Origin of the sequence: Rhodoblastus sp., from assembly GCF_019449565.1 — a bacterium.
In the GTDB taxonomy this organism is placed as follows: domain Bacteria; phylum Pseudomonadota; class Alphaproteobacteria; order Rhizobiales; family Beijerinckiaceae; genus Rhodoblastus.
In genome coordinates, this window is record NZ_JAGRPM010000033.1 from 1 (window position 1) to 81,550 (window position 81,550).

At 64.6% G+C, this 81,550-nt stretch carries 73 protein-coding genes, 1 tRNA gene and 2 pseudogenes; 37 read left to right on the forward strand and 39 right to left on the reverse strand.

What is annotated here, in order from left to right:
• Positions 1 to 226: pseudogene (gene glnA / locus QZ409_RS07990) on the forward strand (glutamine synthetase); the annotation flags it as partial.
• Positions 227 to 329: 103 nt separating this feature from the next.
• Here glnA and QZ409_RS07995 read toward each other — a convergent pair.
• On the reverse strand, positions 330 to 1,037 hold the full coding sequence (locus QZ409_RS07995) for an MgtC/SapB family protein (RefSeq protein WP_296709118.1): 708 nt from the start codon (positions 1,035 to 1,037) through the stop codon (positions 330 to 332).
• A 398-nt stretch (positions 1,038 to 1,435) separates the two neighbouring features.
• Here QZ409_RS07995 and QZ409_RS08000 point away from each other — a divergent pair, with 398 nt between their 5' ends.
• On the forward strand, positions 1,436 to 1,942 hold the full coding sequence (locus QZ409_RS08000) for a DUF992 domain-containing protein (protein WP_296709122.1): 507 nt from the start codon (positions 1,436 to 1,438) through the stop codon (positions 1,940 to 1,942).
• A 144-nt stretch (positions 1,943 to 2,086) separates the two neighbouring features.
• Complete coding sequence (locus QZ409_RS08005) at positions 2,087 to 2,332, forward strand: hypothetical protein (protein ID WP_296709125.1); 246 nt, start codon at positions 2,087 to 2,089, stop codon at positions 2,330 to 2,332.
• Between the two features lie 5 nt (positions 2,333 to 2,337).
• On the opposite strand, the gene pbpC is transcribed toward QZ409_RS08005, so the two are convergent.
• The 4 genes from pbpC to QZ409_RS08025 form a co-directional block, all read right to left on the reverse strand.
• Positions 2,338 to 4,389, reverse strand: a complete 2,052-nt coding sequence (pbpC, locus tag QZ409_RS08010; protein WP_296709280.1) for a penicillin-binding protein 1C — start codon at positions 4,387 to 4,389, stop codon at positions 2,338 to 2,340.
• Between the two features lie 56 nt (positions 4,390 to 4,445).
• Complete coding sequence (locus tag QZ409_RS08015) at positions 4,446 to 9,695, reverse strand: alpha-2-macroglobulin (protein ID WP_296709129.1); 5,250 nt, start codon at positions 9,693 to 9,695, stop codon at positions 4,446 to 4,448.
• A 97-nt stretch (positions 9,696 to 9,792) separates the two neighbouring features.
• Positions 9,793 to 10,353 carry a sigma-70 family RNA polymerase sigma factor gene (locus QZ409_RS08020; RefSeq protein ID WP_296709132.1) on the reverse strand — a complete coding sequence of 187 codons (561 nt, stop codon included), beginning with the start codon at positions 10,351 to 10,353 and terminating at the stop codon, positions 9,793 to 9,795.
• On the reverse strand, positions 10,350 to 10,565 hold the full coding sequence (locus tag QZ409_RS08025) for a NepR family anti-sigma factor (protein WP_296709136.1): 216 nt from the start codon (positions 10,563 to 10,565) through the stop codon (positions 10,350 to 10,352). Before QZ409_RS08025 ends, QZ409_RS08020 begins: the two co-directional genes overlap by 4 nt.
• Before the next feature lie 164 nt (positions 10,566 to 10,729).
• Here QZ409_RS08025 and QZ409_RS08030 point away from each other — a divergent pair, with 164 nt between their 5' ends.
• The gene (locus QZ409_RS08030) at positions 10,730 to 11,533 is read left to right on the forward strand and encodes a response regulator (RefSeq protein ID WP_296709139.1); all 804 of its coding nucleotides are present in this window, start codon (positions 10,730 to 10,732) and stop codon (positions 11,531 to 11,533) included.
• A gap of 7 nt (positions 11,534 to 11,540) precedes the next feature.
• Here QZ409_RS08030 and QZ409_RS08035 read toward each other — a convergent pair whose 3' ends face one another.
• A complete protein-coding gene (locus tag QZ409_RS08035; protein WP_296709142.1) occupies positions 11,541 to 12,233 on the reverse strand; it encodes a TetR/AcrR family transcriptional regulator in 693 nt (230 codons plus the stop codon).
• A gap of 345 nt (positions 12,234 to 12,578) precedes the next feature.
• On the opposite strand from QZ409_RS08035, the gene QZ409_RS08040 reads away from it, so the two are divergent.
• The gene (locus QZ409_RS08040; protein ID WP_296709146.1) at positions 12,579 to 13,931 is read left to right on the forward strand and encodes an HlyD family secretion protein; all 1,353 of its coding nucleotides are present in this window, start codon (positions 12,579 to 12,581) and stop codon (positions 13,929 to 13,931) included.
• Entirely contained in the window at positions 13,928 to 15,508 is a 1,581-nt protein-coding gene (locus QZ409_RS08045) for a DHA2 family efflux MFS transporter permease subunit (RefSeq protein WP_296709149.1), read from the forward strand. Before QZ409_RS08040 ends, QZ409_RS08045 begins: the two co-directional genes overlap by 4 nt.
• Here QZ409_RS08045 and QZ409_RS08050 read toward each other — a convergent pair.
• The 3 genes from QZ409_RS08050 to cysQ all read right to left on the reverse strand — a co-directional run bounded on the left by QZ409_RS08050 (position 15,505) and on the right by cysQ (position 18,046).
• Positions 15,505 to 16,446, reverse strand: coding sequence for a hypothetical protein (locus tag QZ409_RS08050; RefSeq protein WP_296709152.1), 942 nt, complete (start codon positions 16,444 to 16,446; stop codon positions 15,505 to 15,507). The two genes, QZ409_RS08045 and QZ409_RS08050, sit on opposite strands and share 4 nt — an antisense overlap.
• A 92-nt stretch (positions 16,447 to 16,538) precedes the next feature.
• A complete protein-coding gene (locus tag QZ409_RS08055; protein WP_296709283.1) occupies positions 16,539 to 17,123 on the reverse strand; it encodes a DUF1134 domain-containing protein in 585 nt (194 codons plus the stop codon).
• A gap of 83 nt (positions 17,124 to 17,206) precedes the next feature.
• Positions 17,207 to 18,046 carry a 3'(2'),5'-bisphosphate nucleotidase CysQ gene (gene cysQ / locus QZ409_RS08060; RefSeq protein ID WP_296709155.1) on the reverse strand — a complete coding sequence of 280 codons (840 nt, stop codon included), beginning with the start codon at positions 18,044 to 18,046 and terminating at the stop codon, positions 17,207 to 17,209.
• A gap of 251 nt (positions 18,047 to 18,297) precedes the next feature.
• Here cysQ and QZ409_RS08065 point away from each other — a divergent pair, with 251 nt between their 5' ends.
• Both QZ409_RS08065 and QZ409_RS08070 read left to right on the forward strand, forming a co-directional pair.
• On the forward strand, positions 18,298 to 18,948 hold the full coding sequence (locus tag QZ409_RS08065) for a histidine phosphotransferase family protein (protein ID WP_296709158.1): 651 nt from the start codon (positions 18,298 to 18,300) through the stop codon (positions 18,946 to 18,948).
• 134 nt (positions 18,949 to 19,082) lie between these two features.
• A tRNA-Ser gene (locus QZ409_RS08070) sits at positions 19,083 to 19,172 on the forward strand.
• Between the two features lie 115 nt (positions 19,173 to 19,287).
• Here QZ409_RS08070 and QZ409_RS08075 read toward each other — a convergent pair.
• The gene (locus tag QZ409_RS08075) at positions 19,288 to 19,719 is read right to left on the reverse strand and encodes a hypothetical protein (protein WP_296709161.1); all 432 of its coding nucleotides are present in this window, start codon (positions 19,717 to 19,719) and stop codon (positions 19,288 to 19,290) included.
• Between the two features lie 577 nt (positions 19,720 to 20,296).
• Between QZ409_RS08075 and QZ409_RS08080 the strand changes: the two genes are divergently transcribed.
• The gene (locus QZ409_RS08080) at positions 20,297 to 20,536 is read left to right on the forward strand and encodes a hypothetical protein (RefSeq protein WP_296709165.1); all 240 of its coding nucleotides are present in this window, start codon (positions 20,297 to 20,299) and stop codon (positions 20,534 to 20,536) included.
• 23 nt (positions 20,537 to 20,559) lie between these two features.
• On the opposite strand, the gene QZ409_RS08085 is transcribed toward QZ409_RS08080, so the two are convergent.
• From QZ409_RS08085 to QZ409_RS08105, 5 genes are all read right to left on the reverse strand, one after another.
• Positions 20,560 to 22,062: a S8 family serine peptidase gene (locus QZ409_RS08085; protein ID WP_296709168.1), complete on the reverse strand. Its 1,503-nt coding sequence runs from the start codon at positions 22,060 to 22,062 to the stop codon at positions 20,560 to 20,562.
• Between the two features lie 24 nt (positions 22,063 to 22,086).
• Positions 22,087 to 22,752, reverse strand: a complete 666-nt coding sequence (locus QZ409_RS08090) for a hypothetical protein (RefSeq protein WP_296709170.1) — start codon at positions 22,750 to 22,752, stop codon at positions 22,087 to 22,089.
• Entirely contained in the window at positions 22,749 to 23,324 is a 576-nt protein-coding gene (locus tag QZ409_RS08095; RefSeq protein WP_296709173.1) for a sigma-70 family RNA polymerase sigma factor, read from the reverse strand. Before QZ409_RS08095 ends, QZ409_RS08090 begins: the two co-directional genes overlap by 4 nt.
• Positions 23,325 to 23,456: 132 nt before the next feature.
• Positions 23,457 to 23,756 (reverse strand): hypothetical protein, encoded by a 300-nt coding sequence (locus QZ409_RS08100; protein WP_296709175.1) that lies wholly within the window; start codon positions 23,754 to 23,756, stop codon positions 23,457 to 23,459.
• Between the two features lie 104 nt (positions 23,757 to 23,860).
• Positions 23,861 to 24,844, reverse strand: a complete 984-nt coding sequence (locus QZ409_RS08105) for a magnesium transporter CorA family protein (protein WP_296709177.1) — start codon at positions 24,842 to 24,844, stop codon at positions 23,861 to 23,863.
• 119 nt (positions 24,845 to 24,963) lie between these two features.
• On the opposite strand from QZ409_RS08105, the gene QZ409_RS08110 reads away from it, so the two are divergent.
• The 6 genes from QZ409_RS08110 (at position 24,964) to QZ409_RS08135 (ending at position 31,361) form a co-directional block, all read left to right on the forward strand.
• A complete protein-coding gene (locus tag QZ409_RS08110) occupies positions 24,964 to 25,929 on the forward strand; it encodes a TIGR00730 family Rossman fold protein (RefSeq protein WP_296709178.1) in 966 nt (321 codons plus the stop codon).
• 52 nt (positions 25,930 to 25,981) lie between these two features.
• Positions 25,982 to 27,367 (forward strand): MBL fold metallo-hydrolase, encoded by a 1,386-nt coding sequence (locus tag QZ409_RS08115; protein WP_296709179.1) that lies wholly within the window; start codon positions 25,982 to 25,984, stop codon positions 27,365 to 27,367.
• 114 nt (positions 27,368 to 27,481) lie between these two features.
• On the forward strand, positions 27,482 to 27,775 hold the full coding sequence (locus QZ409_RS08120) for a hypothetical protein (protein WP_296709181.1): 294 nt from the start codon (positions 27,482 to 27,484) through the stop codon (positions 27,773 to 27,775).
• A 289-nt stretch (positions 27,776 to 28,064) separates the two neighbouring features.
• Positions 28,065 to 28,868 (forward strand): glycosyltransferase family 2 protein, encoded by an 804-nt coding sequence (locus tag QZ409_RS08125; protein WP_296709183.1) that lies wholly within the window; start codon positions 28,065 to 28,067, stop codon positions 28,866 to 28,868.
• Positions 28,861 to 30,015, forward strand: a complete 1,155-nt coding sequence (locus QZ409_RS08130; RefSeq protein WP_296709186.1) for a GNAT family N-acetyltransferase — start codon at positions 28,861 to 28,863, stop codon at positions 30,013 to 30,015. The genes QZ409_RS08125 and QZ409_RS08130 overlap by 8 nt, the downstream gene beginning before the upstream one ends.
• 65 nt (positions 30,016 to 30,080) lie before the next feature.
• Positions 30,081 to 31,361 carry an acyltransferase gene (locus QZ409_RS08135; protein WP_296709187.1) on the forward strand — a complete coding sequence of 427 codons (1,281 nt, stop codon included), beginning with the start codon at positions 30,081 to 30,083 and terminating at the stop codon, positions 31,359 to 31,361.
• On the opposite strand, the gene QZ409_RS08140 is transcribed toward QZ409_RS08135, so the two are convergent.
• Together QZ409_RS08140 and QZ409_RS08145 are read right to left on the reverse strand one after the other, a co-directional pair.
• Positions 31,362 to 32,708, reverse strand: coding sequence for an efflux RND transporter periplasmic adaptor subunit (locus QZ409_RS08140; protein ID WP_296709188.1), 1,347 nt, complete (start codon positions 32,706 to 32,708; stop codon positions 31,362 to 31,364).
• Positions 32,705 to 35,890, reverse strand: a complete 3,186-nt coding sequence (locus tag QZ409_RS08145; RefSeq protein ID WP_296709189.1) for an efflux RND transporter permease subunit — start codon at positions 35,888 to 35,890, stop codon at positions 32,705 to 32,707. Before QZ409_RS08145 ends, QZ409_RS08140 begins: the two co-directional genes overlap by 4 nt.
• 154 nt (positions 35,891 to 36,044) lie before the next feature.
• Between QZ409_RS08145 and QZ409_RS08150 the strand changes: the two genes are divergently transcribed.
• From QZ409_RS08150 to QZ409_RS08160, 3 genes are all read left to right on the forward strand, one after another.
• Positions 36,045 to 36,917, forward strand: a complete 873-nt coding sequence (locus QZ409_RS08150) for a transglycosylase SLT domain-containing protein (RefSeq protein WP_296709190.1) — start codon at positions 36,045 to 36,047, stop codon at positions 36,915 to 36,917.
• Between the two features lie 151 nt (positions 36,918 to 37,068).
• Positions 37,069 to 37,986: a L,D-transpeptidase gene (locus QZ409_RS08155; protein ID WP_296709191.1), complete on the forward strand. Its 918-nt coding sequence runs from the start codon at positions 37,069 to 37,071 to the stop codon at positions 37,984 to 37,986.
• 288 nt (positions 37,987 to 38,274) lie between these two features.
• The gene (locus QZ409_RS08160; protein ID WP_296709193.1) at positions 38,275 to 38,679 is read left to right on the forward strand and encodes a hypothetical protein; all 405 of its coding nucleotides are present in this window, start codon (positions 38,275 to 38,277) and stop codon (positions 38,677 to 38,679) included.
• On the opposite strand, the gene QZ409_RS08165 is transcribed toward QZ409_RS08160, so the two are convergent.
• The 4 genes from QZ409_RS08165 to QZ409_RS08180 all read right to left on the reverse strand — a co-directional run bounded on the left by QZ409_RS08165 (position 38,680) and on the right by QZ409_RS08180 (position 43,833).
• A complete protein-coding gene (locus tag QZ409_RS08165) occupies positions 38,680 to 39,912 on the reverse strand; it encodes a cell wall hydrolase (RefSeq protein WP_296709195.1) in 1,233 nt (410 codons plus the stop codon).
• Between the two features lie 237 nt (positions 39,913 to 40,149).
• Positions 40,150 to 40,503 carry a DUF559 domain-containing protein gene (locus tag QZ409_RS08170; RefSeq protein ID WP_296709197.1) on the reverse strand — a complete coding sequence of 118 codons (354 nt, stop codon included), beginning with the start codon at positions 40,501 to 40,503 and terminating at the stop codon, positions 40,150 to 40,152.
• Positions 40,504 to 40,583: 80 nt separating this feature from the next.
• Positions 40,584 to 42,857 carry a glycine--tRNA ligase subunit beta gene (gene glyS, locus QZ409_RS08175; protein ID WP_296709199.1) on the reverse strand — a complete coding sequence of 758 codons (2,274 nt, stop codon included), beginning with the start codon at positions 42,855 to 42,857 and terminating at the stop codon, positions 40,584 to 40,586.
• Between the two features lie 40 nt (positions 42,858 to 42,897).
• Positions 42,898 to 43,833 (reverse strand): glycine--tRNA ligase subunit alpha, encoded by a 936-nt coding sequence (locus QZ409_RS08180; RefSeq protein WP_296709202.1) that lies wholly within the window; start codon positions 43,831 to 43,833, stop codon positions 42,898 to 42,900.
• A gap of 322 nt (positions 43,834 to 44,155) precedes the next feature.
• Here QZ409_RS08180 and QZ409_RS08185 point away from each other — a divergent pair, with 322 nt between their 5' ends.
• A complete protein-coding gene (locus QZ409_RS08185; RefSeq protein WP_296709204.1) occupies positions 44,156 to 44,623 on the forward strand; it encodes a hypothetical protein in 468 nt (155 codons plus the stop codon).
• 61 nt (positions 44,624 to 44,684) lie between these two features.
• Here QZ409_RS08185 and QZ409_RS08190 read toward each other — a convergent pair whose 3' ends face one another.
• Positions 44,685 to 45,446 carry a methyltransferase gene (locus QZ409_RS08190; protein WP_296709206.1) on the reverse strand — a complete coding sequence of 254 codons (762 nt, stop codon included), beginning with the start codon at positions 45,444 to 45,446 and terminating at the stop codon, positions 44,685 to 44,687.
• Entirely contained in the window at positions 45,421 to 45,645 is a 225-nt protein-coding gene (locus tag QZ409_RS08195) for a DUF2007 domain-containing protein (RefSeq protein WP_296709208.1), read from the reverse strand. The genes QZ409_RS08190 and QZ409_RS08195 overlap by 26 nt, the downstream gene beginning before the upstream one ends.
• Before the next feature lie 161 nt (positions 45,646 to 45,806).
• Here QZ409_RS08195 and QZ409_RS08200 point away from each other — a divergent pair, with 161 nt between their 5' ends.
• Positions 45,807 to 46,820, forward strand: coding sequence for a polyprenyl synthetase family protein (locus QZ409_RS08200; protein WP_296709210.1), 1,014 nt, complete (start codon positions 45,807 to 45,809; stop codon positions 46,818 to 46,820).
• A gap of 63 nt (positions 46,821 to 46,883) precedes the next feature.
• Positions 46,884 to 47,771: an alpha/beta hydrolase gene (locus QZ409_RS08205; protein WP_296709212.1), complete on the forward strand. Its 888-nt coding sequence runs from the start codon at positions 46,884 to 46,886 to the stop codon at positions 47,769 to 47,771.
• Between the two features lies 1 nt (position 47,772).
• Here the strand turns inward: QZ409_RS08205 and QZ409_RS08210 are convergent, their stop codons facing one another.
• The 4 genes from QZ409_RS08210 to QZ409_RS08225 all read right to left on the reverse strand — a co-directional run bounded on the left by QZ409_RS08210 (position 47,773) and on the right by QZ409_RS08225 (position 52,917).
• Positions 47,773 to 49,695 (reverse strand): ABC transporter ATP-binding protein/permease, encoded by a 1,923-nt coding sequence (locus QZ409_RS08210; protein WP_296709213.1) that lies wholly within the window; start codon positions 49,693 to 49,695, stop codon positions 47,773 to 47,775.
• 73 nt (positions 49,696 to 49,768) lie between these two features.
• Positions 49,769 to 50,884: an acyltransferase gene (locus QZ409_RS08215; RefSeq protein WP_296709215.1), complete on the reverse strand. Its 1,116-nt coding sequence runs from the start codon at positions 50,882 to 50,884 to the stop codon at positions 49,769 to 49,771.
• A 240-nt stretch (positions 50,885 to 51,124) separates the two neighbouring features.
• On the reverse strand, positions 51,125 to 51,715 hold the full coding sequence (locus QZ409_RS08220) for a hypothetical protein (RefSeq protein WP_296709218.1): 591 nt from the start codon (positions 51,713 to 51,715) through the stop codon (positions 51,125 to 51,127).
• Positions 51,716 to 51,783: 68 nt separating this feature from the next.
• On the reverse strand, positions 51,784 to 52,917 hold the full coding sequence (locus tag QZ409_RS08225; RefSeq protein WP_296709220.1) for a homoserine O-acetyltransferase: 1,134 nt from the start codon (positions 52,915 to 52,917) through the stop codon (positions 51,784 to 51,786).
• 265 nt (positions 52,918 to 53,182) lie between these two features.
• Between QZ409_RS08225 and QZ409_RS08230 the strand changes: the two genes are divergently transcribed.
• Positions 53,183 to 53,965: a LuxR C-terminal-related transcriptional regulator gene (locus QZ409_RS08230; RefSeq protein ID WP_296709223.1), complete on the forward strand. Its 783-nt coding sequence runs from the start codon at positions 53,183 to 53,185 to the stop codon at positions 53,963 to 53,965.
• A gap of 8 nt (positions 53,966 to 53,973) precedes the next feature.
• Here QZ409_RS08230 and QZ409_RS08235 read toward each other — a convergent pair whose 3' ends face one another.
• Both QZ409_RS08235 and QZ409_RS08240 read right to left on the reverse strand, forming a co-directional pair.
• On the reverse strand, positions 53,974 to 54,339 hold the full coding sequence (locus tag QZ409_RS08235; RefSeq protein WP_296709225.1) for a cell division protein ZapA: 366 nt from the start codon (positions 54,337 to 54,339) through the stop codon (positions 53,974 to 53,976).
• A complete protein-coding gene (locus tag QZ409_RS08240; protein WP_296709226.1) occupies positions 54,339 to 54,713 on the reverse strand; it encodes a DUF4164 family protein in 375 nt (124 codons plus the stop codon). Before QZ409_RS08240 ends, QZ409_RS08235 begins: the two co-directional genes overlap by 1 nt.
• A gap of 318 nt (positions 54,714 to 55,031) precedes the next feature.
• Between QZ409_RS08240 and tkt the strand changes: the two genes are divergently transcribed.
• The 10 genes from tkt to QZ409_RS08290 all read left to right on the forward strand — a co-directional run bounded on the left by tkt (position 55,032) and on the right by QZ409_RS08290 (position 65,712).
• Positions 55,032 to 57,017: a transketolase gene (tkt, locus tag QZ409_RS08245; RefSeq protein ID WP_296709227.1), complete on the forward strand. Its 1,986-nt coding sequence runs from the start codon at positions 55,032 to 55,034 to the stop codon at positions 57,015 to 57,017.
• A 90-nt stretch (positions 57,018 to 57,107) separates the two neighbouring features.
• On the forward strand, positions 57,108 to 58,115 hold the full coding sequence (gene gap, locus QZ409_RS08250; RefSeq protein WP_296709229.1) for a type I glyceraldehyde-3-phosphate dehydrogenase: 1,008 nt from the start codon (positions 57,108 to 57,110) through the stop codon (positions 58,113 to 58,115).
• A gap of 69 nt (positions 58,116 to 58,184) precedes the next feature.
• Positions 58,185 to 59,378, forward strand: coding sequence for a phosphoglycerate kinase (locus QZ409_RS08255; RefSeq protein ID WP_296709232.1), 1,194 nt, complete (start codon positions 58,185 to 58,187; stop codon positions 59,376 to 59,378).
• Positions 59,379 to 59,602: 224 nt separating this feature from the next.
• Complete coding sequence (gene fba, locus QZ409_RS08260; protein WP_296709234.1) at positions 59,603 to 60,670, forward strand: class II fructose-bisphosphate aldolase; 1,068 nt, start codon at positions 59,603 to 59,605, stop codon at positions 60,668 to 60,670.
• Between the two features lie 100 nt (positions 60,671 to 60,770).
• Entirely contained in the window at positions 60,771 to 61,406 is a 636-nt protein-coding gene (locus tag QZ409_RS08265; RefSeq protein ID WP_296709236.1) for a thiamine phosphate synthase, read from the forward strand.
• The gene (locus QZ409_RS08270) at positions 61,403 to 62,320 is read left to right on the forward strand and encodes a tetratricopeptide repeat protein (RefSeq protein ID WP_296709237.1); all 918 of its coding nucleotides are present in this window, start codon (positions 61,403 to 61,405) and stop codon (positions 62,318 to 62,320) included. The genes QZ409_RS08265 and QZ409_RS08270 overlap by 4 nt, the downstream gene beginning before the upstream one ends.
• Positions 62,321 to 62,466: 146 nt before the next feature.
• Positions 62,467 to 63,258: an inositol monophosphatase family protein gene (locus QZ409_RS08275; RefSeq protein WP_296709239.1), complete on the forward strand. Its 792-nt coding sequence runs from the start codon at positions 62,467 to 62,469 to the stop codon at positions 63,256 to 63,258.
• 116 nt (positions 63,259 to 63,374) lie between these two features.
• Entirely contained in the window at positions 63,375 to 64,268 is an 894-nt protein-coding gene (locus tag QZ409_RS08280; RefSeq protein ID WP_296709241.1) for a flagellar motor protein MotA, read from the forward strand.
• Entirely contained in the window at positions 64,268 to 65,254 is a 987-nt protein-coding gene (locus tag QZ409_RS08285; protein WP_296709243.1) for a peptidoglycan -binding protein, read from the forward strand. Before QZ409_RS08280 ends, QZ409_RS08285 begins: the two co-directional genes overlap by 1 nt.
• Positions 65,251 to 65,712, forward strand: a complete 462-nt coding sequence (locus QZ409_RS08290) for a GNAT family N-acetyltransferase (protein WP_296709246.1) — start codon at positions 65,251 to 65,253, stop codon at positions 65,710 to 65,712. The genes QZ409_RS08285 and QZ409_RS08290 overlap by 4 nt, the downstream gene beginning before the upstream one ends.
• 56 nt (positions 65,713 to 65,768) lie before the next feature.
• On the opposite strand, the gene QZ409_RS08295 is transcribed toward QZ409_RS08290, so the two are convergent.
• Together QZ409_RS08295 and QZ409_RS08300 are read right to left on the reverse strand one after the other, a co-directional pair.
• A complete protein-coding gene (locus tag QZ409_RS08295) occupies positions 65,769 to 66,701 on the reverse strand; it encodes a tetratricopeptide repeat protein (RefSeq protein WP_296709248.1) in 933 nt (310 codons plus the stop codon).
• A gap of 381 nt (positions 66,702 to 67,082) precedes the next feature.
• Entirely contained in the window at positions 67,083 to 68,903 is a 1,821-nt protein-coding gene (locus tag QZ409_RS08300) for an ABC transporter transmembrane domain-containing protein (RefSeq protein ID WP_296709252.1), read from the reverse strand.
• Positions 68,904 to 69,147: 244 nt separating this feature from the next.
• On the opposite strand from QZ409_RS08300, the gene rpmE reads away from it, so the two are divergent.
• On the forward strand, positions 69,148 to 69,378 hold the full coding sequence (gene rpmE, locus QZ409_RS08305) for a 50S ribosomal protein L31 (RefSeq protein ID WP_296709256.1): 231 nt from the start codon (positions 69,148 to 69,150) through the stop codon (positions 69,376 to 69,378).
• A gap of 88 nt (positions 69,379 to 69,466) precedes the next feature.
• Here rpmE and QZ409_RS08310 read toward each other — a convergent pair whose 3' ends face one another.
• Positions 69,467 to 70,039, reverse strand: a complete 573-nt coding sequence (locus QZ409_RS08310) for a TIGR02281 family clan AA aspartic protease (RefSeq protein ID WP_296709257.1) — start codon at positions 70,037 to 70,039, stop codon at positions 69,467 to 69,469.
• Between the two features lie 76 nt (positions 70,040 to 70,115).
• On the reverse strand, positions 70,116 to 70,568 hold the full coding sequence (locus QZ409_RS08315) for a GatB/YqeY domain-containing protein (RefSeq protein ID WP_296709286.1): 453 nt from the start codon (positions 70,566 to 70,568) through the stop codon (positions 70,116 to 70,118).
• A gap of 139 nt (positions 70,569 to 70,707) precedes the next feature.
• On the opposite strand from QZ409_RS08315, the gene carA reads away from it, so the two are divergent.
• Positions 70,708 to 71,901 carry a glutamine-hydrolyzing carbamoyl-phosphate synthase small subunit gene (gene carA, locus QZ409_RS08320; RefSeq protein WP_296709260.1) on the forward strand — a complete coding sequence of 398 codons (1,194 nt, stop codon included), beginning with the start codon at positions 70,708 to 70,710 and terminating at the stop codon, positions 71,899 to 71,901.
• A 1-nt stretch (position 71,902) separates the two neighbouring features.
• On the opposite strand, the gene QZ409_RS08325 is transcribed toward carA, so the two are convergent.
• Positions 71,903 to 72,442 carry a cysteine hydrolase family protein gene (locus QZ409_RS08325; protein ID WP_296709262.1) on the reverse strand — a complete coding sequence of 180 codons (540 nt, stop codon included), beginning with the start codon at positions 72,440 to 72,442 and terminating at the stop codon, positions 71,903 to 71,905.
• A 124-nt stretch (positions 72,443 to 72,566) separates the two neighbouring features.
• Between QZ409_RS08325 and QZ409_RS08330 the strand changes: the two genes are divergently transcribed.
• Positions 72,567 to 73,514, forward strand: coding sequence for a helix-turn-helix domain-containing protein (locus QZ409_RS08330; RefSeq protein ID WP_296709265.1), 948 nt, complete (start codon positions 72,567 to 72,569; stop codon positions 73,512 to 73,514).
• A gap of 49 nt (positions 73,515 to 73,563) precedes the next feature.
• On the opposite strand, the pseudogene QZ409_RS08335 reads toward QZ409_RS08330, so the two are convergent.
• The 5 genes and pseudogenes from QZ409_RS08335 to panB all read right to left on the reverse strand — a co-directional run bounded on the left by QZ409_RS08335 (position 73,564) and on the right by panB (position 77,647).
• Positions 73,564 to 75,134 (reverse strand): annotated as a pseudogene (locus QZ409_RS08335) (GMC family oxidoreductase).
• Between the two features lie 23 nt (positions 75,135 to 75,157).
• Positions 75,158 to 75,634 carry a gluconate 2-dehydrogenase subunit 3 family protein gene (locus QZ409_RS08340; protein ID WP_296709291.1) on the reverse strand — a complete coding sequence of 159 codons (477 nt, stop codon included), beginning with the start codon at positions 75,632 to 75,634 and terminating at the stop codon, positions 75,158 to 75,160.
• 182 nt (positions 75,635 to 75,816) lie between these two features.
• The gene (locus QZ409_RS08345) at positions 75,817 to 76,212 is read right to left on the reverse strand and encodes a VOC family protein (protein ID WP_296709293.1); all 396 of its coding nucleotides are present in this window, start codon (positions 76,210 to 76,212) and stop codon (positions 75,817 to 75,819) included.
• Positions 76,213 to 76,317: 105 nt separating this feature from the next.
• On the reverse strand, positions 76,318 to 76,611 hold the full coding sequence (locus QZ409_RS08350) for a ribbon-helix-helix domain-containing protein (RefSeq protein ID WP_296709267.1): 294 nt from the start codon (positions 76,609 to 76,611) through the stop codon (positions 76,318 to 76,320).
• A gap of 214 nt (positions 76,612 to 76,825) precedes the next feature.
• Positions 76,826 to 77,647: a 3-methyl-2-oxobutanoate hydroxymethyltransferase gene (panB, locus tag QZ409_RS08355; protein ID WP_296709270.1), complete on the reverse strand. Its 822-nt coding sequence runs from the start codon at positions 77,645 to 77,647 to the stop codon at positions 76,826 to 76,828.
• 197 nt (positions 77,648 to 77,844) lie between these two features.
• Between panB and dnaG the strand changes: the two genes are divergently transcribed.
• Positions 77,845 to 79,743: a DNA primase gene (gene dnaG / locus QZ409_RS08360; protein ID WP_296709274.1), complete on the forward strand. Its 1,899-nt coding sequence runs from the start codon at positions 77,845 to 77,847 to the stop codon at positions 79,741 to 79,743.
• 185 nt (positions 79,744 to 79,928) lie between these two features.
• On the forward strand, positions 79,929 to 81,550 hold a 1,622-nt coding region (rpoD, locus tag QZ409_RS08365), incomplete at its 3' end, for an RNA polymerase sigma factor RpoD (protein ID WP_296709277.1).

Below are 81,550 nucleotides of genomic sequence, written 5' to 3' on the forward strand. Positions count from 1 at the left end.
GGATCTCTATGATCTGCCCCCGCGCGAGCTGAAGAAGATCCCGACGGTGTGCGGCTCGCTGCGCGAGGCGCTCGTGAGCCTCGACAAGGACCGCGCCTTCCTGAAGGCCGGCGACGTGTTCAACGACGACTTCATCGACGCTTACATCGAGCTGAAGATGCAGGACGTGATGCGCACGGACATGACCCCGCATCCGGTCGAGTTCGACATGTATTATTCCTACTGAGCCAAAAGTTCAGGAAAGCGCGAAGGGCGGCCGAAAGGCCGCCCTTTTCGTTAAGCTTTCGGCTCTCGCGAAGCCGCGATAGCGCAAAACGGTCGAATTTGAATCAGACGAGATTGGTGACGCGCTTCCAGCGCGCGGCCGTCACACCGGTTTCCAGACTGAGCCTGCCGACAACAAGTTCAAGCGCCAGTTCCCGCTGCCTGTCGGACGTCACCTGGGCGGCGATCTCGACACGGTCGCTCCCTTCGATATTGGCGCTGTCGAGTTCCCGCAGGTGGAGACCACCAGTCGAAAAATTCTGCAGCAGGAGGGCGCGGAATTTTTCCTCCTCATCCGATCGGCAGATCATCGTGACAAGATAGAAGGTTTCCACTTCGGCGCTTTCGATTGGCTGCCGGTCGATCATCGCGATCAGCGGGCGCAGGAAGAGATTGATCGAGGTAATGAGAACGACCGCCAGAAGCGCATGTCGCCAATAACCCGCGCCGGCCAGCAAGCCGACCGCGCCAGAGCACCAGAGCGTCGCTGCGGTATTGAGGCCGCGCACATTTGCGCCTTCCTTGGAGATCACGCCCGCGCCGAGAAAGCCTATTCCCGTGACGACCTGCGCAGCGACCCGCGTCGGGCTTTCGTCCGAGAACTGCCCGGCGAAAACGACAAAGATCGCCGCGCCTAGCGAAACGAGCGTATTGGTCCTCAGGCCGGCCAGACGCTGACGCCATTGACGTTCGAAGCCTATTCCCGCGCCGCAAGCCAGAGCTATCAACAGGTGGATGGAATCGTCGATGAAATGCTGTTCCAGAAAGGCCATTTGACGCTTCGAAACTCTTTTGCGGGAAGCCGGGTGTGGAAGCAGGAGGTATTTGCTTCGTGCTTTCACCGTCTAGAGCGCGATAAATCGTGAAAACGATGAAAGTTTTACGACGGGATCGGCAGGATCTGCGCACTGTCAAAAAAATCCCGCCGCGAAAATGCTACCCAGAACCGGGGCGCGCCGATTCCGGGTCCATTGTGACCGTGTAGCGACGCATTTTGTAAGGGAGCCCGGCGTTCCGGCCCCAGCCTTTGTACGTGTTTTATTATTGCAATGGCGCAGTTCACGGTGATAATGCGGCGCGGTGGCCTTTTTTCGCAGACCGCCGCTGAGAGCCTGGGATTTCCCGCGTTGAGGCGGTTGCCCGGCCGCTGTTTCAAGGAAGGATCTTCCCTATGTTCGTGCGTACCATCATTTTCGCGGCATCCGTCGCCGCCCTGGCGTTCTCCACGCAAGCCGCTTCCGCCGACCAGACGCAAATCGGCACCTTGCGCTGTGACGTCGCCGGCGGCGAAGGCTTGATCATCGGCTCGCAGCGCGCGCTGAACTGCCAGTTCGCGTCCGTCAGCGGCGCCGTTGAGCATTATGTCGGCACGATCACCAAGGTCGGCGTCGATATCGGCCCGACCGGGGCCGGACAAATTGGCTGGGCCGTATTCGCGCCGGCCACCGGCCTTCCCGGGGGCGCTCTCGCCGGCAGCTACGGCGGCGTGACGGGTTCGGTGACGGTCGGCGTCGGCCTTGGCGCCAATGTGCTCGTTGGCGGCAGCGCCAGCACCATCGCCCTCCAGCCGGTGTCGCTGAATTCGCAGACCGGCCTGAATGTCGCGGCCGGCATTGCGGGCCTGTCCCTGCAATATGTCCCGCCGGCGAAAAAGCATCGCCGCCATCGCCATCACTGATCGGCGTCTTCACTGATCGATTGGACGCCCGGCCGCGAGAGCGGCCGGGCGTCCTGCATTATGGCGTGGAATGTCCCCTGGCAGGCTCCAGGCCAGGTTAGGCGTTTAAGAAGATGGCTGTCGTTTCCAACTGGCGGCCCAGCCATGAAAATCCACGTTCGTCTTTTTCTTCCGCTCGTCGTCCTGTTTTTGTCTGGGACAGGCGGGCCGTCATTTGCGCAGAATTATGCGCCGCCGCCAGCGACTCATGTCGCGCCCGCGCCGGCCCCGGCGCCCATCGCGCCGCCGCAACCGCAATATCGTGCGCCGGTCTATGAGACGCCGACCTATTACCCGCGTAATTATTATCCCAGCGACTATTATCCGCAGACTTATTATCGCGGAAACTGACCCGGCTATTCGAGGCGCACCAGTACGCTGTCGCCGGCGCCATTGGCGTCGATCACCGAGACTCGGGCGAAACCCGCGCCGTCGGGCGTCCAGCGCGTTTCATGGCGCTGGCTCTGGGTGTTGGCGGCCTCGTTCAGCGGCGCGCCATTGACCATCCATGTCAGCGGCGGAGCGCCGCCCTGCGCCTTCAACGCCAATTCCGGCTTGTCCTCGCCTGCAGCCGCCGCAAGCAGCAGGCCGAGGTCGATGCGCGCGCCATCGGGCGGGAAGGTGATTTTCAGCGGATTGGCGAAGGTCGCGGACAGGATCTTCGGCCCGTCGCGCCTCAGGTGCCGGAGCGGCGGCGGCAGGTTCGCGGTGGTCGCGACGAGCACCCCGGGTGGGCGGGGCGGCGGCTCGTTGGCGCCGCCGATGCGGGCGAAAGCGCCGAACAGGATCGGCGCCGCGACCTGCCGCCCGATCAGGCCGGCAACCGCGCCATTATCGGCCCGTCCGACCCAGACGGCCACCGTATGGGCGTGGTCGAAGCCGATCGCCAGGGCGTCGCGATAGCCATAGGACGTGCCGGTCTTGAAGGCGATTTTGCCGAGCGGCGCATTGTCGGGCGGCGGCGCGAAGCGAAGAATGTCGGCGACCTGCCAGGCGGCGCCGGGCTCCACGATCCGGCGCGGCGCCAGCGGCGGGCGGGGGTCGTCGAGGCTTTCGACCAGCTCCGGCGCAAGTCCGCCGCGCGCAAAGGCGGCGTAAAGCCGGGCGAGGTCGCGCAGCCGCACGCCGACGCCGCCGAGCCCAATGGCAAGGCCCGCGTCGGAGTCTTTCGGCAGAACGAGAGTCAGGCCTGCGCTGCGCACCCGCGCGACGAAACGCGCCGGACCGATCTCGTTGAGCAATTGCGTCGCCGGCAGGTTGAGCGACAATTGCAGCGCCTGCCGCGCGGTGACCGAGCCGTGGAACTTGTCGTCGAAATTGACTGGCTTCCAGGCGCCGTAACGCATGGGGGAATCGTCGAGCAGGGTTTCCGGGTGGGCGACGCCGTCGCCGAAGGCCATGGCGTAGATGAAGGGCTTCAGGGTCGAGCCGGGCGACCGCAGCGCCTCGGTCATGTCGATCGCGCCGGCGCGCTCCTTCGAGAAATAATCGGCGCTGCCGACATGGGCGCGGACCTGCCCACTCGCATTGTCGATCACCAACATCGCCATGGTCAGCTTCGGGCCGAGCCGCTCGGCGCGGTCGCGGGCGAGACTTTCGAGACTCGCCTGCAGGCGCGCGTCGAGCGTCAGGCGCAAGACCTTGCGTTCGGGATGGGCGCGCACGAGCGCCTCGGTCGCGTGGGCGGCGAGATTGGGAAAGGGTTTGCGCAGGACCGGAGGCGGTTCGGCCTTGGCGTGGCGCGCCTCGCTCTCGGTCAGGACATGGGCGGAAAGCGCGCGGTCGATCACCCGGTCGCGCGCGGCGCGGGCGGCGTTCGGCGCATGGTCCGGGCGCCGCGCCTCGGGCGCCTGCGGCAGCGCGACCAGCAGGGCCGCCTCGCCCGGGCTGAGGCGGCGCGGCTCCTTGCCGAAATAGGCGAGGCTCGCCGCGCGCAGCCCTTCGAGATTGCCGCCATAGGGCGCGAGCGCCAGATAAATGTCGAGGATCCGCGCCTTGTCGAACTGCGCTTCGAGTTGGTGGGCGCGAAGAATTTGCCGCGCCTTGGCGAGGAGATTGCGCTCGGGGCGAGGCTCCAGCAGCCGGGCCGCCTGCATGGTTAGGGTCGAGCCGCCGGAAATGGCGCGGCCGTGGCGGATATATTGCCAGGCGGCGCGCGCAAGGGCGCCGTAATCGACGCCGTGATGTTGCGCGAAACGCTTGTCCTCATAGGCTTTCAGCAGCGTAAAAAAGCGGGGATCGACTTCGCTGACGCGGATCGGCAGCCGCCAGCGCCCTTCCGGCGTCTCAAAGGCGCGCAGCAATTGCCCGTCGCGGTCGAGCGCAATCTTCGAAGGCCGGTCCAGCGCGGAGAGATCGAGCGGGCCGAGCGCCCGCTCGACATTCAGCCATGCGCCGGGGACCGCCAGGCCGAGAAACCCGGTGACGGCGGCGGCGTAAAGCCATCCGCGCCGGCGTGTCCCGCTCACTTTTTCGCGCTTCCCGAAATCTCGACGGTCCCGAAGCCGGTGCGTCCGAACCGCTCCGGCCGGTACATGTCCTCAATGGTCGCGGGCGGCAGCACAAATTTCCCGGGGCTCACCGCGCGCACGATATAGGCGATGGCGAAAACCGCCTTGTCCGAGCCGCTGCGCTCGAAGGCGGCGACGAAACGGTCGTCCTTCGCTTCCTTGTGGGTTGGCGTCACCTCCGCCTTCACCCATTGCAGCTCTTCGGTCGAACCGCCGTCGAACAGGTCCGGGTTTTCGATCTCCAGCCCCGCCGGCAGACGATCTTCGAGGATCAGCCTTGCATAGGCGGCCTCGGTTTCGGTGATTTTCAGGGCCACCACCAGCCGTTCGTTCTGCGCAATGGCGTTGGCCTCGACCGGCGTTCCGTCGAGACGGTAGAAGCCGCGCTCGATCTTGTAGCCATGCGATTCCTCGGGCACCTTCTGCGTCGGGCGGCCTGAAACGCTGACCGCGATGCGTACCGGCGCCTTGCCCTGATTGACGATGGTCACCGGCTTGGCCGCGAGTGCGGAATCGTCGAAACGTGCGGAATAAAGCCCGCGATGCGGCGCGCCGTCGATGGCGAGATCCTGCGACTCGGCTTGGGCCGCCATGGCCCCCGCCGCCAGCACCATCCAGCTTTCCTCCTGCGTCGAGGCGCGGGGCGTCATGGCGGCTTCGCTATTGACCACTTGCGCCGCCTTGACGATGACCGCTTGCTCAGCTTGGCTTTCAGAGGCAAGGGTCAGCAGGCCCGCGCCGTCGCGCAGCAGCGAGCCATAATCCGCGCGGGAATAAGGCTCGGCCTTGCTCTTCTGGAGGAAGTCGCTCGCCGAGGCGAAGACCTTGCCGGCGCGCTCGCGGTCGCCGATGAGCGCCAGCGCCGCCGCAAGCTGCGCGCGGGCGAAGGGCGTGTCGAAGGCGTCTAGCCGCGCATCGACGAGATAGCGCAGATCGCCCGAGACAGGCCGGCCATTGCGCGCCAGCACATAGACGGCATAGGCGAGGCCGGCGCTATTCTCGATCCGGGCGTCGGAGGAATTGACGACATAATTGCGCAGCCGGTCGAGCGCATTGTCCATCGCGCGCTGCGGCACGGCATATTTATTTTCGCGCGCGCGGGTCAGAAAATCGGTGACGAAGGCGGTGAGCCAGATGTCCTCGCCGCCTTCCGTCGACCACAGGCCGAAACCGCCGCTGGAATCCTGACGCGACAGCAGCAAGGCGATGGCGTGATCGACCCGCGCGGGAACATCTCCTGCCAAAGCCTGGCCCGCCAAAGCCTGGCCGCCGGCGCCCGAAAGCTTGCTCAGATAGAGCAGGGGCAGCGCGCGGCTGACCGTCTGCTCCGAGCAGGACCACGGATAGGTGTCCAGCGCGCTCAGCAGGCCCGCGACATCCACGCTTCCGAGGGGCGCCGCCGTCGCTGTGACGGCGCCGGTCGTGGGCAGGAATTCCGCGAGCAGGTCCTTCGACAACACGAGGCTTTCACCCGGCTGCAGATCATGGAAGCTGCGCTTCACCAGCGCGCTCGTCCCCGGCTCGACATTGAGCGCGAGGCTTTGCGTGGCCTCGAATTTTGGGCCTGTCAGCGTCACGTCGACGACGCCCGCGCCAATTCCCGTGGCGCGCAGCGGCACATTGACTGAGGCGTTTGCGCCCGCGCCGAGCTTGACGGTTTGATGCAGCGCGGCGGCGTCGCTCGCCAGCGGGCCGCGCAGATCGACGCTCAGCTTGTAATCGCCCGCCGCGCCTTCGACATTGTCGAGCCGCAGATTGAGCCGCGACTGGTCGTCGAGCGCGAGGAAGCGCGGAAGGCTCGCCTGCGCCACGACCGGATCGCGCACGATGACATCGGCCGAGGCCGAGCCGGCCCGGCCCTTCGACCAGGCCACCGCGGTCACCCGGACCGTCCCGTTGAAGGCGGGCAGGTCGAATTCCACCTCGGCCTTGCCGTCTGCGCCGACGCGGACCAGACCGGAGTAAAGCGCCAGCGGCTCCTGGCTGGGCTTCTCGGCGGAGGTGGCGTCGCCGCCGGAATCGCCGCCCGACCGGATCATCCCGCGCGTTCCCTGCAAGCCATCGATCAGGAAGCCATAGATGTCGCGGATTTCCGTCGCCAGAGCGCGCTGGCCATAGAAGTGATTGCGCGGGTCCGGCGTCTGGTAATGGGTGAGATTGAGAATCCCGAGATCCACCGCCGCCACCGTGACATAGGCCTCTTCATTCGCCGTGAGTCCCGCGAGCTGGATGGGCAGTTTCAGCTTTTCGCGCGGGCGCGCCTTGGCCGGAGCGTTGAGCGCGATATCGAGCCGGTGCGCGGCGGGATCGACCGCGAACCAGGCGAGGCCCAGCGCGCGGCCGGGCATGCGGCCAGCCGCCTTCTCGAGCGGGCGATGGGCCAGCACAAGGGCATAGCCGCCGACGCCCCAATCCTTGCCGACGGGCAGGGCGATTTCGTTGTCGCCCTTTTTGAGATCTAGCGGCAAGGTCGCCTTCACGCCGTCGCCAACCACGGCCAGCGTCGCCTTGCCGTCGCTGCGCGCGGCGATCTTCAGCTTGATCGTCTCGCCGCTGGCGTAAGCCGGCTTGTCGAGCGTCACATCGAGCTGATCGGGCGTTCCCGCCTTGGATTGGCTCGACCAGCCAACGTCGAAGGTCACGGAGGTCTGGGCGTCGCCGGGCTCGTCGTCGCGCAGGTCGAGCCGGTAATGGCCGAGGCCGACCACGGCGGCGATTTTCGCCGGGGCGTCGGGGGTCAGATCGACCGCCCCATCCGCGACGCGGCGCGAGGATTTGACCTGCTCGAAATTCCAGCGTCCGTCCTGCTTGTACCATTGGTAATCATTGTTGAGGCGATAGAGCGACCAATGGGCGTTGCGCCGCACCGTCCGCAGGCCGTCGGGGCCGACGGCGATCACGTCGAAGCTCGCCTGCGCGCCGTCGGGCAGGTTGGAGAAATTCTTCTTCACGCCGATCAGGCCGCCAGGCGGCAGCAGCGGCAGGTAAGTCAGGCGCTCGATGGCGCGGCCGCCTTCCTCGCCGGCGCGCAAGGCGATCTTGGCCTGCAGCGGGCGGGTGGCCTTGACCTGCGGAATCGCGACATCGACGACCGCCGCGCCTTTGGCGTCGGTCGTCTGCGACTCTTCCAGCTCGTTCTTGATCGAGGAGAAATCCTCGTCCGCCACGCCGGCCTCATAGCCGTTGAGGGCGGGCAGGCCGTGGTCGGTCGCGGCTTCGATCTCGACGTCGCCAGTGACGGCGAGGCCGGCGCCGGGCGCGCCATAAAGATAGCGCACCGCGACGCCGATCTGCGCGGTCTGGCCGGGCCGGGCGGCGGCGGCCCTGGGCGTCAGCACCATGTCCATGCGCTCGGGAACATAGTCTTCGACCAGAAAGCTCGTCTCGCCGATCGCGGGGCTTTTCGGATCGGAAAAGGCCTGCACGGTCCAGCCGCCCGAAGCCGCGCCTGCGGGCAGGACGAGATCGAGCGCACGGCCGCCCAGGCCCTGGTCGGGCAGGGCGACGCGCTTGTGCTCCACGCCGTCGGGGCGCTTGACGACGAGCGTCAATGGCGCGGCGGCGGCGACGCCGTCGGAATCGCGCAGGATCGCGGCGAGATGGACCGTCTCGTTGGAGCGATAGACTCCGCGTTCGGCAAAGACGAAGGCGTCGAGCGCCTTGGGCGGATCGCGGCCCTTCACGCCGCGATCGGTGAGGTCGAAGGCGTTCTGTTGCAGGTCGAGAAAATTATAGTCGGTCTTGCCGTCGCTGACGACGAGCAGCCCCGGCGCGAGGCCGCCCTGGCCGCGCGATAGGCCCGGCGCGAAACGGACCTCGCCCTGCGCGTCGGTCTTTGCGGTCGCGAGCAGGTCGTTGTTTTTGGCGATCAATCGCACGTCGATTCCGGCCTTGGGTTCCGCGGTCGCCAGCGAGCGCACCAGCGCGGTGACGCCATCGCGCCCGCTCAGCGCGGTGAGGCCGAGATCGGAGACGACGAACCATTGCGTCGCGCGGACGCCATAATCCTCGTCGCCATTGGAGGAGAGATCGTCGGCGGCCGTGGCGCTCATCACATAGACGCCGGGCTGCGGCTCGCCGAGCGCCTCCAGCGCCGGGAAGTCGGTGACGACGTCCTTGTTGAGTTCGGATTTGACGCCGAGGCTCCCGGACCAGATCTTTTGGCCGTCGCTGTCGGCGAATTGTTTCAGGCGATAGGCGGAAAGCTGGGCGAGGAAATCCTCGGAGCGGATCGTGGGCAGCAGATTGCGGTCGCCGATGCGGAAAATCTCGACCTTCACCTTTGAGGTGTTCACAGAGACGACCGGAACGCCCTCGGGGCCGACGCGGGGCAGAACGTAATTGCGCCCTGTGAAGCGCGCCTGCGGCGAACGGTCGCGGACATAGATGGCGTAATCCTGCGTGCGCAGCAGATTTTCGCCGACGGCGGAGGGCAGGCCCTGCCGCAGCACGATGGAATAATGCTCGCCGTGCTTCAGGCCCTCGACGCAGACCTGCCGCTCCTCGCTGGAAACGGCGGCGCCGCTGCGGCCGTCGAGCGAGACGAAGGGTGAGAAATCGTTTTGGCCGCGCGCGAGATCTTCCGAGAACTGGAAGCAGATGCGCGGACTGAGCGATTCATTGTCGACCTTATAGTCCAGCACGCGGAAGCCATATTTTTCGCGCAGTTCGGCATAGGTCTTCTGCACCGCCGGAACGGGGCTGGCGTCGAGGCTGGCGCGATAGGCGTTGAGCGCGTCGCGCCAGGAGTCCCGCGCGGCGAAAATCTCGGCCGTTAGCGCCAGGGCAGTCGCTTCCTCGGTCTTGGCGCGGGCGTGGCGATAGGCGGCGAAGGCTGCGGCCTGCGCCTGGTCCTTGAGCTGCTCGGCGTCGTCGCCCTTGTTCATGGAGGCGGCGAGCGAGGCGCGGGCGAATAGAATCCAGTCCGGGGCGCTCTGGGGCGCGGCGGCGACAATGGCGCCGAGGATCGGCAGGATCTTGGCGATATCGCCCTTTTGCCCGACGGTGGCGGCCTGCTTGCGCAGCTCCGCGAGCGGCGTGTGGGCGCGCAGGTCGGCGCTGTCGTCGGCGAGCTTCTGCTCCAGTCGGGTCGCCGAACTGGCGAGATCGTCATTGACATAGGGTTTGTCGGCGGCCGCCAAGGCCAAAGACGGGAAAATGACAAGGGCGAAAAAGGCGGAGCGAAGGCGGGATAGCGGGCTCATGCGGGCGTCTTCCCGAAAATGGTCGGCTTGAAATGTTGGACTTGGGCCTATTGTCGCCCCGCCCTTTGACAGCCGCAAGACGAAAAGACCGGAGTGGTCAATCGACCATGGGCGAAGCGGCAATGCTTTCGGAGAGGGCAGGGTCGGGGCCGAATTCCTCGACCGAGGACAGGGCGAGCAGCTCCATCAGGCGATGGCGCGCGCGATTGACGCGGCTCTTGATCGTGCCGACCGCGCAGCCGCAGATTTCGGCGGCTTCCTCATAGGAAAAGCCGGAAGCGCCGATCAGCACCAGAGCCTCGCGCTGGTCGGCGGGGAGACGGTCGAGCTGGAAGCGGAAATCGGCGAGATCGAGATGCGCGAGCTGGTCGGGCAAAGTCACGAGGCGCGAGGCGGCTTCGCCGTCCACGTCCTGGACCTCGCGCCGCGCCTTGCGATATTGGCTGAAAAAGGTGTTGCGCATGATGGTGAACAGCCAGGCGCGCATATTCGTCCCTTCCATGAAGGAAGAGGCGCTGGACCAGGCCTTCATCAGGGTGTCCTGCACAAGGTCGTCCGCCCGATCGCCATTGCCTGCGAGCGAAAGCGCGAAAGCGCGGAGCGAGGGGATCTCCGCGAGCAACAAATCTTTCAGGCCAAGCCTGGCTTGTTCATTCATACGGCCCCGGCCTTGTCCGCCCCGGCTTTGGCGGTAGTTGCATCTTCTTCTTCGCCGGCTTCCAGCCGGTCGAGCAGAAGCTTGAACCGGTCCGGGACGGGTTCGCGCGTCATGGCGTCGTACATATTCCGTAATTGTTTGCCAATATGCGCCTGCAGGAGGGGCTCGAGCGTCGGTTCGACTGGCTGCTCTTTTTGTCCGCTTTCAGTCATACAGCGCCAACCCCTGCTCCCGTTTCGGCCGTCCGGAGCGCTACGGCGTCCGCATAGAACGCCGCTCGCGCAGATTTGTTCCGCATGAGCTATAATGCAGCAAAGTTTCGCGCTAGGATACTGCTACGTCCACGATCGAACGCCGTCCCCACTTTGAGGCCCTCATGTCTCTTTCAAGCCTGATCGGACCGCAAATTCCCCTGCTGCGCCGCTATGCGCGCGCCCTGTCCGGCTCGCAGGCGAGCGGCGATTCCTATGTCGCCGCCGTGCTCGAAACCCTGCTCGCCGATCCCTCGCTGTTCGATCGCTCCGCTGAGCCGCGCGGGGAAATCTATCGGTTGTTCTCGCTGGTGTGGAACGCCATGCCGCTCAACGGCCGCTCCTCCGAGGGCAAGTCGCCAGGCTCGCAGACCGACAGCCGGCTGGAATTGCTCACGCCTTTGCCGCGCCAGGCTTTCCTGCTCACGGCGGTTGAAGGGTTCGATCCCGACAAGGCGGCGCGCATCCTCGACGTGACGCGTCCAGATTTCGACGCCATGATCGAACAAGCAGGCCGCGAAATCGGCGCGCAGGTCGCCACGAGCGTCATGATCATCGAGGATGAGCCGCTGATCGCGATGGACCTCGAAACACTGGTGGAAAGCCTGGGCCACACGGTGGTCGGCATGGCGCGAACCCGGGCCGAGGCGGTCGCTTTGGCGCGCGCCACGCGTCCCGGCCTGGTTCTCGCCGACATCCGGCTCGCCGACGGCAGCTCCGGTCTCGACGCCGTGAACGAGATCCTGGAGAGCTTCGGCGTGCCGGTGATCTTCATCACCGCTTATCCGGAATCCCTGCTCACCGGACAGCGGCCCGAGCCGGCCTTCCTGATCTCGAAGCCGTTCCGCTCGGAAACCGTCAAGGCGATCGTCAGCCAGGCCATGTTCTTCAACGAACTGGCGCGGCCGCCCCAGCGGCGGACCGCCTGAATCTTTCTCAGCCGGCTGGCTTGTACCGGCAGATGAGCAGGAAGGCGGCGACCGCCGCGGCCACGTCCGCTTGAATCGCATCATCGTCGTTCGGTTCGGCGACACAAAATAGCGCGGCCTTGAAATAGCTGGTCTGGCAAAGCTGGATGAACTGGTCCGCCGCCAGCATGGGATCGGATTTCGCAATCGCGCCGCGCGCCATCTGGCTTTCGAGATAGAGGCCGAGCCTTTGCGCGCCCGCCTTGGGGCCGGCCTCGAAAAAAGCCTTGCCGATCTGCGGATATTTCGCGGCTGCGCCGATCACCATGCGAATATGGGCGAGATGCTCGGCGCGGCACATGTTCCGCATCAGGCCAAGGCCGATGCGGGTCAGGTCCTGGCCGAGATCGTCGTCGTCAGGGCCGAACTGGAACATTTGCTCGGCTTGCTGCGCGCGATCAGACCGGATCAAGGCCTCGAACAGGTCGCCTTTCGAAGGAAAATAAACGTAAAGCGTGCCTTTGGAGACGCCAGCCGCCCGGGCGATGTCACTCACGCTCGCGCCGTCGAAGCCGTCAGCGAGGAACACCAGACGCGCGCCGTCGAGAATCTGGCGCGCTTTGCTGTCGCTTGCCGATTTCGCGCCGGAAGCCGCAGCCGGGACGCCGCTGCGAAGGGCGCGCTTTCGTTGGCCCGGTGCGCCGCTTTTTCCTTTTGTCATGGCCCGCTCAATACCCGCCGAACTGGCCCGCCAGCCGACGTCCCCCCTGATACAACCCATTGAAATCAAGACTATTACACCTGATGGCGCCCATGACGGCAAGAGGATTAACAAAAAGCTGACGCGACCGTCGCGCTTTTAGGTGGCATTTTATTTGACCGAACCGTTCGGTTCGCACTATGAAAGTGAAATATTCAGCCTTTTGCGCCAGATTTTCAGATGCGCGCGAAAGCGGGCTTTATTGCAGGCAAGCGGCGCTCAGCGCCGTTCATTTCGCCCGCCGGTCCGGCGGGACCAAATCGATTTCCAGGGATTTGCCTCTGGCGCGTTTTTTTCGGGGATCAGATGAGCGAATCGTCCAGCCGCCCACAGGATTTAACGCCTAGCCGCGATTTGATCGACGGCGAAGGCGCCATTGCGCCCTCCAATGAAGGCAAGGCCCTTCCGGTAGAAAAACTGGCGCGCCTCTTGCCGCGCGCTTCATCCGGCCAGGCTTTTGCGGGAAAGGGATTTGCCGGCCCTGGTTTTTCGCGTCCGGCCCCGGCGGATTCGCGCGGCGCCATCAACGCCGCCCCGGACGCCTCCTCGGACGCGTCCTGGAATGCAAATGACAGCGGCGCGGCGGCGGATGTCGCATCGCCCCCCGGGAGCAAGTTCAAAAAGGCGGGGCTCGCCGCTTTGGCCGTTCTCGCCCTCGGCTACGCAGGGTCGGCTCTTGCGCATTACGTCTCGGTGGGGCGTTTTGTCTATACGACCGACAACGCCTATGTCCGGACCGATCTTGCGATCGTCTCGCCCAAGATTTCAGGCTATGTCGAACAGGTGCCCGTCGTCGACAACCAGCACGTCCGGGCGGGCCAGCTGCTCGCGCGGATCGATTCCGGCGATTACCAGCTGGCCGTCGACATGGCGCGGCGCAAGGTCGAGACCCAGGAAGCCGCGATTCTGCGAATCAAGGCGCAGGCTGACGCGCAATCGGCCGTCGTCGCGCAGGCCGAGGCTCAAATCGACTCCGCCCGGGCGGAAGTCGCGCGCGCCGAGGCGGAGCTTGTACGCGTGCGCTCGCTCGCCGCGTCGTCCTTTGCCTCGAAACAGCGTTACGACCAGTCCATCGCGGATCGCGACAAGGCGAACGCCGCGCTCGCCGGAGCGCAGGCGCAGCTTGCCGGGGCGCGCGCCAATCTCGTCGTGCTCCAGTCCTCGGTGCGGGAGGCGGAGCACGTGCGCGCCGAACTGGCCATTGCGGCCGCTCGGGCCGAGCGCGATCTCAGCTTCACGGATATCAAGGCCCCCTTCGACGGTACGCTCGGCAATCGCGTCGTCGAACCCGGACAATATGTCCAGCCCGGCGCGCGGTTGATGGCCATAGCGCCGGACGACCGTTACTATGTCGAGGCTAATTTCAAGGAAACGCAGCTCGACCGCCTGGCGCCGGGCCAGAAGTCGCTGATCCACATTGACGCCTATGGCGGCAAGGAAGTGGAAGGCGTCGTCGAGAGCATCGCGCCGGCCTCCGGTTCGGAATTCTCTTTGCTGCCGCCGGAAAACGCCACCGGCAATTTCACCAAGATCACCCAGCGATTCCCCGTGCGCATCCGCCTCGCCTCCGCCGATGGCAATCATTTGCGCGCCGGCATGTCTGTCATCGTGGACGTCGACACGGGCTCGGGCGGCAAGAGCGGCGGCAAGAGCGAATGACCGGCCCGGCGTCCGGCGCAACGCCTGACGACGAAGCTGGCCGGGAGTTTTCGGCCGCCCGGCTGATCGCTTTCATCGCCATGGTCTTTGGCATGTTCATGGCGATCCTGGACATCCAGATCGTTTCGTCCTCGCTTTCGACCATTCAGGCTGGTCTCTCCGCCAGCGCCGACGAAGTCACCTGGGTGCAGACCGCCTATCTCGTCGCCGAAGTGGTGATGATCCCTCTGTCAGGCCTGCTCTCGCGCGCCTTCTCGACCCGGCTTTTGTTCGCTTTTTCCGCCGGGGGCTTCACCTTGATGAGCCTGCTCTGCGCGACAGCGACCGACATCCACCAGATGATCCTGTGGCGCGCCCTGCAAGGCTTTATCGGCGGGGCGATGATTCCGACGGTCTTCGCGGCGGCCTATTCGATCTTTCCGCGCAACAAGATGTCGATCGTGGCGCCGATCGTCGGCCTCGTCGCCACGCTCGCGCCCACCATCGGCCCGACGGTCGGCGGCTATCTGACAGATCTGTTCTCGTGGCGCTGGCTGTTCCTGGTCAATATCGGGCCGGGAATCGCCGTGACCCTGACGGTTTTGGCGCTGGTCGATTTCGACCGGCCCGATCTGAGCGCTTTGAAGAACTTCGACTGGATCGGACTCGTTTCCATGGCCCTGTTCCTCGGCGGGCTGGAATATCTGCTCGAGGAAGGCCCCGGCAAGAACTGGTTCGAGGATCCCGTAATCGTCTGGGCGGCTCTGCTGTCGGGCTCCGGCGCGATCCTGTTCTTCTGGCAGGCTTTCAAGGCGCCAAATCCGATTGTCGATCTTTCCACCTTCCACAACCGGAACTTCTGGACCGGTTCGCTCGCCTCCTTCGTCCTTGGAGTCGGGCTCTATGGCCTGACCTATGTCTATCCGATCTATCTCGCCCGCGTGCGCGGGTTTTCCGCCTTGCAGATCGGCGAAACCATGTTCGTCACCGGCCTGTGCCAGTTCATCGCCGCGCCGATTGTCGGGCGGCTGCTCGGCAAGGTCGATCTGCGCGTGATGATCGGAATTGGTTTTCTGGGCTTCGCCTGGGGCGCGGCCATGCCCGCTTTCATCACGAGGGACTGGGCGTTCCAGGAGTTGTTGATCCCGCAGATGCTGCGCGGCTTCTCGTTGATGTTCATGATGGTGCCAATCAATACTCTCGCGCTGGGCACCTTGCCGCCGGACAAACTGAAGAACGCCTCGGGCCTGTTCAATGTCACGCGCAATCTCGGCGGCGCTGTGGGACTGGCGATTATCAACACGACGCTGAACAATCGCTTCGATCTTCATATCCAGCGGCTTCACGAGAAGCTCACCTGGGGCAATGTGCAGGTGCAGGAATATCTGGCGCGGTTCGGCGCGCTCTATGCCCATCATGGGGATCAGGCCAATCTGGCCGCGACCCGTCAGCTGGCGGCGCTGGCGCGACGCGAGGCGCTGGTCATGGCTCTGGCCGACGTGTTTCTGGGGATGGCGGTGCTGTTTGTCGTCATGGTGGGGGTCGTGCCCCTGATGCGCCGGCCGGTTGTCGCGCCGTCGGCGGACGCCGCGCATTAATCGTCAACACGCTCCATATGGGCGAGCTGACGCCCGAGCCGGGAGATGGCCTCGCGCAGGTCCAGCAATTCCTGCTCCGCGCTGGGCGAAGTCGGCGCGCCATTGGCGTGCTGGCCCTCTTCGCCGGCGCCGTTTCGCGCCATTGGCTCGCCGGACGGCGCAGCCACCGGCCGTTCGACCAGCCGGCGGCGCAGGTCAAGATTCGCGCTTTCCATTTCCTCGCCGCGCTTCCGCTCGGCGGCGATTTTCGCCAGCATCCGCGCGCGGCGCGCCTCGAAATCGGCGGCGCGGCGCTCGGCTTCCGCAAGATCGGCCGCCATTGCGCTGTTGCGGCTGGAAAGCTCCTCGACCTGTGCCGCGATCTCGCGCCGCGCCGCTTCGACGGCGGCCAGCCGCTCGCGCGCGTCCTGGAGATTGCCGCCCGCCGCCTCCAGGGCCGTCTCAAGCTCGCTGACGCGATTGTCGAGCCGACGCCGCTCCTCCGCCAGCTTGTCGAATTCGCCATGCAGGGCGGTCAGCTCGGATTGGCGCTGGGCCAGCGTCTCGCGTGTCTCATCGAGCGCGGCCTGCGTTTTCTCGCCGAACTCTAGCGATTTGGCGAGCTGGGAATTGCGTTCGTTCAGCAGCGCGGTGGTCTGCTCCAGCTGTTCGGTTGTACGCATCAGCGCGACGGCCCGCCGCCCCAGCTCCGCGGCGTCGGCGGCGCGACCGTCGCGGGCTTCCGCCGCCTTGAGTTCGAGGGCGCGATTTTCGGCGGCGAAACGCGCGCGCAGCAGGTCGCGGTCGGCTTCAATCTCGTCGAAGGTCATCGGCAGGCGTGATTCGACTCGCGCCAGCGTCAGCCGTCGCGCGCGCGCCGAGACGACGGGCAGGAAGGCCAGGCCGATGAGGCCGCAAATGACAAAGCCCAGCGCGAAATCGACGATCTGCTCGACCAAGGGTTCCTGCCTGTGAAACGGCGCCGGCGAATGCGCCCGAAAACCGCCTCACACTGCCATTTTTGCCGCTGCATTGCAAAGCGGCGGCGCGGTCAGAACGGATTCCAGGTGGGGTGTTCGGTGAATTTGAGATAGCCGATATTGATGCCGAGCCGGGCGCCGACGCCGGTGCGGATGGGAACCACCGTCACGCCATTCGCCGTCAGGGCCGTGACGCCGAAGCCGCCGACCAGATAGGCGGAGCCGTCCACGCCGACGAAACGCTGGTAGAGGGCCTCGGTCGAGGGCAGGTTATAAATGAGCATCATGGTGCGGTCGCCATCCGCGCCATAGTCGAGGCCCAGCGACGGCCCCTGCCAGAACACGCGGCGATCTCCCGCATTGCGGGTGTACATCGTGCCCTCGCCGAAACGGACGCCGCCGACGAAGGCGCCGCCGGCCTCCTGGCCTAGCACATAGGCGTTGGGCTGGCCCCAGCGTTTGGTCGCCGACTGGATCGCTTCGGCCAGGCCGCGCGAGAGCGAGCCAAAAAAGCGGTGGCCGTTGTCGATGAGTTCATTGTCGGTATAGGGAATCGGCCGCTCTTCGGCCAAGGCGGGAATCAGGCCGCCGGCCACGCCGGACAGGGCGGCGAAGACGCCAAGCCCGAGTCTCGCGCAGAGGGCGCGCCGCGACATGCTGTTCATGGCCCATGCTCCCTCAAGCTCTGTTTGAGCTTTGTTTGAGGGCCGGATTATCGCGGCTCAGGCTGAACCGTTCATTAACAGACGCCGGACGCCCGGAAACGGGCCGCCGCCGAGGGGTCGCCCCAGGCGATGAAGGGACCATTGGCGAATTCGCGCGCCGCCTTGCCGTAGAGCGCGGGAGCGCCGGACAGGTCGAGCACCACGCCGCCCGCACGGCGCAGCACGGCGTCGCCGGCGGCGGTGTCCCATTCCATGGTGGGGCCGAAGCGCGGATAGACGTCGGCCTCGCCGGAGGCGAGGAGGCAGAATTTCAGCGACGATCCTATCGGAACGATGTCCCGGACCGTCAAACGGCCAAGGAAACGCTTGGTTCCAGTGTCGAGATGGCTTCGGCTCGCCACGGCGACGGCGTCGCGTTCGGGCATGGACCGGACATGCAGCTCCCGCCATTCCGCGCGGGGCGGCATGCCGCCCTCGGGTTCGGCGGCAAAGGTCCAGGCGTGGCTGCCGGCGACGAACATTTCGCCACGGGCGGGCGCGAAGACGACGCCTACCGCAGGCACACCATCGCGGATCAGGGCGATATTGACCGAAAAACAGTCGCGCCCCTCCAGAAACTCCCTGGTGCCGTCGAGCGGATCGACCAGGAAAAAGGGCCCGCCATCGATTTCTGGCGTTCCTCCGCTTGCGCAAAGTTCTTCCGCGACGATCGGGAAACGCGGCGCCAGGCGCACCAGGCCCTCTATAATGATTTCCTCGGCGAGCAGGTCGGCGTCACAGACCGGACTCGAATCGCTTTTGATTCGCGCGCGGGCGCCAGACGCCCGGACGCGCATGATGGCGGCGCCCGCCTTGAGGGCGAGAAAGGCGAAAATTTCCGCCAGGGCGTCGTCATCCTGCATTCGGTCCGTCATGGTTTCCCGCCGCTAACCTCGCGCTAACCAATCCCCTACATAAGCTGGGGGAGGCGCCCGCGAAAGGGCTTCCTCTCCACGGCGCCCAGCCCTTTCGTCTATCTCTTTCGCCTGAATTCGACATCCGTCTCCGCCGCCGCCGTCGCGCGGTGCGGACTTCCGGGTTCAAGCGAAGCCGAATTCGGGCTAGAGTCCCCTCGCGCCCGCGCGATTGCCGCAGTTGATTCGCCTGACCAGACCGGAACCATCTCATGAACATTCTCGCGCTCGAACCACTCGATCTCGCCGCCCTCCTGGCCTCGCGCGTCTGCCATGACGTGATCAGCCCCGTCGGCGCCATCGTCAATGGACTGGAGGTTCTGGAGGAGGACAAGGACGAGGGCATGCGCGAATTCGCGCTCGACCTGATCCGCAAGAGCGCCAGGACCGCCTCGGCGCGGCTGCAATTCTGCCGCCTCGCTTTCGGTGCGGCTGGCTCGGCGGGCGCCTCGATCGACACCGGCGACGCCGAAAAGGTGGCGCGCGGCCTGTTCGCCGACGACCGCACCCAGTTGATCTGGGACGCGCCCCGCGTGTTCATGCCGAAGAACAAGGTCAAGCTCGCGCTCAACCTCTGCCTGATCGCGGCGGCCTGCATCCCGCGCGGCGGCGTGATGCATGTGGTGATCGAAGGCGAAGGCGACGAGACCCGCATCGACGTCACCGTCAAGGGCCCGAATCTCAAGCTCGCCAGCCATGTCGCGGATCTGCTGGAAGGCCGCTCGGAAAGCGGCTCGGTGGACGCTCATGGCATCCAGCCCTATTTCACTGGCCTCGTCGCGCGCTCCTGCGGCATGGCGGTGCAGGTCACGGCCAGCAGCGAGGACGTGACGTTCAAGGCCACGACCGCCGCCGCCGAGTAAGGCTGGGCGCGGAGGGCGATCCGCCTTCTCGGTGAAAGATTTGCGAAAGGCGGCGTCTTCGCCTTGCGTTGGCGCGACAGGCGGTTATAAAGACGCGAAATTCGTCGGGGAGTTCCGCCCCCGGAAATACGAATGGAGGGGTGGCCGAGTGGTTGAAGGCGCACGCCTGGAAAGTGTGTATACGGGAAACCGTATCGCGGGTTCGAATCCCGCTCCCTCCGCCACTAACCCTTGAAATACGATATTTTTGCTTTTTTCCGTGAATGCGCATCGGCTCGCTTTAAGTAGCCGCGCCAATCGGCTCGACTTTCGCCGCCTGCTTCAAACGACACGCTGCACTTATTGCTTTTTGGGACGTTCGACCACTCGCTTGATTTTCATCCGCAGAGCAGGGTCGTCTCGAACTTTCACGAGGCAGGCAAGGCCCCTCCGCTTTTTTTCGTCGCGCGTCGCGGCCCTGAAGCCGATGGGGAAAACCCGGAGCGAAAGCCTCACCAACTCCCTGATGGCGCGCGGCGCTTCGGACAGTTTCTCGGTATGCGCGGCATACCACCATGCTTCAAATACCTGCGCCTCGATTGGCATGCCGCCCGCGATTTTATGAAAGTCCCAGCAGGCGATCAGCAGGAAAGGGTCGATCTCATCGTCCTCGAAGCCCTCGAGGACAGCGTCCGGGTCCCTGTCCGCATGTTTGAGGAAATTTGCGAACGGGCTCGCACTGCGAATTGCTTCCTTGAGCGAGATGCCGTGGTCGGCGGCGTATTCGTGCAAGAGTGTGACGACGCCGGTCTTTTCTCCGATCGTCGTAAGAATTTCGCGAGCCGCGCAGGTGAGCGAATAGACCGGGACCGGGTGCTCGCAAGCAAAGAAAAGCCGAACCGCGGCCCTGATATGGGCCTCCGCGACATCAATCTTCGTAAGCTTCATCTTGATCAACCCGCTGCACGCTTCAGGATTGAGCAGGCCCTATCAGGCGTCAATAGGTCGACGGCAGGTTTTGAGCGGCGCCGCTGGCGCGGCGCGACTATTCTCCGCGCGGACAAAAAAAGCGCCCGCCCGTACATCCGGGGCGGGCGCTGCGCACAAGCTTCACTCGCAGGACAGTGAGTAAGCATATTTAGTCTATTGAAAAGCTAGACAAAATCAAGGCCTGTGGCGGTTTGGCCTGAAATTTGGCCCTCACGCGGCCCTCACAGCCTGAAAAGCTCCGCATCGGCCTTGGTTTTCGCGCCAATTAACCAAAACGAAACGCCCAAGGGCGAAAATCCATTTCAAGACCCGGCGCGGCTGTATTCGCGGCGGATTTCCGCTGTTTGGTTTCGTCGGCTTTGAGTTCGGCATCGCCGCCATGAGCATTTTTCGATATTTTCTCGGCAAGAAAGCAAACGGCGCCCGGATCAATTTCAGCTCCGCCGAATGGCTGGATCGTTTCTATTTCCTGTCCGCCTATTTCACGGGCCTCTGCGCGCTTCTGATGATCGGCTATTCCATCTTCGGCGATCTTTCGCTGGCGCCCGAAACGCGTGAGCATAAAGGCTGGGATCTATCGCGCCCCGAAAAAATCGATCCGCGCGTCATCGGGCGCTGAACCCCGCAGTTTTCGGGATGGTTTCACCGCGCGCGCCGCAGCGCGGCCTGGGCGTCGGCAAGTCCGGCGCCGGCTTCTGGCGCGTCCTTGAGCGCAAGAGCGGAATCGCGCAGAATTCGGCGGACGCCGGGGCCGTCGAGGTCAGGGGCCTTCTCCAGCAGCAGGGCGGCGACGCCGCTGACCTCGGCGCAAGCGACCGAGGTGCCGCTGGTCAGATCATAAGCGCCGCCGGGCGCCGCAACCAGCACGTCGACGCCCGGCGCCGCGAGCGCGACATAGCCGCCCCGGTTGGCGCGGTCGTATAGGCGCGATTGCTCGTCCACGGCGCTGATCGCGATGACATGGGGATCGGCGCCGGGAAAGGCCGGCGGCGCCGCGCGGCCGTCATTGCCCGCCGCCGCGATCAGGATGATTTTCCGCGCCGCCGCGGCCGCCAGCATTTGCGCCAGCAGCGGGTCGGCGGGGCCGGCGAAGCTCATATTGACGATCCGCGCCTTTTGCGCGACCGCCCAGTCCAATGCCGCGAGCAGGTCCAGCCCAACCGCGTGGGCGCCGTCGCCCGTCTCGTCGAAAGCGCGGATGGCGAGAAGCTGCGCGCCCGGCGCGCCGCCGTCGATCTGCTTGTGGCCGGCGATGGCCCCGGCCATGCCCGCGCCGTGGCGGCTCGAATTTTTGGCGGGCGCGGCGAAAACATCGAATTGTGCGACCACCGAACCGGCTATTTCAGGGTGGTCCAGGTCGATGGCGGAATCGATCAGCGCCACCCGCACGCCCTTGCCCTCCGCGACGCGATGCGCCTCCGGGAGATGCAGCATGGCCGAGGCGTAGGACGCCGGCGCGGCGCTCTCCGCAGGGGCTTGCGGCGCGGGAGCGGCGGGCGAGGCGTCGTCCGCGAGGGCATAAATGTAATTCGGCTGCACGGAGGCGACGACGGGTTCGCGGGCCAGCGCCTTCAACACGATGTCCAGCGGGCGGTTATCGAAAAAACGCAGCCGATAGACGCGCTGGCCGAGCAAAGCGATGTCGCGATATTGCGCCGGCTCCAGCTTCTGGCGCCTCGCCAGCGCCGCGATCTGCCGATCGCCGACGCGGGGCCTGAATACCACCAGCGCTTCTTTGGGTTCAAAGCGCGTCTCGCCTTTGGGCGGCAGATCGAGCCGCGCGCTCGCCGCCAGAACTTGCTTTCGCTCCGGCGTTTTCGGCGCGGGCTTTTGTGACGCCGGGGGCGGCAAGGGATGCGGCTGCGCGATCTTCCGGCTTGGCGGCGCATGACGCCGGCGGGGCGGCGGCTCGTCGCCGGCCTGGGCGGTCGCTGCGGCAGCCCCCGCCGCGATGGCCGGCAGCAAAATGCCGGGGACCATGCCATATCCGCCCCCGCGGATGGGGCCGCCATAGCCGCCTTGCGGTCCCGCCGGAGCGCCATCATAACCGCCGCGCATCATGCCGTTGCCGTAAGTCTGCGCCGAGGCGGGCGCGGCCAGGGCGACTGCGACAAGTAAGGCGAAGAAAGGGCTCGTCAGCCTCATGGCTTGGCTCCTCACGGACAGCTTTTAAGGACTTGGCGCGGCGAAGCGCACCAGCGCATTCGCCTGACGCAGCGCGTCCAGTTTTCTTTGCGCCTCGGCGGGGGCGAGATCGGCGGGGCCAAGGCGCAGGCGATAGAAGCCGCCCGCGCGCGGGCCTTCGACGATCTGCGCGCCGGTCTGGGCGAGCAGCGCCCCGATGGCCTCCATATTGGCGCCGGGGACAAAGGCGACGAGCGCGTGGACGCCAGCGGCGCGGGTGTTGTCCTGCGGCCCGGAGGCCGTGCTGTAAGGCGCGTCGGGCTGGCCTGGCTTTGACTGGATCAGCAGGCCGGCCTGCAAGGCGATGACGGCGCAGGCCGCCGCCGTCGCCCAGCCCAGCGCGCGCGGCGAGAACAGGCCCGCCAGCGCGCCGCCGAGATCGAGCCGCGCCCAAAGGCCCGGTTTGCGCGAGGGTTCGGCGTCGATCTTCGCGAACAGCGCGTCAATGGCGCGCGCGGAGGGAGCGGGCAGGGCCTCGTTCAGCGCCAGGATTTCTTCGCGCTCGGCGCGCGCCGCCGCGACATTGCGCGCGAGTTCGGGATCTTGAGCCAAAGCGGCCTCGAAACGCGCCTGCTCGTAGGGGGTCAGCGCGCCGGCGACATAGAAGGGCGCGAGTTCGGCCAGTTCCTGATGAGGAGTCTGTGTGGTCATGGCCAGCCTCGATCGACGCCCGCGCGTTTGAGAATTTCAGACAATTTCTGGCGCGCGTAAAACAGGCGCGTCTTGACGGTCGCGGCCGGGACGCCGGTGATTTGCGCGACCTCCTCGACCGATTTCTCGTGATAATAAACCAGGTCGATGATCTCGCGATGCTCGACCGTGAGTTTCTGCAAACAGTTTCGCAAGGCCGCGCTCTTGTCGCGCTTGGCGATCTCGATTTCGGGATCGTCGGCCTCGTCGGCGATCTCCGCCGCCGCCTCTTCGTCATAAGGCGCGTCGCGTCGCTGGCGCACAAAAGACAGCGCCTTGAATCGCGCGATGGACAGCAGCCAGGTCGAAACGCTGGAGCGGCCCTCGAATTTCCCGGCCTGACGCCAGACGTCGAGGAAGACCTCGGCCAGAATGTCCTCGGCCCCCGCCTCGTCGCGCACGAAGCGCAGGATGAAGCGGAACACCCGGACGCGATGGCGTCCGAACAGGACCTGCATGGCCAGCCGGTCGCCCCCGGCGATCCGCTGGATCAGGTGTGGATCGTCGCGCGCTTCGGCGCCATCCTGCGTCATGGAAGCCTTCGGGGAGCTCAGCTGTCGCCGGGAGGTTCCAGCCTGATGCCCCAAAGGTCAAGGCGTCTTTCTTGCGAAGCGGCGGCGCGCTCACCAGAGCCCGCCGCCTTTTCGCGGCTCTTTCATCTGCGTTCATTCGCAGACCCGGACGCGGCCGAGATATTCGCCATAGGGGCCGAAGCGGCGTTCCAGGTGGCAATAGCCGGGGGCGGCGTAAGCGTCATAGGCGACGGCGGCGCCGATGGCTCCGGCGGCGAGGCCAAGACCGATTCCCGGACCCCAGCCCGGACCCCAGTGATGATGGAAATGGGGGTGCGGGTGGAACGGGAAAGCCTGCGCGCTGGAGGCGCCGACGAGCGAAGTGGCGGCGAGGGCGCCGGCGACGAGCAGGGCGCTGATGGTCTTGCGAGCGAAAGAAGAAGTGGCGGTCATTGTCGTAACTCCCAGGTTGGAGGCCATCTCATCGGCCTTGCATCCATGGGTCGTCGCGACCGCGCGAAAGGTTCAAAACTTTTTTGAAGAATTTTTCCGGCGGCTCACCACCAGCCGCGCCGCTTGAACCAGAGCGCGGGGATGAGCGCGCTGCACAGGATCAGCCCGAGGCCCCATTGATAGCCCCAGGCCCAGTCCAGCTCCGGCATGTTCTTGAAGTTCATGCCATACATGCTGGCCACCAGCGTCGGCGGAATGCCGACGACCGAAACCACCGTCAGCAGGCGGAAGATATTGTTCTGCTCGATATTGGTCAGGCCCAAAGCGGCGTCGAGCAGCATTTGCAGCCGGTCGTTCTGGGAGCGCGCATAATCGATCAGCGAGGCGACGTCGCGGCCCTGGGCCTTGAGCTTGGAGCTTTCCTCGGCGGAAAGAAAATATTTCGCCTCGCCCGAGACGAAGGCCAGCATGCGCGAAATGCCGAGCAAGGTGTCCGAGGCCTTGGCGGTGAGATAGCCATTGCCGGAAATGGCGCCGAGCGAGCGCTTCATGACGGTGTTGTCGCGCTTCATGTCGCCGTCGCCGCCTTTGCCCTGCTCGAAAATGGTCTGGGACAAGGCGTCGAGGTCGGCGGTCACCCGCTCCAGTTCGTCGGCGATGGAATCGATGATGCTCTCGATCAGCATGATGAAGGCGTTGGGCCCGCTGGCGCCGCGGCCATTTTCATAGACCCGGGCCGTGTGCAGGTCGTCGCAGGGCTTCATGCGGTCGAAGCGGATCGACAAGGTAAATTCCCGCCCGAGCACGAAGCCGAGTGGCGAGGTCCTCGCCAGCCCGCGCTCGGCGTGCACGATCATCGGCGTGGACATGAAGAGATGGCCGCGGTCGGTATAAAGCCGGCTGGAGGTTTCGATTTCCGACAGCCGCTCCAGCGTCGGAACCTTGATGCCGAGTTTGCCCTCGACGAAGGCGATTTCCTCCGCCGTGGGACAGATGGCGTCGATCCAGTTCACCTCCGGCGGAATTTTCTCCGCGTCGAGGGGAACTTCGACATCGCCCCGGAAATGTGTTGATCCGAATTTCAGCATGGATGTTTCGACGATCAGGAGGGCGGGGACTCGCCGAGGCCGCGCGCCCCGAGCGATATTCGCGTAATGTGCCTATATTGATAAGCGCGGCGCTCCCGTCCGCCAAGCGAGTCGCGACCTTGACCGAAATCCCGGACGAAACTGACAACGATCCCGCAATTCCCGTCCCCACGGCGCCGCTGGCGCGGCGCGAGCCCTTGCCCTGCCAGCAGCCCAAGCCCTCGCGCGAAGACCCGGAGGCGCCGGAGCGCGTGGGCCGGATCATCGCCTCGCCGTCCTATCGTGTCGCCAGCGCGGACCCGGATTTCCTGCAAAGCGACGACACGCGGGGTCTGCGCCTGCTGCTGGATTATCTCAAGCCGGAACTGGCCTTGCAGAGGCATGGCGTCGAGCGGGCCATCGTCGTCTTTGGCGGCACGCGCATCTGCGAGCCGGCCGAGGCGCGCCGCCGCGCCGACGAGGCCTGCGCGCGCCTCGCCGCCGCCGGGGGGCCGCAGGCCGCGCCCGACCTCGCCGCACGGCTCGACGTCGCCGAACGCATCGTCGCCGCGAGCCGCTATTATGATGTCGCGCGCGAACTGGGGCGGCTGATCGGCGCGGCCAATGATGGAGACGGGCGTCCCACGACCCTGGTGATGACCGGCGGCGGGCCGGGGATCATGGAGGCGGCCAATCGCGGCGCCTTCGACGCCGGCGCCGAGACCATCGGACTCAATATCGCGCTGCCGCACGAGCAATATCCAAACCCCTATGTCACGCCGGCGCTTTGCTTCCAGTTTCACTATTTCGCCCTGCGCAAACTCCATTTCATGCAGCGCGCGCGGGCTTTGGTGGCCTTTCCGGGCGGCTATGGCACGCTGGACGAGCTGTTCGAAGTGCTGAACCTCGTGCAGACGCGCGTGATGAAGCCCATTCCCATCGTGCTGGTCGGCGTGGACTTCTGGCGCCAGGCGGTGGATTTCGATTTCCTCGTCGCCGAGGGCGTGATCGATGTCGAGGACCGGGGTCTGTTCTGGTTCGCGGAAACGGCGCCGGAGATCTACGAGTCGCTGATCGCCTGGGAGCGCAAGGCGCAGATAGCTTGAAAACAGCGGATCGAGGCGATCCGCCTCTGCCTTTTTGCCGGGAGCCGACGCGATGAAATTGTCCTTCCACGGCGCCGATCGCGGCGTCACCGGCTCCTGCCACATGCTGGAGGCGGCAGGCCGGACGATCCTGATCGATTGCGGCCTCTATCAGGGCGGCCGGCAGATCGAGGAGGACAATGCGCGAGACTTCGGCTTCGATGCGGCGAAGATCGACACCGTCCTGCTGACTCACGCCCATCTCGACCATTGCGGACGACTGCCCTTGCTCACGCGGCGCGGCTTTTCCGGCGAGATTATCGCTACGGCGGCGACGCGCGAGCTGGCGCGGGTGGTGCTGCTCGACGCCGCGCATTTGCAGGAAGAGGAAGCGCGATTCCGCTCCCGCCCGCATGAGCGGCGCGGCGCGGCGAATGGGCCGGTCGAACCGCTGTTTTCCCTGCTCGACGCCATGGATGTGTTCGACCGTTTCGGCCGCGTCGCCGCCTATCGCAAGGTGATCGAGCTGGCGCCGGGCCTGCGCGCGACCTTTTTTGACGCGGGCCATATTCTGGGTTCGGCGAGCGTGCTGATCGAAGCCGATGAGGGCGGCGCGCGAAAAATTCTGTTTTCGGGAGACATCGGCAATTATGGCGGGGCGCTGCTGCGCGATCCCGATCCGCCGGAAAATGTCGATGTCGCGATTATGGAGACGACCTATGGCGACCGTCTGCATCGTTCGCTTCCGGCGACGCTGGAGGAATTCTATCTGGCGCTCAACGAGGCGTTCCAGCGCGGCGGCAATGTGATCATCCCGACCTTCGCTTTGGAGCGTACGCAGGATGTGCTGTTCTTCCTGCGCGAGGGCGTGGAGCAGAACAAATTGGCGCCCTCCATTCAGGTCTTTCTGGATTCGCCGATGGCGATCTCGGCCACGGAGATTTTCCGCAAACATCCCGAATGCTATGGGGCGGAGACGGCGCGGCTGTTCGCGGAGCGCATCGACCCCTTCGGCCCGCCCGGCCTGCATTTCTGCCGGGAGACAGCGGAGTCCATCGCGCTCAATTCGATTTCCGGCGGCGCGGTCATTCTCGCCGGCTCGGGCATGTGCACGGGCGGGCGGGTGCGCCATCATCTGCGCCGCAATCTCGGCCGTCCAGATTCCAGCGTGATCTTCGTCGGCTTTGCCGCGAAAGGCACCCTGGCGCGCCAGATCGTTGACGGCGCGCGGCATGTCATGATTTTCGGCGAAAACGTGCCTGTTCGCGCCCATATCTACACCATCAACGGTTTCTCAGCCCATGCCGATCAGGCCGAACTGCTGGCGTGGCGCAAGACAGCCAATCCGCGCCGAACCTTCCTCGTTCATGGCGAGGAAGAGGCCATGAAGGCTTTCGCGGCGAAGACAGGCGATGCGGATGTCGTCCTGCCTGAATTGGGGCAGGCTTTCGATCTCTGAGGCCAATTCGTCCCTATGCGGCCCTTATATTCGTGGCCCCGGTTTCGAATGGCGCCTTTGCGCGCGTCTGCGCTAGAAATTCCGTCATTCAGACCATTGACGCGGGAGGGCGCCATGTTGGCCGGATTTCTGCGTGAGGACGGCGAAAGCCATTTCGATCGGAGTGCGATCGCGCGTCGGCGCGCTTTCCGCCGGGCGTTGGAGATCGCGATCCTTGTTTGCGCCTTGAGCCTTTTGGGACTGTTGCGATCCGCGCCGCACCGCCCGCCATTCTGGGCGGCGGGGCAGGACGACGGCTGCGTGCATCTGGGGCGCGCCGGCGCATCCTGCCCGCAGCCGCGCGAAGCGGAACCGGCCTGCGTCTCGCTTGGCCGCGCGGGCCGGCTCTGTCCCGGCTCGGAAGACTGAAGTCTGAGGGCTTTTGATGAAAACTCAGGCAATGCCAATGCCGCCCGCCCGAATTCGGGCGGGCGGTCATGTTTTGAGGCCGTCGCGCCCGAGCCGCGGGCTCGCGTTTACCATAATTTTTCCGTGGAGAAGAAAATTCTGTTAGGGTTACGATCGGTTTTGGTAAAATTATACGCAAAATCGTCAATATTAACGACTTTTATATTACAGAAGTAATATTTCGTTAACCACGCGCCGCCTAGTCTCGCTGAAATCCCGAAATATGCATTTCGGTGGAGCAAACGCGTTCATGGCCCCCGATATTTCCGTCATCATCCCGACTTACCGTCGTCCCGGACCTCTCGTCGAGGCGATCGAGAGCGTCCTCGCCCAGAAGGGCGCAAGCTGCGAAATCCTCGTGATCGACGATTGCCCCGAAGGCAGCGCCGAAGAGGCCGTGCGGCCGTTCGCCGACCGGGGCGTGATCTATATGCGCTCGCCGTCGCCCTCCGGCGGGCGGCCTGCCGTTGTCCGCAATTTCGGCTTCAAACAGGCCCGCGCCGACATCATCCATTTCCTCGACGACGACGATCTCGCGCCCGAGGGCTATTACGCAGAGGCTCTCGACGTCTTCAAGCAGCGCCCGGATATTGGCGTCGTGTTCGGCAAGGTCGAGCCCTTCGGCGACATCGACGTGGCGTCCGAGCGCGACTATTTCGAGACGGCCCATCGCCGCGCGCGGCGCTATGGCCAGCTGGGGCCGAAGCTGGGCTTTTCTGCGGCCATGTTCTTCCAGCGGACCCTGCTCATTTGCAGCGCCGGCATGGTGCGCAAGAGCTGCGTCGAGGCGATTGGCGGGTTCGATCCCCAGCCGTCGCTGGCGGAGGACGTGGATTTTTACGCGCGGGCGATCCGTCATTCCGGCGCCTATGTGCTGGACCGCACCTCGATCCATTACCGCATCGGCCCGTCGCTGATGCGGCTGCCGGACCGCCAGCCGCTGATCGATTCCTCCTATCGCGCCATCCACGCCCGCTACCGCCGCGAGCATGGCCCGGTCGATTTCTTCGCCCTGAAGACCTTCGCCAAAATTCTGGACCGGCTCCATGCTTGAAATCGACACCATCGAAAGTCTTGATGCGCTTCAGGCCCTCGCGCCGGAATGGAGCGCGCTGCTTGCGCGGACGTCGCTGCGCACGCCGTCGAAATCCCCGCTGTGGCAATTGACCTGGTGGCGTCACTTCGGCGCCCGGCGCAGCCTCGCCTGCCGCCACGAGATGCAGGTCGTGACCCTGCGCGGCGCGGATGGCGCGCTGCACGCGGTCGCGCCGATGATGCTCACGCGGCGTCCCGGCTATGGCCCGGCTCTTGTGCGCGAGTTGCAGTTCTTCGGCGCCGATCCTTATGTGACGCAATTGCGCGGCCCGGTCTGCGCGCGCGAACATCTGTCCGATGTTGGCGTCGCGCTGGCGACTTTTTTCCGCTCGCGCAAGGGGCATGATCTCGTGCAATGGCGCGGCATGGCGCCGGGCGCCTGCGCAACCGCGCAGGGCGAGCGCCAGCCGGCGCTGGAAGATATCGATTCCTGCCTCATCATGCGCGAAAGCTGGGACGCCTTCCACGGCGCCCTGCCGAAGAAGACGCGCAAGCATTTGCGCAAGAGCCGCAACGATCTGAACGCCGCTGGCGTCGAGATTGAATTCCGCGTGGCGACGACGCCGGAAGAAACCGCGCAGGGCCTCGCGGCCTTTTACGATCTGCATTCGCGGCGCGCCGCCCTGACCGATGTCGCGCGCCATCCCGATGTCTTCGCGGGCGAGGCGGAGCGCGCCTTCCTCAATGATTATTGCGCGCAAATGGCCGGCGCCGGCGACATGCGCATCTTCCAGATCCGCGTCGCGGGCCAGATCGTCGCCGCGCGTCTCGGCTTCGCCTTCGGCGATCAGCTCTATCTCTATTTTTCCGGCTACGACCCCGATTTCGGCCCCTACAGCATCATGACGACCCTGATGGCCGAGACGCTGCAATGGGCGCATGAAAACGGGGTCGCCCTCGTCAATCTGTCGTCGGGCGTCGATCGCTCGAAGACGCGTTTCCGGCCGGAAATGATCGCCGCCGAGGGCTTTTATTCCGTGCGCGCGGGCTGGCGCGGACGGCTCGCCTTCGCGGCCATGCGCAAGTTGCGCGGCGGCGCGGCGGCGGCGCCGGAGCGCGACGAGGGACCGGAAGAAGCCGAGGCAGGGGAATTGGCCGGGGCCTGAGCGCCAGCATTTCCTTGACCGCGACGAGTCGCGGTCAAGGCGAAATGGTTTTTGTGGAGCGAAAGATGCGATTTCACGCCCTTGACGGTTTGCGCGGCCTCTGCGCCCTCACCGTCGCCCTGTTCCATCTTTACGAGTTCATGAAGGTTCCCTCGCCGCAGTCGATCGGCCACGCCTTCGCCTTCGTCGATTTTTTCTTCGTGCTGTCCGGCTTCGTGCTCGCCCACGCCTTTTTCGACAAGCTGGCGCTCAAAGGCGGCGGCTGGTCCTTCGCCATTCGCCGCTTCGGCCGCATGTATCCGCTGCATTTCTTCATGCTGATGCTGTTCGTGGCGCTGGAGGCCGCGAAATGGTTCGCCGCGCGCCACGGCGTCGCCATGCTGGCCCAGCCCTTCACCAATGAGAATTCGCTCTCCGCGCTGGCGTCCAATCTTCTGCTGATCCAGGCGCTGGGCGTGCATGACCGGCTGACCTGGAATTTTCCGGCCTGGAGCATCAGCGTCGAATTCTACGTCAACTTGCTGTTCTGCGTGATCATGATCCTGCCGCTGCGGCGGCCAGAAGGCGCCGAAACGGGCGCCGGCGACGTATTGCGCCGGAAGACATGGATCATGGCTGCTTTGGCCGTCGCCGGCTGCGTCGGCACGATCTGGGCGACGCGCGATAGCCATGCCGCGATGAGCTATGACTTCGGCCTGCTGCGCTGCATCTATGGCTTCTTCTGCGGCGTGCTGGCGCAGCGCCTTCGCGTTGGCGGCCTCGATCCCTTCGCCCGTCTCTCCGACAACGGGATCGCGCTTGGCGAAGTCGTCATGACCTTTGTCACGCTGGCGCTGGTGATCTACCTGCCGTGGTTTTGGCTCTTCGCCATCATGCCGGTTCTGTTCAGCCTTCTCACGCTGGTTTATGCCCATGAAAAGGGGCCGTTCTCACGCCTGCTGCTGACGCCGCCGCTGCACGCCATCGGCGAATGGTCCTATTCGCTCTATCTGGTGCACTACTTCCTGCTGATGCATGTGTTCGGGCGGCTCGCCTCGATGGCCGGCAAGAAGGGATGGCTCGGCCTCCACGCCGTTCCCGGCGCTGACAACGGCGCTTATGTCGCGGGGCTCTATCAGCAAGGGCCGCTGATGGTCGGCGTCGTGATCGCGGCCTATCTCGGCGCAGTGCTGCTGATGTCGAGCCTCACCTTCCGCTTCGTGGAAAAGCCGGCGCGGCGCTATTTCAACGCTGTCGCCGCGCGCCGCGACGCCGCCGCCGAACAGCCTGCGTCTCTGGCCGCAAATCCGGCTGCAGACTTGGCCGCGCGCCGGGCTGCGGCGCGGCGGGTCCAGGCTGCGGAATGATCATTTCGGCGCGGGTTCGGCGATCTTGACCTTCTGTCCGTCGGCGAGATCGGCGGCGGGATAGAGGATCACCTTGTCGCCGGGCTGGAGGCCCGAAGAAGTCTCGATCGAGGTTCCGAAATCCCGCGCGACGACGATTTTGCGCAGATGCGCCACGCCATCCTCAACCACCGCGACCTGCGTGCCGTTGCGGTTGAAGATAAGCGCGTCGGCGGGGATATTCACCGCCGGGGTCTTGCGCGGAATCTTCAATTCGACCTGGCAATAGACTCCGGCTTTCAGCATGCCGTCCGGATTGGGAACATCGGCTTCCGCCAGTAGCGTGCGGGTGCCCTGCTGAAGCGATTCCGAAATGCGGGCGACCTTGCCGGGGAAAACGCGATCGGGCATTTCCGGAATGCGCACCGCCACTTCGACGCCGGGCTCCAGACCGAAGGCCTGATCCTGCGGAACAAAGACCTGGACGCGCAGCGTATCGGTGTTTTGCAGGTTGAACATGAAGGTCGCGCCGGTCTGGACGAGCGAGCCGACGTCGATGCCGCGCTGTGTGATGACGCCGTCGAAGGGCGCGACGAGGGTGAGATAATCCCTCTGCTGCTTCAGCACGCGTTCCGCGTTGGTCAGAGCCGTGTCATTGGCTTTCGAGGCGCCGAGCGCGGCGTTTTTCGCTTCCTCGGTCAGCCGGTCGATGTCGCCCTGCTGGGCGGTGACCCAGCCCTGCCGCACCAGCGCCGCGCTGCGGGCGTTGGTCGTCGCGGCGAGCTTGGCGTTGGCGTCGTTCTGGCGCACGTCGGCCTTGGCCTGGGCGATAGCCGCCTCGGCCTGCGCGATCTGATGATCGAGTTCCGGCGCGGCGAGCACCGCGAGCACGTCGCCCGCCTTGACGTGGGAGCCGATATCGACATTGCGCTTTTCGACATAGCCATTGGCGCGGGCGTAAATATCTGCGGACGCATGGGCGAGAGTGGCGCCCGGCAGCTTGACCGGAATGAAAGCGGCGCCGGGCGCGATCTGCGCGACGCGGACGAGCGGAATCACATCCTGGAACTGGCTTTTGGCCTCCTCGGCCGCCAGCCTTGCGGCGCGGTTCTGCCACAGGCCCCAGCCGAGGCCAACGACGAGGGCCGCGCCGAGCCACAGGCCGAAACGCCGGCGCTGGCGGGCGCGCGCCTGCGCGCGTTTCAGGTCGCAAGCGGCCGGGTCCGGCGGACGCCATGAGCAGCCGAACTCGCCGTGGGCCTCATGCGTTTCATGACCCTCATGCGGCTGATGGGCCTTTTGGGCGCCATGGGCCTCATGTTGCTCAGGATCGTCGTTCTTGGGCGGGCTTTTCCAGACTTCGTTCATACGAGTTCCGCCTCCGGGAAGACGCCATGCGCGGGCTTGCCATCATTGCCGCGGCGCAGGACTGCAAAGAGATAGGGTACGATCAGCAGCGTCGTCGGCGTGGCGAACAGCAGGCCGCCGATCACCGCACGGGCGAGAACCGCATTCTGCTCCTCGCCGGGGCCGCCGATCGCCATGGGAATCATGCCGACGATCATGGCCGCCGCAGTCATCAGCACCGGGCGGATACGGGTATGGCCGGCCTGGACCGCAGCCTGAAAAGAAGTGGCGCCGTCAAGCTGCTGCTCGCGCGCAAAAGTGACGAGCAGGATCGAATTGGCCGAGGCCACGCCGACCGCCATGATCGCGCCCATCAGGGACGGCACATTCAGGGTCGAGCCGGTGACGAAGAGCATGGTCAGGATACCGCAAAACGTCGCTGGCAGAGCCAGAATGACCACCAGCGGATCGCCGAAGTTCTGATAATTCACCACCATCAGGAAATAGACCAGCACGGCGGCGAAAAGCAGGCCGATGCCGAGATTGCGGAAGGAATCCCGCATCGACTGGATCTGCCCGACCACCTCGATGCGGTTGCCGGGCTTGAGTTTGGGGGTCAGCTCGGCGACGACCTTGTCAATCTCGCGCGAGGCGGTCCCGAGGTCGATCCCCTGCAGGCTGGCGTAGATCTCATAGACCGGCTGGATGTTGCTCTGATTAGCGTTGGTCGGAGTGGCGCCGCGCGTGAAGGTGGCGACATTGGACATCAGCCCAGGCACGGGCGCGCCGCCATTTCCATTGAGCGACGCGGAGACCGGAATGTTCTTGATGTCGTCCAGCGATGCGATGCGCCGCTCCGGCGCCTGGACGGCGAAGAAATAGGGAATGCCTGAGCTCGGATCGGTCCAGAAATTCGGTGACACCTGCACCGAGGAGCTGAGCGCGATATTGAGATTGGTCGCAATCGTGTTGGCGTTCAGGCCGAGTTGCTGGGCGCGCGCCCGGTCGATCGAGGCCAGCAGTGAAGGCGCATCGGTCTCCTGTTGCAGATGGACATCGGCGAAGCCGGGCGCGGCGCCGAGACGGTCCCTGATCTCCTTGGCGACAGCGAGATTATTGGCGCGGTCATAGCCGACGGTGCGAATGTCGATCTGCGCCGGCAGGCCGAAATTGAGGATCTGCGTCACCATGTCGGCGGCCTGGAAATAGAACATGGCCTGCGGGAAGTCCTGACGCAGGGCGAGGCGCAGCTTGTTGATATAGTCCTGTGTCGGCGCGTGGCCTTCCTTCAGGGCGACGACGATCACGCCGTCATTGACGCCAATGGTCGATCCGTCGGTAAAGGCCAGATTATAAGAGCGCGCGGGCAGTCCGATATTGTCGACGATGCGCTCGCGGTCCTTCTCGGGGATGATTTCGCGTATCTTGTCCTCGACCTGCTGGAACAAAGCTTCGGTCGCCTCGATGCGGGTCGCGGCGGGCGCGCGGACGTGAAGCTGGATCTGGCCGCCGTCGATCAGCGGGAAGAAATCGCGCCCGACCAGCGAGAACATGAGTCCGGCAAGGCCGAGAATGACGACAATCACCACTGGAATGACGACGCGATGGGCGAGCAGGGATTGCAGCAGCTCGACATAGCTTTCGCGCATATGTTCGAAACCACGCTCGAATCCGGCGCTGATACGCCCGAAAAAGCCGCTCGGATCTTCGTCGTCATGCTTCTCGTGACGCAGCAGCAGTCCAATCATGATTGGCGTCAGCGTGCGCGACAAGGCGTAGGACGCCAGCATGGCGAAGACCACGGCGAGGCCGAGCGGCGTGAACAGGAATTTCGCCGGGCCGTCGAGGAACACCACCGAGGTAAAGACGCAGCAGATGGCGATGGTGGAGACCAGCGTCGGCACAGCGATGCCCGCCGCGCCATGCAGCGTGGCGTAGGGCAGGGGCTTTTTCTCTTCGGTCAGCAGGCGATGGGTGTTCTCGATGGTGACGGTGGAATCGTCGACCAGAATGCCGACCGCGAGCGCGAGGCCGCCGAGCGTCATGGTGTTGAGCGTATGGCCAAGCGCCGAGAGCACGACCAGCGAGGCCAGGATCGACAGCGGGATCGAGACCATCACCACAAGGGTCGAGCGCCAGGAGCGCAGGAACAGCAGAATCATCGCGGCGGTCAGCGCGCCGGCGATCAGGCCTTCGCGGATCACGCCGTCGACGGCCTCGCGGACGAAGACCGACTGGTCGAGCAATTCGCCGATCTTCAGGCCTGGCGGCGCGGCGGCGCGAAGTGTTTTGAGCGCGTTGCGCACACCATTGACAACGTCGAGCGTCGAGGCGTTGCCGTTTTTGATGACGCTGAGCAGCACCGAGCGCTTGCCGTCCTCTCGCACCACATTCTGCTGCACCAGCCAGCCGTCGTGGACCTGGCCGATGTCGCGCACGAAAACCATCGCGCCATTGACGGTCTTGATCGGAATGTCGTTCAGCTCGGCGATGCTGGCGGGCGTCGCATTGGTGCGCACAACATATTGAGTGTCGCCGAGCTTGGCCGCTCCCGAGGGCAGGGTCAGGTTCTGGGCGTTGACGGCGGTGACCACGTCCGAGGGCGTCAGGCCGCGCGCGGCAAGCTTGTCGGGATCGATATCGACCATGATCTGGCGATATTTGCCGCCCGACGGCGTTGGCAGAGTGACGCCTGGCACCGGCGCGAGGCCCTGGCGCACGCGATAGATGCCGTAATCATAGAGCTGCTGCTCGCTCATGGAGTCGGAGGTGAGGCTGAGCTGGAGCACCGGCACGCTGGAGGCATTGAACTGAACCACCACCGGCGCCTGGATGCCTGGCGGCATCAGGACGCGGATGAAATTGGTCGCCGCGATGATCTGGGAAATGGCGAGGTCGATATTGACGTCGGGCTGAAAGTAGATTTTCTGGACTGACAGACCATTGAGGGTCTGCGCTTCCATATTCTTGACGCCATTCACATTGGAACTGATGGCGAACTGGCTGTAAGTGGTGACTCGCTGCTCCATTTCCGGGGTGCTGAGGCCGGTATATTGCCAGATCACCGTCACGACCGGGATACGGATTTCAGGGAAAATATCCGCCGGCATGGTCTTGATGGCGATGCCGCCAAGGAACGCAATCAGCGCCGCGAGTACGTAGAACGTATGCGGAAAGCGCAAGGCGAAACGTACGAGGCCCATGAAACGCCCAATCTTTTTACAGAAGCGCCGCGAGACGCCGGCCGCGAAGGCGTCGCCGGACGTTTTTCACGCGCGAAAATCAAGTCCCCAAAATCGGCCTTTTTTAGCGCATTTGACAGGGGCCTTGCCTGCAAGCCGAATTTTGCGTTCGCGCATGCGAAAGATGGCGTCCGGCATTGGCGCGGCCGCCTTGCTGGCGACAAGCGCGGGCCTGGCGGCGGTTGACGGCCAGCCCGAGGGGCAGGCCGGGGGGCAGGCTTCGAGCGGCTTGCGCGGCGAAGTCTGCCGGATGATCGAGCAGGCCGCCGCCGCGCACAAGCTGCCGCCGGCCTTTCTCACCCGGCTGATCTGGCGCGAGAGCAGCTTCCGCTCGCACGTCATCAGCCCTGCGGGCGCGCAGGGAATCGCCCAATTCATGCCCGGCACGGCGGCGGAGCGCGGCCTAAGCGATCCCTTCGACCCCGAACAGGCCATTCCCAAGGCCGCCGAATTCCTCGCCGAATTGCGGCTGCGCTTCGGCAATCTTGGGCTGGCGGCGGCCGCTTATAATGGCGGGCCGAATCGGGTCGCGAACTGGCTCGCGGGCAGCGGGGGGCTGCCCTTCGAGACTCAAACCTATGTCGAACTCGTCACCCGCCACGCGGCGGAGGACTGGCGCGACGGCGCGGCGGCCGCCAAGCTCGACGCCGAACTCGCGCAGCCGGCGACCTGCGCCGCCACGGCGGAGGCGATCAACGCCCGCGAGCCGCAGCAATTCGCGGGTTCGACCCTCACCGCGCCCTGGGGCGTGCAGCTCGCCGGCTCCTTCAATAAAAGGGCGGCGCTGGCGGCTTACCAGCGGGCGCATCGGCAATTCGCCGGGCTTTTGGGCGATGGCGAGCCGATGGTGATCGGCAAGCGCGCGCCCGGGCGCGGCTTCGCCCGATTCTGGCGTGTGCGGGCTCCCGCCCAGACCCGTGGCGCCGCCCAGGCGCTCTGCACGGCGATCGAGCGGGCTGGCGGCGCCTGCGCAGTGTTGAAAACATGATACACTACTGACACAGAAGGCGCCGGGAGCAGTCTATCTTTGCAGGAACAGCCTTTACAAAGGCGGTTGCGTTTCGCAAATAAGATCGAGCTGTTTCGGCGCGGCCAAATGATGCTCAAGTCTTTGGCGCCCGTGCGAGGATTGGACCGCCATGTCCCCGATATCGAATTTCCGTACCGCCCTGCTGGCCGGCCTGCTTCTGGCCGCGCCGCAGGCGCAGGCCCAGCTGTTCTGGTTCGCCCAGCCGGACCCGGCGCCGCAGCCGCAGCAGCGCGCCAAGCCCAATGCGCAGCAACAACAGCGGCAGCGCCAGCCACAGCAGCAGGTCCAGCAGCAGCAGGCCCAGCCCCAGCAGCAGGCGCACCAGGAGCAGCAGTGGTTCTGGGGCCAGCCGCAGTCCGAACCGCAGCAGCCCCGTCCGCAGGTCGCCCGCCAGCGCCTGCCGGAGGACGATCGCGGCGCGGTTGTTGATCTCGCTTCACGCAATTCCCTGCTCGACGGCGGCGCCTATCGCCGCTCGGGAGCGGTCTCTGGCGCGGCCGCCAGCGCCGTGCTGCCGCCTGACGCCGATCCGAACTACTCCACTCCGGTGAATTACGATCCGGATGTGAATTACAAATTCAAGACGCAGAAGGAAGTCGCCGATACGACCGGCCAGCCGGCGGGCACGATCACCATCAGCACGGCCAAGCGCAAGCTTTTCCTCTCGATGGGCGATGGCAAGGCGATGGAATACAGCATCGGCGTCGGCAAGCAGGGCTTCGCCTGGAAGGGCGACGCCATGGTCGGCCGCAAATCCTATTGGCCGGGCTGGACGCCGCCGCCTGAAATGCTCGAGCGCCGCCCCGACCTGCCGGAACATATGGACGGCAGCCTCGCCAATCCGCTCGGCGCCCGCGCGCTTTATCTCTTCCAGGGCAACAAGGACACCTTGTTCCGCATCCACGGCACCAACGAGCCGAATTCGATCGGCCATGCGGTGTCGTCCGGCTGCATCCGCATGCATAACGCCGATGTGATCGACCTTTACGGCCGCGTCAGCAAGGGCGCCCGCGTCGTCGTGATGTAAGCGAGATCGCCCCACTAAGGCCTGACAGGCGCGTCGGAGAACCGGCGCGCCTTTTTCTTTTTCCGCGCGGCGTCGGCGCCCGGAGCGAAATATTTGGAACCGCTCAAAAAAGAGACGAAAAGACGCGGAACTTTTCGTCGCGATACAGCTTTAGTTGAACAACGAATGGCGGTCGCCCGCGCGCCTCGTCCAGGCGATCCGACCGAAAACATCCGGGACGCAGCTCGGCTGGAAGAAGCCGATGTCGTCGAAGCGACGAGGCGATGCTCAGGAAAATGGAGCAACGCCATGTGTGATTACTCTTTGGAATCCTATCAATCGCGGGCGGCGCGCGAAGGCGAGGTCTATGTCACTTCGCGCTTCCCGAGCGGTTCGATTGGCCTGGTGGCCCCCGAGGATCGCGAGATCGCGGTCTGCATCAGCTGCGGAGCCCGTCTGACTCTTGAAAACCTGTCGGAAGAAACCCGGAAGACTTTTGGTGTGAACGAGGCCGAAAAAGTCGCTTTCGTTCATCTTCGGGAAGGTCTGTATCGGGATGGCGTCGAATTCGCCAATGGGCTTCGCGTCGCCTTGAACAGGCTCGGCGTCGGCGTTCTGATAAGCCTGGCCGATATCGAGCGCGAGACTCCCCGCCGCGAACAGGAACAGGCGCCTGCCGCCGCGCGTACCGTCGAGCTCGAACCGGCGGAATGATCAGCCGGATTTGAGACGATAGAAAATATGCCGGCCGATTGTGTCGGTCTTCTTGAGCGACCGCGCCCAGCGCGGTCGCACATAATTTGCGTGATAATGCGTTGAGCCCCCGACGTCGGCGAGCCACGTCCTGCCTTCCAGCACCTCATTGGCGACGCGCGTCGCCTGCGCCCAGGACTCCCCCTCTGTAATGCGCAGCGATTTGCCCTCGCAGGCGAAGGAGAACTGGCAGGCGCGGTAATGGCTGCGGTTCTGGAACACCACGCCGCAAATGGTCGAGGGATAGAGCCCCGACGTCATGCGGTTGAGAATGACCTGCGCGACGGCGGACTGCCCCTCGACAGGTTCGCTGCGCGCCTCGAAATAGATGGCCTGGGCGAGGCAGCGTTTTTCCGCATCCGCGCGTTCCGGAGCCAGCAAAGCCAGATAACCGCGTTTTTCATCAATTTTGACCGCCGGTCCGCGCCTCGTGGGCGCCAACGAGGCGAGATTGGCCTCGACGGGGGTTTGATCCGCCGCGAAGGGCGTGCTGGAGGCGAGAGCGGCGGCGCGCGGGACGGCGGGACTGGCGCCCTGGGCGATCCGCTCGGCCAGCGCCGCCGGGCGCATGGTGAGGGGGGCCCCTGCGCCGGCGGAAGGCGAGGAGCCGCCGCCGCTTGGCTCGGTCACGGGCGTTTCGCCATCCTGCCACGCTTCAAAACTGGCGACGGAATCGGGGCCGGGCGCGTCGCCCTCGCTGGGCGTGAAGGTCGAGGCCAGGCCGCTTTCGTCCTGGCTGAAGGTCAGGATATTGCTGCGCATCCGGGTGAGCGCGTCCTGCTGGCGCAGTCGTCCGTCGATGGTGGGGCGCAAGCCGACGACAGGGTCGCCCTTGTGGCGGCGGTCGATCTCCGGAAAGGCGGCGGCGCCTTTCTTCAAATCCTGGCGCGGCTCGATTTCCTCTTCCGGCTGGCCGTTAAGCTGGTCCGGGCCGCCGATGATAAGACGGGCCTCGCGCAGCAGCCCTCGCCCCGAGCGTTCGCCGAATGAAGCCGCGAAAAATTGCGGCGGCGGGGCGAGATCGGCGGGAAAGACGGCGGCGCTTTTCGAGGAGAGCGGCGCCAGCGAGGCGCCGGCGGGGACTTCCTGCCCCGCGTCGGCGATGGAGGCCGCCAGCAGGCCGGCGCCGAGGACCCAGGGCGCAACGACGCCCATCGCCCAATTGAAATGCGCCTGACGCCGCGCCTTCCGCATACGCGTTCCCATGCTCGACAACGGAGCGGCGGCGCCGCTTCACAAACGCCCGTCACGACGCAACAGCGCGCGAAAGGTTTTATGGTTATCGCCTGTTAGCCTTGAGAGCGCGTTACCGGGGGCGGTGCGGCGCACGTCTCGATTTGGGACCGGGCGCCGCACCCGGCTTGCGACATTGGCGCCCTTCTCCCCTCGCGGGAGAAGGTGGCGCGAAGCGCCGGATGAGGGGGAAGGCGCTCACCCCAACAAACCGCAACGCGCCAAAACCGTATCTTCAATCATTCGGGGACGTGCCAAAATATCGGCATTCCAAAACCGCAGAACCTGAAAACCCTGGCTTTCCAGAAACGCGTCACGCTTGGCGTCGCGGAGGCTTTCCGCATGTTGCGATCCGTCCGCCTCAACAATGAGGCGATGCGCGAAACAGACGAAATCCGCGATATAGGGCGGAATCGGCGCTTGCCGGCGGAATTTCAGTTGTGACAGGCGGCGGGCGCGCAAAATGCGCCAGAGTGCGGCTTCAGCGTCGGTCGGCTGGCGCCGCATTTTTCGGGCGTGGGAGAGGAGATTGGACGTGTCTTTTTGCGGCAAGGGCGCGTCCCCCTCATCCGGCGCTTCGCGCCACCTCCTCCCGCGAGGGGAGAAGGGAGCTGGCGATCGGGGTGGCCGCCTTACGCGCCGCCGATTTTGGAGAAATCCGCGACCAGATGGATGGCGCGGCGCAGTTGGGCCAGCAGTTGCAGGCGGTTGCGGCGCAGGTCCGCGTTTTCGGAATTGACCGTGACCTTGTCGAAAAAGCCGTCCACGGGCGCGCGGAGTTTTGATAGCGCGTGCATGGCGCCTTCGAAATCTTCGGCCTTCAGCGCCTCGCCGGCCTCGCGCTCGGCGCGGTCGAGCGCGGCGGCCAGGACATGCTCCTCATGCTCGATGCGCAGATTGGCTTCGGGATGTTTTTCGAAGGCGCCGGCGCCGTCCTTCTTTTCCTCGGCCTTGAGAATATTGCCCGCGCGTTTGTAGCCCGCGAGCAGGCTGGCGCCGTCCTCGGTCTTGAGGAAATTTTCCAACGCATTGATGCGGGATACGATCATGACCAGGTCATCTTCTCCCAAAGCGAAAACCGCGTCGAGCAAATCGTGACGCGCGCCGCGGTCGCGGAGATAAACTTTGAGGCGGTCTGCAAAAAATGTGAGCAAATCCGCCGCTCGATTGATAACCTCTTGACCTTGGTCCAATGTTCGCTCGCGGTGACCACGCAGCGTCTCCATCGAAAACCGTTGTGTGGCATCTGCTGACGCAAGGCTTGCGTCAGCAGATGAGTTGATGTCCTTAATGATGTTGCCTAGCTCATGTACCTTCGCTTGGGCGAAGTAGGGCAAAATCATTTTTCCGATTTCATGCCCTAACCGAATGCGGAGATTGTTTTCCAATATAATCCGGATCATGCCCAGCGCAGCGCGGCGCAGTGCAAACGGGTCTTTCGAGCCGGTCGGCTTTTCGTCAATCGCCCAGAACCCAACCAGCGTGTCGAGCTTGTCAGCCAAAGCGACCGCAATGCTGACTGGCGCAGCGGGGATCAGATCGTTCGGGCCCTGCGGCTTGTAATGATCCTCGATGGCGACGGCGACGGCGCCGTCCTCGCCCTGCAGTTCAGCATAGGTGCGGCCCATCAGGCCCTGCACTTCGGGGAATTCGCCGACCACTTCCGTCACCAGATCGGCCTTGGCCAGTTCCGCCGCGCGCGCCGCCTGGTCGGGATCGGCGCCCACTTTCGGGGCCATTTCGCGCGCCAGAGCCATGATGCGGTTCACGCGCTCGCCCTGCGTCCCCAGCTTCTGGTGGAACACGATGTTCAGCGCGCGCAGTTTGGCGAGGCGCTGGTCGAGTGGCTTGCCCTTGTCGGCATAGTCCGGCAGCGGACCCTGATCGGTTTTCCAGAAATAGAGCGCGTCCGAGAGGCGGGCGCGCACGACTCGGCCATTGCCGGCCGCGATGGCCTTGCCGCCGTCGCTGGCGATCACATTCGACACCAGCAGGAACTTGTTGGCCAGCTTGCCCGTCTCGGGATCGCGCAGAACAAAGCATTTCTGGTTGGCGCGGATGGTGGCGCGGATCACTTCGCCCGGAATGTCCAGAAAGCTCGCGTCGAATTCGCCCATCAGCACGACCGGCCATTCGACCAGTCCGGCAACCTCATGCAGCAGGCCTTCGTCCTCGACCAGCTCCAGCCCCTGCGCGAAGGCGAGGTCCTTGCAGTCATGGAGGATGATGTCGCGCCGCCGCGCCGGGTCGAGCACGACCTTGGCGGCGCCAAGCGCGGTCAGATAATCGTCAAAACGGCGCACCTTGATCGCCTGCGGCGCCATGAAGCGATGGCCGTAGGTGGTGTTGCCGGCCTTAATGCCGCCGATCTCGAACGGGACGATTTCCGGCTCTTCCGTCTCTGGCCCGAAGGTGGCGACAATGGCGTGCAGCGGACGCACCCAGCGCAGGCAATTCGGCTCGGCCGAATGCGCGCCCCAGCGCATGGCCTTGGGCCAGGGGAAGTTCCGGATGATCGCGGGCAGGATCTCGGCCAGCACGTCGAGCGTCGCCGCGCCCGCGCGCTCGATCACGGCGAGATAAAACTGGCCGCCCTTCTTGTCCGTTTCGATCCAGGCTTGATCCAAAGACGCGAGCCCGGCGCTCTTCAAGAAGCCCTGCACGGCGGCCTCGGGCGCGCCGACGCGCGGGCCCTTCTTCTCCTCGCGCTGGTCGGGCTGGCGCACGGGCAGGCCGACAATATTCAAGGTCAGCCGGCGCGGCGTGACATAGCTTTCCGCCGCCTCATAGGTCAGGCCGCGCTCGACCAGCGCGTCGGTGACGAGCTTCTTCAGGTCGGCGGCGGCCTGAGCCTGCATCCGGGCCGGTATTTCCTCGGAGAAGAGTTCGAGCAGAAGATCGGACATGGTAGACTTTGCAAAAGAGGGAAAGGCGGGCGGGAAAGTCTTAAACTCCCGCGCCTTCGGTTTTCATCCAGGCGGCGCCGCAGGCCTTGGCCAGTTCGCGGACGCGCAAAATATAGCTTTGCCGCTCGGTCACGGAGATCACGCCGCGCGCATCGAGCAGGTTGAAGGCGTGGCTCGCCTTGATGCACTGGTCATAGGCCGGCAGAACCATCTTGTGATGTTCGTCGTCACCCTGTTCGCCAAAGGCCAGCAAAGCCTTACATTCTGCCTCGGCGCGCGAAAAATCGCCGAACAGCTTTTCGACATTCGCGGCCTCGAAATTATGGCGCGAATATTCCTGCTCGGCCTGCAGGAAGACGTCGCCATAGGTGATGCGCTCGTCGCCGTCGAGGCCATTGAAATTCAGGTCATAGACGTTTTCGACGCCCTGTACATACATGGCGAGGCGTTCAAGCCCATAGGTCAGTTCGCCCGAGACCGGCGCGCATTCCACGCCCGCGACCTGCTGGAAATAGGTGAATTGCGATACTTCCATGCCGTCGCACCAGCATTCCCAGCCCAGCCCCCAGGCGCCGAGCGTCGGGCTTTCCCAATCGTCCTCGACGAAGCGGATGTCGTGCAGGGCGGCGTCGACGCCGATGGCCGCGAGCGACTCCAGGTAAAGCTCCTGAAGATTATCGGGGCTCGGCTTCAGGATGACCTGGTATTGGTAATAATGCTGGAGGCGGTTGGGGTTTTCGCCATAGCGCCCGTCCTTGGGGCGGCGCGAGGGCTGCACATAGGCGGCCTTCCAAGGCTTTTTTCCGAGCGAACGCAGGGTCGTGGCGGGATGGAACGTGCCGGCGCCGACTTCCATGTCATAGGGCTGGAGAATCACCGCGCCTTTCCGGGCCCAGAAATTCTGCAAGGTCAGGATCAGGCCCTGAAAGCTCTTCTTCGGGTCGAGGGATTGGATGGTCGCTTCGGAGTGGGTCATCACGCGGCTGGGCTCGTCGGTCTGGGCTCGTCAGTCCTGTCTCACTTGGGCTGGCGGGCGCAACCTAAAGGGAGGGGCAATGCGGGTCAACACGAGCCGGCCCGGCGCCGGTTTCTAAAATTTTGCTCATTCCGGAACGTCGAGAGTGGGCCAACGTTGCGCTGTCAGTGGGCGAAAGCCCTGGGCGATTTCCGTTAACTGAGTCCGTGGGTTCAGCGAAGCGAAACCTTGTCCCGGGAACGAAAGCGTGGCCATTGCGTTCAGCATTGGTTCAGGGGCGAAGGATTAGGATTTCGCACATCTATTTCCAGGAGGTTTCGCCATGGCGTTTTCCAATGGTTTCTTCAAGACGGCGGCGGTGGCGGCGATCTCCGCTGGCGCGCTTGTCCTTTCCGAACCCGCCTTCGCTTTCCATGGCGGCGGTGGCTTTCACGGCGGCGGGTTCCGTGGCGGCGGTTTCGGCGGCGGCGGCTTTCGCGGCGGCGGCTGGGCGGGTCGCCCGGGCGGCTGGCATGGCGGCGGTTGGGCAGGCCGTCCTGGCTGGAATGGCGGCTGGCGTGGCGGCGCCTGGAATGGCGGCTGGGGTTGGGGCGCTCCCGTAGTGGCGGCGCCTGTATTCGGCTGGGGCTGGGGCGGCGGCTGGGGGCCGGGCTGGGGCGGCGGTTGGGATAACGGCTGGGACAACGGCTATTATGCCGCTCCGGTTTACAACCAGTGCTTCCTGCGCCGCGTGCAGGTTCAGACGCGATATGGCTGGCGTTGGCGCCGGGTCCGCTATTGCTATCAGTAAGGCTTTCGGTGAGGGTTTGCGTTCACGACGTTTCAAACCGGCCTTCGGGCCGGTTTTTGATTCAGCCCTCGAACAAGCGCCGCCCCGTCCGGTGGATATCTTCCGCCAGAGCCGTGAAGCGCCCGTCCGGGCCGTGCAGGACCAGGCCCGGCAGCAAAGCGAGGGGCGCCTTCGATCCCTTCCGGCCCCGCAGGATCACGCGCACGGCGCTCTCCCCCTGTTTTGGAAAGATGGGCAGGACGCGCAATTCGCCGAGCCGCCCCGACAAAGCCGCGAGCAGAGCCTCCAGCGCGTCGGCGCGATGAATCGCGACCAGGGTTCCACCTGGGCGCAGGAGCGCCAGGCTGGCGCGCAGCCATTTTTCCACGCCGCCCTCGTCCAGCACATGCGCCATGGCGCGGTCGGAATCGGGCGACTGCCGCGCCTCGCCGGCGGTGAGAAAGGGCGGATTGGTGACGACCAGTTCCGCCGCCTCGACCAGCCCCTCGGCCTTGCGCGCCGAAACGTCAAACAGATTGGCCTCGATCACGCGGGCGCGGGTCGCCAAGCCGTTGAGCGTGACATTTTCACGCGCCAAAGCGGCGGCGGGCGCGTTCTTCTCCATCAGCGCCACCTCCGCGCCCGGATTGACCTGCGCCAGAGCGAGGCCGACCGCGCCGACGCCGGCGCCGACATCGACAATCAGCCCGCGCGGAACATCCGGCGCGGCGGCGGCGAGCAGCACGGCGTCCGTGCCGACGCGATGGCCGCGCGCCGGTTGATGCAAGGCCAGCCTGCCGCCGAACAGGCGGTCCGGCTCAGGGTTGAGACAATTCGCCGCCAAAGCCCGCCTCCCGCAGCAGCCGCCGCGCCCGGTCCGCCTGATCCTCGGGCACGACGAAGCGGCGCGGGAGGAAGCCCAGCGACCCTTCCATCACGCTCATGTTCTGGTCGGCGATGAAAAAATAGACGCCAGCGTCGCGCAAAAGGGCCTCGACGGCGGAGATCAGCACGATGTCATTCGTGCGCAGCAGTTCGATCATGTTTTGGGCTCGGCGAGGACGAGAGAAACTGTAAGGCCGTGGCAAAGGGCTGGCAATGCGGGCCGCGGCGCGGGCTTTCGTAACTTGTGTGGCCAAAAAGCGACTTTTCCTTTTGCTTCCGCCGCTCTATGGTCGCGCCGCTATATAAAAAGGGGCGCGCTTTGGGTCTGGTCATACCTTTCGACGAGAAAACCAGCGAATCCGGGCTGGAGAATCTCGTCGCCCTGGTCGCCTCGGATATGAACCGGGTCAATCAAACCATTCTCTCGCGCACCGGCTCGGATGTCGCGATGATCCCCGAAGTCGCCAATCATCTCATTTCTTCGGGCGGCAAGCGCCTGCGGCCCATGCTGACGCTCGCGGGCGCGGGCCTGTGCGGCTATAAGGGCGAAGGCCACATCAGGCTCGCCGCCGCGGTCGAATTCATGCACACCGCGACCCTGCTCCATGACGACGTCGTGGACCAGAGCGACATGCGGCGAGGCAAGCTCGCGGCTCGCATGCTCTGGGGCAATGAGGCCAGCGTTCTGGTCGGCGACTTCCTGCTCGGCCAGGCCTTCCGCATGATGGTCGAAGTCGGCTCGCTCGCCTGTCTCGACGTGCTCTCGGTGGCCGCCACCGTGATCGCGGAAGGCGAAGTAATGCAGCTTTCCGCCGCCAAGGACACGGAAACGACGGAAGACGCCTATCTTGCCGTGATTCGCGCCAAGACCGCCGAGCTTTTCGCCGCTGCCGCCGAGGTTGGGCCGACCGTCGCCAACCGCCCCAAGGCGGAAATCGAGGCCTGCCGCGCCTATGGCATGAATCTCGGCGTAGCCTTTCAGCTCGTTGACGACGCGCTGGATTATGGCGGCCAGTCCGCCAAGCTGGGCAAGAATGTCGGCGACGATTTCCGCGAGGGCAAGATCACCTTGCCGGTAGTGCTGTCCTTCCGGCGCGGCTCGGAAAGCGAGCGCGCTTTCTGGAAGCGCGTGCTGGAGCAGGGCGAGATCGCCGAGGGCGACCTTGAAACCGCGCTGGCGACCATGAAGAAGCACCGCGCACTGGAAGACACGGTCGAGCGCGCCCGCCATTACGGCGCCATGGCGCGCGACGCCCTCGGGCTCTTTCCCGATTCGCCCTGGAAACGGGCGCTGCTCGATACAGTCGATTTCTGCATCGCCCGCGCGCATTGACGCGGGCGGCGCGACGCTAATATTTCAGGTCGCAAGTACGCCGCAACATCCGGAGCAGGACCGATGGCGCAGAGCGAAATCGACGCCATACGCGCCTTGTTGGGGGCTAAGCCCCGTCCGGTCGGCTGGGAGCAAAGGCGGCTGCGCCTCGACGAGGTCGGCTCGGTCTGGCCCGTCGCCGACGACGTCAGGCTCGAGAGCGTCGAAATCGGCGGAATTCCCGGCGAGTTTTCGAGCGTCCCCGCCGCCGATCCTTCCGGAATCCTGCTTTATTTTCATGGCGGCGGCTATTGCTCCGGTTCGATCCTGAGCCATCGCCGCATGGTCACCGAAGCCGGCCGCGCCTGTGGCTTGCGCACGCTGGCGATCGGCTATCGGCTGGCGCCGGAACATCCCTTTCCCGCTGCTTGCGAGGACGCGATCGCGGCGTGGAATTATCTGCGCAAGCAGGGTATCGCCGCCGGCAAGATCGTCGTTGGCGGCGACAGCGCGGGCGGCGGCCTCACGCTGGCGCTGCTGCAACATTTGCGCGACGCCGGCGAAGACGCGCCGGCCTGCGCCTGGCTCGCCTCGCCCTGGACGGATCTCACCATGTCCGGCGATACCATGGCCAGGAAGGACGCGGTCGATCCGCTGATTCACAAGGCCTATCTCGAAGAACTCGCGCAGGCCTATGCTCCGGCAGGCGCGAACCGCAAGGACCCACGCATCTCGCCGCTATTCGCCGATTTGAGCGGGTTGCCGCCGCTCCTGATCCAGGTCGGCTCGGACGAGACCTTGCTGGCGGATTCGACCCGTCTGGCCGAAGCGGCGGGCGCGGCGGGAAATGCGGTCACGCTCGAAATCTGGCCGCAGATGATCCATGCGTGGCCGTTGTGGAACGCGCGGCTTGAGCCCGGCCGTAGGGCGCTGGCGCAGCTTGGGACCTTTGCGCGGCGCTGGCTGGCCTGACCTAAATCTCAGACGCCCGCAGCAGGGCTTCGTCGCGGTCGCGGCGCAGCGAATCCTCTTCGGAATCCGCCATGGGCGCCATTTCGCGCGGCGAGGCGGAAAGTTCCTCTTCCTCGCGCGCCTGCCTCCGCCACAGGGCCGCATAGGCGCCATCCGCCGCCAGCAGGCTCTCATGCCCGCCGCGTTCGATCACACGGCCCTTGTCGAGCACCAGGATTTCGTCGGCGTTGACCACGGTCGAGAGGCGGTGGGCGATGACGATGGTGGTGCGCCCGCGCGAGGCTTCGTCCAGCGCGCCCTGAATTTCGCGTTCGGTGAACGTGTCGAGCGCGCTGGTCGCTTCGTCCAGCACCAGAATGGGCGGCGCTTTCAGCAGCGTCCGGGCGATGGCGACGCGCTGTTTCTCGCCGCCCGAGAGCTTCAGGCCGCGTTCGCCGACCTGCGCCTCATAGCCGCCGGGCGCGCTTTCAATGAAGGCGTCGATCTGCGCTTGCGTGGCGGCGGCCCGCATTTCGGCTTCCGTCGCGTCGGGCCGGCCATAAAGGATGTTGTAGCGGACGCTGTCATTGAACAGCACATTGTCCTGAGGGACCATGCCGAGCTTCGACCGCAGGGACGCCAGCGAGACCTTGGCGATGTCCTGGCCGTCGATCAGGATGCGGCCCTGCTGCGGGTCGAAGAAGCGGAAGATCAGTCGCGAGATGGTAGACTTGCCGGCGCCCGAGGCGCCGACAATGGCGAGCGTACGGCCGGCTGGAACCTCGAAATCGACGCCGCGCAGGATCTCCCGCGCGGGGTCATAGGCAAAATGCACATTCTCGAACCGCAGGGCGCCGGCCTTGACGATCAGGGCGGGCGCGTCGGGCGCTTGCGAAATCTCGTTGGGCTGTTCGAGAATGTCGAACATCATGTCGATGTCGATAATCGCCTGCTTGACCTCGCGATAGAGCATGCCCATGAAATTGAGCGGCTGATAGAGCTGGATGAGCATGGCGTTGAGCATCACGAAATCGCCGACGCTGTTGCGGCCTTCGCTGATGCCGATCACACATAAAGACATGATCGCGACCATGCCGAGCGTGAAGATGAAGGCCTGGCCGAAATTCAGCACCGCCAGCGAGACATAGCTTCTGACGCTGTTGCGCTCGTAACGCTCCATCGAGCGGTCGTAGCGCGCGCTCTCGCGCTGTTCCGCGCCAAAATATTTGACGGTCTCGTAATTGAGCAGGGAGTCGATCGCCTTGGCGTTGGCGTCGGAGTCGCTCTCGTTCATCGAGCGGCGGATGCCGATGCGCCAATTCGTCGCCGCCGCCGTATAGGCGAGATAGGCGGCGATGGTCCCGGTCGTGATCGCGGCGTAGCGCCAGTCGAACTGGAAGAGCATGACGCCGAGGATGAGGGCGAATTCGAGCGCCGTCGGCACGCCATTGAGCGTGACCATCCGCGTCAGCGTCTCGATGGCGTTGCGGCCGCGCTCCAGCACGCGGGTCAGCGCGCCGGTCTTGCGTTCGAGATGAAACCGCATCGACAAGGCGTGCAAATGCACGAAGACATCCACGGCGAGACGGCGCACGGCGTTCATCGCCACGTCCGCGAACACCGCGTCGCGCGCCTGCGTCAACCCCGCCATGACAACGCGCAAGGCGCCGTAAAGCAACGTGAGGGCGAGCGGCGCGGCGAGCAGCGACAGGCCGGACGCCTCGCCCGCATGCAGGGCCACCAGCGCGTCGGTCGCCCATTTGAAGGCGAAGGGGACGGCGACTGTCGCCAGCTTGGCGAGCGTCAGCAGCGCCAGCGATGCGAAAATGCGCAGGCGCAAATCAACGCGTTCGCGCGGCCAGATATAGGGCCAGAGCCGGATCAGCACCGGCCCGAGGCGGGGACCCTTTGTTTCGTCGTTCCTGTCGGCGGATAAGTCGCGCATCCCTGCCTTTGGGCTGGAGGGGAAATTTCATCTTCCCATATAGGCCCGTGCGCGCCGTTGCGCCAACGCGCGATCAGGCCGTGCGGCGGCGGCGCCATTCGAGAAACTCGAAGCGGAGCCGTTCGAACAGGCGCTCGGTCGCTTGCGCGGGAATGAGTTTCGCGGCCAGCGCCGGCTTTTCCACCAGCCGCCACGAGAGAACGGCGCAGGTCAGGCTCAGGGCGCAGGCATAGAGATTCATAGCCGTCAGCGTCAGGCCGGGGACCAGAGCGACCAGGCTTTGCTGGATAGGAAAGGCGTAGATATAGACGCCATAGGAATAGTCGCCGAGGCGATTATAGGCGCGAACCGGCCCGGCGAAGAGATAGGCCATGTGCAGCACGATCGGGCCGAGCGTTAGCATGTAAACAGCGAGGAAGGCATGCCGGTTGAGCGCCGCGAGGCCGAGCGCGGCGGCCAGCGCGGCAAGCCGGAAATAGGAAAGCCGCACATGGCCGCGCCAGAAATAGCAAGCGGCGCCAAAGAAAAACATCGCCATCGGCGCTTCAATATTCTCGCGCCCGTTGTGAATTTCGATCTTGGTGAAGGCGACCACCGTCAGGATGAGCGCTGCGAGCGGCGCGCCAAAGCGAAATGCGGCGGGGCGCCAGGACGGCTTGATCGCGAAGAGAACCCAGGCCGCCGCCATATATTCATAGAGCCGCCACTCGACCGGCAGCGTCCAGAGCGAGCCATTGACGCCGGCTCCGAAGGGATTGCCTTCGAACACCCCCGGCAATTTGAAGCGGATTCCGTTGATGAGCGTCGCGCAGCGCCAAAAGTAATCATGGGTGATGGGCGAGGCGAAGAACTCGGACGCCGGCAGGGTTCCGACGAAAAGGCCAAGGCTGGTCACTGTGATCAGCAGCATCGCCCACAGCCCGGGGAACACCCGCATGAAGCGCGCCCAGACGAAATCGAAAATATTGGCGCGCGAAAACAGGCTGCCGGCGATGAGAAAGCCGCTGGTGAAGAAAAACACGTCCACGGCCGCGCCGCCGAGTTCGACCAGGCGCGGGTAAAGCGGATCGCCAACGGGTTCGAGCCCAAGCAACGCGCGGCTATGAATGAACAGGACGGTGAAGGCCGCCACGACGCGGATCAGGTTGAAATTATTGTCCCGCCCGCGCGCCTTCTCCAGAAAGATCATCGATTGACGGCCCCGGTCGTTTCTTTCGCTCGCCCTCTTATACCAGGACTTACAGGCGCAAGGCTGTGAGCCCTGGTTAGGCGCGACTGCGCCCAATAGCCCGTCGCAAGACGGGCGTCTTGCGACGCCCTTTTGGCTTATGCGAGGGATTCCTTGACCGCGATGACGCGGTCAAGGAGAAATGCTATTAGGGGCTTCGCCCCGGATCGGCAAGCTTTGGCGCGGAAACGCCGCCGCGCGTCAGTCATGCACGCCCGGGGCGGACGCCAGCTCAGGAACCGGCCAGGCGTGGGGTCGGCGGCGGCCATATTCGCCCTTGAACGCCTCGCGCCAGATCGCCAGCGCCTCTTCCTCGGTCGCCGCCGTGACGAAGCGCGGCTTGGTGGAGGGCAGTCCGTGGCGGTCGAGGCAGGCGACCCAGAACAGGTGAAGACGCTGGGGGTTGGACGCCTTGGCTTCGCGCAGGAAATCAGCGGCGTCGCAGATCGAGTCCTGGAGCTGGACGAGCCCGGATTTCTTCGGCTCTTCGGCGGATGCGATCGCTTCCGTCCACAAAGCGAGCCCCGCCGCCTCGTAAAGATCGCCGGCGAGCTTGCGCGCCTTGGCGAGCGGAAGGGACAGGTTCAGGCCGCCCGACGAACGCTTCTTGGCGGCGGCCTTCTTTGCTGCTCCTTTCTTGACGACGCTCTTCTTGGCGGCGGCCTTTTTCGCGCTGCGCGTCGCCGCGCCGGCCGCCCGCTTCTTCGGCGTTGTCTGCTTCTTGGCGGCGCCGCTTTCATCGGGCGTCCCTACGCTTGGATCCATCGGGGCCATCTTGTTTTTCTTGTTCATTGCGAATGCGCCCCGCGCTGGAAATCGAAATTGCGGCTCCATCGGGCGTGAGCCGGCCCGATTATGGCCTAAATCTGCCGCGCGAGGAAAGCGGCGATCTGGGCGCCGGCGTCGGCGATGCGCATGATGCCATTGTAATGGCCGTAGGGGCCGGCGAGCTTGGCTGTTTCGACCGCGATGCCGCCGGCGCGCAGGGTTTCAGCCGTCGCCTCTACCCATTCGGGCAGGAAGACCAGATCGTCTGGCGCGTAGATCAGAAGCGTCGGCGCCCTGATCCGCGCAAGGCCATCGGCGACGCTCGCCGCGCCGGCCCCGGCGCCGGGGATATAGGTCTGGTTGGCGCGGGCCAGATAGAGCATGTGGTTGGCGTCGGCCATCGGCGCCCGCGCCCGCACGGCCTCTTCCAGCGTCTTGTCGATGGCGAAGGGCGTCGAGGCGATATCGCCCGGATCGGCGCCTTCCGCGACGGCGCGGCCGCCTGCTGTGTCGGCCCATTCGCTGTGCAGGGCGTGCAGGGTCATGATCCGCATCGCGGCTTCGAGTCCGGCGCGCGGCGGAATCCCGTCGTAATAGGCGCCGCCGCGCCAGTCGGGATCGAGCCGGATCGGCTGAGTCCACATCGACAGCCAGCCGGTCAGCCAGCCGTTGAAGCTGGGAGCGGCGATCACCGGAATGATACGCTCCATGAAATCCGGGTAGGAGGCCGCCCATTCGAAGGTCTGCAGCCCGCCCATTGAGGGGCCCATCACCGCGTGAAGCCGCCTGATGCCGAAAGAATCGACCAGAGCCTTCTGCACGCGCACGAAATCGGCGATGGCGACAGCGGGGAAGCTCAGGCCATAGGGATGGCCCGTAGCGGGGTCGAGGCTCGCCGGCCCGGTGGTGACGACATTGGGGTCGTTGGCGTTGAAATTGACCAAGGTGTCGGAGGCGATGACGAAATAGCGGTCCGTATCCACCGCCTTGCCCGGGCCAATGATCGAATCCCAATAGCCGGGCAGGGGGTCGTCGGCGCGATAGCGGCCTGCCGCATGGCTGCTGCCCGAAAAATAATGCGCGACGAGAATGGCGTTGTCGCGCGCTTCATTAAGCGCGCCATAGGTCTCATAGCCCACCGCGACATCGCGGATCGTCGCGCCGCCGACCGTGCGCAATTCGGGAAGCTCGAAACGCTGTTTTTTGACCAGGAGATCTTCCGCCACGAGCTGTCCTTTCGGGAGCGTTGGAATGGGGCCTCATCGGCACTATATTCTTTTCATGAATTTTTCGAGGGCCGGAGGCGTCAGTCGCCTGCCGCGTCTGCTCAGGGGGAACGAAATCGAGGGAAAATTTAAGGCCGCGCGACGAGGACGTAAGAAAGTACAATAGCCGCTTCCTGTTGAAATGCTGCATTGCAGCATTGGAATGATGGAAGCTCGCCGCGGCGTTTTGCCGGTCGCCCTTTTCACGTCAATTCAAGGTCACCCGATGCCCATCGTCAAAGACAGCCGCAGTAGGAACCCGCGGGTCGCGCAAGGGCGGAATCTGCTGGCGGCGTCGCATATCGATGGCGCGCTTTCGAGTGAACCGCTGCCCGGTCCGGTCGCCGACGATCCGCATACGACCTCGAACCTGTTCGCCCGTCAGGTCCGCATGGCTTACGGCCTGTTGCAGACGGCGGTTGAGGAGGCTGCCGAATCCGTCGAATGCAATAATGTGAAGCTCGCGGCCGAGCTGGAGGATCTGCAGGCGCGGGCGCTGCGCTCGATTCATGACAGCGCGCTCGCCACGATCGACTTGTTCGAGGCTCTCGGCGCCGCCCAGACGCCCGGCGAGCTCGCCAGCCGCCAGATTGTGTTGGCGCGGCGTCAGCGCGACACCGTCAATGAGCGCGTCACGGAATTTTTCGCCTCGGCGCGCAAGATGGCGTCGTTGATGACCGACCCGCTGAACAGGCATATGCGCGCCCTGTCCGGCGCGCTGGCGCCGCCGGATCGCGGGCCGCCCGAAGAGGGCGATTCCCTGCTCTCGCGCCTCAACAGGCTCACCGCGCGGCAGAAGAAGGTGCTGGAGCTGCTCGCCGAGGGCCTGCCCAACAAGGTCATCGCGCATGAGCTCGGCATCAGCGAGACGACCGTGAAGGCCCATGTCGGCGAAATCCTGCGCAAGCTGAAGGTCTATAACCGCGCCCGCGCCATCGTCATGCTGGCGCAGTTCGACATGGAGCAGATTCGCGCCTTGTCAAAGGGCGAGAGCGCCGACGGCGAATAGACGCTCGGTCAGGAGCCTTCTTCGTTCAGCGCGCGAGTCGCGGCCTCGACCTCGGCCGCCGCGTCTTCAAGCGCCGCCGCCGCCCATGCCGCGCTTTCGTCCAGTCGCAGGCGCAATTGCTCCGTCTCCTCGCGCGCCCGGGCGGTCGCCTCGGCTTCCGCCGCCAGCTTCTTGCGCGTCGTGACGAGTTCGTCGGCGACGGTCAGCGCGGCCATCACGGTGATGCGCTGGTCGCCGATCTCGCCGAACGCGCCCCGCAATTCATCGATCTTGGAATCCACCAGCCGCGCCAGCGATTCGATATGCGCTTCCTCGCCCTCGTCGCAGTTCATGCGATAGGTGCGGCCCGCAATCATGACGACAGCTTGCGCCATTAAGCCTCCTCGCCTGAATCAGCGGCGAGCACGGCGCGCACGGCGGCCGCGGCGCGTTCGATCCGCCGCGCGGCCTCGCCATTGGCGCCTTCCAGCGCCCGAACGCGGTTCAGGGCGGAGTCGACCTCCAGCGCCAGCCGGGAGCGATCATCCTGCAAGGCGGAATATTCGGCGGTCTGGTCAGCCTGTTCGATCGCCCGCTCGGCCTGGCGGATCACAGCGGCGTCGAGCCCCTCCAGCGCGGCACGCAGCCGACGCCGCGCCGCGTCAAGCCGCTCCTGAGGCCCCGACCGATGGCCGCGCGGGTCCGCAGCGGCCCCGGGGGCGGCGGTATCGGCTTCGGCTGGCGTCTGTTCGTTCAGCGTTGGGGACAAGTGCGGCTTTCACATCTCGCGGCTCAAATCGGGCGCCGCCGCGAGCACGGGCGATTCCAACAGTCTAGCCGACAATTTAACCAACAATCTAGCATCGTCCCAGTCGCCGCCAAGGGGTTCCCCGCCGAGGCCACAGGAAATTGGGCGCTTTCCGTCGGATTTGCGGGGCATGGGCGGTTGGACGGCTCTGTTCCTTAGACCCTTTTTGCTCTTTGGCCCCGTGAAGCTGTGGCTCGGTGAAGCTTTGACTCACGGGCGCGACCTGATATCAACCCCGCCAAATGGCGACCCTCCAAGCGAAACGATCGGAATCCTGAAATGACCGAAGTCAGCAGCGTCTCTCTGGCCAACGCCGTCAGGGCGCTTTCCATCGACGCCGTCGAGCAGGCCAAGTCCGGCCATCCCGGCCTGCCGCTCGGCGCCGCCGACGTCGCCACGGTCCTGTTCACCAAAGTGCTGAAATATAACGCCGCCGACCCGACCTGGCCGGATCGCGACCGTTTCGTGCTGTCCGCCGGCCATGGCTCGATGTTGCTCTACGCGTTGCTCCATCTCTCCGGCGAGAAGAGCATGACGCTGGAGGAAATCCGCAATTTCCGCCAGTTCGGCTCGAAGACGCCCGGCCACCCGGAATATGGCCATACGGCGGGAGTCGAAATGACCACCGGCCCGCTGGGGCAGGGCCTCGCCACCTCGGTCGGCTTCGCCCTGGCGGAGCGTATGCTCGCCGCCGAATTCGGCGACGTGGTCGATCACCGCACCTATGTCCTCGCCTCCGACGGCGACCTGATGGAAGGCGTCTCGCAGGAGGCCATCGCGCTCGCCGGCCATCTCAGGCTGAACCGCCTCATCGTCCTGTGGGACGACAATGGCATTTCGATCGACGGCGCGATCTCGGTGTCCGATTCGGTCGACCAGCTGAAGCGTTTCGAGAGCGCCGGCTGGGCCGCGACCCGTGTGGACGGCCATGATTCGGCCGCCATCCTCGCCGCGCTGGAAACGGCGCAGAAATCCGACAAGCCGACCCTCATCGCCTGCAAAACGGTGATCGGCTTTGGCGCGCCGACCCGCGCGGGCAAGTCCAAGGCCCATGGCGAGCCGCTGGGCGCCGAGGAAATGGCGGGAACCAAGGCCGCCCTGAACTGGCCTCATGCGCCGTTCGAGGTGCCGGACGACATTCTGGCCGCCTGGCGCGCGGCGGGCGCGCGCGGCGCCAAGGCCCAGGCCGAATGGCAGGCCAAGGTCGACGCGCTGGAGCCGGCCAGGCGCGCGGAATTCCTGCGTCGCCTCGAAGGCCGTCTCCCGGCGGCGCTGGCTGAGGTCGTCGCGGCGGAAAAGCGCCGCCTCGCGAGCGTGGACACGGCTGTCGCCACCCGCAAGGCCTCCGAAGCCGCGCTAAAAGTCCTCGCCCCGGCCGTGCCGGAGCTGATCACCGGCTCGGCGGACCTCACCGGCTCCAACAACACCAAGGTCGAGGCCACCCCGGCCATTTCGCCCGGCAACTACGCCGGACGCTATGTCCATTGGGGCATCCGCGAACATGGCATGGCGGCGGCGGTCAATGGCATGACGCTGCATGGCGGCCTGATCCCCTCGGGCGCGACGTTTTTGGCCTTCGCCGATTATTGCCGCCCGGCGCTGCGCCTCGCCGCGCTGATGGGAATTGGCTCGATCGAAGTGCTGACGCATGATTCCATCGGCCTCGGCGAGGATGGTCCGACCCATCAGCCGGTCGAACATCTGGCGGCGCTGCGCGCCATTCCCGGCCTGCTCGTCTTCCGTCCGGCGGACGCGACCGAGACGCTGGAATGCTGGCAGGCGGCGCTGGAAAATCGCGCGGCGCCCTCCGTGCTGGCGCTCACCCGTCAGAACCTGCCCGCCGTGCGCCGCGAGTTCGTTGCCGAAAACCTCTCGGCCAGGGGCGCCTATGAGCTGTCGGCGGCCTCCGCTGAGGCCAAGGTCACGCTGTTCGCGTCGGGCTCGGAAGTCGAGATCGCGCTTGACGCGCAGAAGATACTGGAAGGCGAGGGCGTTGCGACCCGCGTCGTCTCGGTCCCCTGTTTCGAACTGTTCCTGCGGCAAAACGACGCGGCGCGGCGCGAGATCATCGGCGCGGCGCCCGTGCGCGTCGCGGTCGAGGCGGGCATCCCCATGGGCTGGGACCTTTTCCTGGGCCGCGAAGGCGCTTTTGTCGGAATGACGGGCTTTGGAGCCTCCGCGCCTTTTAGAAAGCTCTTTGAACACTTCGGAATCGACGCCGCCGCGGTTGCTTGTGCGGCGCGAAACGGATTAAAGGGCCTCTAACGCAATTTCGCGCCGAACAGCGCCGGAATTGGAAGGGGCGATGCAAAAAGCCCCCGTTTTTTGACGGGATCATTCAAGGAGCGCATCGAAATGACGGTTAAGGTCTTCATCAACGGTTTTGGCCGCATCGGCCGCAACGTCCTGCGCGCCATCGTCGAGTCCGGCCGCACCGACATTCAGGTCGTCGGCCTGAACGATCTCGGTCCGGTCGAGACCAACGCCCATCTCGTGCGTTATGACTCCGTCCACGGCCGTTTCCCCGGCGTGGTCACAGTCTCGGGCGACACCATCGACGTTGGAACCGGCCCCATTAAAGTCACCGCGATCAAGGATCCGGCCGGCTTGCCGCTCGGCGAGCTGGGCGTGGATATCGCGCTGGAATGCACCGGCATCTTCACCGCCCGCGACAAGGCGGCGAGCCTGCTGACCGCCGGCGCCAAGCGCGTGCTGGTCTCCGCCCCCTCCGACGGCGCCGACCTCACCGTCGTCTATGGCGTGAACCACCACAAGCTGACCAAGGATCACCTGGTCGTCTCCAACGCCTCTTGCACCACCAATTGCCTGTCGCCGGTCGCCAAGGTCCTGAATGATTCCGTCGGCATCGAAAAGGGCATGATGACGACCATTCATTCCTATACGGGCGACCAGCCGACGCTCGACACCATGCACAAGGACCTTTATCGCGGCCGCGCCGCGGCTTTGTCGATGATCCCGACCTCGACCGGCGCCGCCAAGGCCGTCGGCCTCGTGCTGCCGGAACTCAACGGCAAGCTCGACGGCTTCGCCCTGCGCGTCCCGACCCCCAATGTCTCGGTCGTCGACCTGAAGTTCATCGCCAAGCGCGCGACCACCAAGGACGAGATCAACGCCGTCATCAAGGCCGCGGCTGAAGGCCCGCTCAAGGGCGTGCTCGGCTACACGACCGAGAAGAATGTCTCGATCGACTTCAATCACGATCCCCATTCGTCGATCTTCCACATGGATCAGACCAAGGTCATGGAAGGCACGCTGGTGTCCGTCCTGTCCTGGTATGACAATGAATGGGGCTTCTCGAACCGCATGGCCGATACGGCCGTCGCGATGGCCAAGCTGATCTGAACGAAATTTCCGGCGCGCTTCCAAAACGGAAGCGCGCTTTTTTCTTCATTTCTTTCGCCCGAGGCCGCCATGTCTGCTTTTCGCACCCTGGATTCCGCTGAACTCAAGGGCAAGCGCGTGCTTGTCCGCGTCGATCTCAACTTGCCGATGGATAATGGCAAGGTGACCGATGCCACCCGCATCGACCGCATCCTGCCGACACTGAACGAAATCTCCGGCAAGGGCGGCAAGCTTATCCTGCTCGCTCATTTCGGCCGCCCGAAGAATGGGCCGGACGAAGCCAATTCGCTGAAGCCCGTCGCCGCCGCGCTCGCCGGGCATCTCGGCAAGCCGGTCGCCTTCGCCACGGATTGCATCGGCGCCCCGGCCGCGGAGGCCATCGCCAAATTGGCTGACGGCGACGTCCTGCTGCTGGAAAACACCCGCTTCCACAAGGGCGAGGAAAAGAACGACCCCGCGCTGGTCGAGGCTTTGGCCGCGCTTGGCGACATTTATGTCAATGATGCTTTTTCCGCCGCCCATCGCGCCCACGCCTCGACTGAGGGTCTGGCGCGCAAACTTCCCGCTTATGCAGGCCGCACCATGCAGGCCGAGATCGAGGCCTTGTCCAAGGCGCTGGAAAAGCCGGCCCGCCCGGTCGGCGCGGTCGTTGGCGGCGCCAAGGTTTCGTCCAAGCTGGAATTGCTCGGCAATCTGACCAAGAAGGTCGATTTCCTGATCATCGGCGGCGGCATGGCCAATACGTTCCTCGCCGCGCAAGGCAAGAAGGTCGGCAAGAGCCTGTGCGAAAAGGACCTGCTCGACACCGCACGTGAAATCCTCAAGAACGCCGCCGCGAATAAATGCCAGATCGTGCTGCCGCTTGACGCCGTCGTCGCGACCGAGTTCAGGGCCCATGCGCCATCGCATATCGTCAGCGTCGATCATGTCGGCGACGACGAGATGATCCTCGACGCCGGCCCGAAATCGGTGGCGGAGGTCGAGGCCGTGCTGGGCGCGATCAAGACACTGGTCTGGAACGGCCCCTTCGGCGCTTTCGAGCTTGAGCCTTTCGACGCGGCGACCAACGCCGTGGCCCGATTCGCCGCGCGGTTGACCCAGGAAGGCAAGCTGCTTTCCGTGGCCGGCGGCGGCGACACGGTGGCGGCGCTCAATCACGCTGGCGTAGCGGAGAAGTTCTCCTATGTCTCGACCGCCGGCGGCGCCTTCCTCGAATGGCTGGAAGGCAAGGTCCTGCCGGGCGTCGAGGCGCTCCGCGCCTGACCCGCAAATGAATGCGGACGGTTGTGCCACCACCAACAACCGTTCGCATCGCCGAACGCCTCGGAACGCGTTGATCTGCAGGCCGTTGATAGAAAGCGCCTGGTCGATGTCCGGGAACATCCCGGCGCCGCGCGTTAAGGCTGCGTCAAAGGGCTTGCTTCCCAACCCGCGCCAAGTGCGTTAAACGCGCGCCTGTCAGTTTTCAAATGAGGAGAGGATCGCGCATGGCTCGCATTACCCTTCGCCAGCTGCTCGACCACGCCGCTGAGCACGATTACGGCGTTCCGGCCTTCAACATCAATAATATGGAGCAGGCGCTGGCCATCATGGCCGCCGCTTCCGCCGTGGACGCGCCGGTCATCATCCAGGCCTCGCGCGGCGCCCGCCAATATGCCAATGACGTCATGCTCAAGCACATGATGGACGCTTGCGTCGAAATCTATCCGCAGATCCCGATCTGCGTGCATCAGGATCACGGCAACAGCGCCTCGACCTGCTTCACCGCGATGCAGGCTGGCTTCACTTCGGTGATGATGGATGGCTCGCTGAAAGAGGACGGCAAGACCCCGGCCGACTGGGACTATAATGTCGGCGTCACCAAATATGTCGCCGACATGGCGCATCTCGGCGGCATTTCGGTCGAAGGCGAATTCGGCGTCCTTGGCTCGCTCGAAACCGGCATGGGCGAGAAGGAAGACGGCCACGGCTTCGAAGGCAAGCTGTCGCATGACCAGCTCGTCACCAATCCCGACGACGCCGTGAAATTCGTCAAGGCGACCGGCGTCGACGCGCTGGCCATCGCCATGGGCACCTCGCACGGCGCCTATAAATTCTCGCGCAAGCCCGATGGCGCCATCCTGGCGATGAACGTGATCGAGGATATCCACCGCAAGATGCCCGGCCTGCACATGGTCATGCACGGCTCCTCCTCGGTGCCGCAGGACCTGCAGGACATCATCAACGCCTTTGGCGGCAAGATGCCCCAGACCTGGGGCGTGCCGGTCGAGGAGATCCAGCGCGGCATCAAGCATGGCGTGCGCAAGATCAACATCGATACCGACAACCGCATGGCCATCACCGGCCAGATTCGCAAGGTTTTCGCGGAGCACCCCGGCGAATTCGACCCGCGCAAATATCTGAAGCCGGCGACCGACGCCATGACGAAGATCTGCCGCCAGCGCCTCGAAGAGTTCAACACGGCCGGCCAGGCCTCCAAGATCAAGAAGGTGTTCACGCTCGGCGAGATGGCCAAGCGTTACGCCGTGGGCGAACTGGCCCCGAAAGCCGCCTGAGCGGCGTTTCGGGCGGCTTTCGTCTGAAAGAATCGCGATGGGGCCGCGGCTTGCCGCGGCCCCATTTTTGCCTTTGAATTGAGCCATTGCCACGGCGACCATGACCGACTTCATCAAACCCCGCCTCTATCTCATCACCCCGCCGATCGCCGACGCGGAAGGCTTCGCGCCTGCACTCGAGGCCGCGCTGGACTCGGGCGACGTCGCCTGTGTGCTGCTGCGCTTCGCCTCACAGGATGAAGGCGCGCGGAAAAAGATCGTCAGATCGCTCGCGCCGCTCGTGCAGGACGCCGGCGCTGCCTTGCTGGTGCCGGACGATCCGCAGCTGGCGGCCCGCGCCGGCGCAGATGGCGTGCATATCGAGGGCGTCGGCGAGAATTTCGCGAGCGCGTTGGACAGCCTCAAGCCGGAGCGCATCGTCGGCGTGGGCGGTCTCGCCAATCGCGACGAGGCCATGGCGGCCGGAGAAAGCGACGCGGATTATTTGATGTTCGGGGGGCTTGAGCCGGGCGGAGAAAGCGCCGCCGAAATTCTCGAACGCGCGTCCTGGTGGGCGGAACTGTTCAACGTCCCCTGCATCGCTGTGGCGCATGAACTGGGCGATGTGGAATCCCTTGCCGGTTCGGGCGCGGAATTCGTGGCGCTGGGGGCGACAATTTTCGACGATCCGCGCGGCCCCGCCGCCGCGGTCGCCGAAGCCCAGGCCGCGCTCGACCGGGCGGAGGCGCGGGCTTGAGCCGTCACGCCGCCAGATTCGCGTTTTTCGCGGCGGTTGTTCTCGCCGCCAGTCCGGCCTGCGCCATTCTTGCGCCGGGCCAGCCGGACCACGCTTTCGGCGCCTTCCAGCGCGGCTATTTCCGCACGGCTTTCGACGAGGCGATGAAACGCATCGACGCTGACAGCCATGACGCGGCGGCGATGACCCTCGTCGCCGAGCTTTATGCGTCGGGCGTCGGCGTTCCGCAAAAGCGCGACGAAGCGCTGCATTGGTACAAGCTTGCCGCCGAGGCTGGCGACAAGAATGCGCAATATGTCCTTGGCAACGCCTTTCTTGCCGGCGACGGCGAGAAGAAGGACGTCGCTGCGGCGCGGGCCTTGTTCGAGAAGGCCGCCGCGCAGGATCATGCAGGCGCCTGGTTCAACCTCGGCGTCATCGCGCTCGAAGGCAATGGCGTCGCCTCGGACTTCAAGCAGGCGGCGGCTGATTTCCGCCGATCCGCCGATCTCGGCTTCGCCGACGCCGCCTATTCGCTGGCCTTGCTTTATCGCGAGGGCAAGGGCGTCGAAAAGGACCGGACCCAGGCGGCGCAATGGCTGCTGCGCGCGGCGCAGGAGGATTTTCTTGCGGCGCAAGTCGAATATGGCATCGTACTGTTCAATGGCGACGGCGTTCCGGCGGACGAGGCGGGCGGGGCCAGATGGCTGCTCCGCGCAGCCAATCGCAACAATGCCGTGGCGCAGAACCGCATCGCTCGCATGCTCTTCGCCGGGCGCGGCGTGAAGCCGGATCGCGTCGAGGCGGCGAAATGGGCCATTCTTTCGGCTTCCGCCGGCCTGCGCGACCCCTGGCTCGATTCCGAAACCGCGAAGCTGACGCAGGACGAGCGCCCAAAGGTCGAGACGGCGATCAAGTCCTATCTCGGCAAATGAGACTTGACCTGCGCCTCGGCTTGACGCGGGCGCGCGCGCAGGGCAAATCACCTGAGACTTTCGTATCGCGCCCGACCCTGGCGCCTGACTTCCGCATCTAATTTGCGCATTTGCCATCCCTGCGGGGACTGGCCCCGGAAAGCCCCATGATCAATTCCGCACTGATGAATGTGATGACCTCCGCCGCCCTGAAGGCGGGGCGCGGCCTGAAGCGCGACTTCGGCGAGGTCGAAAATCTCCAGGTCTCGGTCAAGGGACCGGGCGATTTCGTCACGATTGCCGACAAGAAGGCGGAACGGACGATTTTCGAGGAATTGTCCAAGGCCCGTCCCGGCTATGGCTTCGTGCTGGAGGAAGGCGGCATTGTCGAGGGCTCCGACAAGAGCCATGTCTGGCACGTCGATCCGCTTGACGGCACCACCAACTTCCTGCACGGCCTGCCGATCTTCGCCGTGTCGATCGGCCTGGAGCGCGAGGGCCAGATGGTTGCGGGCGTGATCTATAATCCCGCCACGGACGATATTTTCGTCGCCGAAAAGGGGCAGGGCGCCTATTACAACAACCGTCGCATCCGCGTCGCCGCGCGCCGCGACGTCTCCGAGGGCCTGATCGCCACCGGCATTCCGCCGCTCGCCGCCGCCAAGATTCATCCGCGTTTCAAGCAGGAGCTATCGTCGGTCATGACCCGGGCGGGCGGCGTGCGCCGCCTCGGCGCGGCCTCGCTCGATCTCGCTTTCGTCGCGGCTGGCCGCTTCGACGGCTTCTGGGAACGCGGGTTGAAGAGCTGGGACATGGCGGCGGGCATCGTGCTGGTGCGCGAGGCGGGCGGCTATCTGACCGACGCCGATGGCAAGCAGGACGTGTTCGGCACAGGCTCGATTTGCTGCGGCAATGAAATCATCCACAAGCAGCTGCTCGATCTTCTTAAAAAGGCCTGAGGCGGCGCGATATTCGGGCCGCGTGGCGCGTTTTGCCGGGGCGGGCCCCGAATATTCGTCTTGAATTTACCTCATCGTTGCGCTCAACCTAAGGTCAATTCTCAAGAGAGCGCCGGATGCCGGAAAAAGACGACTATCGCCTGTCCTCGCCCACCATTTTCCTGGTGCGCATGGTGGTGTTCCTGATTTTGGTCGGGTTCGTCGCCGCGATCCTGCATAGCCAGATTGAAACCGCTTTCATGGCCAATCCCGGCCTGAACGGCCTCATCGTGGCGGCGGCGGCGCTGGGCGTGCTGCTGGCGCTGACGCAGGTGGCGCGGCTTTATCGTGAAATCGCCTGGGTCAATGCGCATGACGACGGCGCGCCCGCAAGGCTTCCCGCTCTGCTCGCGCCGATGGCGCGGATCGTCGGGCCAAAGGGCAAGGCGCCCCTCTCGCCGCAGATCCTGCGGCTGGTGCTGGATTCGGTCGCCACGCGCCTCGACGAATCGCGCGAGACGTCGCGCTATCTCACCGGCCTTCTGGTATTTCTCGGCCTGCTCGGCACCTTTTGGGGCCTGCTGGAGACGGTCGGCTCCATCGGCGGCGTCATCGCCTCGCTGCAGGGCGGCGGCGAAACGACCTCCCTGTTCAATGATCTCAAATCCGGCCTCGCCCGTCCGCTCGCGGGCATGAGCCTCGCCTTCACCTCCTCGCTGTTCGGCCTTTCCGGCTCGCTGGTGCTCGGCTTTCTCGATCTACAGGCCGGGCAGGCGCAGAGCCGCTTCTATACCGAGCTGGAAGACCGGCTCTCGGCCGATCTCGAAGCGGCGCGGGCGCCGCAAGGCGCGCAGCAAGACTCCACCGAGGCGCTGGAAGGCCTGGCCACCGGCGTGCAGGCCCTGGTGCGGCACATGCGGCAGGAGCAACAGATGATTCGCGACTGGGTCGAGGCTCAGGCGGAACGGCAGGCGCGGCTGCAGGCGGTGGTGGAAGCCCATCTCTCGGGCGAGAAGCCGGGGCCGCGCTGATGGCTCTCTCTCGCGGTCGCCGCCGGCCGGAGGCGATGAATTACTGGCCGGGCTTCGTGGACGCGCTCTCGACCCTGCTGCTCGTGCTCACCTTTCTGCTTTCGGTCTTCGTCTTCGCGCAATATTTCCTGTCGCGCGACGTCGGCGGCAAGGATGCCGCGCTGGCGCGGCTGAACCGGCAGATCGAGGAGCTGACGGCGATCCTGTCGCTCGAAAAGGGCGGCAAGGCCGAGGCCCAGCAAAACCTGGCCGCGCTGACAGCGACGCTCGAAGCGACGCGCCGGGAGCGCGACGCGCTCGCGGCCGGCGCGGGCGCCGCGGCGGAAAATCTCGACGCCGAAAAGCAGCTTTCCGCGCGCGCACAGGCACAGCTCGATCTGCTCAACCAGCAAATCGCGGCCTTGCGTCGCCAGCTCGCTGCCGTGCAGGACGCGCTTGGCGCGCAGGAGGCCAAGGACAAGGAAAACCAGGCGCGCATTGCCGATCTCGGCTCGCGGCTGAATGTCGCTCTCGCGCAGAAGGTTCAGGAACTCGCGCGCTATCGCTCGGATTTCTTCGGGAGGCTGCGGGAAATTCTCGGCGAACGGGCTGACGTCAAGGTGGTGGGCGACCGTTTCGTGCTGCCCTCGGAGGTGCTGTTCGAAAGCGGGCAGGCGAGCCTCACGACGGAAGGTAAGGCGGCGGTGGACAAGATCTTTGTCGCGCTCTCCGAAGTGGCCAAGGAAATTCCACCCGAGATTCCGTGGGTTCTGCGGGTGGACGGCCATACCGACAAGCGCCCGATCTCGTCGCCACAATTCAAGTCCAACTGGGACCTGTCCGCCGCGCGCGCCATAGCCGTCGTACAATATTTGCTGACCAAGGGGTTCTTGCCGCAACATATATTGGCGGGCGCGTATGGCGAATTCCAGCCGATCGACGAGGGCGACAGCGAGGACGCCTTGCGGCGCAACCGCCGGATCGAACTCAAGATCACGGAACGATGACGATCTCGCTGCGTCCCTATAGCGACGAGGATTGGCCGGATGTTCTGGCCCTGTGGATCGAAACCTGGACCCTCGCCCGTCCGGATATTGATTTCGCCGCCCGCGCGCCCTGGCTCGCGAATTTGTTCGCGGACTCCGCCGCGCGGGGCGCCCATATTGTCGTCGCCGAGGACAGCGAGGGCCTGATCGGTTTTGTGCTTTACGAACCGGCGCGCAAATGGCTTGAGCAGATCGCGGTCCATCCGCGCGCGCTGGGTTCAGGCGCGGCGCAAAAGCTGATCCGTCACGCCAAACAGGCCTGTCCCGAGGGCTTCAGCCTCGACGTCAACGCCGACAATTTCCGCGCGCTGGCTTTTTATCATGGCGAAGGCTTTGAGCGCGTCGGCGTAGGCGTGAACCCGCTATCCGGCCTGCCGATTCTTTCGCTGCGCTGGACGCCGGACACGCGGGCGCGATAAAGCCCCGATCTCGAGGGGTCGGATCGGGGCTATCGTTTTGCTCTGCTTTAAGGCGCTCAGTCGAAAAGCGCGATTTCTGTCGTATTTTTGGCGTCCGTACACTTTGTCGTCGCTATTTTATTGGCGATCGCGACAGCTTGCGGCCACGGCGTATTATTAAAAGCCTGATCCTTGGTAAAATTGGTCATGCTGTATTTCGTTCCGATGGGCTGTCCACAATTTATAAGCGACATTGTTTTCATCAGCATTTTGAGCTGATACATGTCGAGGTTGGACAACACTTCCGTGACCTTCGTCTGTTCAAAATCGATACTCGCGATGATCTGTATCGCCGCCTTTTTCATGGTCTCGTCGCCATATTGCGCCGCCTTGCGAAACCAGTTCAACGCCTCGTCATGATCTTTCGCCACGCCTTTGCCATTGGCGTAAAGGACGCCGAGGGCGTATTGCGCATAGGCCCCATTCTGATCGGCCGCCTTGCGATACCAATTCATGGCCTCTTGATCGTCCTGAGGGACGCCGCGTCCCGCGCCCAACATGTAGCCGACATAAAACTGGCCAGTCGCATCGTCCTGATCGGCCGCTTGCTGAAATAGGCTCAAGGCCTGCTTGTCGTTGGGTTGAACGCCAAGGTCGCCGCTCAAGACGATGCTGCCGAGCGCCGATTCAGCCTTGGCGTAACCTTGCGCTGCGGAAAGGCCCTCCCATTTGAGCGCGCTCGCATTGTCCTGGTCGACGCCCAAGCCATATTTATAATGGGTCGCAAGGCCGTGCTGCGCCTTTGCATCGCCCTTTTCCGCAAGCGGTCTCAGGAGATTCAGGGAGGTCGCGTAATTTTTACTGGCGAATGCGGCCTCAGCCTCCGCGAGCGTTCCCGATGCAGCCGAGCCCGAGCTAAATATAACTTTTACGGGAACGACAAGCACAAGTCCGAGGCAAAGACCCATGCCGAGCGGCACGATCTTATCAGTTAAAATTCGACCAGACATGTTGAGGACCTATATTGAAACTTTTGCCTCTCGCAGGCATGTTTATCGCGCTCCATTCTTCAGGCAGTCACGATAATAATTATTTAAAGTTACATGTGCGTCTGGCTATTACGATTGTTATCGTTGCAATTTTGTTATTGCTTCTGTTGGTATTTCAGCGCTTGCGAATTTCCAACGATGGCGCTGTTTGGAAAAAGCCAATCAAGACAATGATGCTTTAACGCTCGTAAAGCGATTTTCGCCTTCGTCCGCATCGGACGACATCGCTGGCAAAAGCCTGCCGGCGAGCTTCCTATCGGCTGGCCCGCGATTTCGCGCCGAGCTGTCTTGGCCGGCTGCGCCTCGGATGCGGCGCTTCTCAATTCTTGCCTGAAACTTTGATCACTCAGCCGTCGCGGCTTCCAGCCCCTTCGCGCCGGCGTCGAATTGCAGCCGCGCCAGCCGCGCGTAAAGCCCGTCGGCGGCGACGAGTTCGGCATGGGTTCCCTGCTCGACGATCTGGCCGGACTCCATCACGAGAATGCGGTCGGCGGCCAATACTGTGGCGAGGCGGTGGGCGATGATGAGCGTGGTGCGGCCCTGCATCAGCCGGTCGAGCGCCTGCTGCACCAGAATTTCGTTTTCCGCGTCGAGCGCCGAGGTCGCCTCGTCGAGAAGCAGGATCGGCGCGTCCTTGAGAATGGCGCGGGCGATGGCGAGGCGCTGGCGCTGGCCGCCCGACAGGGTGACGCCGCGTTCGCCAAGCCGCGACGCGAAGCCCTGCGGCAAAGCGCGAATGAAATCCCCAGCCGCCGCGCGCTCGGCCGCCGTCTCGATCGCGGCGGGCGCGGCGTTCGGCGTCCCGTAGGCGATGTTCTCCGTGACTGAGCCCGAGAAGATCACCGGGTCCTGCGGCACCAGCGCGATGCGGCGGCGCAGTTCGGCCGGATCGACTTGCCTTGCGTCCACGCCATCGACGCAGACGCGACCGGAGACGGGATCGTAGAAGCGCATCAGCAATTGAAACAGAGTCGATTTGCCTGCGCCGGACGGCCCGACGATGGCGACCTTCTCGCCTGGCGCGATGGTGAAGGAGAGATTGTCGAATACTTTTTTGTCCGGCCGCGCGGGATAGGCGAAGCCGACGTCGTCGAAGGCGATTTCGCCGCGCGCGGGCTCGGGCAGTTTCTGCGGCTGCGCCGGGGCGGCGATGGTGGGAACTGTGGCCAGGATTTCGGAGAGGCGGCCGGCGGCGCCGGCGGCGGCGGAGATTTCGCTCCAGACTTCCGACAATTGCCCGAGCGAGCTCGCGCCGAGCACGGCGTAAAGCACGAATTGCGAAAGCTGGCCGCCTGTCATGCGTCCGGCGAGCACGTCATGGGCGCCGAGCCACAACACGCCAACCACGCTGGAAAAGGCGAGGAAGATGGCGAAGGCGGTGAGGAGCGCGCGGGCCTTGGTGGCGGCGCGGGCGGCGACATAAGCGCCCTCGGCGGCCTCGGCGAAGCGCTTTGTCGTGGCGGCCTCCGCGCCAAAGGCCTGCATGGTGCGCAGGGCCCCGAGATTTTCCCCCGCGAAGGCGCTGGCTTCGGCGAGCCGGTCCTGCGCGGCGCGCGAGCGGCCCCGCACCGAGCGTCCGGCCGTGACCAGCGGCACGACGATGATCGGAATGGCGATCAGCACCAGGGCCGATAATTTGGCGCTGGTGAAGATCATCAGGCCGGTCGCGCCGACGAACATGAACAGATTGCGCAAGGCGATCGAGGCCGAAGCGCCAAAGGCGGCTTTGAGCTGAGTGGTGTCGGCGGTGAGTCGCGACACCAGCTCGCCGGTCTGGGCAGTGTCGTAAAAGGCGGGGTCGAGCCGGGTCAAATGCGCGAAGACGTCTTCGCGCAGATCGGCGACGATGCGCTCGCCAAGCGTCATGACCAGGAAATAGCGCGCGGCGGAAGCCGCCGCGAGCAGGCCCACGACGCCGATCAGGATGACGAAATAGGAATTGACGACGCCGGCGTGATCTGTGGCGAAACCCCGGTCGATCATGCCGCGCACGGCGAGCGGCACCACCAGCGTCGCGGCGGACGCGACCGTCAGCGCGGCGAGCGCGCCCAGCGCCCAAGTGAGCCGCCTTCTGGCGTAGGGCAGGATGGGCGCGAGGGATTTCAGGGAATCGCGCGGCGAGCGTTTGGGCGTGGAGGCGTCGGTCATGGATGCGTCGGTCATGGCGCCTATATAAGACGTTGCGCGGGAAAACGCACGTTTTCGGCTGGCGAAATCAGGGGGGCGTCCTCTTGTTACGAAGGCTTGCCCTTGACGCCGCCAAGGCTTGCCCTTGTTACGCCGCCAAGGCTTGCTCTTGGACGCCGGCTGGTATAGAAGGCGGCCTTCCACTTTCCCGGCGCCGCGAGGCGTCGCTTTTCTGGGTTCCAAGGCGGCGTTCCGTCACGGAAACCGCAAGGTCGAAGCCATGAAATCCGATATCCATCCCGAATACCACACGATCAAGGTCGTCCTGACCAATGGGACCGAGTTCCTGACCCGCTCCACCTATGGCAAGGAGGGCGACACGCTGAATCTCGACATCGATCCCTCCACCCATCCGGCCTGGACCGGCGGCTCGCAGCAGCTGCTCGACCGTGGCGGCCGCCTGTCGCGCTTCAACTCGCGCTTCGCCGGCTTGTCCTTCGGCAAGAAGTGATCTGAGCGCTCGGAGACGGCTGCGCGTAAGCGCCGCCGAGCGGCCGCGCGGTCAAACGAAGAAAAGGCGGGCTTCTGGCCCGCCTTTTTCATTGCTTCATCAGGAAATGGCCGTCGGCGACCTGGAAGCTCGAGAGCTTGCGCAGAAAACTCATGCCGAGCAGGCTGATCCCGGTCTGGCCCGGCCTTGCGACGAGCGCCTCGACATTGCTCACGCTGATCTGTCCCACGCGAAGTTCGCGTAGGCGCGCGGGGGCTAGCAAGACGGTTCCGTTGGCGGTCTGCACGGCGGCGGTATAGGCCGAGGCGGGCGGATCGATATTGGCGGCGCGGGCGTCTTCCGCCGTCAGCATCACATGGCTCGCGCCAGTGTCGACCAAGGCGTGAATGCGCACGCCGTTGATCTCCATGTCGGTCGCATATTGCGCGTTGCGGTCCGGCGAAAGCTCGACCATGCCGTAGCCGGAATGAGAGGCGGGCCTCGCTGCGGGCGCAGGGAGGGCGGCGGGCGCCGGCTGGACGACGATCGTCTCGCGTTGTGGCGCGAGCGAAGCGCGAAGGGCGCTGCTGCCGCGCTCGAACCAGTGATCTTGCAGCGCTGCGACCGAAAGCAGGGCCACAAAGACCAGCGCGGCGACGATTTTCACGGTTTGCGCTAACATGGATATTGCTGCTCGATCTCGCGCAGGGCGCGCACGAGATCGAGCCTAACCGGCAAGAACTGCGGGATTGTTAAAATTATCCCGCCAATGCCGCCTTAACTAGGCCGCTGGCCTTGCCGAAATCCATCTTGCCGGCGTAACGCGCCTTCAATTGCGCGATCACCTTGCCCATGTCCTTGATCGAGGCGGCGCCGGTTTCGGCGATGGCGGCCTGAATCGCGGCGGCGACATCGGCGTCGTTCATCTGCTGTGGCAAGAAGGTGGCGATCACCGCGATTTCTTCGCGCTCCTGCGCGGCGAGTTCGGGGCGGCCATTCTTGTCGTAGATCTCCATCGATTCCTGGCGGCTCTTCACCAGTTTCTGCAGGAGGGCGAGAATGTCGTCCTCGCTCACCTCCTTGCCGGCGCCGCGCGCCTCGATGTCCTTGTCCTTCAGCGCGGCGGTGATCATGCGGATGGTCTCGACGCGGCGTTTTTCGCCGGCCTTCATGGCCAGTTTGAGTTCGGAAGTGAATTGTTCGCGCAGCATGATCTGTTCCTGTCTTTCCGCCATTCCGCGAAAGCCGCGCGCAAAACTTGCGCCGGGGGCTTAAGCCTCTTAAATGCAGACGGCCGGGACGGCCGCTCCGAGGGGCGGCTCGTTCGCGCAGATTTTTAGAGTGGTCGCGATGCAGGATCAAGCCAAACAACAAGGATGGGCCAAGCCCCTCGCCACCGCCGTGCTGGTCATGGCGGACGGGACGGTAATCGAGGGCGTCGGATTCGGCGCGCCCGGCAAGGCCGTGGGCGAGGTCTGCTTCAATACGGCCATGACCGGCTATCAGGAGGTTCTCACCGATCCGTCCTATGCCGGGCAGATCGTGACCTTCACTTTTCCCCATATCGGCAATGTCGGCGCCAATGACGAGGACATCGAGACGGTGGATTTCGAGCGCGTCCATGGCGCGCGCGGGCTGATCGTGCAGGCGCCGGTTACGGGGCCGTCGAATTTTCGCGCGCAGCTTGGCCTCGACGCCTGGCTGAAAGCGCGCGGAATCATCGGGCTGGCCGGGATCGACACCCGCGCCCTGACGGTCTTGATCCGCGAAAAGGGCATGCCCAATGCGGTCATCGCCTATGATCCTGACGGCAAGTTTGATCTGGACGCGCTGAAGGCGGAAGCGGCGGGCTGGCCGGGAATCGACGGCATGGACCTCGTGCCTGGCGTTACGGCGCAAAAGGACTATGGCTGGACCGAGACCACATGGAAGCTAGGCTCGGGCTATGGCGTGCAAGACGGGACGCGCCTCAAGGTGGTGGCGCTCGATTTCGGCGTGAAGCGCAATATCCTGCGCCTGCTGGCGGAAGCCGGCTGCGATGTGAAGGTGGTTCCGGCGACGGCCAGCGCCGAGGACATTCTCGCGCTCAAGCCAGATGGAATCTTCCTCTCCAATGGCCCCGGCGACCCGGCCGAGACCGGCAAATACGCCGTGCCGACCATCCGCAAGATCCTTGAGGCGAAGATCCCGACCTTCGGCATTTGCCTTGGGCACCAGATGATGGCGCTCGCCGTCGGCGCGAAAACGATGAAGATGAGCCAGGGCCATCACGGCGCCAATCATCCGGTCAAGGATTTCACCACCGACAAGGTCGAGATCGTCTCGATGAATCACGGTTTCGCCGTCGATCCCGACAGCCTGCCGGACAATGCCGTCGAGACGCACAAGTCCCTGTTTGATGGCTCCAATTGCGGCATTGCGCTGACCGACCGCCCGGCCTTTTCGGTGCAGCACCATCCCGAGGCCTCGCCCGGCCCGCAGGACAGCCATTATCTCTTCGCGCGTTTCGTCGAGATGATGGAGAAGCGCAAGGCCCTGGCGTAACTCACGCCGCCCGGGCGGCGAACGCGTCGGCGGCGGGCGTCAGCGCCAGCCGCGTCGCGACTGCGTTGAGCGCGATCTTGTGCAGGATTTCGCTGACCGTCGTGCAGCAATCGGGCAGGATCGCGACCTGATATGTCTCGGCCGCCTTCGAGATCGCGGTGTGGGTCACGCAGTTCTGGGTCATCATGCCGCAGATGAGCAGTTCATTGACGCCCAACTCGCGCAGCGTCGATTCCAGCGACGTCTGGAAAAAAGCGTCGGCGTGGCTCTTGGTCACGATCGGGGCGTTCGGCGCAGCGGCCTTGATGCGGGGATGAAGTTCGACGCCTTCCGAGCCCGCGTTGAAAAAGGGGGCGGGTCCTTTGGCGGAATCCGCGACATGCTGCACGAGAATGACCGGAATTTTGCGCGCCTGCGCTTCGGCTATGGCCTGCTCGATATTGGCCAGCGCGCCTTCGGCGTTCCACAGAGGAAATTTGCCGCCAGGAAAATAGTCGTTCTGGATGTCGATGACGATCAGGGCGGCTTTGCGGGCTGACATTGCGTTCTCTCCGGGTTGCGATTGAGGAGGTGATTTTCTTCGCCTTGCGCCGCGCCAGCTAGTGACCCGAATGACAATATCCGGTAGGATCAGGCCAATCCCTTTCTGGTGGTCCGAGCCCTTGATGCACCAGCCCGTGATCGCCGTCGTCGCCTTCGACCGGATCAGCCCTTTCCATCTGTCGGTGCCCTGCGTGGTGTTCGGCGACCCGCATCCGGGCGCGCCATTGTTCCAGCTGCGGGTTTGCGCCGCTGAGCCGGGGCCTTTGCGCACCACGGCCGGTTTCGAGATTTCAACCGAACTTGGCGTGGCAGCCCTGGACGACGCCGACATGATCATCGTCCCGAGCTGGCGCGATCCATCAGAGCGGCCGCCGCAGGAGTTGTTGGATCGGCTGGCGGGGGCGCATCGGCGCGGTGCGCGAATCGTCGGCCTGTGCCTTGGGGCCTATGTCCTGGCGGAAGCCGGGCTGCTCGACGGGCGGCGCGCCACCACACACTGGGCCTATGCGGAGGACTTCGCCCGCCGTTTTCCCGAAGTGAAGGTCGATGTCGACGTCCTCTATGTCGAGGACGGTTCGCTGGTGACCTCGGCGGGCACGGCGGCGGGAATCGACTGCTGCCTGCATTTGCTGCGGCAGGGCTATGGCGCCGAGGCGGCCAATCGCGTGGCGCGACGGCTGGTCGTTCCGCCCCATCGGCAGGGCGGCCAGGCCCAATATATCGAACAGCCCTTGCCCCGGACAGCGCGGGAGTCCCGCCTGTCCGGGCTGATCGACTGGGTGCGGGCCAATCTGCAAGCGCCGCACGATCTGGATAGTATCGCCGCGCGCGCAATGATCAGCCGCCGCAGTTTCACGCGGCGCTTTCGCCAACTAACCGGCATGACCTTCGGCGACTGGCTGATTGGCGAGCGCCTGTCGCTGACGCAACGCCTGCTCGAAAGCACGGATCACTCGGTCGATTTCATCGCGGAACAAGCGGGCTTCGGGTCGCCGGAGTCCCTGCGCAGCCATTTCCGGGCGGCGTTCGGGCTTTCGCCGACCCAATGGCGGCGCAATTTCAAAGGCTGAGCCGCTTATGGCGTCGGCGGGTCAGCGCCTCCGTTCGTGGATTTACGCATCAAATCGCCCGGGCGTTCATTTGCGCGGCGATATATTCGGCCTGTCTTATCGCCAGGGCGACAATGGTCAGGGTCGGATTTTCCGCCCCGCCGGTCGTGAACTGGCTTCCGTCCGAGACGAACAGATTCTTGATGTCGTGGGTCTGGCCCCATTTGTTGACGACGCCGTCGCGCGGCTTCTCGCTCATCCGGTTCGTCCCGAGATTATGGGTCGAGGGATAAGGCGGGGTCGGAAGCGTCCTGATCGCTCCAACGGATTCATAGAGCTTTTTCCCCTGCGCATAGGCGTGGTTGCGCATGGCGACGTCATTGGGATGATCGTCGAAATGGACGTCCGCGACCGGCAGGCCGAACTTGTCCTTGACTGTCGGACTGAGGGTGACGCGATTGCGTTCCTGCGGCATGTCCTCGCCGACGATCCACATGCCGGCCATGTTCGGATAGTCGTCCATGGCGCTGGTGAAGGACCGGCCCCAGGCGCCCGGATCGAGGAAGGCCGCCATGAAGGGAATGCCCAGCGACAGCGTCTCCAGTTCATAGCCGCCGACGAAGCCGCGCGACGGATCATTGCGCCCCTCGTCGCGGATCACGCCGGCCATGGTCGTGCCGCGAAACATGTGGACGGGCTTTTCGAACACGCCATAGACCGAGCCGGTGACGTGACGCATGTAATTGCGGCCCACTTGGCCCGACGAATTGGCCAGGCCGTCCGGATATTTCGGCGAAGCGGAATTGAGCAGCAGCCGGGGGCTCTCGATGGAATTGCCGGCGACGCAAACGACGCGCGCCTTCTGGCGCTGCTGGTTTCCGTCCTTGTCGACATAGACCACGGCGCTGACCTTGCCGCCGTCATCATGCTCGATTCGCAGCACGCGCGATTCCGGGCGCACTTCCATCTTGCCGGTCGCTTCGCCCTTCGGGATTTCCGTGTAGAGCGTGGACCATTTCGCGCCCCATTTGCAGCCCTGGAAGCAGAAGCCGGTCTGCTGGCAGGAATTGCGATTGTCGCGCTCGACCGAATTGATCGCCATATGGCCGGTATTGCATTCCTTGTAGCCGAGCTTGTCGGCGCCGGCCTTGAACACCTTGAAATTATTGTTGCCGGGCAGGCCGGCAGGCCATTGGTCCTGGTCACGCCCATCTTGTCCTCGGCGCGGGCGTAGAAGGGCTCGATATCCTCCAGCGTGATCGGCCAGTCCAGCAGATTGGCGCCGTCGATCTTGCCATAGGTCGTCAGGGCCTTGAATTCATGGGGCTGCAAGCGCAGCGACGCGCCCGCCCAATGGGTCGTCGTGCCGCCCACCGCCTTGACGATCCAGGCCGGCAGGTTGGGGAAGTTCTTGGCCACCCGCCAGGTTCCGGAGGTCGTGCGGGCGTCGGTCCAGGCGAGCTGGGCGAAGCTCGCCCATTCGTCATTGACGAAATCCTCGATCGTATGCCGGGCGCCCGCTTCGAGCACAACGACATTCACTCCCTTTTGGGCCAGTTCATTGCCAAGCGTTCCGCCGCCGGCGCCCGAGCCAATGATGACAACCACATTGTCGTCATTGAGATTGAATTTCGCAGCCATGGTCCTCTCCCAAATCCTGTCGTTCACAACCAGTCGAGGTCGTCGAAGCCGCGATGGATGTAGCCGCCTTTGGAATAGGACTCGCCCTCATAGCCGAAGATCGGCCAGATCTCCTGCTGATTGTAGAGCGAGACGACCAGCGTCGAGCGCACTGTCTCGAACATGGGCGTGCCGGAGATCTTGTTGAGCAAGGCGACGCGATCGGCCTCCCAGCCGGTTCCGACATAGCCGCCGGGGCCGGCGAGCGCGTTCAGTTCGGCGACGCCCTTCTCGAACATTTCCTTCTGGGCAGGATCGGCGGCGGCCTTCTCGTCGAAGGGCTTGGCTGCGATCGCGTAATAGCGGTCGGCGATCCGGTCATGGGGATAGATGTCGCGCGACATGAGGATCAGCGTCTTCATGGTTTCGGGTTGCAGCCCCTTGACCTCCAGCCCCCAGGCTTCGGTGGCGCTGATCAGCGCGCCGCCGGAACTGACGGCGACGGCGGCGGCGAAAGCCATTTCCGACGACCGCCGCAGGAACAGGCGTCGACTAGGCGAATGGGGCGCGTGAGCGCCGTGATGTCCGAGCATTTGTGTCCTCCCTCGCGATTTTTTTGTTTGTTTCGTCGCGGCCCGTTCGCGGGCTTCTCCGACGCCAATGGCGGACGCGACAAAGCCGCGCCCCCTCAATTCAACAAGCCTTACCGGTAATGGCCGTGGCGCTGCAGCACTTCGTATTTGTAGCCGTCCGGGTCCTGCACGAAGAAAAAACGCGCGATCAGGTTCCCGTCCGGCGCAAATTCCTTGATGTCGAGCGGGTTGAGGCCGAGGCTCTGAAAGCGCGCATGTTCGGCTGAAAGATCGTCCACCACGAAGGCGATATGGCCATAGCCTTCGCCATGCGAATAGGGCTCGGTCCGGTCCTTGTTGACCGTGAGTTCGATCTCGAAATCGGCTTCGGGATTGCGCAGATAGATCAGGGTGAAGCTGGGAAAATCCAGCCGGCTGGACACCCTCAGCCCGAAGGCCTTGTCGTAAAAATCAAGCGACCGCTGTTCGTCGAGAACGCGGATCATGGCGTGGATCGCCTTCGCCATCATTTGCCTTTCCTTCCTTGCCGCGCGGGGCGCGCCCTGAAGAAAGACTAGCCGCAGGCTGATGCGGCGGGTGGTATTCCAATGTTACGAATCGTGAGAAATTTGTCAGGCGACCCGCCGCCGGTCGAGCGCCGCATTGGGTCCATTTTCCAATGCGACAATGCAGATGCAGCGCAGATGGGACGTGAAATTCGCCACCTCTCCCCACAAGTTAAGCACCTCGCCATGCAAGGTTGAAATGAAGCGGGGCACGCTCATGTCCTGCTCGCGAGCGATTTGTTCGAGGATGCGCCAGAACATTTTTTCCAGGCGGATACTGGTCGATTGCCCGTTCAGCCGGATCGAGCGCGTCTCGAAGGCGTAAGAATCCGGATGTTGGTTGGCGAAAAAAGGGCACATCTTTTCCTCCCTTGCGGCGGCGGTCCTTTTGGTTGGAGCCCGGTCGTCACGCGAAGGCCGCGTGACGCCGTTCTTTCCGTCTCGTCCAGATTAAACGCCCACGGCGTCATGACAAGAGCGGCGACTCGTCCAAAGATATCAAGGAGGAAAGGAGCCATTTTTCCGAAGCGAGGCTGTTCGTGCCGCCGGAAAGAGAATGGATCCCGCCGCGAGCTCAGCTTTGCCGTTCGAGGATTTCGGCCTCGAACTGCGCGAGCGCCTCTGCCGGCATGGCCGAGCAATTGGCCATGGTCGGGAAGTCTCGCGCCCGCACGTCGAGCAGATAGGCGGCGGAGGCCTCCCGCATCGCCGCGCCCACCTCCGCGTAGCGGCGGTTGTGACGGAAATTCCTGTCGCCATAGCCCAGCACATCGGGGAACACGAGCACCTGGCCGTCGGTCGCCGGGCCGGCGCCGATGCCGATGGTCGGCGCCTTGATCGCGCGCGTCACGGCGGCGGCAAGCTCCGCCGGGACCAGCTCCAGCACCAGCATGAACGCGCCGGCGTCGTCGAGCGCCTTGGCGTCCTCGAATATCCGCGAGGCCTCCTCGAAACTCTTGCCGTGCACGCGCTTCTCGCAACGTTGCGGCTCGAAGCCGAGATGGCCGCAGACCGGAATGCCGGAAGTGGCCAGAACCTGCACCAGTTCCGGGTGGGCGCCTTCGAATTTTACGGCGTCCGCGCCCGCCTGCTGCAGGAATTTGGCGCTGGCGACCGCCTGTTCCGGCGAATCATAGGTGGCGAAGGGCAGGTCGGCGATGACGATGGTATCGGGCGCGCCGCGCCGCACCGCGCGGGTGTGATGCGCCATATCGGCCAGCGTCACCTCGCGCTCGCTGGCGTAGCCCAGAATATTCACGCCGACGCTGTCGCCGACGAGGATCACATCAATCTCCGCCTGTTGCTGCGCCCGCGCTTGCGGCGCGTCATAGGCGGTGAGCATGGCGATTTTCTCGCCATTACGCTTCATCTCGGCAAATCTGGCTAAAGAGCGCATGCAAACTCTCTCGTTTCCCCCGGCCGCGTTGTCGGCGGCCACCCTCTATCTGTCTCTATTTCGCGAGTCCACAAGATGGCGGTCAGGCGGTTTTTGCGTGACCGCCCTGTGGATAGCGGCGACAATTGCGCCGGGTCAATTGCGCGCTTGGGTCGGCGTCCCCATTTGTAAGGCTGCGCGCCTATGCTCGGAACAATATGAAATTTCCGCCGTCCTTCCTCGATGAGATACGGGCGCGGCTTCCTTTGTCGGAAGTCGTGGGGCAAAGCGTGAAACTCAAGAAGGAAGGACGCGAATTTCGCGGCCTGTCGCCCTTCAACGCCGAAAAGACGCCCTCCTTCTATGTAAATGACCAGAAGGGCTTCTATTACGACTTTTCCGCCGGCAAGAACGGCGACCATTTCAATTTCCTGATGGAAACCCAGGGCATCGGTTTTCCCGAGGCGGTGGAGCGGCTCGCGGGAATGGCGGGCCTGGCCATGCCGGTCGCCACGCCTGAGGCCGCCGCGGCGGAAAAAAGACGCGCTACCACGCTCGAATCGCTGGAGATGGCGGCGGATTTTTTTGAGCGCCAGCTTCGCGGCGCTTCCGGCGCCAAGGCCCGCGCCTATCTCACTGAACGTGGCCTCGACGCCGAGGCGCGCGAAAAATTCCGGCTCGGCTATGCGCCCGCCGAACGCTTCGCCCTGCGCGATTATCTCGCCGGCAAGGGCTGTTCCGCTGAAACCATGATCGAGGCCGGGCTGCTCACCCATGGCCCCGATATCGCCGTCCCCTATGATTTCTTTCGCGACCGGCTGATGTTCCCGATCTGCGACCGCTCGGGCCGGGTGATCGCCTTCGGCGGCCGCGCGCTCGCCAAGGACGTGCAACCCAAATACAAGAATTCGGCGGAAACGTCGCTGTTTCACAAGGGATCGAACCTTTACAACCTGCACAACGCCCGCAAGGCGGCGCATGAGCGCGGCACGGTGGTGGCGGTGGAAGGCTATGTGGACGTCATTTCCATGAGCCTCGCCGGCTGCCCCCATGTCGTCGCGGGGCTGGGCACGGCCTTGACGGCGGATCAGTGCGAGTTGCTGTGGAAGATGGCGGAGGAGCCGATTCTCTGTTTCGACGGCGACAAGGCGGGGCGCAAGGCGGCCTTCCGTGCTTTGGACACCGCTCTGCCCCTGATCGCGGCGGGCCGCAGCCTGCGCTTCGCTTTGCTCCCCGAGGGCCAGGACCCGGACGATCTCGCCCGCGCCGGGGGGCGCGAGGCGGTCGAGGCCGTGCTAGCCTCCGCCAAGCCGCTGGTGGAAATGCTTTTTCTGCGCGAGGCCGAGGCCCAGGCGCTCGACACGCCGGAGCGGCGCGCGGGACTGGAGCGCCGCTTGCGCGAAGCGGCAAGCCAGATCCGCGATGAAAACCTGCGCCGGCATTATTTCGACGATCTGCGCGACAGGCTGGCGAATCTGTTCGGCCGATCACGTCCGCCCGCCAACAGCGGCGGCTTTTCGCGCGGCGGACGTTCGTTCGGACGCGAGGCGGGGACGCGCGCGCCGCTCGCCGCGAGCCAGGCCCTGCTGCAAACGAGCCTGTTTTCAGCCCCGAGGGAGGCCGCCGCGCCGCGCGAGAATCTGATTCTCACGCTGCTTATCAATCATCCAGGCCTGCTTGCCCGCCATGCCGAGGATATTGCGCGGCTCGACTTCGCCGGCGCGACCGGCAAGAAGCTGCGCGACGCCCTGCTCGGGCTGGTCGAGCCGGACCTTGCGCCGCATGATTTGCGCGACATGCTGGTCGCGCGCGGATTCGGCCCGCAAATCGAGGCTTTATCGCGCGACGCCACAATTTCGACATTGTGGTGCGTAAGGCCGGAGGCCCATGAAAATGACGCGGACGAGGTTCTGCGGCAGGCTCTGGCCTTGCATCACAAACAACGGGCGTTAAATAGGGAACTGCGGCAGGCGGAAATGGTTCTTGCTCAAGAGCCTTCAGAGGCCAATCTCGCGTTTCTCGCTGATATCAAGGCGCAATTATCGGCGCTGGAGGGCGTTGAAGCCTCGATTGAAGGGTTCGGAGCGCGTTCGGGCCGGGAAGAAAAGTCCGTTTGAGGATATATTCCCGCGCCTTTCCTTGGGGCGTTCTTTGGGACGTTCGTTGGGGCGCGTCCGGGAATTGAGTTTCGATAGAAACGCCACGCTTTGGTTAAGCGGACGTTAAAACTTTCCACGCACCTTGCCCTCCGGCGGCTGATTCGCTAGGGCATGCGCACGTGTTTTTGCGGTTTGGAGTCAACATGGCGAAAAAAGACGACGCGAAGCCGGAAGGCGAAGCCGGGGTTGCCGAGGCGACCGATAGCCCCTTGCTCGATCTCTCCGACGCCGCCGTCAAGCGCATGATGAAGCTCGCCAAGAAGCGGGGCTTCGTCACCTATGCCGAACTGAACGCCGTTCTGCCGTCCGAGGAAGTCACCTCGGACCAGATCGAGGACGTCTACGCCGTTTTGAACGAGATGGGCATTAACGTCATCGAGGCTGAGGAAGCCGACGAGACAGAGGAAGAGGCTGGCGCGGAAGAAGAGGAAGCCGAGGGCGGCGACCTGGTCGAGCCCGTCGCGGCCAAGGCCGTTGCGACGCGTTCGTCCGAGCCCGCCGACCGCACCGACGATCCCGTGCGCATGTATCTGCGCGAGATGGGTTCGGTCGAGCTGCTGTCGCGCGAAGGCGAAATCGCGATCGCCAAGCGCATCGAAGCCGGGCGCGAGGCGATGATCGCCGGCCTGTGTGAAAGCCCGCTGACCTTCCAGGCCATTATCATCTGGCGTGACGAACTGGTCGAAAACAAGGTTCTGCTGCGCGAAATCATCGATCTCGAAGCCACTTATTCCGGCCCGGCGACCGCCGCGACAGATGAGACAGCCGAGGGCGAGGGAGAAGGCGAAGCCGCGGTTGTCCCGGGAGCCGAAGCCGAGGCCGAGGTCGAGGCGCCCTCCACCGCGCCGCGCAATCCCCCCGCCGGGCTCGACGAGCCGCCCGTTCCCGAGGACGCCTTCGAGGAAGACGACGATCTCGATAATTCAGTCTCGCTCTCCGCGATGGAGACGGAGCTGAAGCCCAAGGTTCTGGAAACCTTCGACCGCGTCGCCGACGCCTACAAGAAGCTGCGGCGGCTGCAGGACCAGAATGTCGAGAACAAGCTCAAGAACGAGGCCCTGACCCCGGCGCAGGAGCGCAAGTACAAGGCGCTCAAGAAGGATATCGTCGCCGACGTCAAGTCGCTGTCGCTCAACCAGAACCGCATCGACGCGCTGGTCGAGCAGCTTTACGACATCAACCGCCGCCTGATCGGGCTTGAGACCAAGCTGCTGCGCCTGTCGGAAAGCTTCGGCGTGTCGCGCGAGGATTTCCTCAAGAACTATCACGGGTCGGAGCTCGATCCGAAATGGCTGCTGCGCGTGTCCAAACTCGGCGCGCGGGGCTGGAAGGACTTTGTCGCCAACGCCAAGGACGACATTCACGACCTGCGCGGCGACATCCATGCGCTGGCGACTGAAACCGGCCTGGAGATCCTGGAATTCCGCAAGATCGTCCATATGGTGCAGAAGGGCGAGCGCGAGGCCCGTCAGGCCAAGAAGGAAATGGTCGAGGCCAACCTGCGCCTCGTCATCTCCATCGCCAAGAAATACACCAATCGCGGCCTGCAATTCCTCGACCTGATTCAGGAAGGCAATATCGGCCTGATGAAGGCGGTCGATAAGTTCGAATATCGTCGCGGCTACAAGTTCTCGACCTATGCCACCTGGTGGATTCGCCAGGCCATCACCCGCTCCATCGCGGACCAGGCGCGCACCATCCGCATCCCGGTGCATATGAACGAGACCATCAACAAGATCGTCCGCACCTCGCGACAGATGCTGCA

What these genes read in the sequence shown, in the direction of transcription:
- QZ409_RS07995 (WP_296709118.1), bottom strand. Translation starts at nt 1,037, where the DNA reads ATGGCCTTTCTGGAACAGCATTTCATCGACGATTCCATCCACCTGTTG.
- QZ409_RS08000 (WP_296709122.1), top strand. Translation starts at nt 1,436, where the DNA reads ATGTTCGTGCGTACCATCATTTTCGCGGCATCCGTCGCCGCCCTGGCG.
- QZ409_RS08005 (WP_296709125.1), top strand. Translation starts at nt 2,087, where the DNA reads ATGAAAATCCACGTTCGTCTTTTTCTTCCGCTCGTCGTCCTGTTTTTG.
- QZ409_RS08015 (WP_296709129.1), bottom strand. Translation starts at nt 9,695, where the DNA reads ATGAGCCCGCTATCCCGCCTTCGCTCCGCCTTTTTCGCCCTTGTCATT.
- QZ409_RS08020 (WP_296709132.1), bottom strand. Translation starts at nt 10,353, where the DNA reads ATGAATGAACAAGCCAGGCTTGGCCTGAAAGATTTGTTGCTCGCGGAG.
- QZ409_RS08025 (WP_296709136.1), bottom strand. Translation starts at nt 10,565, where the DNA reads ATGACTGAAAGCGGACAAAAAGAGCAGCCAGTCGAACCGACGCTCGAG.
- QZ409_RS08030 (WP_296709139.1), top strand. Translation starts at nt 10,730, where the DNA reads ATGTCTCTTTCAAGCCTGATCGGACCGCAAATTCCCCTGCTGCGCCGC.
- QZ409_RS08035 (WP_296709142.1), bottom strand. Translation starts at nt 12,233, where the DNA reads ATGACAAAAGGAAAAAGCGGCGCACCGGGCCAACGAAAGCGCGCCCTT.
- QZ409_RS08040 (WP_296709146.1), top strand. Translation starts at nt 12,579, where the DNA reads ATGAGCGAATCGTCCAGCCGCCCACAGGATTTAACGCCTAGCCGCGAT.
- QZ409_RS08045 (WP_296709149.1), top strand. Translation starts at nt 13,928, where the DNA reads ATGACCGGCCCGGCGTCCGGCGCAACGCCTGACGACGAAGCTGGCCGG.
- QZ409_RS08055 (WP_296709283.1), bottom strand. Translation starts at nt 17,123, where the DNA reads ATGTCGCGGCGCGCCCTCTGCGCGAGACTCGGGCTTGGCGTCTTCGCC.
- cysQ (WP_296709155.1), bottom strand. Translation starts at nt 18,046, where the DNA reads ATGACGGACCGAATGCAGGATGACGACGCCCTGGCGGAAATTTTCGCC.
- QZ409_RS08065 (WP_296709158.1), top strand. Translation starts at nt 18,298, where the DNA reads ATGAACATTCTCGCGCTCGAACCACTCGATCTCGCCGCCCTCCTGGCC.
- QZ409_RS08080 (WP_296709165.1), top strand. Translation starts at nt 20,297, where the DNA reads ATGAGCATTTTTCGATATTTTCTCGGCAAGAAAGCAAACGGCGCCCGG.
- QZ409_RS08085 (WP_296709168.1), bottom strand. Translation starts at nt 22,062, where the DNA reads ATGAGGCTGACGAGCCCTTTCTTCGCCTTACTTGTCGCAGTCGCCCTG.
- QZ409_RS08090 (WP_296709170.1), bottom strand. Translation starts at nt 22,752, where the DNA reads ATGACCACACAGACTCCTCATCAGGAACTGGCCGAACTCGCGCCCTTC.
- QZ409_RS08095 (WP_296709173.1), bottom strand. Translation starts at nt 23,324, where the DNA reads ATGACGCAGGATGGCGCCGAAGCGCGCGACGATCCACACCTGATCCAG.
- QZ409_RS08100 (WP_296709175.1), bottom strand. Translation starts at nt 23,756, where the DNA reads ATGACCGCCACTTCTTCTTTCGCTCGCAAGACCATCAGCGCCCTGCTC.
- QZ409_RS08105 (WP_296709177.1), bottom strand. Translation starts at nt 24,844, where the DNA reads ATGCTGAAATTCGGATCAACACATTTCCGGGGCGATGTCGAAGTTCCC.
- QZ409_RS08115 (WP_296709179.1), top strand. Translation starts at nt 25,982, where the DNA reads ATGAAATTGTCCTTCCACGGCGCCGATCGCGGCGTCACCGGCTCCTGC.
- QZ409_RS08120 (WP_296709181.1), top strand. Translation starts at nt 27,482, where the DNA reads ATGTTGGCCGGATTTCTGCGTGAGGACGGCGAAAGCCATTTCGATCGG.
- QZ409_RS08125 (WP_296709183.1), top strand. Translation starts at nt 28,065, where the DNA reads ATGGCCCCCGATATTTCCGTCATCATCCCGACTTACCGTCGTCCCGGA.
- QZ409_RS08130 (WP_296709186.1), top strand. Translation starts at nt 28,861, where the DNA reads ATGCTTGAAATCGACACCATCGAAAGTCTTGATGCGCTTCAGGCCCTC.
- QZ409_RS08135 (WP_296709187.1), top strand. Translation starts at nt 30,081, where the DNA reads ATGCGATTTCACGCCCTTGACGGTTTGCGCGGCCTCTGCGCCCTCACC.
- QZ409_RS08140 (WP_296709188.1), bottom strand. Translation starts at nt 32,708, where the DNA reads ATGAACGAAGTCTGGAAAAGCCCGCCCAAGAACGACGATCCTGAGCAA.
- QZ409_RS08145 (WP_296709189.1), bottom strand. Translation starts at nt 35,890, where the DNA reads ATGGGCCTCGTACGTTTCGCCTTGCGCTTTCCGCATACGTTCTACGTA.
- QZ409_RS08150 (WP_296709190.1), top strand. Translation starts at nt 36,045, where the DNA reads ATGCGAAAGATGGCGTCCGGCATTGGCGCGGCCGCCTTGCTGGCGACA.
- QZ409_RS08155 (WP_296709191.1), top strand. Translation starts at nt 37,069, where the DNA reads ATGTCCCCGATATCGAATTTCCGTACCGCCCTGCTGGCCGGCCTGCTT.
- QZ409_RS08160 (WP_296709193.1), top strand. Translation starts at nt 38,275, where the DNA reads ATGTGTGATTACTCTTTGGAATCCTATCAATCGCGGGCGGCGCGCGAA.
- QZ409_RS08165 (WP_296709195.1), bottom strand. Translation starts at nt 39,912, where the DNA reads ATGCGGAAGGCGCGGCGTCAGGCGCATTTCAATTGGGCGATGGGCGTC.
- glyS (WP_296709199.1), bottom strand. Translation starts at nt 42,857, where the DNA reads ATGTCCGATCTTCTGCTCGAACTCTTCTCCGAGGAAATACCGGCCCGG.
- QZ409_RS08180 (WP_296709202.1), bottom strand. Translation starts at nt 43,833, where the DNA reads ATGACCCACTCCGAAGCGACCATCCAATCCCTCGACCCGAAGAAGAGC.
- QZ409_RS08185 (WP_296709204.1), top strand. Translation starts at nt 44,156, where the DNA reads ATGGCGTTTTCCAATGGTTTCTTCAAGACGGCGGCGGTGGCGGCGATC.
- QZ409_RS08195 (WP_296709208.1), bottom strand. Translation starts at nt 45,645, where the DNA reads ATGATCGAACTGCTGCGCACGAATGACATCGTGCTGATCTCCGCCGTC.
- QZ409_RS08205 (WP_296709212.1), top strand. Translation starts at nt 46,884, where the DNA reads ATGGCGCAGAGCGAAATCGACGCCATACGCGCCTTGTTGGGGGCTAAG.
- QZ409_RS08210 (WP_296709213.1), bottom strand. Translation starts at nt 49,695, where the DNA reads ATGCGCGACTTATCCGCCGACAGGAACGACGAAACAAAGGGTCCCCGC.
- QZ409_RS08215 (WP_296709215.1), bottom strand. Translation starts at nt 50,884, where the DNA reads ATGATCTTTCTGGAGAAGGCGCGCGGGCGGGACAATAATTTCAACCTG.
- QZ409_RS08220 (WP_296709218.1), bottom strand. Translation starts at nt 51,715, where the DNA reads ATGAACAAGAAAAACAAGATGGCCCCGATGGATCCAAGCGTAGGGACG.
- QZ409_RS08230 (WP_296709223.1), top strand. Translation starts at nt 53,183, where the DNA reads ATGCCCATCGTCAAAGACAGCCGCAGTAGGAACCCGCGGGTCGCGCAA.
- QZ409_RS08235 (WP_296709225.1), bottom strand. Translation starts at nt 54,339, where the DNA reads ATGGCGCAAGCTGTCGTCATGATTGCGGGCCGCACCTATCGCATGAAC.
- tkt (WP_296709227.1), top strand. Translation starts at nt 55,032, where the DNA reads ATGACCGAAGTCAGCAGCGTCTCTCTGGCCAACGCCGTCAGGGCGCTT.
- gap (WP_296709229.1), top strand. Translation starts at nt 57,108, where the DNA reads ATGACGGTTAAGGTCTTCATCAACGGTTTTGGCCGCATCGGCCGCAAC.
- QZ409_RS08255 (WP_296709232.1), top strand. Translation starts at nt 58,185, where the DNA reads ATGTCTGCTTTTCGCACCCTGGATTCCGCTGAACTCAAGGGCAAGCGC.
- fba (WP_296709234.1), top strand. Translation starts at nt 59,603, where the DNA reads ATGGCTCGCATTACCCTTCGCCAGCTGCTCGACCACGCCGCTGAGCAC.
- QZ409_RS08265 (WP_296709236.1), top strand. Translation starts at nt 60,771, where the DNA reads ATGACCGACTTCATCAAACCCCGCCTCTATCTCATCACCCCGCCGATC.
- QZ409_RS08275 (WP_296709239.1), top strand. Translation starts at nt 62,467, where the DNA reads ATGATCAATTCCGCACTGATGAATGTGATGACCTCCGCCGCCCTGAAG.
- QZ409_RS08280 (WP_296709241.1), top strand. Translation starts at nt 63,375, where the DNA reads ATGCCGGAAAAAGACGACTATCGCCTGTCCTCGCCCACCATTTTCCTG.
- QZ409_RS08285 (WP_296709243.1), top strand. Translation starts at nt 64,268, where the DNA reads ATGGCTCTCTCTCGCGGTCGCCGCCGGCCGGAGGCGATGAATTACTGG.
- QZ409_RS08290 (WP_296709246.1), top strand. Translation starts at nt 65,251, where the DNA reads ATGACGATCTCGCTGCGTCCCTATAGCGACGAGGATTGGCCGGATGTT.
- QZ409_RS08295 (WP_296709248.1), bottom strand. Translation starts at nt 66,701, where the DNA reads ATGTCTGGTCGAATTTTAACTGATAAGATCGTGCCGCTCGGCATGGGT.
- QZ409_RS08300 (WP_296709252.1), bottom strand. Translation starts at nt 68,903, where the DNA reads ATGACCGACGCATCCATGACCGACGCCTCCACGCCCAAACGCTCGCCG.
- rpmE (WP_296709256.1), top strand. Translation starts at nt 69,148, where the DNA reads ATGAAATCCGATATCCATCCCGAATACCACACGATCAAGGTCGTCCTG.
- QZ409_RS08310 (WP_296709257.1), bottom strand. Translation starts at nt 70,039, where the DNA reads ATGTTAGCGCAAACCGTGAAAATCGTCGCCGCGCTGGTCTTTGTGGCC.
- QZ409_RS08315 (WP_296709286.1), bottom strand. Translation starts at nt 70,568, where the DNA reads ATGCTGCGCGAACAATTCACTTCCGAACTCAAACTGGCCATGAAGGCC.
- carA (WP_296709260.1), top strand. Translation starts at nt 70,708, where the DNA reads ATGCAGGATCAAGCCAAACAACAAGGATGGGCCAAGCCCCTCGCCACC.
- QZ409_RS08325 (WP_296709262.1), bottom strand. Translation starts at nt 72,442, where the DNA reads ATGTCAGCCCGCAAAGCCGCCCTGATCGTCATCGACATCCAGAACGAC.
- QZ409_RS08330 (WP_296709265.1), top strand. Translation starts at nt 72,567, where the DNA reads ATGCACCAGCCCGTGATCGCCGTCGTCGCCTTCGACCGGATCAGCCCT.
- QZ409_RS08340 (WP_296709291.1), bottom strand. Translation starts at nt 75,634, where the DNA reads ATGGCTTTCGCCGCCGCCGTCGCCGTCAGTTCCGGCGGCGCGCTGATC.
- QZ409_RS08345 (WP_296709293.1), bottom strand. Translation starts at nt 76,212, where the DNA reads ATGGCGAAGGCGATCCACGCCATGATCCGCGTTCTCGACGAACAGCGG.
- QZ409_RS08350 (WP_296709267.1), bottom strand. Translation starts at nt 76,611, where the DNA reads ATGTGCCCTTTTTTCGCCAACCAACATCCGGATTCTTACGCCTTCGAG.
- panB (WP_296709270.1), bottom strand. Translation starts at nt 77,647, where the DNA reads ATGCGCTCTTTAGCCAGATTTGCCGAGATGAAGCGTAATGGCGAGAAA.
- dnaG (WP_296709274.1), top strand. Translation starts at nt 77,845, where the DNA reads ATGAAATTTCCGCCGTCCTTCCTCGATGAGATACGGGCGCGGCTTCCT.